The organism is Ruegeria sp. ABM4_193 (assembly GCF_056158705.1).
Genome location: NZ_JBSWTT010000001.1, coordinates 3,062,871 through 3,174,343 on the forward strand (window position 1 = coordinate 3,062,871; position 111,473 = coordinate 3,174,343).

Here is a 111,473-nt window from a genome sequence, read left to right on the forward strand (position 1 = left end):
GGCTTTGGCCGTGGCCGCCAATTCGGCATCGCGCGGCGACAATCGCGTCATGATCCGGCGCAATTCAGCAAACACATATCCCTCTGGCAAATCCGGGTGCTGCTGCTCGGATTTGTCCACGAACTCTCCCAGACCGGTCAGGTCCAGACCTTCTGCGGTCCAGGCCGAGATATCCACCGCGAACAATGGCGTGTCTTCAGCGGAAAGGCCCAAAAAAACAGGAGCCTCAATGACCCCGCCAGGTCCCGCGCTGACCAGCGAGTGCGTCATTGGAAGCAGAGCAAGCTGATCCAGCCCTTGGCCCGTAACCAGAACTTTACCGCGCCAGATCATCATGCACGCCGCCGCCGGGTGGCTTTGCGCCGCCGTCAACGTTTCGGCATTTCCGCGCATATGGGCCGCCCGATCCAGACCCGAGCCGCCAAAGGTCACCTGCTCTGCGTTTTTCATTGGAATTCCTTTTGGTCCCTGGCACAGGGCTGCCATGTCTCAGACCGTGTTGCAATGGCAATTCAAACACGCGCAACACGCATGTCTGCCGCTGAAAAGCCGCATGGCGGCCCCGGAAAAATCATTTAGGTTACGCTTTGTAAGAATTAATCAATAACCCTATTCAAAAGCAGACCATTCAAAGTGAAGCAAAACCCTTCGACGCAGGTGCCCTCCGAAAAAAACCGTGGGCATGTGCGTATTCTGGCAACAACCGACCTGCATATGAACCTGACAGGTTTTGACTATTACACGGATACTCCTGACCCGACGCTAGGATTGACGCGCACCGCCAGCCTGATCCGCAAAGCCCGCCAAGAAGCAAGGGATGCTTTGGTTCTGTTGGTGGACAATGGGGATGCAATTCAGGGCACGCCGTTGGGCGAGTGGGCGGCCCAGAACGACGTGCCGCATCCGGTCATGCAAGCCTTTGCGGCGCTGGAGTACGACGCCATAGGTCTCGGCAACCATGATTTTGGTTTTGGGCTGCCGGTATTGGACAATATCATCTCGCAAGCCCCTTGCCCGGTCCTGTGCAGCAACCTGCATCGATCGGGTAGCCTGCAAGCATGGCAGGGATTTGCGATATTGGACCGCACCGTGCCATTGGGTGGCAAAGATATACCCCTTCGCATCGGCTTGATATCCGTTCTTCCGCCTCAAACCACCCGCTGGGAAGAGCATCACCTGAACGGAGAGGTCACAGCCGAAGACATCCTGCCCTCGGCAGGCGACCTGTCAAAACGACTGCGCGCTGAAGGATGTGACCTTATCGTTGCTCTGGCGCATTCCGGCCTGGGCCAAACAGAGCCGGTGGAAGGGATGGAGAATGCCATAATTCCCTTGGCCGCCATCGACGGAATCGACGCCATTGTCGCCGGGCATACGCATCTGACCCTTCCGAGTCGCACCGATACCAACGCCCAATATCTCGATCACGCAAACGGGCTGGTGCATGAAACCCCGGTTGTCATGGCCGGGTCGGCCGGATCTTATCTTGGTGTCATCGATCTTGTTATTTCTCCGCAACCGAATGGCGGATTAAACATTGAAGAATGTCGCGTGGACCTGCGCCCGGTTTGCGCGAGCGGAATCGCGGTCGAGGAAGACCAGGATATAGTGCGTCTGTTCACCGACGCCCATCGTCAGACACGTAGCGCGGTTGCCAAACCCGTCGCGCGCGTATCAGAATCCATGCACAGCTATTTCAGTTTTTGCGCACCGGATCGCGGCTTGGCTCTGGTTGCTGCGGCGCAGGCTGCCGCTTTGCGCTCTTTCTTGCACGGTTCCGCTTTGGAAGAGTTACCTCTTTTGTCAGCCGTGGCGCCTGGGAAATGCGGTGGGCGCGCTGGCCCGCGGCATTTTACAGATGTCCCGGCGGGGGAAATATGCCTGCGTCATGTCGCAGACCTGTATCCGTTTCCCAATGAACTGCGCGCGATCCAGATCACCGGCTCTGACGTGCTGGATTGGCTGGAAATGTCGGCAAGCGTGCTCAACCAGCTGTCACATGATACAGAAGCGGACTTAGTAAACCCCGAACGTGCCGGTTACAATTTCGACGTCATCTTCGGCCTGTCCTATCAAATCGATCCATCGCAACCTGCGCGCTTCGACAGTGATGGTCGGTTGGTCGATCTTGACAACAGACGAATTCGCAATCTGACATTCGGTGGCCAACCTGTTCAACCTGCGCAAAGATTTGTCTTGGCCAGCAACAACTACCGCGCCAGCGGAGGCGGACATTTTCCTGCCGCCTCTGCGGCCCAACGCATCAACCTACCACCGCTCGACATCAAGGAACTGACGCGGGATTACCTGTCTCGTCGCCTTCCGCCCGACCCAATAGCGCGGCACCCCTATCCGTTTACACTGACAGCTCAAACGGGCGTAAATGCCTTGCTTCGAACAGGTCCCGGTGCCCTTGAACACATGGATGAGCTGCGCATGTTCAACGCCCAATTGCTAAGTCCTGATGAAGCCGGGTTCGAGCGGATCCGTCTGACGTTCTGACGGGTTGTCTTTTGCCCTCGCCTTCCCTATATCCAGAGTCGAGAGGTTGGCGCGGGCGAGCGCCTCGCCAACCTGGTCAGGTCCGGAAGGAAGCAGCCACAACGAGCCCCGCTTGGGTCGATGTCCAACCTCTCACTTTCCCCTCACATACCTAATTGGTGATACGCGGTCTCACCCAAAACGTGTTCAGATGTCGACAAAGCGTGGCCAAAGGGCCGCGTTACGACGGGCAAAAGCCCCAATATGCCCAACTTCAGACAACTCGAAATCAGCAGGTTTCAGCAGATGTCGTTTGGCCTTGGGGCCATAGAGATCGGCAAGCCGCCATACCGCCTCGGGTGGGACCATCTGGTCATCTTCAAAAGTAAACAGATCCACTGGTTTTTCAGTTTCTGTCCAACGCGCATCAGGCAACCCGGCTCCGATCTCGGGCACGTAACTCGAAGGAGCGGTGCACCATTTACGCCATTGCCAGTAGACCGATTCCGGCAAATCCGCACCAAAACCGATTGCCTTTCCGGGTAAATACCCAAGCGCTTTGACCAGCAATGGGGCGTGCCCATACCAGAACACCCCGGCCAATCCACGGTAGGGCCATGGGTGATCGTTCAGGGTCACAAGCCCAGAACACACGCAAATCATCCGGTCGGTTTTGTCGATATCGGGCTGTACGGGTCCCAGCATGGCACCTACGGAATGACCAATCGTCCATTGTTGTGCACCAGGAAAACGTCTGCGCATTTCCGCCCGCGCCGCTGGCATATCGATCAAGGCCCAATCCGCCATTGTCGCACGCGCATCCTTCATGCGACCGGTCAGAGAATGCCCGAAATCCCGGTAATCATAGGTTAGGCACGCCATACCGCGCTCGGCGGCCAGCCAACGCGCGAAGTGGCGATAATAGTCGCGTGGCACGCCTGTGGCACTGTTCAGCACAACCACTGTGCTGGGTTCAGACAAGGGTCGGTACAGGCGCGCTGAAAGGGTTGATGACCCGGACGGAAAGAGGAACTCTTCGGTTAATACCGTCTGTTCTGTATCCAACATGATCCCTGATCCTGCGCCAAAAACTAGTTTCTTATTTCAATGATGGGAACTCTACGCGGGAAGTTGTCACCCATCCAGCATGACCAAACGTCGGGGCCAAAGATCCGCTTGACTCGGAACCGGATCAGACGCTAGCGATTGTGTGATGGTTCCTGTCCCCCACAAGGGGTCGGGATGAAAAGGGAACACGGTGCGGTTCCGTCTGGTCATCCGGACGCTAACCAATGCCGCGACTGCCCCCGCAACTGTAAGCGGTGAGCAATGCCGAAACGCCACTGGCCCCGAGGGCTGGGAAGGTCGGCAAAGCCATGACCCGCAAGTCAGGAGACCTGCCATCGAAACTGAAACCGAAACTCGGGCGGGGTGTCCGGGCAGGTCCTGACTGCACTTCGCTGTCCCACCTGACCCGATCCTTCTGTCCACCACGCGCGGAGGGCGCAGGATGATCTGGAAGACAAAGACGCATGAATACAGCGCAACGGTATGTCAGCGGACGGGCAAAACCTGCCCCGCCCTGGCGCGGCTGGCGCGCTCGATCTCCGAGGCTATGATACAAGCTTCGGCTGCCACAGGCGACGACTTCGAGTTTGACGGTAGTAGTGAGCTTTCACATTGCACAAAAGGGTGTCAGGCAATTTTCCAGGCACAATCAGACAGTGTTCGCGTGTTTTGTGACACGCAGCCCAACGCAGCAATTGAGGACCTGAACCTCTATGCTGATCTGATTTTTGGAAACACGTTCCGCACTCTGCCATCTGGCATCATTGCAAACCCACCATGCGCGATGATCGAGGTTGCAACGCTACGGCCCCGGAAAACCGTACACGCACCCGAACAGCTTTCGGCCTGAGATCACACCACCTGCGCCGGGGAAACCCGGGCCGCCCAAGCCAGCTGCGCGTCTGTTTCCACGGCACAGGGGCGCAGCGACCGCAGACGCTCCAGCGCCTTGTCAGCCCGTTCGCCGCACTCGACCATCAGACGCAGAACAACCATCCCCGACCTGCCACAGCCGCCCCGACAATGCACCAATACCCGGCCTCCGCCAGCCAGGGCGTGCCGGGCGGCGGCGCTGACATCTGGCCACGCCTCTTCAACCGCCGCCGTTGGTGCGCCAAAGTCTTCGATCGGCAGATGCACCCACCGGCTGGCGCGGCTTTGAATATCGCTGCCAAAATCCCGCGCCCCGTGCTGAAGCATCTCGACATCCGTTGTCATTGAAATCACCAGCCCCGGCTTCCACGCTGCAATCGTATCCAGATCCGGCTCATAATCCCCGCCATGTCCGGGTATCGACGTCAGGGCCAGCGTTCCTCCTGCGACTTGCAGGGCATAGATAACCAGCTGCGACATGAACGTGTGTCCTCCACCAGGAACTCTTTACAAAAATGAGTCTTTAATTTTGTTGGAACAGCTTAGTGCGAATCCGGTCGGAATCTAAATCAAAAATCATCGCGCCTCGCGGTGGACGCGGAAGGCAGCGGCCACTACGCTGAGCCGAAGCACCGAATCCGACCGAGAAAACATGACCGACACGCCCAGCCCCGCCTATCAGGTTCTCGCCCGCAAATATCGCCCGGAAACCTTTGCCGATCTGGTGGGTCAGGATGCCATGGTACGCACCCTGAAAAACGCATTCGAAGCGGACCGGATTGCGCAGGCTTTCATCATGACCGGCATTCGCGGCACCGGCAAAACCACCACCGCGCGGATCATCGCCAAGGGTATGAACTGCATCGGCCCCGACGGCAATGGCGGCCCGACGACCGAGCCTTGCGGGCAATGCGAACATTGCGTGGCGATCATGGAAGGCCGCCATGTCGATGTGATGGAGATGGACGCCGCCAGCCGGACCGGTGTGAATGACATTCGCGAAATAATCGACAGTGTCCGCTATCGCGCCGCCAGCGCGCGTTACAAGATCTACATCATCGACGAGGTCCACATGCTTTCGACCAGCGCTTTCAACGCGCTGCTCAAGACGCTCGAGGAACCGCCTGAACATGTGAAGTTTATCTTCGCAACAACCGAAATCCGCAAAGTGCCGGTCACGGTTCTGTCCCGCTGTCAGCGCTTCGATCTGCGCCGGATCGAGCCCGAAGATATGATCGGGCTTCTGCAAAAGATCGCAACCGCCGAAGATGCCCAAATCGCCGATGACGCGCTGGCGCTGATCACACGTGCCGCGGAAGGATCGGCACGGGATGCAACCTCGCTGCTGGATCAGGCGATTTCGCACGGGGCGGGTGAAACCACTGCCGAGCAGGTCCGCGCAATGCTGGGCCTTGCGGACCGTGGCCGCGTTCTGGACCTGATGGACATGATCCTGCGGGGCGACGCAGCGGGTGCGCTGACGGAACTCAGCGGGCAATACGCTGAGGGCGCAGACCCTCTGGCCGTCTTACGCGATCTGGCCGAAATCACACATTGGGTGTCCGTCGTTAAAATTACGCCCGACGCTGCCGAAGATCCAACTGTTTCGCCTGACGAACGGAGCCGTGGCCAGCACATGGCCGAGGCGCTGCCGATGCGTGTCCTGACTCGGATGTGGCAGATGTTGCTGAAAGCGCTCGAAGAAGTCTCGGCCGCGCCCAATGCCATGATGGCCGCTGAGATGGCCGTTATCCGCCTGACCCATGTTGCTGATCTGCCCAGCCCTGAAGAACTGATCAAACGGCTGCAGGACACTCCAACGCCTCCAACTGGTGGGCCGAATGGCGGAGTATCAGCCCCCCGGCAGGGTGCAATGCCAGCGCGGGCCAGCGCGGCCCCGGCACCTTCCTACGTTTCGACCCCTCGCGGCCCAAGCGGCGCGCCAGTTGCTGCATTGGCTCAGGATGTGCAGACGGCTCTCGCCCGGTTCCCGACTTTTGATCACGTGGTCGAACTGATCCGCGCCAACCGCGACGTAAAACTGCTGGTCGAAGTGGAAAACGGCGTGCGACTTGTGTCTTATCAGCCCGGTCGGATCGAGTTCACCCCAGCCACGCAGGCACCGACAGACCTTGCGCCCAGGCTGGGTTCGGCCCTGCAACGCTGGACCGGAAACCGGTGGGCTGTCTCGATCGTCTCGAACGGGGATGCGCCGACAATTGCTGAAATTCGGGACAAGGCCGAACTGGCTTTGAAAGCCGAAGCCGAACAACACCCGCTGGTTCAGGCTGTACTGGCTCAATTTCCCAAGGCCAGGATCACAAAGATCGAGACACCGGAACAGCGCGCCGCCCAAGTCGAGACCGAGGCGCTGCCCGAAGTCGAGGATGAGTGGGACCCGTTCGAAGAGGATTGAGCCGGTGACGCGTCTATTGAGGTTACCGTGATCACCCGGTTCCAAAATCTAAGTCTCGGCAAAGCCCGTGCGGCAAACCCAATCCTTGCCTTCACATAACGCGCAACCTGCCACTGCGCGACAAAGGGAGGCGCGTTTCCAAAGACCTCACCTTCAAACGCGGGAACCCTTGTGCCACGCGGCTGCGGCCCGTATTTAGAACCCAAGCAGAGATACAGGAGAATACTATGCTGAAAGGACTCGGCGGGCTTGGCGGTCTGGGTGACATGGCCAAGATGATGAAATCCGCGCAGGACCTGCAAACCAAGATGACCGAAATGCAGGAAGAGCTGAACAACATGATGGTTGTCGGTGAATCCGGGGCTGGACTGGTCAAGGCGACTGCAACCGCCAAAGGCGAACTGAAAGGTCTGGATATTGATCCGTCGATCTTCAACGGTGACGACAAGGAAGTGGTCGAAGACCTGATCCTGGCGGCTATAAAAGATGCACAAACCAAAGCCGCTGAACGTTCGCAGGAAGAAATGGCCAAACTGACCGAAAGCATGGGCTTGCCCGCAGACATCAAGCTGCCGTTCTGAGCTTCATCTTTTTAAAAATACTCCCGCCGGAGGCTCCCTCCGGCGCAAGACAGGACAGGCCATGAGTTCGAACAGCGATATCGAAAACCTGATCGACCTTATGGCCAAACTGCCCGGCCTCGGCCCGCGTTCGGCCCGTCGCGCTGTGCTGCACCTGATCCGAAAACGCGCTTTGCTGCTGACACCTTTGTCTGATGCCATGCAGCAAGTCGCCGTGACCGCCCGCGAATGCCTGAACTGCGGGAACGTGGGCACCACCGATATCTGTGACATCTGCAATTCCGAAGACCGCGCAACCGGAGAGTTGTGCGTGGTCGAAGACGTGGCCGACCTCTGGGCGATGGAGCGCGCGGGCGTATTTAAAGGCCGCTATCACGTTCTCGGCGGCACGCTGTCGGCGCTGGACGGGGTTGGCCCGGACGAGTTGCGCATTCCCCGCCTCAAAGACCGAGTGATGGTCGAGGGGATTACCGAGATCATCCTTGCCCTGAATGCCACCGTCGATGGCCAGACCACGGCGCATTACATTGCTGATCAGTTGGAAGGACAGGTTCGCCTGACCTCACTGGCGCAGGGCGTGCCGATTGGCGGAGAATTGGATTATCTGGATGACGGGACGATTACAGCCGCGCTCAGGGCGCGGAAGGAAATATAGCGGGCCGTATTAGACCAGGGCGACAACTGCATTGTCGCCCCAACGCTTATCAAAGCATGTTCGCAGGCTTCAGGTGTAGGCACCAGACGAGTAGGTCAGCTCATAGGAGTGGCTGTAGAGTTCGAATACGATACCAAATGGGTCTTCAACATAGACCATGCGGTAAGGCTTTTCTCCGGGGTAATAGTGCCGGATCGGCATGCGCTGTTTTCCACCAGCCTGCACAATCTTCTCGACCAGACCTTCGACATCGGGGTCCTGAATGCAAAAGTGAAACGTTCCATTTCTGCGGAAATCGATGTTGTTTTCGGGCGCGTAATTCCCGTCAAACTCAAAAAGTTCAATTCCAATCCGGTCTGCTGTCGCGAGATGTGCGATACGCAGTTTCTTCCAGTCCGGGCCGAAAACATCCGTGCACATGACCCCAATGTCCGAGCCATCCTCGACCACGTCCGTGGGCGGCATGATGACGTAAAACCCCAAGACCTCGGAATAGAACTTTACGGCTTCGTCCACGTTTGGAACAGACAACCCGATATGTGAAAAAGTCCTTGGAAACTGAGACATCGAATGCTCCTTAAACTGCTGAGTCGTAAAACTATTGGTCAGCGATCGGTTTTCAAGTTGCTTCCCAAGCCATCATAGCAGGGTTCACCCTCGCGCATGGATCAAGACCCGGAGTCAAAAAGGTCGCTAAAAAGCAAAAGGGCCTTTGCCTTCCGTACGCGCGTAGTAGAATGCCTAAGACTTGATCCCTTTGATTGGAATACGTTATGACCCGCCTTCTCGCCCTCACCTTCGCCACCTTCACCGCAACTGCCGCCCTGTCGCAGGAACTTGTCGACAAGGGCTTCGTCGAAGGCTGGAACATCATGATGGACCCCGCGCTTGGTAACGGATGCCTGATCCAGACGGTGTATCAGGACCTCTCGGTCGTGCGGCTGGGCTATGACGCGCTGGGTAATCGCGGCTATTTCGCGGTCTACAACAAGGCATGGGGCGACATTAAACAGGGTGAGAGCTATCCGATCCGCTTTGATCTGGACGGCAAAAGCTATGATGCCACTGCGATTGGGTTCAATGAACGGGACGTACCAGGCGCGACTGTCTTCTTCACCGACCGAAGCTTCGTCGACGCAATCGCTCAGAACAAGACAATGACCGTCTACAATCCAGCCGGTGAGGTTGTCATGGCCATCGACCTCAAAGGCACCGCCAAAGCGCTGGACTACGCCCGCGACTGCCAGAACAAGAAGCTTTAACGAATCGGATCGAACAACGCGTCCTTGGCGGTGCAGTCGCGGATCACGTCGCGGCCACAGGGTACGGGATCAAGGTCGCGCGACAGGCACAGGCGGACTTCTTCGATATAACCTTGCTTGCAGGTGACGGTGATCATATCGCGCTCTAGTTCGGGATTGGCCTTCAGAAACGCTTCTTCGACCACTTCGGCGGGTAACATCACGGATGCGTCCAGCTTGCGGAAGACCTCCGGGCGCGCGACCGCGTCATAGGTGCGCCGGGACAGCGCGAAATAGTCGGCTGCCGACAGCCCGGAACAGGTGCCGTGTTTCTTCCACTGGTGCCAGGCCAAGCCCGCACTGCCCTGAATATCTTCCATTTCACGCGTCATGCGTCGGGTCGGCGGTGCTTCGGGCGTTCTGCAATACGACGGCCAACCCTGATGGAACTGTGGCCACAGGCCATGCAATATCCAACCGTGGTCATGCCGCGCATCGCACTGATCGGACCCGCGCGCGTCACCTTCGCGGGCACACCAGTTGGGCGACCAGCTGAGCGACAGAACATAGTAATCGAACTCTCCGGCCTTTTCGCCTTCGGCCAGCGCAACAACCGCGCTGAAGACCCACAATACCAGCCCCGAAATACCTTGGCGCATTCGCCTCTTCCCTTCTTGCCGTGCCGCGACTATATAGGCCCCAAGTTCCCCGACAACGGAAACCTGCCCCAAATCCCCGGGGCCGCCGAATTCCGGCGACGGGACAGATGTATGTATAGGAGACGGGCTGATGGCAAAACCGCTTATGGCCAAGGCAACCGCCGTATGGCTGGTGGACAACACCACGATCAGCTTCAAGCAGATCGCGGATTTCGTAGGAATGCACGAGTTGGAAGTGCAGGGCATCGCTGATGGTGATGTGGCTGCAGGCGTCAAAGGCTTTGACCCGATTGCCAACAACCAGTTGACCCAGGACGAAATCGACGCGGCGCAGAACAACCCGCTTCACAAGCTGAAGCTCAAGTTCAATCCTTCGGCCGCTGGCGAAGAGAAGCGCCGTGGTCCGCGTTACACCCCGCTGTCCAAGCGTCAGGACCGTCCGAACTCGATCCTGTGGCTGGTCAAGTTCCACCCCGAACTCAGCGATGGCCAGATTGCCAAGCTGGTGGGCACCACCAAACCGACAATCCAGTCGATCCGCGAGCGTACCCACTGGAACATCACCAACATGCAACCCATCGATCCGGTTGCTCTGGGCCTTTGCAAGCAGTCCGAGCTGGACACAGCCGTTCAGAAAGCAGCCGCCAAGAAAGCGGCCGAAGGCGGTGTAATGAGCGATGATGAGCGTCGCAAACTGGTCTCGACGGAACAGTCTTTGGAAATGGATGCCGCGCCGAAGATTCCGACGGCCATCGAAGGGCTCGAAACCTTCTCGCTGTCCGACGAGCCAGCAGAAGAAAAAGACGAAGAGGCGATCATCGACGCCGACAGCTTCTTCAATCTGCCCAAAGGCGGGGCGGATGACGAAGACGAAGACGATCTTCGCCCGTAATGTACAATAAGCCCCGGTCGGCACGGCTGGGGCTTTTTTGACGGACTTGTCATGCTAAGCATTCTATCAGCGATTTTTGGCCCGCACCGCGCCGTTTCGATCTATGCCTTTGTGAAAACATGGGGTCTTGGGTTGGCCGGTGGCGCTGTTATGATTGCCATCGTCACAACCCTCTATCTGCTGGGGGATGAGGGCGAACACGAGCACGAAGCTTTCCTGACCGTTCCAGTGCTGTCGGCAACCCCGGTGAATGGTGATCTCAGGAACGGTGTCATCGCCTCGGTCCGCCTGCCCGATGGTTCGGCAACTTCAATCACGTCGACCGAGTCGCCCATTTCCCAGACCGTAGGCACCACAGCTTGCATCGAGAAACGCGTTTACGTCGAATCTGGTGAGGCGCGGTACCGGTTCAAACTGCCAAGCCTGTGCGAAGGCAGTTGATTGGCTAACACCTAGACGCAAAGCCACCCGATGCTGACACCGGGTGGCTTTATTAATCACACCATCTGAAAGATGATGCCCGCGATAATTGCTCCGCCCACACCAAGGCCCAAATAGGTTGCAAACACACGGGGTTTGACCAGCGACCAGACGGCGGCCATTGCCGGGATGGAACTGACGGCACCAGCGACCATGAAAGACATGGCGGCGCCCGCAGTCATTCCTTGCTCCATCAATCCAGCCAACAGCGGTGGTGCCACGTAAGAGTTCAGATAGGCGGGCATACCAACCAAAGCGGCGACAACGATAGGCAGCACGCCTTCCCCACCCACCGCGCCAGCGATCAGGTCGGCAGGCACGTAGTTGACCAACAAGGCTTCGAGCACATAGGCCAGAGCCAGCCATTTCAACAGGAACAAACCGTTGTGCACGAATTCCGAGCGGAACCGAACGCGTCGCTCGGGTTCCTGCCAGAATTTCCAGACCGGCTTGTCGTCCAGTTTCGGCCCACATCCGCAGCACCCGGCGGGTTTGTACGCGCGCAACGGCTGGGCAAATGCACCCTGGCGCATCAGAAGCCGAACCGCGAAGCCTCCGAACAGGCCAAGTGCGACCGCTGCGACGGCTTTGCCGATGGCAAAAGGCCACCCCAGCGCGCCAGCCGTAATCAAAAGCGTCGGCGGGTCGATCAAGGGTGAGCTGAGCCAGAACGCCATGACCGCAGACAGCGGCGCGCCAAGCGCCAGAAGTCCCGCGATAAAGGGAATGACCTCACAGGAACAGAACGGCGCCAATCCACCGAACAACGCGGCCAGAAAGATCATCCGGGTCTCGCGCCCTTCAAAGGCGCGCGCCACCATGACTTCTGCACCGGTCGCCTTCAGGTAGGACAGCAACAGCACGGCAAACAGGATGTATTGCCCCGTATGCGCCAATGCCTTTGCAGCGAAAATTACAACCTCACGCAGATTGCCGGGGTCCAGAACGGCCACCGCGACAAGGATCACGACGATCAGCGCCCAAGGCGTCTTGATCAGGTCCAGCGCCCCCTTGGCCGTCACGCGCGGGTTTTGTGTCAACTCAGCCATCGTTCGCGGCCTTTCCAACTTCATCGGCGCAGCATTCGCTGAGAATGAACTGCGCCAGGTTTCTCAATTCGTCGTAACAGGCTCGGTTGATCGTGGTTCGACCAATCTTTTCCTGTTCAACCACACCACCGGCCGCAAGAAACCGCAGGTGATGCGCCAAAGTCGACGGAGCAATGCCCGTCCGGTTCTGAATCTCGCCAACCGTCAAACCGGCCTCACCAGCCCGAACCAAGGTCTTGAGGACTTTCAGCCGGGCCTCCGAGCCCATCGCAGAAAATCCGGCAGCAGCAGCTTCCCACATGAGTCGCCTCCATTAAACTAGATTTCTGGTTATTTAGTTTAATAATGCTTCCCAGTCAACCGGGTCGTTGAAATACGCCCAGATTGCGTAAGTCCAGATTGCACGCCCTTTAAGTCCAACCTATAAGCAGGCATGGGGATTTCGGTCGATACATTCTTTCTAGAACTCAACGGTCAGGGCACGCTGCAGGCCCAAATCCAGCAGATGATTGCCGAGGGCATTCTGTCGGGCCGCTTTCACGTTGGAGAGAAACTGCCATCATCGCGAAAACTGGCCGCACATCTGGGCGTCAGCCGGATCACCGTCACGTTGGCCTATACCGAATTGCTGGCGAATGATTACCTGACGGCCAAGGGGCGATCTGGGTACTATGTTTCGCATAACGCGCCCGTTCCACCGAAATACTCGCCTGTCCAGCGCGGCACAGAATCCGTTGACTGGGACAAAGCGTTGGCCCGTCGCTTTCTGGACAGTGACGTTCTGCCAAAACCCAGCGACTGGCGCGAATACCGCTATCCGTTCATCTACGGTCAGGCCGACCGGTCATTGTTTGATCACGCCAACTGGCGCTTGTGCGCCGTGCGCGCGTTGGGACACAAGGACTTCAATTCGCTAACCGGGGATTACGTGGATCAGGATGACCCGCTTCTGGTCGAGTTCATCGCCCGCCACACTCTGCCCAGACGCGGCATTGCAGCCCGCCCCGAAGAGATACTGATCACTTTGGGCGCGCAGAACGCACTCTGGCTGGCGTCGCGTATTTTGCTGACCCACAATCGATCTGCAGTTATCGAAGACCCCTGCTATTACGCGCTTCGGAGCCTGCTGAACCATTGGGACTGCGCGGTAACGCCCTTGAGCGTCGATCAGAACGGACTGCCACCCGAGACGATCCCAGACGACGCCGACGTTATCTTTACCACCCCCAGCCATCAAAGCCCGACGACGGCGACAATGCCGATCGCGCGCCGCAATCAACTGCTGGATCGAGCACGCGAATTGGATGCAATGGTTGTCGAAGATGACTACGAGTTCGAAATGGCCTTTCGGGGTGCGCCGTCTCCGGCACTCAAGTCTATGGATCGGGATGGACGCGTGATTTACGTCGGCAGTTTTTCCAAGTCGCTGTTCCCCGGTCTGCGGCTTGGATACATGGTTGGCTCTGAGCCCTTTATCCGAGAGGCACGCGCGCTTCGGTCATTGGTTCTGCGCCACCCACCCGGGCACATTCAGCGCACGGCCGCGTATTTCCTTTCACTGGGCCACTACGACGCGCAAATCCGGCGCATGTCAAAAGCCCTGCAAGAACGACGCGATGCAATGGATTCCGCCATAGAAGAAAGCGGACTGACCGTGGCCGGGCGCGGCGTAATTGGCGGCTCATCAATGTGGATGTCTGCGCCCGAGCATATCGACACAACCCAACTGGCATTGAGGTTGCAGACCCAGGGCGTTCACATTGAACCCGGTGCCCCGTTTTTCTCTGGTCCGAACAGGCCACAGAATTACTACCGCCTCGGTTACTCCTCCATTTCGACCGACCGCATTGCACCAGGTGTAAAATTGATTGCAGACGCCATTCGAACTACCTGAGCGGCATCTGGACCTAATTTGGGTTTCGTTTTGGCCCTAACGCCAGCCGCACCCATACGCCAAAACCATATCAAACCCCGGGCTCTTTGCCCGGCTTCACCCACTTGTTTGGAGAGCACTCACATGAAGATGACGACCGAAGAAGCCTTTGTTAAGGTTCTGCAGATGCACGGGATCGAACATGCGTTCGGTATCATTGGCTCGGCGATGATGCCGATCTCGGATCTGTTCCCAAAAGCTGGAATCATGTTCTGGGACTGCGCCCATGAAGGCAGCGCCGGCATGATGGCGGATGGCTATACCCGCGCCACCGGCAAGATGTCGATGATGATCGCGCAGAACGGCCCCGGCATCACCAACTTCGTGACCGCTGTCAAAACCGCCTACTGGAACCACACCCCGCTGCTGCTGGTGACCCCGCAGGCGGCGAACAAAACCATCGGACAGGGTGGGTTCCAGGAAGTCGAGCAGATGAAGCTGTTCGAAGACATGGTTGCCTATCAGGAAGAGGTTCGTGACCCGTCCCGCGTCTGCGAGGTTCTGAACCGCGTGATCATGCAGGCCAAACGCGCCAGCGGTCCGGCTCAGTTGAACATACCCCGCGATATGTGGACCCAAGTTATCGACGTTGATCTGCCTGCTATTGTCGAATTCGAGCGCCCCTCGGGCGGTGAAACCGCTGTGTCGCAGGCGGCCGAGTTGCTGTCGAACGCCAAAAACCCTGTCATACTGAACGGTGCCGGTGTGGTTCTGGCCGAAGGCGGCATCGACGCGTCGAAGGCCCTGGCCGAGCGTCTGGATGCGCCGGTCTGCGTTGGCTACCAGCACAACGACGCTTTCCCGGGCTCGCACCCACTGTTTGCCGGTCCGCTGGGCTATAACGGCTCGAAAGCCGGGATGGAGCTGATCAGCGAGGCCGATGTGGTTCTGTGCCTGGGCACCCGTCTGAACCCGTTCTCGACCCTGCCCGGATACGGCATGGAATACTGGCCTGCCGATGCCAAAATCATCCAGGTCGACATCAACCCCGACCGCATCGGTCTGACCAAGAAAGTCAGCGTCGGCATCGTCGGTGATGCGGCCAAGGTCGCAAACGGGATTCTGGCCCAGCTGTCGGACACCGCGGGTGACGAGGGCCGCGCGGACCGCAAAGCCAAGATCGCGCAAAAGAAATCCGCTTGGGCGCAGCAGCTTTCGAGCATGGATCACGAAGATGACGATCCGGGCACCAGCTGGAACGAACGCGCACGTGCCGCCAAGCCCGATTGGATGAGCCCCCGCATGGCATGGCGCGCAATCCAGTCCGCGCTGCCGAAAGAGGCGATCATCTCGTCCGACATCGGCAACAACTGCGCCATCGGCAACGCCTATCCGTCCTTCGAGGAAGGCCGCAAATATCTGGCCCCCGGCCTGTTCGGCCCCTGCGGCTATGGCCTGCCCGCCATCGTGGGTGCGAAAATCGGCCAGCCGGACGTTCCGGTTGTCGGCTTCGCCGGTGACGGTGCCTTTGGTATCGCCGTGAACGAACTGACTGCAATTGGCCGCGAAGAATGGCCCGCCGTAACTCAGATCGTCTTCCGCAACTACCAGTGGGGCGCAGAAAAGCGCAACTCGACCCTGTGGTTCGATGATAATTTTGTGGGCACCGAACTGGACACCAAAGTGTCATACGCCGGTATCGCAAATGCCTGCGGCCTGAAGGGTGTTATCGCCCGCACGCAGGACGAATTGACCGCAGCGTTGAACCAGGCGATCGAGGATCAGAAGAACGGCATCACCACCCTGATCGAAGCCATGATCAATCAGGAACTGGGTGAACCCTTCCGCCGCGACGCGATGAAAAAGCCTGTCGCAGTTGCGGGCGTTTCGGCTGACGACATGCGCGAGCAAGCCGTATAAACAAAGGACGAGGCCGGAGCGAATGACCCTGACACCCATTGAGCTGTTGCGGCAGAACGCTCCGGCCATCCGCCCTGTTATTTCTTTATGCGAAGGCAGTGATCCCCGTGTTGTTGCGGGGGCGCTTGCCGCCCACAAGGCCGATCTGGCCGACGTAATCCTGATCGGCCCGCAAGCCGAAGTCGAAGACGCCCTGAAAGAACAAGGGGCAGCGCCTTCACCAGGCGTCGCTGTGCATGACCCCATGAATTCAGATCTGACCGAGGACTTTGCCCAGAGGTTCTTCGAACTTCGTCAGCACAAGGGCGTGGATCTGACCAAAGCCCGCGCTGCCGTTGAATCAGCGCCGATCTACGCCGCCATGCTGGTACGCAGCGGGCGCGCCACCGGCACGGTAGGCGGCGCGGTTCACACAACTGGCGACATCGTCCGCGCGGCTATCCAAGTAATCGGAATGGCCCCAGATGCCGGAATGGTGTCGTCTTTTTTCCTGATGTACCCGCCCGAAAACGCCCAACCCGGTGCACGGGCGATGCTTTATTCAGACTGCGGTCTGGTCATCAACCCGTCTGCCTCTGAGTTGAGCAAAATCGCCATCACCTCGGCCGCTTCGGCAAAAACTCTTTTGCAAGTCGAACCCAAGATCGCGATGCTCAGCTTTTCGACCAAAGGCAGCGCCAAACACCCGGACGTGGACAAGGTGATCGAAGCCACTGACACCTTGCGTCAGACAGCACCTGATCTGTCTGTCGACGGAGAGTTGCAGTTTGACGCCGCTTTTGTCCCTTCGGTGGGTGACCGCAAATCCCCCGGATCATCCGTCGCCGGTCAAGCCAACGTAATGATTTTCCCAAATCTCGATGCGGGCAATATCGGTTACAAGATCACCCAACGCCTGGGTGGCTATACCGCAATTGGCCCCGTGCTTCAGGGACTGGCCCAGCCGGCCAACGACCTGTCGCGCGGCTGTAGCGCCGAAGATGTAACCCAAATGATCGCCGTGACCGCCCTGCAAGCCAGAAAAACGTAATGCAGTCTTTCACACCGTTTCTCGGAACAGTGTTCTCAAATCGGGAAGAAACTGACACATTCATCCCGACATAACCGACAGGACCCGCCAATGACCCATCAGCAGCCGATCCTTGATACGTCTCCGAAGGTTTCGGACGAGGTTCGCAAGACCACGTGCTATATGTGCGCCTGCCGTTGCGGCATCAACGTACACATGAAAGATGGCAAGGTTGCCTATATCGAAGGCAACCGCGACCACCCTGTAAACAAAGGTGTTTTGTGCGCCAAGGGCTGCGCCGGAATCATGCAGGTGAATGCCCCTTCACGCCTGCGCAAACCGCTGCGTCGGGTCGGCCCGCGCGGCTCGGGCGAGTTTCGCGAAATCGAGTGGGATGAAGCGATCAGCACGGCCGTTGGCTGGCTGAATGAATTGCACGAGACCGCCCCGCAAAAACTCGCCTTCTTTACTGGCCGAGACCAAAGCCAAAGCTTCACGTCCTTCTGGGCGCAAAACTTCGGAACCCCGAACTATGCAGCCCATGGCGGGTTCTGCTCGGTCAACATGGCTGCGGGCGGCATCTACACAATGGGTGGTGCATTCTGGGAGTTCGGTCAGCCCGATTGGGATCATACAAAGTTGTTCATGCTGTTTGGTGTGGCCGAGGATCACGACAGCAACCCAATCAAGATGGGTATCGGTGAGATCAAGGCACGCGGCGCGCGGGTGATCGGTGTGAACCCGATCCGATCCGGCTATAACGCCGTCGCCGATGACTGGGTCGGGATCACTCCGGGCACCGATGGTCTGTTCATTCTGTCTCTGATCCACGTGCTGATGAAGGCGGGTAAGATCGATCTCGATTACCTTAGCCGCTACACCAACGCGCCAGTGTTGGTGAATGCTGCGGAGGGGCCTGAAAAGGGCCTGTTCCTGCGCAACGCTGACGGCAAGCCGCTGGTGATAGATCGTGCGACCGGCGAACCCACCGCGTTCGACAAAACCGGCGTCCGCCCAGACTTGGCAGCAACCTATGAAAAAGACGGCGTCACGCATCGACCCGTCTTCCACCTGATGGCCGAGAAATACCTGAGCGACGACCACGCCCCCGAAGCTGTGGCCGAGCGCTGCGGCATCCCGGCCAAACGCATCCGCGCCATCGCGGCGGAAATCGCCCGTGTTGCTTTTGACGAAGCCATCGAGCTGGATCAAGAATGGACCGACTTCCGGGGTGAGACGCATTCCAAAATGATTGGCCGCCCGGTCAGCTTCCACGCCATGCGTGGCATCTCGGCCCACGCCAACGGGTTTCAAACGTGTCGCTCACTGCATGTGCTGCAAATCCTGTTGGGCACGGTCGAGGTCCCCGGCGGCTTCCGCTTCAAACCGCCCTATCCCAAACCGGTCGAGGCGCACCCCACCCCCCATGGCGACCGTCGCCCTGGTCGCCCGCTGGAAGGGCCCCACCTGGGCTTCCCACGTGGGCCAGAGGACCTACTGATCGACGATTGCGGCACGGCGCAGCGTATCGACAAAGCCTTTACCTGGGAAAACCCAATGTCCGCCCACGGGCTGATGCATATGGTGATCTCGAATGCCGCAGCTGGTGATCCTTACAAGATCGACACTTTGTTCATGTATATGGCGAACATGTCGTGGAACTCCTCCATGAACACCAAGGGTGTGATGGAGATGCTGACGGCAAAGACCGAAGACGGTAAATACGTCATCCCCAAGATCATCTATTCCGACGCCTATTCCTCGGAAATGGTGGCTTATGCTGACCTGATCCTGCCTGACACCACCTATCTGGAACGGCATGATTGTATCTCGCTGCTTGACCGCCCGATTTGCGAGGCCGACGCCGCCGCCGACGCGATCCGCTGGCCGGTGATTGCGCCTGACCGCGATGTGCGCGGCTTTCAGTCGGTGCTGATCGAACTCGCCAACCGCATGAGCTTGCCCGGTTTCACAAACGAAGACGGGACGCCCAAGTGGAAGGACTACGCCGACTATATCGTGAACCACCAGCGCAAGCCGGGCATCGGCCCGCTTGCCGGGTTCCGCGGTGAAAACGGCGACAAGGAAGGGCGTGGAGAGGTCAATCCCGACCAGCTGAACCGCTATATCGAAAACGGTGGTTTCTACGTCTCGCACATCCCTGAAGGCGCGGATTACTACAAACCCTGGAACGCAGCCTATCAGGACTGGGCCGTGGGCATGGGCCTCTATGACAGCCCGCAACCCTACCTGTTCCAACTTTATTCCGAGCCTATGCGCAAGTTCCAACTGGCCGCAGAAGGGCATGGTGACCGCCAGCCGCCGGATCACCTGCGCCAGCGGATCAAAGACACGATGGACCCGCTGCCGATCTGGTATGAAACTGATCAGCAGGGCAACGACGGCTTTACCGTCAACGCACTGACCCAACGCCCGATGGCGATGTATCACAGCTGGGGCACTCAGAACGCATGGCTGCGCCAGCTGCACGGGCGCAACCCGCTCTACGTCCCAACCAAACTGATGCGGGAACATGGGCTGAGCGATGGCGATTGGGCCAAGGTCACCTCTCCACACGGAGAAATCACCGTGCCCGTCATGGAAATGGCCGCACTGAACGACAACACCGTCTGGACCTGGAACGCCATTGGTAAACGAAAAGGCGCGTGGGCTCTGCAAGAGGACGCGCCAGAAGCCACCAAAGGCTTCCTCCTCAACCACCTGATCCACGAACTGCTGCCGCCCAAAGGCGACGGGATGCGGTGGGCCAACTCTGACCCGGTGACAGGTCAGGCTGCGTGGTACGACCTCAAGGTTAAAATCGAAAAAGCCGCCCCTCCGACAGATACCGAAAGCCAACCCGAATTTGAGCCGATCAAATCGCCCGTTGGCACCGGCCCGAAAGATATCGCATGGAAGGTCGGCAAATGAACCGGATCCGTTCTTCATCTGGCCAAAAATATCTCGGGGGTGAATTGAGCCGTAGGCTCAAGAGGGGGCTGGCCCCCTCCCCCGCCCATAACTGCCGAGGTTCCCTGACATGACCCAGCTCCCCCAATCCACCGAACGTAAAATGGGTCTGGTCATCGATCTGGACACCTGTGTCGGCTGCCACGCCTGCGTAATCTCCTGCAAAGGATGGAACACGGAAAACTACGGCGCGCCTCTGTCGGACCAAGACGCCTACGGCGGCAACCCGTCCGGCACCTTCTTGAACCGCGTACATTCCTATGAGGTACAGCCGGAACAAGGTCACGCTCAGCTGATCCACTTCCCGAAATCATGCCTGCATTGCGAAGATGCCCCCTGTGTCACTGTCTGCCCAACCGGCGCCAGCTATAAACGCGTCGAAGACGGTATCGTGTTGGTTAATGAAAGCGACTGTATTGGCTGCGGTCTTTGCGCCTGGTCTTGTCCATACGGTGCCCGGGAGTTGGATGTAGCAGAAGGCGTCATGAAAAAATGTACGCTCTGTGTCGACCGTATCTACAACGAAAACCTGCCCGAGGTAGATCGTGTGCCCTCGTGCGTGCGCACCTGCCCGGCCGGCGCGCGGCACTTTGGCGATTTGGGCGACCCTGACAGCGATGTCAGCAAACTCGTCGCAGATCGGGGCGGTATGGACCTGATGCCTGAAATGGGCACCAAACCCGTCAACAAATACCTGCCGCCGCGCCCCAAGGACACGGTTGAGGACCAGATCGACATTTTGGCCCCCCTGCTGGCACCGGTCGCTGAAGAACCCAAGGGTTTCCTCGGCTGGCTCGACAAGACGCTGGAGAAACTCTGATGCATCCCGCACCGTCCGTTATTATCTTCACCACTTTGTCCGGGTTGGGATTCGGCTTGCTGTTTTTCCTTGGGCTTGGCCAGCCCGCGGTGACCGGCTTTGTGGCGTTTGTATTCTACGTCATCGCTTATGCGCTAGCAGTGGGTGGTTTGCTGGCCTCAACCTTCCATTTGGGCCACCCCGAACGCGCCTGGAAGGCGTTCAGCCAATGGAAGTCCAGCTGGCTCAGCCGAGAAGGGGTTTGTGCTGTGGTGGCCCTTGTGGTCATGGGGCTTTATGCATTCGGCGCAGTTTTTCTGGGCAGTCATTGGACAGTTCTGGGTTGGCTTGGCGCGTTCTTCAGTCTTGCGACGGTGTTTACCACCTCGATGATCTACACCCAGCTCAAGACCATCCCGCGCTGGAACATGGAACTGACGCCAATCCTGTTCCTGTCCTTCAGCTTGGCCGGAGGTGCCCTGTTGTCCGGGGCTGAAACTCTGGCCCCTTGGTTGCTTGCCATTGCCGGGGCAGTACAGCTTGCTTACTGGGCCAAAGGCGACGGCGCATTCGCGCGATCCGGCACCACGCTGAGCACCGCCACTGGGCTGGGCGTCCGCGGTGATGTGCGCGCCTTCGAGCCGCCGCATACGGGCACCAACTATCTGTTGCGCGAATTCGTCCACGTGGTTGGGCGCAAACACGCGCAGAAACTGCGGATCATTTCCTTTGTTCTGGCGTTTGTGTTGCCTTTGCTGCTGATCCTGATCCCGGTCTCGAGCGTCGTGATCAAGCACCTCTTTGCCTTGCTGGCCGTGGTGTCACATCTGGCGGGCGTAGCAACGTCGCGCTGGTTGTTCTTTGCGCAGGCCGAGCATGTTGTTGGGCTTTACTACGGGAAACGGTGAGAAGGGGGCTCTGCCCCCGCTGCGCGTACCGCGCATCTCCCCCTAGGTATTTTTAGCCAGATGAAGATTGGATCCGGCAAATGAAAAGGGCGGCGCTCGGGATTTGAGGCCGCCCTTTTGTGATCTTCGGTCCGACTTAGATAAGACCGGCATGCGCCATTGCGGCCTCGATTGCAGCCTTGGTGCCGTCCTCAAGCTCGGTGAGAGGTGAGCGCACTTCGGTGCTGCAAAGGCCCAGTTTGCTGAGCGCGTATTTAGCACCGACAAGACCCGGTTCGATAAAGATGGCCTCGTGCAGTGGCATCAGCTTGTCCTGATAGTCCAGCGCCTTTGCATAGTCTCCGGCCAGTGTGGCCTGTTGGAATTCGGCGCACAATTTGGGTGCCACGTTTGCCGTGACCGAGATGCAGCCAACGCCGCCATGGGCGTTGAATCCAAGCGCGGTCGCGTCTTCACCAGACAGTTGGCAGAAATCCGCGCCGCAGGTCGCGCGCTGTTGGCTGACACGGGCCAGATCGCCCGTTGCGTCCTTAACCCCAACGATGCGTGGCAGCTTAGAAAGCTCACCCATAGTGGCCGGTGTCATGTCAACAACGGACCGTCCGGGAATGTTGTAAATGATGATCGGAATATCCGCAGCTTCGTGAAGAGCCTGGAAATGCGCGATCAGGCCGCGTTGGGTTGGCTTGTTGTAGTACGGGGTGACAACCAGCGCTGCATCCGCGCCGACCTTTTTGGCGAATTGCACAAATCGAACGGCTTCGACCGTATTGTTCGATCCGGCACCGGCGATGACCGGAACGCGACCCGCCGCTGTTTTCACGACCTCTTCGATCACCGTTTCATGCTCATCGTGGCTGAGCGTGGGGCTTTCGCCCGTGGTACCAACCGGCACAAGACCCGTCGAGCCTTCAGCAATCTGCCATTCCACAAGGTGTTTGAGCGTCTTCAGGTCCAACTCGCCGTTGGTGAACGGGGTGACGAGGGCTGGCATTGAGCCTTTGAACATGACACGCTCCTTTAAGGTGCATTTTGCGGTTTTTACGCCTCGGTCCCTCACGTTTCCAGCTTTGTGAGTTGATCCCGGCGACGCACGGTTTATCCTCACAGGCTCTATCCTCGGTTGGTTGGGAAATGCAAGGTATGACACGCATTCTGGCACTTTTGATTGCTGTGATTGTGTATTCAGTGACGGCACCGCAGCTTGCGCGGGCGGATGCCGCTGGTGATTTGCGCGCCGGGCTTTATGAAATGCGAAAGGGCGACTGGAATGCCGCGTTGAGGGTTTCAGGCCAACGCGGCTCTGTTTCCCGCGACATTATCGTCTGGCACTGGCTGCGCGAGGGATTCGGCAGCTCGGGCGATGTGCTGGTGTTCCTCGAACGCCGTCCAGACTGGCCTGGAATGGCATGGTTGCGCCGCAAGAGCGAGCCCGTCTTTACCGGAGCTGACCCGGACAGGGTTTTGAAATTCTACGCTGACATGCCTCCTCAAACGGCTGAGGGCGCGCTGAACTATGCAATCGCCTTAAAAGCAAAAGGACGCGTGGGGGACGCTGAAGCGGATATCGTCACGGCGTGGCGGACCATGCCGATGGGTTCGGGGTTGCAGAAGACGTATCTTGAAAACTTTGCGAAGCTGTTGAAACCGCATAACGCAGCGCGGCTGGACCGGATGTTGTGGGATGGTCATCTGGTCAGCGCGGGCCAAATGCTGCCGCTGGTCAGTGCTGACCAACGCAAGCTGGCCGAGGCACGAATCGCATTGCAAAAGCGCCAACCCGGCGTGGACGGCAAGGTGGCAGCAGTCCCGAAATCTCTGATGGATGCGCCCGGACTTGCCTTTGACCGTTTTGTCTGGCGGGACAAGAAGGAATTGGACGACAGCGCCATAGACCTGATGCTGGCGCGTTCAACAGGGCCGGATGCGTTGGGCGAGCCTGACAAATGGGCCGAAGGGCGCCGCCGCCTGGCACGGCTTGAGATGCGGTCCGGACGATCTGCACGTGCATATGACGTGGCCGCCAATCACCACATGACCCCTGAAATGGGCTATGGCTATGCCGATCTGGAGTGGCTGGCGGGGTTTCTGGCCCTGCGCAAGCTGAATGACCCTGCAACCGCCGTAAGGCATTTCCAGAATTTTTCCGACGCGGTTAAATCACCAATTTCGAAAGGGCGTGGTGGTTACTGGCTTGGACGCGCGTATGCAGCGCAGGGTGATGCGGACAAAGCATATGACGCTTATGCGATGGGGGCGGATTACCAGACTTCGTTCTATGGCTTGCTTGCTGCGGAACGGATCGGCAGGCCGTTTGATGCAGAGCTGGCCAATCCACGCCGCGCACCGCATTGGCGGCAGGCAGAGTTCGCTGAGTCCAGTGTTTTGGAAGCAGGCTTGCTGCTGTTGAAGGCCGGAGAGGGCAACCTCTCCGAGAGGTTCCTGACACATCTGGTCGAAAGCCTTGATCCGGTGCAGGCCAATCAACTTGGTGACCTGGTCATCGAGCTGAAACAGCCGCACCTGGCGGTGATGATCGCCAAGCGGGCGGCAACTACGGGCACGGTGTTGCCCGCAGCCTATTACCCGGTGCATCCGGTCGCAGACATGCGCCTACCGATGGCCAAGGAAATGACGCTGGCGATTGCGCGGCGCGAAAGCGAGTTTGATCCTGTCGTTATTAGTGGCGCGGGCGCGCGCGGTCTGATGCAGGTGATGCCTGCGACGGCCAAGCTGGTCGCGGGTGAGTTAGGCATTCTCAGCGGCCACCAGACGGGACGGCTTACCACGGATTGGCAGTACAACGCCAAGCTGGGGGCCAACTATCTTTCGGGTCTGGCAGCTGATTTCAACGGCAACGTGGTGATGATGGCCGCCGGGTATAACGCGGGACCCAGGCGCCCAATCTCGTGGATGGAGCGTTTTGGAGACCCGCGCACCGGCGAAGTTGATATCGTTGACTGGATCGAGACGATACCTTTCAGTGAAACCCGCAACTACGTGATGCGCGTGACCGAAAGCCTGCCTGTCTACCGCGCGCGACTGGGACAGCCCGCGCTTCCGATCCCGTTCTCACAAGAACTGATCGGATCATCTCTGGCGGCGTTCGCGCCATAAGGTGAACAGCCCTGCGGCCACAACAATCGCTGCGCCTGCTACAACTTCAGGGCGCAGCGTTTCGCCAAAGACTGAAATACCCAGCATCGCGCTCCAGACCAGATGGAAATAGGCGAAGGGTTGCACCGCGCTCGCCTCGGCCATCTCATAGCACTTGATCAGCAACCAGTGACCAGACGCGCCACTGACGCACAGCAGCGCCATCCAGCCCCAGTCAGCAGGCACCATCGGCTCCCAGAACCAAATTCCGACCAGAGTCATTGCGACGGAACCTGCGACACCGGTCCAGAAAAAACTGGTGGCTGTGCTGTCCTGCCGGGCGGCATAGCGGGTCAGCAGGGCGTAGACTGCAAACATCAGGGCCGAGATGAGGGGAATGATCGCCCAAGGGTTAAATACGCCCGCACCTGGTTGCAAAATGATCAGAACGCCAATGCACCCCACCCCGATCGCGCTCCACCGGCGCCACCCGACCTGCTCGCCCAATACCGGCCCGCTTAGCGCGGCAACAAGCAATGGATAGCAGATGAAGACAGCCATGCTGTCGATCAAGCCGAGTATGGTGAACCCAAAGACGGCGACACAGATCTCGGCCGCCAGCAACACACCACGGGTTATTTGCAGACCCAACTGATTTGTCTGCGTGGCTGCCCTCAACCCACCGGGTGATCGTGCCGCCAGTGCAATGACAAACGCCGCGAAGAACCAATAGCGGACCATCACGACCATGTAGGTGTTGTAGGTCCCGGCCAGATGCCGCGAGATACCGTCCTGCAAGGCAAACACAATCGTGGCACCCACCATCAGGGCGATGCCTGCACCGATATTGTTCTTCTGCGTCATGCTTTGATTGCCCGTGTCATATGTCGCTTGCGGCCATAGCCGGACGTGCGCATCACGTTGAACCCAGCATCCTCCAACCCCCGGCGCACAAAACCAGCGGCAGTATAGGTGGCGGCTGTCCCCTCTGCCGCGGTGTGGATTGCAACCTCTTGCATCAGGTCCGCCCCCCACAGTTCCGGGTTCTTGGCGGGCGAAAACCCGTCAAGAAACCAGGCATCAGCCTTTCCGGCCCATTTCGGCAAAGCCTCACGCGCATCACCAATGATCACCTCGAACTGAAGAGTTTCGAGCATGCATTCGCGACCCGTCCAGTGTGCGAGAAACCGGCTGCTCCACGGTTTCAACTCGGGAAACGCCTTCAGCGCATGATGCATATCTTCCGTGGCCATTGGAAAAGCTTCGAAACTGGTAAACCGCAAAGGTCCGGTTTGGCCGGATTTCTCCCACTCAGACCATACCGTCAGCAGGTTCAACCCAGTTCCAAAACCAAGTTCGGCGATGTGAAAACCAGGTGTAAATCGCGCAGGTAGATCGTTGCCAGCCAGGAACACGTGGCGCGTCTCTTCCAGCCCGTTCTGCAAAGAATAATAGGGATCGTCGAAACGATCCGAGACCGGTATCTGATCCTCGGTCCACGTCAATTTGGCACGCTGGTCTGCCATCTGGGAATCCTGTAGCTAAGCGGCGCGACACTGAACAAGGAAAAGGGAATTGGCAATGGTCGATGTGACGGTGCGCGGCGCAGGGATTTTCGGCCTGTCCATCGCGTGGGTCTGTGCCCGACGCGGCGCAAAGGTGCAGGTTGTCGATCCGTTCGGGCCCGGTGCCGGGTCCAGCGGCGGTCTGGTCGGTGCATTGGCCCCGCATGTGCCGGAAAACTGGAACGCCAAGAAAGCCTTTCAGTTCGACAGTCTGATCATGGCTGAACCTTTTTGGCGGCAAATCGAAGAAACCGGCGGCGTTTCCCCCGGTTATGGTCGGTTGGGTCGCCTTCAGCCCATCCCGGATGCCCGCAGCCTTGACCTGGCGCGGCAGCGCGAAGGTACGGCAGATAAACTTTGGCAAGGTCAGGCCGAATGGCGCGTGATCACCACCGCACAGGCTGGTACATGGTGTCCGCCCAGCCCCACCGGATTTGTCATCCGGGATACTCTGACCGCGCGGATGCACCCTCGACGAGCCTGCGCTGCGCTTGTGGCCGCCTTTGAGGTTATGGGCGTTCACGTTGTCAATAACGCTGAAAACCAAGGACAGGTTGTGCACGCAACTGGCCTTGCCGGGTTACAAGAGCTCAACGATGCCTATGGCAAGACCGTCGGAAACGGCGTCAAAGGGCAAGCTGCCCTGTTGCGCTTTGACGCCGGAGAGGTCCCTCAGCTCTTTGCCGATGCGATACATATCGTACCCCACGCGGACGGAACACTTGCCATCGGTTCAACGTCGGAACGGGAGTATGACGATCCTACCAGAACCGACAGCGCGCTGGACGATGTGATCGATCGCGCCACGCGCGCCCTGCCATTGCTGCACGGGGCCGAGGTAATAGAACGCTGGGCTGGTGTCCGCCCCCGCAGCAAAAGCCGGGCACCAATGTTGGGTGCGCATCCATTGCACAAGGGTCAGTTTATCGCCAACGGAGGTTTCAAAATCGGTTTTGGCATGGCCCCCAAAATCGCCGAGGTTATGGCTGATCTGATGTTGGAAGGCCGCGATGAAATCCCCGAAGATTTCCGGCCCGACGCCTCATTGTAGTCGATGCGCTCTACGAGACGGACGCATAGACCCAACACCATCCTTTGAGGCCCGTCAGCCCGAACGTGCCATGCCTAATACGCGGGCCAGTTTCAAAAACCGGCCTCGGCCCGCAGTTTCTGCATCAGTTTATGCAATGACTTTTCATAGCGTTCAGAAGCCAATTTGCCGTGTTCGTCGAACGCGTTCGAACTGTCTGCCAGATGGATTTCAGGCCCCTGCAGAATGCGCGGCTGAAAGGGAACCATAAACGACCGCAGGATCATCTGCGCGCGCTCACCGCCAGCGCGACCTGCCGCCGCCGACATAACGGCAACCGGTTTGTCGGCCCACGGATTGCCCTGTGTGCGGCTCACCCAATCCAGCGCGTTCTTCAAAACGCCCGATGGACCTTTGTTGTATTCCGGCGTCGAGATGATAACCGCATCTGACTGCGCGATTTGGTCCGCCAAAGACTGCACCGCTGCCGGAATGCCCTCACCCTCTTCCAGATCTCCGTCATAAAGGGGCAGGGTCAGGTCTGCTTCGACAAAGTTGGCCGAATCAAACAACCGGGCCGCTTCCCGCAAAAGCTTGCGGTTGGTTGCATCCTGACGCAGGGATCCAGACAAGCCGAGGAGTGTGGGTTGAGACATCTAGGGGAACTCCGTTTCAGTGATTTTCTGAAAACTAGCCCGAGTTTGATCTGTTCCAAACCCCATTTGACGCACAGTCAATGCGCAAACGGGGCCGCCAATGGCGACCCCGTGCATAATGCTTAATCCGCGTTACGCGTTTCCGCTGGGCACAACAACGATTTCAACCCGTCGGTTCTGTGCCTTGCCTTCCGGCGTCAGGTTCGAGGCGACGGGATTGTTTTCGCCCTGACCAATTGTCGTGATGCGATTAAAGCTGACACCATTGGCCTGTAGGATATCCGCAACCGCGTTGGCGCGACGCTCAGACAGCCCTTGATTGTAACCCGCGTCACCGTCGCTGTCCGTGTGACCGATAATCTGCACGTTCGAGTTGGGGTAATTGACGAGGTTCTGGCCCACTTTCACCAGATCAGATCGCAGCGCCGGGCGCACGGTCGAACTGTCGGTGTCAAAGGTAATGTCGTTGGGAACAGTCACAATCAGCCGGTCACCCGCATTCACGATGGTGATTCCGTCATTTGCCAATTGCTGACGCAGCTCAGCCGCCTGTTTGTCCAACTGGTTGCCGATCAGGCCACCACCGGCTGCGCCAATTGCGGCCCCTGCCAACGCGCCCAGACCCGGGTTCGAGTTATTGGCGATCGCGCCAATGCCCGCCCCGACAAGACCCCCCAAAACGGCACCCTGTTTGGCGTTCTGGTTCGGATCGCTTTGCGCCGACAATGTGCCGGGATCTGTACAGGCCGAAAGAACAAGGACTGAACTCAGCCCCGTGGCCAGAATAAACTTGGAAATCGTCATGACATCACCTTCTGCTCCAACACCCGTTTGTCAGGTGCGTTTGGTTTTCCTCAGTATATCACGGCTAGGGTGTTGGGTCTCAAGCAACAATCCAGTGAGATCGGCAATTAGCCGCCAACTGGGATGCGAATTCTTCAAAAATCGGCCCTGGCACGAAATTTCATCGAAACCCCGCCTTCGGGGTGCTTCAGGCGCAGTTCTTCCGAATGCAGCATCAGCCTTGGAAAATCCGCCGCCGGACCTGTTGCATAAAACGGGTCGCCCAGAATTGGATGACCCAACGCCTGCATATGAACCCGCAACTGATGAGACCGTCCGGTTTTGGGAAACAGGCGCACTCGCGTTGTTTCGCCCTCATGTTTTACGACGCGCCAATCGGTGAGCGCGGGCTTTCCGGTGTCTTGGCAGACCATTTGTCGGGGCCGGTTGGGCCAGTCCACAATCAAAGGCAGGTCCACTGTGCCGGTCTTTGGCTCCAAGCACCCCCAGACACGAGCGAGGTACGTTTTGCGTGTCTGACGCTGTTCGAACTGCATACTCAGGTTGCGCTGTGCATGGGGCGTTTGGGCAAAAACCATGACACCGGATGTATCCCGGTCCAGCCGATGCACCAGCAATGCCTGAGGAAAAGCCGCCTGTACCCGCGTCAGAAGACAATCCGCCAGATGTTCACCACGCCCCGGCACTGAAAGCAGGCCAGACGGCTTGTTCACCACGATCAACTGCGCGTCTTCGTGCAAGACATCCAACGGGGTTTGAGGGGGGTCATAGATCTCACTCATGCGGGCCTGCCTATCGCAGCCCGCCCCCTCCCGCAACGTCGTCCTTGCCTGTTGGGCAATGTTCAGAGACCTTCGGCACAGGAGGAAACGACATGCACCCAACCATCGAACGAATGCAAGAGGTTGTCGCCAAAGGCAATGAAGCCTTGATCCACGCGCTTCTGGCCGAGGATGTCCGGTTCCTGCCGCCAACCTACTACAGCACCTGGACCGGACGCGCGCCGGTGGCCGCCGTTCTGGGACATGTCGGTCAGGTGTTTTCAGACTTCCGCTATCGCCGCATAATGGGCGAAGGAAAAGACTGGGCGTTGGAATTCCAGTGCAAGGTCGGCGATCTTGACGGGATCGGGGTGGATCTGATCACGCTAAACGACGACGGTTTGATTCAAACCTTCGAGGTCGCGATGCGGCCATACAAGACAGTGGGTGCACTACGAGAGGCGATGATGGCGCGCGTTATGACCGATGCACGGTTTCTCAAGTTCAAAGACGCCCTGAGCTGATCGTGCGCGGTTTGATTGCAGCCGATCAGGTCCTGCGCATTCCTCTGCTGCCGGTTCTGGCAGCGCAGGGGCTTTCAGTCCGGAGCAACGCTCAGATGTTGCCAGAGCCGACGGGCCCGCGGAATGGCCGATCAGGTCGCGGACCACGCCTGCGCCTGCTCATCTGTGGCGACAGCTCGGCGGCTGGTGTTGGGGCCGGAACTCAGGCGCAGGCTCTGTCTGGGCAGTTGGTTGACCGGCTGGCCAAACACTATTCGGTCGAGTGGCAATTGGAAGCGACCACGGGATACACAACACTGGACACACTCGACCGCTTGAAAAGCCTGAAGGGGGAGTTTGAGGCAGTTGTCACGGCGTTGGGCGTCAATGATGTGACCCGTGCCGTTACATCCCGACAATTTGCGTACCGCCAAACGCAGCTTATCACTGCTCTGTCCAACGATCTGGGAGCACGACGCATTGTCGTAACCGGCGTTCCACAAATGAACAGGTTCCCGGCCTTGTCCCATCCTTTGGCCTGGGTCCTTGGCCGTCAGGCGGCCCGGCTGGATCAGGCGCTGCAGCAGGTTGTTTCAGCCTACCCCCATGTCCGTCATCTGAAACTCGATCTGCCGGATGACCCGGCGCTTGCTGCCCCGGACGGCTATCATCCCAGTCCACACGCCTACGCCCTTTGGGCGGACGCCGCAGCGCAATTGTTGCGTCAGGCCTGAGCCCGCGCCTGCCGGATCATCGGGATCGAATAGACAATCAACGCCGCCCAGATCAGCGGGAAAGCGATCATCCGACCGGTGTCGATCTTTTCGCCAAACACAGTGATTGCTGTCACGAAAATCATGGTTGGTGCGATGTATTGCAGGATACCCATCGTGGACAGTCGCACCAGCTTTGCACCGTTTGCGTAAACCAGCAGCGGCACAGCCGTCACGACACCTGCACAGGACAGCAATAGGGTGTCTGACAGTCCCACGCCAAAATGCCCCGTACCCTGCACGCCCAGAAATGTGACGTAGACCAAAGCCGGAATCAAAAGGATCAGCACCTCAAGCAGGAACCCTTGATTTGGTCCGATTGGCAGGGATCGTTTGAAAAACGCATAGAACCCCCAACTGACCATCAGGCCAAGCGCAGCCCATGGCAAACGGCCGGCCTCAAACACCAGAACCAAAACACCCAATGAGGCCAGACCCACGGCAATCAGCTGCATGCGTGTCAGTGGCTCACGCAGCAAAATCGCGCCAAGTGCAATGCTGAACAGCGGGTTGATGTAATATCCAAGCGCGGCATCCAAAGCATGACCGGTTGAGATCGCCCAAACATAAATCGCCCAGTTCACAGTAATCAAAGCAGCTGTCAAAGCCGCCATTCCCAGCATCTTCGGATTTCCGAGCGCTGCCTTGAGGTCGCGAGTGCGCCCCAAAATGACCAACAACAACCCGGCCACCGGAACAGACCAGATGATGCGATGGGCCACGACTTCGACTGGGCCAATATGGTCCAGCGCTTTCAGGTAGAGCGGCAAAAATCCCCAAAGGACATATGCGGTTACCGCCAGCGCCAGACCCTTAGGTGTGTCGGAATTCTGAGAGGGAATGGGCGTGTCGGCCACAGCAAATCTCCGGTTGATACCGGACACATTTACGGCAGTTCACATCAGCTTGAAAACTCTGAAAACGTTGAAGTAACACATAACGAATAGTGATGGGTCGATCTCGGATGCCGCGTTGAAACTCATGTTGGCGCAGCGAGGCGCTGCCTCGCGCTCCGAGGTATTTTAGCCAGATGAACAAGGGATCCCTCATTCATCTGGCCCTAAATACCTCGGGGGAGTCGCCCGGAACGGGCGGCGGGGGCAGAGCCCCCCTCTCGCATGTCAGACTTTCACACGCTCTGATTTCGGGTCGTACATCGGCTTGAGCGAAGCTTCCGCTTTAACCTTCACCCCACAGACATCGATCTCGTAAGAAGATGCCAGAACGTCCGCAGCCTTTTCGCCTTCGCACGGGACATAGCCCAGACCAATGGCACCGCCCAACGTGTGGCCATAGTTGCCTGAACTCAGGTAACCCACATATTCGCCATCGCGGACAATCGGCTCGTTGTGGAACAGCAACGGCTCAGCGTCAGTCAACTTGAACTGCACCAGCCGGTTTTTAGGGCCGCTTTCCTTGCGCGCAATCACCGCTTCCCGTCCTATGAAGTCGCTGCCTTTGTCGACCTTGACGGCAAAGCCCAAGCCCGCATCAACCACGTGATCCTCGCAGGTGATGTCATGGCCAAAATGGCGAAAGCCTTTTTCGATCCTGCAGCTGTCCATCATGTGCATACCGCACAGCTTCAGCCCCATATCCTGCCCGGCCTCAAGGAAGGTTTCGAATACATGGCCTGCCATGTCCGCAGAGACATAGATCTCCCATCCAAGCTCGCCCACATAGGTGACGCGATGAGCACGCGCCAGGCCCATACCGATCTCGATCTCCTGCGCAGTGCCGAAGGGGTTGGCCGCGTTGGTGAAATCGTTGGGCGACACTTGCTCGAGCAGTGCACGCGAGTTGGGCCCCATAACGGCCAAAACACCCTCACCTGCTGTGACATCGGTGATCACGACGTTGAAGTCGCCCGCGTGGCGCATCATCCAGGTTTGATCTGCCAGACGTGTTGCGGCAGGAGTCACGACCAGATATGCGGTCTCGCTCAGGCGTGTGACAGTCACATCGGCTTCGATCCCGCCGGCACGATTCAGAAACTGAGTGTAGACAATCTTGCCAGTAGGTACCGAGTAGTCGCCACCACCGATATAGTTCATGAATTTTTCGGCATCGGGACCTTCGACACGGATCTTGCCGAAAGAAGACATGTCATACATGCCCACATTCTCGCGCACGGCGCGGTGTTCAGCAGCCGAGTTTTCAAACCAGTTCTGGCGCTTCCAGCTGTACTGGTATTCCCGTTCCTGTCCTTCATTCGCGAACCAGTTGGCGCGTTCCCAGCCGGCCAGCTCGCCCATGACGGCCCCCTGTTCCAGAAGGTGGTGGTGGAACGGCGTCCGGCGCACGCCGCGCGCAGTGGCTTTTTGGCGATAGGGGAAGTGGTCTGCATAGAGCAGCCCCAGCGTCTCTTTCGAGCGTTCGAAGAGGTACTTTTTGTTGCCCTGAAACGGCTGCATCCGGCTGACGTCTACGTCGCCAAGGTCAAAGGGTTTCTCGCCTGTGTCCATCCATTCAGCCAGCGCCATGCCCGCACCACCGGCGGATTGGATGCCGATCGAATTGAACCCGGCGGCGACCCATACATTATCCATCTCGGGCGCAAGGCCCAAATGATAGGCGTCGTCCGGAGTGAACGATTCTGGGCCGTTGAAGAAAGTGTGGATACCGGCTTCGGCCAGCATTGGCATCCGCTCACACGCAGCTTCGAGGATCGGCTCAAAATGGTCGAAATCTTCGGGGAGTTGATCGAATTCGAACGTGTCCGGGATGCCGTCCATTGCCCAGGGTTTAGCGTTGGGTTCGAACGCACCCAGCAGGATTTTACCTGCATCTTCTTTGTAATACGCGCATTCGTCAGGCACGCGCAGCACTGGCAGTTGGGTCAGACCATCGATATTTTCGGTCACGATATAGAAATGCTCGCACGCATGAAGCGGCACGTTGGTGCCCGCCATGCGGCCAACCTCATGACCCCACATCCCGGCGCAGTTCACCACCATGTCGCATTCGATGTGGCCCGAAGCGCTGCCGTCATCAGCGACCCAATCCACCCCGGTGACAGAACGGCCCTGCTTGACGATGTCTGTGACTTTGACCCGTTCCTTCACAACAGCGCCGCGCTGCCGCGCACCCTTAGCCAGCGCCAGAGCGATATTGGCGGGATCGCCCTGCCCGTCCAGCGGCAGGTAAACGGCCCCTTTAATGCCATCGAGATTGATGTGCGGGTACAGCTCTTGCACCCGCTCATTTGAAATTTCGTCGACCTCTACGCCAAAGGCGCGGGCCATGGCCGCCTGACGGTAGGTCTCTTCCTTGCGCTCTTCGGTCAGGGCGACGGTGATAGAACCGCAACGTTTGAACCCGGTGGCAACACCGGTTTCTTCTTCCAAAGATCCGTATAGCTCCTGGCTGTACTTCGCCAGCTTGGTCATGTTTGCAGTGGCCCGCAACTGCGCGATCAGACCAGCCGCGTGCCAGGTTGTGCCACTGGTCAGTTGTTTACGTTCAAGCAGCACGACATCTTTCCAGCCCTTTTTGGTCAGATGATAGGCGACCGAGCATCCGATGACGCCACCGCCAATAATGACCACTCGGGCCTTGCTGGGAAGATCAACCATTGTGACGACTCCGCTAGTGTTTGGTTTGGGGCAGAATGCCACGAAGGATCGACAAGAAATGCATCAAAAGCGTCGCGATGTCAGAGAAAATCATCTTTGTGTGGTCTGACGCCTGTCCCGTCTCATGACAAATGGCGTGACCCCGAAGAAGCTTTTGTAAACAGATGAAAACCCGTTGGGAAACCCGCAAGCCATCCCAATCTCGCGTACGCTCATTGTTGTGTTCATCAGCAGGTTGTTGGCCTTGGCCAAACGCATTTCGCGATAGAACCCGTTGGGAGTTGTGCCGAAGAAGGATTTGAACTTACGTTCCAGTGACCGATTTGACAGGTTCAAGTCCTCGACAATCTGGCGGATGGGCAAGGGTTCCTCGATATTCTCTTGCATCAGCTTAATGCACTGATCCAGCTTGGCATCGCCGGTGGCAGTTGTTTTGGCCCCGGAAAACGGCTGCATGGATGAGAAATCGCGAATCTGCTCGTGCAGCATGATATCGGCGACCGTCATTTTAGCTGGCCCCGAGATGTGCCGCCCGATAACCGACAGTGCAATGTCTGCCGTGGCGCTCATACCGGCACAGGTCACTACGGGTCCGTTCTCGGTCGCGATCAAAAGCTTCGCCTCGAACCGGGCACCGCGTTCACGCAGGAACGAGGCATTTTCCCAATGGGTTGCCAAATCTTCCGTGCCCTGTTCTTTTATGTAACGACTGGCCGCTTCAGACAGCAAAAAGACCTGTGCGCCACGGAAAGTATAGTCCGACACAATACGGCCCAACGACAGGTCTGGCTGATCCGGGTCCGTGTTGCCGATGACGAACAAATAGTCAGCCGTAGGTTGCGATGGCACCGTTGAGGTCGAAACAAAAGCGTCACTGCTGCTGGCAATATCGCCACCGCGCAAAGACCGGTAAGTATAGATGAAAGGCGGCGAGGCACAGACCCGGTTTGCCACCCGCAGAACATCCACAAGCGAGGCGAGTTCAAGCAACACAAACCCCGGCGCGACAAGAATGTCGAAATGCCGGATCGTTTGCTTCAAGCCTTTTTGCGCCGTCTCACCTGTCATCTTCGTGCTCAGACGATGTTGTGTCCGGCTGCCCGCAACCGGGTGGCGAGCGTTTCGATGTGCTCCGGTCCGATTTCACAGCATCCGCCGACAATCGTTGCCCCCTGATCGACCCATCCCATCACGTGATCCGCGTATGCATCGGGACCAAGATCATGGCGTTGTTCCAGCGCATCAACTGTTGGCGCATCTTCAAGAAACCCGGCCGAGATATGCGTGAACCCATTTGCATAGGCCCCAAATGGCAAGGACATGCTGGACAGGATGTCCAACGCTGCTGGGATCGCTTCGGGGCGCGAGCAATTGATCAACAGCGCATTCGGGGCGTATGTTTTGACCAACGGCGCTATGTGCGCCAGGGGCTCACCCGACCGGAGGCGGGTGCCGTCGTCATCGTTGACTGAAAGAGACAACCAAACCGGCTTGCCACATCCCGATGTTCCCCGCAGCGCGCCTTCGGCTTCAAGCACAGAGGACACCGTCTCGATGAGAAACAGATCCACCCGATCCGCCATAAGGCTGACCAGTTCCGCAAATTTTTCGCCCGCATCGATTGGGTCGGGCTTCAGGTCGGGCCTGTATGTGGCCAACAAAGGCCCCAGAGAACCCGCGACGCGCCCCTTTGTTCCAATGCACGCGGCTTGTGCTTGTGACAAGGCCGCATCAACGAGGGGTTCCAACTGATCTTCGATGTCTTCGAACCGCAATCGGGACCGGTGAACCGCATAGGTATTCGTTGTTGCTATTGTCGCGCCGCACCTGAAATACTCTTCGTGTACTTCGCGCACCAGCTCGGGGCGATCAATCATGACCCGAGTTGACCAAAGCGCTGTTGGCGTATCCCCGCTGCGTTTGACCAATTCCTGGCCGATTGAACCATCCAAGAGGGTGATATCTGTCATGTCATTGCTCCTCAGGGGATCAGCACCAGCTTGCCCGGAAAGGTCTTGGATTGAAAATCCGATTGCGCCAGTGCGATGTCCCTTAACGGATAGGTGCGCGAGATCAATGGCCGGATGCGCCCGGCATTCATCAATTCGACAAGGCGGCCAAATACTTCGGGTGTCTGATGCGTACAGCCATGAATGGTTATGTCGCGCAGGTAGATATCCCTAAGATCCGCTTGAACCATCGGGCCGGCGATTGCGCCTGATACGGCGTAATGTCCACCGGGTTTCAGCGACAGGATCAACGATGCCCACGCAGGCCCGCCAACCACATCAATCACCACGTCGAACATGTCTTGTGGCAACGGTTCATCACGCTCGAAGGTTCCTGCGGCACCCTGGGATTTCACGACCTCAGCCTTTGCGGACCCCGTCACGCCCCAAACAGTGGCCCCGCGTAACGCAGCAAGCTGCACAGCGGCCATCCCAACACCACCAGACGCGCCGGTGATCATGACCTTTTGGCCTGATGTGACCCCTGCGCGGGTCAGCAGGTTTTCAGCGGTTCCAAAAGCGCAGGGGATGGCTGCAATTTCAACGTCGGACAAAGGGGACGCGCTCACGTCGTACAGGTCATCCGCCTCTACCAAACAGTATTGGGCAAACGCCCCGTCGATCTCGGACCCCAATGCAATAAAGCCCTGAGGGTGACCGGGACGCGGACGCGGCAGGTTGATCGGGCAGGTTACGCGTTGGCCTGGACTGAAATGAACTCTATCACCCACTGCCTCGATGATGCCGCACAGATCCCCACCCTGAATGCGTGGGAAACGTAGGGCGCCACCCCACCCGCCGGCTTCGACGTCCTGATCCACAGCATCCGTAGCGTCGGTCACATCCGACGAGTACCAGCCGACCCGCGTGTTGATATCAGTGTTGTTCACACCGGCAGCGGCAACCCGAACAAGCACCTGGCCCGGACCGGGCTCGGGCACCGGAATATCTTCGCGCCACTCCAAGACTTCGGGTCCACCGTGACCCGTCAGATAGACACCAGACATGGTTTTTGGAATAGCCATTTCAGACCTCATCGTCCGGATGCGGCGGGACAGGACCCATGGGAACAATGTCGTAGCGCGCATTGACCTCGGCCATCTTGGCCTCGTCCGCAAACTCTGCCTCGGTCATCTTTGCAAGTTCAGCAAGGAACCCATCAAACCCCGAGGGCTGAAAGATCATGAGCATTTTGGCAGGCGTATCACCTGCAACGCGACAGGCATGCGGAACTCCGGGCGGTACATGCATCGTGGTGCCCTGCCCACATCGATGCCAGTCGCCGTCGACATAGAAGTCAACTTCACCTTCCAGAAAATAGAAGGTTTCGGCGTGGGTATCATGGCGATGAAGGCCAAGCGCGAAGCTGGCCTTCAAGTTGTCTTCCATAAGCGTGTATGCGCCATCTGTGTCCTGACCTGACACCTTCACGAAGGTATGGTCATTTTCCCAATCATAGTTGGGGCCCTCGCCGGGCCCCAGTTTGGCGTATCGTTTGCTCATGGCGGTCTCCGCAAGAAGTTAAGCGCGCAACCGCTCGTTCTCGGGATCCCAAAGCGGTTGATCCTGCTCTACCACAGCGCGGCACTTTTGGCCGTAGATTTCGACCTCAAGCTCGGTACCCGGGTTCGCAAGCTCAGCCTTGATCATGCCCAGCGCGATGGACTTGCCCACACGGTACCCCCATGCGCCCGACGTCGTCTCACCGACGATCTCATCGCCCTGCCAGATGCAAGACATGTAAGGCGCGTCGCAATCACCAGCCTCAACAGTCAGGGTGACGAACGACTTCTTCACGCCTTGCTGCTTCTCGCTCAGGATCGCGGCCTTGCCGGGGAAGTCTTGCGGCTTGTCCAGCTTCACGAACCGCTCCAGACCACCTTCGAGCAGCGAGTAATCGGTCGACAAATCGCCCTTCCATGCGCGGTAGCCTTTCTCGATCCGCAGTGAGTTCAGAGCGTACATACCGAACGGCTTGGCCCCTGCACCAAGGATCGCGTCGTAGATCGCAGGCATATCCTCGTTGAGCGCATGAACCTCCCACCCCAACTCACCAGCAAAAGAAACGCGGATCAGGTGGGCGGGTTGGCCAGCAACAGTGGCGGCCTGATAGGTCAACCAGCCCGAGGACAGATCGGCGTCGGTCAGGTCCGACAGGATCTCACGCGATTTCGGGCCGGTGACGATCAGCGTGTCGCGGGTTGTGGTGACGTCCTCAACCGATACGCTGGTAGGCATTGCGTTCACCAGAATATCCCGGTCATGCCATTGCGCGGTCGCGGCAGTGATCATGACGAATTCATCTTCTCCCAGGCGCAGACAGGACATCTCTGTCAGGATGCGGCCGCGGTCATCCGAGATGTAGACCAGATTGATACGGCCCACTTTAGGCAATCCACCAGCTACTAGGCCACGCAGTGCCTCGGCAGCGCCTTCGCCTTTGACCATGAAACGCGAGAACCCTGGCAGATCAAGCACACCACAATGGTCGCGTACGGCCTCGCATTCTTCTTTGATCCGCTGCTCCCACGGACCGGAACGGCCCCAGGTATGCGTTGCCTCAAGCGTGGTGTCATCACCCGACTGCGCGAACCAGTTGGCACGTTCCCAGCCGTTATAGACACCCATAACGCCGCCCAGCGCTTTGACCTTGTCATGTACCGGCGACAGCTTTTTGTCACGCGCGGCTGGCCATTCGTGGTGCGGGAAGTGCATAGCGTATTCGTTGCCGTAGACTTCCATGCCCTTCTGGTTGCAATAGTCCTGATCGGTGTAATCGGTGTAGCGGCGTGGATCGACAGCCCACATATCCCATTCGGTCGCGCCATCAACGATCCATTCCGCCAGCACCTTGCCCGCGCCACCGCCCTGCGCGATGCCAAAGGTAAAACTGTGTGCCTCGAACGCGTTTTTCACACCCGGCATCGGACCAATCAGCGGCAGGCCATCCGGCGCGTAGGGGATCGGGCCGTTGATCACCCGGCCTACTCCCGAGGTTGCCATCAGCGGCACCCGCTCCATGGCGTCGGTGACGATATCCTCGATCCGGTCCAGATCATCGTTCCAAAGCTGGAAGCTGAAATCCTCGGGCATCGGATCGTCTTCGGTCATCCAGTGGCCCTTGCAGTTGGGCTCATAGGGGCCGAGGTTGAAGCCGTTCTTCTCCTGCCGCAGATAGTAGGAGACATCGACGTCGCGCAGCAGCGGCAGCTTGCCGCCATGCTCTTTCGACCACTCCTCAACCTCGGGCACTTCATCAGTAAGCAGGTATTGATGGCTCATGACCATCGCGGGAACGGTGCGGCCGCCGAATGGCTTGAACATCTCGCCCACGCGCTGCGCATAGTAGCCGGCGGCGTTCACCACATAGTCACAGGCGATGTCGCCTTTGTCCGTATGTACGGTCCACGTACCATCGTCATGCTGCGTCACACCGGTCGCGGGACAGAAGCGGATGATCTTCTGACCCAGATCGCGCGCGCCTTTGGCCAATGCCTGCGTCAGCTGCGCCGGGTCGATATCGCCATCGGTCGGATCGTACAGCACGCCCTCAAGGTCATGTGTTTCGAGGAACGGATAATGCTCCTTGGCCTGTTCCGGGGTCCACATCTCCATCGGGATGCCCTGATAGCGGCCCATGGACATGGCGCGTTCGAACTCTTGCATCCGCTCTTTGCTATGCGCCAGACGGATCGACCCCGAGACGTGGTAGTTCATCGGATAGTCAACTTCTTCGGCCAAGCGCGAATACAGCTCGGTCGAGTAACGCTGCATGTTCATGATCGCCCATGAGGTCGAGAAGGTCGGCACGTTGCCCGCCGCGTGCCAAGTCGAGCCAGCCGTCAGCTCGTTCTTTTCCAGCAGAACGCAGTCGGTCCAGCCCTTCTTGGCCAGATGATAAAGGGACGAGCAGCCCACGACGCCGCCACCGATGATGACAACACGGGCTTTGGTTGGAAAGTCACTCATGTGTTTTGATCCTCTGTTACTGTGCCCGCTGGGGCAGATCGTCTGAGATGTCGTAGTAGTCACCTTTGTCAGCGACGAAGATGTGCTTGGAGAGCTTCAGGCCCGTAGGTTCGCTGAGCGCACCCATGGAAATCGAAATCGTGTCTTCGGCGTTGTGCTGCCAGAACAGGAAAGAGCCACATTCACTGCAAAAGCCACGCCGCGCGGTATCTGACGCACGGAACCAACGCAGCGTGTCACTGGCGGTAAAGCTCAGGTTGTCCTGATGGGTCGAGGTCGAGGACCAGATGTGGCCCGACTGCTTGCGGCACTGGCCGCAATGGCATGCCGAGGGCGGCGACAGCTCTCCGTCGATGGTAAACGCGACCGCGCCGCACAGGCAGAAACCCGTGTGCATGTGATTACCCCCTTGCTGCGGGCGTGGAGCTGGCCCCCAGCAACACGCCATAGATGATGAAACAGGTCGCCATCACACGGCGAACCCAGATGTTAAACACAGCCCCCAGCGCCGCCTTGCCCATCAGCGCGCCCAGTAGGGTGAACCCGGTATAGCTGAGCGTGGTGATGATCAGCGCCGTGGGCATGATGACTCCCATCTGCTGCCAGATCGGCACGTCGGGCTGCACGAATTGCGAAAAGGCCGCCAGGTACCCTGCCACGCTTTTGGGATTGATCGTCGCCACGGCCAGCGCGTGAAAATAGACATGCCGCGCAGGGCGTTCAGAGGCCGGCGCAGGTTTTGTAGCGTTCATCCAGCCTCGGATGCCGACCCAAATCAGGAAAGCGGCCCCCACAAGTTTGGCCACGAAGAACCCGGTCGGTGACGCCGCGATCAGTGCGGTGATGCCCAGCGCCGATAAGATCAGGAACGCGCTGGCTTGCGTGAGGATGGCCAAAACACCCAACATTGCCTTTGGGAATGACAAACTCATCCCGTTTGAGATGCAATTGACCGCGTTCGGGCCTGGGGTGGTTACGAACACCACCCAGAACAGCGCGAATATGGTCCAGGCCTCAAAGCTCATCAGTACACCGGTGGCGCAATGACCCAGATGGCCACCGCAGGCTCATCATAGGGGTTAGACCATTGATAAGGTTCGTGTTTGATCCGAAAGCTGTCACCCGGACCGACAGTGAAAGCCCGCGACCCGATGGTCAGATCCAATCGGCCCGAGATCATGTACCCCACTTCCTGCGTCGGGCGATGGGCTGGGGTCTGCATCTTCGAGTTGGGCTCGAACGTGGAATGTACCATTTCAAAATCATCGGTCAGATCAGGCGAAAGCAGTTCCTCGATCAACCCTTCTTCCCCCGACCCCATGGGACGACGTGTGCCCGCACGAACGACATAACCCTTTTCCTCAACCGGAACCGCTGCATGGGCAAACAGCATCGACATCGGCACGCCAAGGCATTCAGCAATCTGACGCAGATCCGAGATCGAAGGATCGGACATGTCCCGTTCAACCTGACTGAGCCAACCGACCGAACGATCAAGGCGGGTCGCGATCTCTGTCAGGGTCAACCCGCGCGCTTTGCGCAAGGCCCTTAAATCAGCACCCAATGTCGCGCTTTGTGGGGCTTGGCTGTTCACACAGTTGCTCCGAATCTCGTGAAATTTTACATCTGTTTTTCACGATGGGGCAAATTGATGAAATTTCCAAGCATTTTTTCATCTGGTCGCCTGCGCCAAGTGCAATGCACGTTACCAGTTTGTGTGCAGAACGCTGTCACGGAACGGTTCGTGGAACTAAGGCACCATCGGCGCCGATTTCGCGGACGTAAATCTCTGTGTCCACAGACGAGTCGTCGCGCGAAAGCGTAAAACCCGATTTTTGCAACACGCGGGCAGAGGCCGGGTTGTCGCGTCCAACCCCCGCGACCAAGCGAACGGCTGGGCCCGAAGTACACGCGGCGACAAATCCGTCCAAAAGCTCTGAGGCATAGCCTTTGCCCCATGCCGTTTCAGAAATCAGGTAGCCGAGATGGACCGTCGGCACAGATTTATGGGCAGAATCCAGTGCCAGTATCATCAGGCCGATCAGATGACGGTCATGTCTTTGGCGAACCACCAAAACATCACTTTCTGCGCTACGATCATCGATCCAATGAGATATGCCCCGGTCCTGCACCTGCATGGACGGCGGCAGGGGTCCAAGCACATTTGGGGTCAAAATCGTGATGAGTTCGTCTTCCAGACTTTCACGCAACAAAGGGTCCCGGAGTTCATCTCTCCAGTGAAATACCGAAAGGCGTCGTGTGAGGAATTGGTCTGGGCCCATGCCTGCTCCAACATGTTGGGGACGGTGGCATTTTAACGGGTACCGGGCAAAACCGAAACACGGCGCACTATAGTCAGGCGCAAGCCTACCCTGCTTTGGTTAAACCTGAGCGAAGGTCCTGGACAGAATCCCCGACAGGTATTCTGCGTCATCGGCTGAAAATGCATCTGGTTGATCGCTGTCGATGTCAAAAACCGCAATCATTTCACCGGCAGCATTGTGGACGGGCAACACCAGTTCGGACCGGGTTGAAGATGCGCACGCAATATGGCCTGGGAAAGCGTCCACGTCTGGGACGAGCTGCACTTCACCCGTCCGGGCGGCAGCCCCACAAACGCCGCGTTCGAACGGAATGACAAGGCACCCATGCCCGCCTTGATAAGGGCCGATTTTCAACAGACCGGGTTCCACAACACGGTAGAATCCGGTCCAGTCAAAGCGGTCATCGGAATGATGCACTTCGCACGCAACGGTTGCCATCAAAGCGACCTGATCCGTTTCGCCTTCGGTCAATGCCGCGATGGTTTTGGCCAGAGTTTCATAATCGGTTTTCATCGTGACTTATCCATTGGGACCGCGCGGGGGCGCTGCCCCCGCACCCCCGGAGTATTTGGAAAAAGATGAAGGGTCAAACGCGTTCGATCGCTATTGCAGTGCCTTCACCGCCGCCGATGCAGATGGCCGCGACACCGCGTTTGAGGTCTCGCTTTTCCAACGCATTCAACAATGTCACCAAAATGCGCGCACCCGAGGCACCAATAGGATGGCCCAACGCACAAGCCCCGCCATTCACGTTTACTTTGTCGCGCGGCAGACCCATCTCGCGCATGAACGCCATCGGCACAACTGCAAAGGCTTCATTGACCTCCCAAAGATCAACATCCTCCTTGTTCCAACCGATGCTGGACAAGAGTTTCTGTGCGGCCGGAACCGGCGCAGTGGTAAACAGTCCGGGCGCTTGCGCGTGGCTGGCATGACCCAGAATACGGGCGCGCACCGTCAGTCCTTGGGCTTCGGCGGCTTCGGCAGAGGCTAAAACAAGCGCAGCAGCACCGTCAGAAATCGACGACGAGTTGGCAGCCGTCACGGTGCCATCCTTACGAAACGCGGGCTTCAAGGTGGGTATTTTTTCAGGGCGGGCGGATTTTGGTTGTTCGTCTGTGTCCTGCACAACCTCACCCTTTCGCGTGCGCACTGTGACAGGCGCAATCTCGTGTTCAAATGCGCCGTTTTCCTGCGCCGCAAGGGCATTGGACAGAGATTGGAGCGCATATTCGTCCTGAGCTTCGCGCGTAAACTGATAGGCTTCTGCACAGTCTTCGGCAAAGGTGCCCATCAGGCGGCCTTTCTCATAGGCGTCCTCGAGCCCGTCGAGGAACATGTGATCGACCACCTGACCATGACCTATACGGGCACCACCACGCATTTTGGGCAGCAGGTACGGGGCATTCGTCATACTCTCCATTCCGCCTGCGACCATTGTGTCCGCGTGACCCAACGCAATCTGGTCAAAAGCCATCATAGCCGCTTTCATGCCCGAGCCGCACATCTTGTTCAGAGTGGTTGCCGGGACCTCTTCCCCTAACCCAGCAGCAAAACCAGCCTGACGCGCAGGGGCTTGACCCTGACCTGCTGGCAACACACATCCCATCAGCACTTCATCAACGGTCTGCGCCCGCGCCTGGCTTAACGCAGCCCGGATCGCTTCTCCGCCAAGGTCAGCCGCGGCAACTCCGTCAAACATGCCCTGAAAGCCCCCCATTGGCGTTCTTGCGGCCCCTGCAATCACAACGTCTTTCATCCGGGTTTTCCTCCTGCTTCACGGCCCTTGAATACCGAATGGTAAGAATTGGCGTCTAGCGTATTTCTACGACTCATTTTTCAGATTGGAGGGTGCCGGACTATGGGGCTGACCAGCACATCAAAGGGCGCAACGCAGATCATTACCGTTCATTCCAATCGGATTGATGCTGCGATGGCCATTCAGTTCAAGGAGGACATGCGGTCGGAAACCGAAACCGGCGCAAATCGGGTTGTCCTGGATTTGTCCGACGTCGACTTCATTGATTCCAGCGGTTTGGGCGCGATTGTCGCGTCGATGAAACAATTGGGCAAAGACAGGCGGCTGGATTTGGCCGGACCGCAGCCCGTGGTCGAGAAAGTCTTTCGCTTGACACGCATGGATACGGTTTTTCGGTTGTTTGCGACACTGGACGACGCGCTGTCCTCGCCAGATGCATAACCAAGGCAGGAGTGGATGGGCGTGGAGCCAATTTGTAACAAGACCTGTCTGGAACTAAGCTTCCCGGCCACAGACACAGAAGCAAGTGCAGGTATCGCGCAGCTTAGTAGTGGTCTGGCAAACCATGGATTGCCACCTCATAAATCGGACGATGTGAAGATTGCATTGGCTGAAGCAATCAACAATGTGGTGGAACACGCATACAAGGGCATTGCACCGGCCAATGTTCAGGTTACGTGTCGGCTGGATCGGGATCGGCTGGACATCCTGATCTCTGACACCGGGCACCCGCTTCCTGGCTTACAAATGCCGGACGGAACACCTGCACCGCTGGGGGAAACAACACAAGATCTGCCGGAAGGGGGGTTTGGCTGGTTCCTGATTCATCAGCTTACCAGTGACATTCAGTATGAACACCGGGATGGGTGCAACCGGCTGTCCCTGAGGTTTAACTTCGGTAAAAAAGCCTAATCAGGCCCAATTGGTCACAATAACGCCATTTTCGAAACATTGTCGCGCCTCAAACAACCGCCATACAGTGACTCGTAGCTCAGATAGCTTCCCTCGGCGCCAATTATCACAGCCCCCACCCAGTGAAAGGCGCCGAGGAACTTCTCCCCCTGAAATCTCTGGACAATCCCCAATCAGTGAATAGCTTTCCCTTGTTCAAAGGAGAGAGAAATCGCCATGCGGGATTTGCATAAACCGGGCCGGTCAGAAGTGTTTGCAACGCAGGGGATGTGCGCAACCTCTCACCCGCTGGCGGCCAAGGCGGCAATCGATATTCTTGAGCGGGGTGGCAACGCAATGGACGCCGCGATAGCCGGGGCGGTCCTGTTGGGGATCTGCGAGCCTCAGATGACCGGTTTGGGTGGCGATTGTTTTGTTATTTTCAACCGCCCCGGCGAACATCAAATACGTGCCCTGAACGGCTCGGGCCGATCTCCGGCTGCCGCGCAGGCACAGCCTTTGCGCGATCAGGGCTTGTCATCTGTGCCGCTGAATGGACCGGATGCGGTGACGATTCCCGGTGCAGTAGACGCTTTCTGCCATTTGGCAGAAACGGAAGGGCGCTTGGGGTTGGACGCGATCCTGACCCCCGCAATTCACTATGCGGAAGCAGGCGTTCCGGTTGCACCCCGCGTTGCGTTTGATTGGAAGATCGGTGCGGCTACCCTGCAAGGCCCAGCCCGAGACCACTATCTGATCGACGGGCAAGCCCCCTCAGTCGGGCAGATTTTTTGCGCGCCGGGTCAGGCCGAAGTGTTGCGTCGGATCGCGAAAGAAGGGCGTGACGCGTTTTATTCCGGCGATATTGCCGAGGACATGATTGCTGCCCTTTCCATTCGGGGTGGAGTTCACACCGCTGAGGATTTTCAAAACACGAAATACACAGAAACGCAGCCAATGCAGGGCGGCTATCAAGGGGTCGATCTGGTCGAACATCCGCCAAACGGTCAGGGCGCGACCGCAATTCTCTTGCTCAATATTCTGAAGCATTTTGACGTGGCCAACATGGACCCCTTTGGCGCTGAGAGGGTGCATATCGAGGCTGAGGCCACCAAGCTGGCCTATGATGCGCGCAACCGGTTTATTGCGGATCCTGACCACATGTCCAAAGCGGAACGGTTCCTTGATCCCGAGCTGGCCGCCAAACTGGCCGCGCTTATTGATCCGAAACGTGCCATGCCTGCGGCAGCACCATTGACCGAAGCCATTCACAAGGACACCGTCTATATCACTGTTGTTGATCGCGACCAGATGGCGGTTTCGTTGATCTATTCGATTTTCCATAGTTTTGGATCAGGGATCGCCTCGGAAAAGTACGGCATTTTGCTGCAAAACCGTGGCGCTGGCTTCACGCTGGATCTTGACCATCCAAACGAGTTGGGCGGAAACAAGCGTCCGATGCACACAATCATTCCAGGGATGCTGACCGAAAACGACCGCGTAATGATGCCCTTTGGTGTAATGGGCGGAGCGTACCAGCCCACCGGCCACGCGCGATTTGTGTCAAACCTCAGGGATTTCGGTCTTGAGCTACAAGAAAGCATCAACGCCCCACGCGCGTTTTTCGACGGATCGGTTCTGAAACTGGAACGCGGCTATCCCGACAAGGTTGCGAAACAATTATCAGAAATTGGGCATACTATCGAAGTGCCGGAAACTCCACTTGGTGGGGCGCAAGCGATCCGAATCCGAAAAGACGGTATTTTGGAGGGTGCCAGCGACCCGCGCAAGGACGGTTGCGCCCTTGGATACTAAAGCCCACCAACGCGGGCCTTCGCGGTTGGACGACTTTAGTTCAGATGGAAATGCAATGGGTACGAGCCGTCTTCGAACGGGCCGAACATATTGGGAATATCGGGGTGCTCAACAGGCTCACCGGAATAGTCCGCAACCAGATTTTGTTCTGAAACATAAGCGACATAGAAGGATTGGTCGTTCTCAGCCAACAGGTGATAAAACGGTTGCTCTTTCCGCGGGCGGCTGTCTTCGGGAATGGCCTGATACCATTCCTCGGTGTTCGAAAATTCTGGGTCCACGTCAAAAATCACCCCTCGAAAAGGGTGTTTTTTATGACGAACCACCTGGCCTAAGCCGTATTTTGCACGTGTCTTTAGCATTGTTTCAGCCCCCAAAGCATTTACTACCCGTTTCTGGCCGGAAAAGCCAATCATTGATGTGAAACTCAGGGAAACAGTCTGTGAACCTAATACTAACAGTGTTCGAAACTGTGGCGCCGGTCTTTCTGTTGTCAGGGATTGGTTTTGCCTGGGTAAAGCTGGGATTCGAGTACCGCCTTCAGTTCGTAACCCGGTTTGCGACGACCCTGGCAATGCCCAGCCTGATCTTTGTGGCTCTGATGCAAACTGAAATTCCGGGCGGAGACCTTTCGCGCTTCACGATGGCAACTCTGATTGCAAATCTTTTGCTGGCCGGGGTGTTCTGGGTGATCGTTCGGGTGTTGCACCTGAACCAACGGACATATCTGTCACCGTTGATATTCGGGAATACCGGCAATCTTGGTCTGCCCTTGTGTATCTTCGCCTTTGGTCAGGTCGGATTGGGATATGCGGTAATCTTCCTGTCTGTTACTGCCTTATTTTCCTTTACTTACGGGATCTACCTGGTTGCCGGGAAAGGCGCGTGGGGGCAAGTTTTGCGCCAGCCGATGGCATGGGCCACCATTTTGGGAGCCATTTTCCTGTGGCAAGGGTGGCAAACACCCACCTTCCTGACCAACACGCTTGACCTGTTGGGGCAAATGGCAGTCCCATTGATGTTGGTGACAGTGGGTGTGGCAATCGCCCGCCTGACGTCGCGCAGTATCGGGCACGCTATTTGGCTATCGGCGTTGAAGCTGGCCGTTTGTTTCGCTCTAGGATGGGGGATCGGTGTTCTTTTCGATCTCGACACCATCGCCTTTGGCGTTCTGGTGCTGCAGATGTGCACACCCGTTGCGGTGACGTCATACCTGTTGGCGGAACGGTTTGGTGCCGACGCAGATGCCGTTGCCGGAATGGTCATGGTGTCGACCGTCCTTTCCGTTGCGGCACTGCCTGCCATCCTGGCTATCGTTTTGTAACGATTGTGATTTCATAATCGCTCAATCTGCGCTAGAATGTGCAAAAAAGGCATGAGGCACATGAGCAGAATTCTTATCGTACTCTTCGGGGTGCTGCTTTTGGCATCCTGTGGGGGCGGCTCGAAACAGCCGCCCAGCAAATTGAATGACGCGTGCAGCATTGCGCGCGAAAAACCCGACTATATCAGGGCTTTCAAGAACACCGAACGTAAATGGGGTGTTCCCGTGCACGTTCAGATGGCCACGATCTATCAGGAAAGCCGCTATCGCCACGATGCGCGCACCCCGCACAGATACGTTCTGGGCGTGATCCCGATGGGCCGACAGAGCAGTGCTTATGGCTATGGCCAAGCGCTTGACGGCACGTGGGAGCAATACCAACGTGAAACCGGAAAACGCCGCGCCAAGCGGGACCGGATTCGCGACGCGTCTGATTTTATCGGCTGGTACATGAATAAAAGTTACGAACGTAACGGTATTCACCCAGCAGATACGCGCAATCAATATCTCGCTTATCACGAAGGCCATACCGGCTTCGCGCGTGGAAGTTACAACAGCAAGTCCTGGTTGTTGAACGTGGCCAGTGACGTGGATGCGCGCGCGCAATTATACCAGGCGCAGTTGGCCAACTGCCGGTACTGACAAAGCTTGATCGGGTCAGCGATTGCCTGACCCGACCCTTTTTCTGTTCGAGAACAAGTCCTGATCGAGGCGCCCGCCTTCGGTCAGAGCACCCAGAAGAACAGTTGTCTGACCCCCAGCATTGTCGTGAATTACCCATTTACGCAACTCGACCGGGTCATCTGTGAACATCAGATCAATCCGTCCTGCTTCTGGGTTCTTAGGGTCTTGCGCCGTGACCACAGTGGCGGTGCCGTCAAAACTGTGCCCCACAACCATATTGGCCTGCCCCAAGTTCACGTTCCGCGCCAGTACGATGGACAGGGGCGTCCGCTTCAGCGGGTATTGCTCGGGCGGTTGATTTGATTTCGGATCGAAAATCTGAACACTGCCGGAACGCGCAAGCACCACCGCACTGTTGGGCGGATCATATTCAAACCGCATCTTGCCCGGGCGCTGCATCCACAGCTTACCGGTGCTCAGCGATCCATCGTCGTTCACTTGCGTGAAGGTCGTCTCAACCGTTTTCAATCCGTTCAGGTAATTGGAAATCTGCGAAAGCGGCAACTTATCCGCCGCCCATGCGGCAGGTGCGGCCAGTGTCAAAGCAAGGGCAAAAGCAATCTGTTTCATGCCGTACAGATAGGCCTTCTGCCCTTGTTATTAAATATCTTACTGCTCGGGGACGAGGATTTCCCGCTTACCGACGTGATTTGCCGCAGAAACAACGCCTTCGTCCTCCATCTGCTCAACCAGGCGCGCCGCCTTGTTGTAGCCGATGGCAAGTTTCCGCTGGATATACGAGGTCGAGCATTTGCGATCCTTGATCACAATCGCCACCGCCTGATCGTACAGGGCATCCTCGCCGTTCGTGTTGCCACCGGTGTTCAGGCCCAGAACAGCATCGATGTTTTCAGCCTTTTCCTCGGCTGGGCCATCGACTACGCCGCTCATGTAGTCGGGCGGGCCGAACTGTTTCAGGTGGTTGACGATTTCCTCGACCTCCTCGTCCGACACAAAGGGACCGTGGCAGCGGGTGATCTTGGCGCCACCCGCCATATACAGCATATCGCCCTGCCCCAGCAGTTGTTCGGCACCCATCTCGCCCAAGATCGTGCGACTATCGACTTTCGAGGTCACCTGGAACGAGATCCGCGTCGGGAAGTTCGCCTTGATCGTGCCGGTAATCACGTCGACCGAGGGGCGTTGCGTCGCCATGATCAAGTGAATGCCCGAGGCCCGCGCCATCTGCGCCAGTCGCTGGATGCAGGCTTCGATTTCCTTGCCCGCGACCATCATCAGGTCAGCCATCTCATCGACGATGACAACGATATAGGGCATCGCTTCCGGGGCGAATTCTTCGGTCTCAAAGGTGGGCTCGCCGGTTTCATCATCAAACCCGGTCTGTACCGTGCGGCTGAACATTTCACCTTTGTCCAACGCGTCCTTCACGCGACCATTGTAGCCCGCGATGTTGCGGACGCCCATTTTGGACATCTTGCGATAGCGGTCTTCCATCTCACCCACGACCCATTTCAGGGCCACAACCGCCTTTTTCGGGTCGGTGACGACAGGGGACAGGAGATGCGGGATACCATCATACACCGACAATTCCAGCATCTTCGGGTCGATCATGATCAGGCGGCATTCATCCGGCGACAGTTTGTACAGCAGCGACAGGATCATGGTGTTGATCGCCACCGACTTACCCGAGCCGGTCGTACCTGCGATCAGCAGGTGAGGCATCTTGGCCAGGTTGGCCACAACGGATTCACCACCGATGTCCTTGCCCAGCGCCAGCGGCAGTGCATGATTGCCATCGCCAAAATCACGGCTGGCGAGGATTTCGCGCAGCACCACCATCTCACGGTTTTCGTTAGGCAGTTCGATGCCGATGACCGAACGGCCCGGCAAGGTCGAAACCCGTGCCGACAGCGCCGACATTGAACGCGCAATGTCATCCGCCAGACCAATCACACGGCTGGCTTTCAGGCCCGGAGCTGGTTCCAGTTCGTACATGGTGACTACGGGACCGGGGCGCACGCTAACGATCTCGCCCTTGACGCCGTAGTCATCCAAAACGTTTTCCAGCATCCGCGCGTTTTCTTCCAACGCTTCATCACTCAGATGATGGCGCTGAATGCTGGCCGGGTTCGACAACAGCCCCAGCGGAGGCAACTCGAAATCCGAATGCTTGTCCTCAAAAGACAGTGCCGGTTGCGCCTCGGCCTGCGCGCGGCGCGACGGCGGCGGTGTGCGGCGCACGGGCTGTGCGACCACGGGTTTGCGCGGCTCCGCCACTGGGATCTTCATCGCAGGGCGCGACTGCGGCACAGAGTCCTCCATGTCCTCGACAAGCGGCTCATCGTCCAGATCCGGCATGGGCGCGTATTGGTCTTGCTGGATCTCGGGCGCATACTCGACCGGGGCCGGATCATGCCACTCGGGTGCGGCTCCTGCTGTCATCGGAGGTTCGGGCGGCAACCCACCGGCTGTCACTGGTGGCTCAGCCGGCAATTCATCCGGCTGATGCGCATTCAGGATTAGCGGATCGGGTCGACGGCCTCGGCCTTTGGTCAGAGGCAGGTTCGGGTCCGGTTCGGGCGTCATCTCACCTGTTGCTACTTTGCGATTGCGCACAGCAGCCGAGATTTTTGAGCGGATGCGATCTTCGCCGGGCATTTCGTCAAAGCCCGCAATCGGTTCAGGATCGACCAGTTCCGGCTCTGGCATCGGTTCCGGGCGGCGGATCAACGACGGCATACGCGCCAGCAGGCCGGTTTTGGGCGCAGGTTCGGGCTCTTCTTCCAGTTCTTCAAAGACGGGATCGCCGAAGGCGATGTCATCATTCAAAACAGGTTCCACCCGCGCGGCGCGGTGTTCTTTCCATTGCGCCTGTCGATCTCGCGCAGCCTGCGCAGTCGCAGAGGCACCACGGCCCAGCAGATTCATCAGCAGGTCGTAGGCCATCACCAAACCCAAAAGGAACGCACGGAAGCCGCGTTTCACGTCGGCTTTAGTAAAGCCGAGAACAAAGATGCCCAGCGAGATCATTCCGACCGCCATGGCAAGAGACATCAGCTTCACCAGAAAATGCGAGGAGATCGGCAAAAGCGTCAGCAACGCGCCCATAACCGTGTCGCCGAACAGACCGCCCAGACCATAGCTGTGCGTCGAGCGCCATTCGGCACCGGGAACAAGGGTCGCAGCGTAAACCGAGACAACGGCAATCCAGATCGGGGCAAAAATCAACCGGGCAATGGCGCGGTCTTCACCGAAATGACCCGCGAAACGCAAACCCCAACCAATCAGCACGAGCGCAACACCCCAGCTGCCCCAGCCCACGATCATGAAAAGGGGCGCAGCGATCGATGCGCCTATCCGCCCCATCCAGTTCTGCACCGGCGCGTCGGTCGAAACCATCCAGTTCGGATCATCGGGGGTGTAGGACCAGATCATCGCCGCCGCAGCCAAACCCAGCAGGATAAGGGCGATGCCGATCAGTTCCTTGCTGCGTCGCTCCAAGGCGGCTTGCGTGGTGCTGTCCAACAATGGATCGCGATTGCGCGCGTTATATGATGCCATTTTGCCCTCGTACCTCACGAATAGATGCAGTCGCGGAGTGTGATCAGACCACGCTGCAACTCTGTTTTTGGGGCTACCAATGCAACCCGGATAAAGCCTTTGCCCGGGTTGTTCCCCGGATCACCTTGTGAAAGATATGCGCCCGGCAGGACCCGAACCCCGGTGTCCTTCCAGACCTTCAATGCGGTGTCTTCGCCGTTGTCGACCGGCAGCCACAAAAAGAACCCGGCCTCTGGCGACATGTATCCCTGCACGCCCGCGAACACCTCATCCGCGATGGCGTATTTTTCCTGATAGAGCGCGCGGTTTTCACGGACGTGTTCTTCATCTGCCCAGATCTTTGCCGCAGCGGCCTGCAAGGGCAACGGCAAAGGCGACCCGGCATAAGTGCGCAATTGCTTGACCTGTTTGATCGTCTCCGGCCCGCCCGCGATCAGCCCCGACCGCAACCCGGCCAGGTTCGAGCGTTTGGAGAGCGAGTTGAACAGCGTGATCCGTTCAGGATCAGCGCCCAGTTCTTGTGCGACGGTCAGAATACCTGTTGGGGCCGTGTCCCGGTAAATCTCGGAATAACATTCGTCGGCGAAGATGCGGAAATCGTATTGCTCGGCCAGGCGGATCAGTTCGGCCCAGTAATCACGCGAGGCGACGGCCCCCTGCGGGTTGGCAGGTGAACAGATATAGGCCACGGCGGTGCGATTCAGCACCTCAGCCGGTAGACCGGCATAATCTGGCAGATGACCGGTTGCGGCGGTTGCAGGCACAAAATAGGGCTGCGCGCCTACCGAAAGCGAAGCGACCATGTAGACCTGATAAAACGGATTCGGGCACAGGATGATCGGTTGCTGGCCGTTCTTTTGTTCCGGGCACAGCGCCATAGCGGCGTTGTACAACCCCTCACGGGTGCCGTTCAGCGCCATCACGTTGGCATCCGGGTCCATCTGAACGCCATAGCGGTGATGAATCCAATCCGTAATTGCACCACGCAGGTCTTCCGAACCTTCGTTCGGCGGATAGCCCTGAAACCCAGAGGCGTTTTCCATGATGACATCTGTCACCCAGGCCGGAAAATCATGTGTGGGTGCGCCAATCGTCATGTGAACGATGTCACCGCCCGGCTGGTGATGATCCAACAGGGCGCGCAGACGCGGGAATGCGTAAGCCGGTAGGTTCGAAAACCGCTCGGGGAAATCCATAATACTGCCTCAATATCGGGGTCATTTACGCCCCGTTTTTTTGGCAGATTACAGCCCGGGCCCCTCTTCGTCCAGACAAAGAGGTTCCGAATCAGGGGATTGTGGCATTCAGGCCAGTACCGCTTCTGCTGCTGAGCCCAACCGCAAAAGGGCCTCTTCCGAGCCGAGATAACCCAGCATCATCAACCCGCAACTGGGGGTTCCGGTGGGTAGGCTCAGCGCTGCAAGACCCATCAAATTGCCAATCCGCGTGTTTCGTAGGGCCAGTAGATTCTCGGTCACGTAGTAGTCGTGGTCGCTCATCAAGCGCTCCAGATTAGGCGGCAGTATCGGGGCCGTAGGGGCCAGAACCGCATCGAACCCGGCGGTTGCTGCGTCCCATGCGGTGCGGCAAGCCTTGAGCTTGGACCAGGCGGCCACGTAGTCGGGGCCAGAAAACCCCAGACCAATACGGAACCGTTCAAGGATCTCGGGATAAATCGCTTCGGGATTGGCTTCGATCACATCGCGCCACAGCCCATAGGCCTCGGTTGTGTAGACGATGCTGGTCAGGGTCATGGCCTCGTTCAGTGCGGGCACTTCCAACGGCACGATTTCAGCCCCCGCATCCGCAAGTTTCGCAAGGGCTTCTTCGTATGCCTTACCCGGTGTGTCACGCAGATCGTCCTTGGCGATGTTCTGCAAATCGGCAAAGCGTCGGCCTTTCAGCGACGCACCGCGCAGATCGGCTGGCGTTCCACCTTCGAGCAAAGCCAACATTTGCGCGGCGTCCTCAACCGACCGCGCCAGCGGCCCGACCGTATCGAACCGCAAGCAGAGCGGCACCACACCCTCCAGGCTTAGCCGCCCGGAAGTGGTTTTCAGACCGACCAGATCATTCCAAGCCGATGGGATCCGAACTGACCCGCCGGTGTCCGAGCCAATGCCACAAGCGGCCAAACCCCAAGCGACCGAGGCGGCCGCCCCTGAAGACGACCCTCCGGGCACTGCAGATTCATCGTTAATGCAGGGCGGTGTTTCAGTGATCGGGTTGAGGCCAAGGCCAGAGAAAGCCAGCTCGCTCATATGTGTTTTGCCCAGACAGACGGTGCCCATCTGAGTCGCATTGCGCAACACCAGCGCATCCGCATCCGGCACACGATCCTTTAGCAGCGCCGAACCCGCCTCGGTCACTGTACCCGCCGTATCGAACAGATCTTTCCAACTGATGGGGACGCCGTCCAGCAAGGACCGGCGCAGGCCCAGTTTGGCGCGCTGCTGGGCTGCTTCAGCCTCGGATCGGGCGCGCTCATGGGTGACACGGGCATAGATGCGGTCCCGATGCGGATGAGAGTCGATGGCAGACAGGTAGGTTTCCGTCAGTTCAACCGGGTCAATCTGACCCATCCCAATGCCACGGCCCAAATCACACGCGGTCATGGTCAACCAATCCAGCATCTTGCCCCTCCGGAATTTTCAGCTTTGGGCGACGGTAGCGACAGGACTGCACATGGACAATCCCGAAAGGGCGCGCATATTGCAGGGCATGACACAGGCATCTGATATTCTGATCGTGGGCGGCGGGCTGAACGGCCCCGCTTTGGCTCTGGCACTGGCACAAACAGGTCACTCAGTCACGGTGATCGATGCGTTGGCCGAAAAGGTCCGGAAGAACGCCGCCTTTGACGGCCGTGCCTATGCGTTGGCTTTGGCCTCACAACGCTTGCTGGATGCGACAGGAGTGTGGGCGCACGTGGCTGAGCACGCCCAACCAATGCTGGAAATCAAGGTCACAGACGGTCACGCGGGCGCAGGCCCCTCACCCTTTATTATGCATTTCGACCATGCCGAGATCGAAGAAGGCCCGATGGGGTATATGGTCGAAGACCGCCATCTGCGCCGCGCTTTTCTGGACGCGATGGCCGAGGAGCCGCGCATCACCCAGATAAGCGGCAAGACAGTTGTATCCCAACAGAGCGACGCCACTGGGGTGACCTTAACGTTGGACGACGGCACAACCGTGGGCGGCAGCCTGCTGGTTGGGTGCGACGGCCGCCGCAGTGGCACCGCGTCACGGGCGGGCATCAAACGCACCGGTTGGGATTATGGTCAGACCGCGCTGGTCTGTGCCATCGAACATGACCTGCCGCACAATGGCATTGCCCATCAGTTCTTCATGCCACCCGGCCCGCTTGCGATTCTGCCGCTGACCGGAAACCGCAGCTCTATCGTCTGGAGCGAGCGTACCGAGACTGCGGCACGGATCAACGCCATGTCTGAAGAAGATTATCTGCAAGTGCTACGCCCGCGTTTCGGCGATTTCCTAGGTGAGATACGCTTGGCAGGCGACCGTTTCACATACCCGCTGAACCTGACCATAGCCAATTCCTTCATCGGCGACCGCATGGCACTGGTTGGGGACGCCGCCCACGGGATGCACCCCATTGCCGGTCAAGGCCTAAATGCCGGCCTGCGCGATGTCGGGGCTTTGGCTGAGGTTGTGACACTGGCTGGGCGGCGCGGTGAGGATATCGGCTCGGTCATGGTGCTAGAGCGTTATCAGGAATGGCGTCGCTTTGACACCGCCTCGCTTGCGATGGCGACGGATGTCTTCAACAAGCTGTTTTCCAACGACAATCCCTTGCTGCGTCTCGGTCGAGATATTGGAATGGGCATTGTCGGGTCATTGCCCGGATTGCGCCGTGGCTTTGTGCGAGAGGCCGCCGGGTTGACCGGAGATCTGCCCAAATTGTTGCAAGGACGAGCAATTTAGTCGAGCTGCCGCGCCTCATCGATCAGCATGACCGGGATCCCGTTGCGAATGGGAAAGGCCAGCCCGGCAGCTTTTGACACAAGCTCTTGTTTTTCCGCGTCATAGTGCAGCGTGGTGTGGGTCTGCGGGCAGATCAACGCTTCGAGCATATGCCGATCAAAAGCGTGGTCAGAGTCGGTCATTGTAGTTTTTCCTCATTCGATCCGCCGCGCATGGCGAATTCAATCAGCGTCACCAAGGTCTCGCGCCGGGTACGCAGGCAGGGGGCCTCCAAAAGAGCTTGTTTTTCTTCGGGGTCGAAATCCAAAAGCATCGACAATGAGTTCACAAGCAACTCATCCTCTGCGTCTTTCATTGACTCCCAATCGGTCGACAATTGCCGGGACAAAAAGAAGCGTTCCAAAAGGGTCAGGAATTTTGTGCGATTGAATCCGTCGTCTTTCTCGGCCTTACCAAGATCGCGATCGAATCCATCCCAAGAGACATCACACCGGCGATAGGGTGTGAACGCGTCCAACTCTGACACTATGCGGAAGCGGGACACTCCGGTCAGCGTGATCAGATAGCGACCGTCTTCTGTTTCGGAAAACTGCGTCACACGCCCTGCACATCCGATGCGGTGCAGCTTTTTCTCGTCACTGACCGAAGGGTTCGGCTGAACCATTGCGATCAGCCGTTCCTTGGTTTTCAGCGCATCGTCCAGCATCTGTAGATAGCGCGGCTCGAAGATATGCAGAGGCAACGGCGACCGAGGCAACAGCAGTGCCCCGGGCAAAGGAAAAACGGATACCGTATCCGGCAGGTCGGCGGGATGCATCATGTACCCAATTCTAGCTCTGATCAGAGATTAGGCAAATATCATCGAGCTGAGTTTGCGACGCCCGTTCAGAACGATCGGATCATTGGGCTTGAGCGCATCAAAAATGGTGAATAGCTGCGCCTTGGCTGCACCGTCATTCCACTCACGGTCCCGGCGGAACAGCTCCAGCAATTGCGCCACGGCCTCTTCCACTTCGCCGTTTGCGTGCAGCGCCTGCGCCAGATCAAACCGGGCTTGGTGGTTGTCAGGATCAGCCTCAACAGCAGCCGTCAGTTCAGCAACAGGGCCTGCATCCGCAGCCTGTTTGGCCAGTTCCAGCTGTGCGTGAGCAGCCTCCAACTCGGCGGATGTCGAAATCTCGGCCGGAGCGCCATTCAGGATCGCCTCGGCCTGCTCCAAATCGCCGGTGGCGATATGCGCGCGCACCAAGCCGCCATAGGCCGCCGCGTGGTTGGGGTCTTCACCCAGAATGGCTGAAAAGGTCTGCGCCGCGTCTGCAGCCGCGCCTTCGGTCAGCATTTCCTCGGCGGCTTGCACGGCATCATCCAGCTGACCGCCCGGGCTTTCACCGCCAGCCGCTTCGATCACACGGTCGACAAACGCCTTGATCTCGGACCCTGGCAGCGCGCCCTGAAACCCATCGACCGGTTGGCCCTTGAAAAAGGCGTAAACGGTTGGGATCGACTGGATACGCATTTGCGAGGCGATCACCTGCGCCTCATCCACGTTGATCTTAACCATCTTCACCGCGCCTTTTGCGGCAGTTACGGCCTCTTCCAGCATTGGGCCCAACGTTTTGCACGGACCACACCAAGGTGCCCAGAAATCAACGATAACGGGTGTTTCCTGCGAAGCTTCGACCACGTCGGCCATGAAAGTGGCCTCGCTCCCGTCTTTGATCAGATCGGTGGCTGGGGCGTCTGCGCCGTTCAGAAGGTCCATGGCAATCACTCTCTCGTTCGAACTTGCGCCCTATATGCAATCGCTTGCAGCAGAAACCAAGGGCAGAGTTACATCTCAGACGTCAAAGGTCGCAAAGACCGGAGCATGATCGCTGGGCTTTTCCCACCCGCGCGCGTCCCGCAGGATACGGCTGGAATGGCCTGCGTTGGAAATATCCGGCGTGGCCCATACATGATCCAGCCGTCGCCCTTTATCCGCTGCATCCCAGTCGCGTGCGCGATACGACCACCAGCTATAAAGCTGCCCCTCGGGAATATCCTGCCGCGTAATGTCGACCCAACCACCTGCGTCCTGTGTTTCAGCCAGATGTTCAACTTCGATCGGTGTGTGCGAGACAACCTTGAGCAGTTGTTTATGCGACCAGACATCATCTTCACGCGGGGCGATGTTCAGATCGCCGACCAGAATGGATTTCTGAGGCTTCTCCGCATGGAACCAGTCGCGCATGTCGGTGAGGTAATCGAGTTTCTGGCCGAACTTCTCATTCACATCCCGATCCGGCACGTCACCACCTGCCGGGACATAGAAGTTGTGGATGGTAACACCGTTTTCCAACCGTCCGGCGATGTGGCGCGCGTGGCCCAAACCGGCGAAATCCTTGTCGCCCACCTCCTCCATCGGTAGGCGCGACAGGATCGCGACGCCGTTATAGCCCTTCTGACCGCGTGCAACCATGTGGGTATAGCCCAGCTCGGCAAAACCTTCTGTCGGGATCTTTTCAACCGGAGACTTGCATTCCTGCAGGCACAACACATCCGGCGCTTCGTCCTGAAGTAGCTTCAGCACGATGGGCTCGCGCAGGCGGACCGAGTTGATGTTCCAGGTGGCAAGGGTGAAGGGCATGGGGGAATCCTCTGTCGCGGTTGGGCAGAGGTTAGCGTGGTGTGGGACGGGGTGCCATGGGAAAAGGCCCCAAAAGCCAGGTCAATGAATGACCGCTCTGCGGACTTTTCTACCTTTCAATTGTTCACCTCAAAGGTCTGCTTCATCGAAGTAAACAACACTAGCCCACAAAAGCAGGTTCTTACCAGCCATTGACTATCGAAGGAGCTTTAGAGCTATGGTGGCGACTAGCGCATTTATTCAGGCTGATAAGCGCACTCATGGTTAACCATTTCTAAAATGCTGAACGGCACAATTGTGTGCCGAACAAAAGGCCTAGTGTGCGATGTGACCCTGATTGAACCCCAAGAATATCGAGAAGCCTTTGTGCAATATCTGCGCAAGGGCACGCCAATCCGTTTTGAGACGAAGAACGCCAAGCCTGCCACCCACTACATCTGGCGAACGCGACGCGATGGTAAGGTTCGGTCAGCACATGCCGAACGAGAAGGCCAGATTTTTTCATGGGACAATCCACCAGAAGGCGGACACCCTGGGGAAGACTACGGTTGCCGTTGCACGGCGGAACCATATTTCGCCGAGGTTTCCGAGTTTATGGAAATTGCCTTGCAGGGTGTCTCAGGTAGTGGTGCCGCTTGGAGCAGTAGTGATTTTGTGAACCACTATTACCGTGGCAATGGTCGAGGCGTCACTGTACGCGAGACCGGCCACCTTTCCGCAATCGTCAGTCAATACATGGCTTTGGTGGATAAAAACCTGAAAGACCAAGTTGCGAGGGCAGCTCGCGAGAAGCGCGATGGCAGTTTCTCTGATACTACGTTTTACAACACCTATGGCATGACAGGTGTCGTTTTCAGTATTGGTGATACAGTGATCGGCGGGGAATTTTCAGTGAACGTCGAAGAACAGCATGGTGTGCTGGCCGTTGGAGGCTCAATTGAGTTCTATTTGAGGGACGAATTTGCTGATCCGGCTGATATAGGTGTTGAAGTCATTGATCCAGGAGAGACGATTTTTGAGAACATACACAGGCCGCTAGATAACTACCTTCGGGGGCGCACCGGCCTTCCACCGCGTGGTCCTCAACGGCTCGGGATTCAAACTGGTGAACCGTATTCAATAACTGACGATTGGTCTGGAACCTTGAGAGGACAAATCTACCTAGACCCTGCGCGAAGTGCCTATGGATAAATTCCGCGTCCTTTTCGTTACCGGAACATGTGTTGCAATTTTTGCAATCGCCTTCTCTTGGGGTGTTCCAACACGCTGCGTTCAGCTTCCGAACGGTATGAATATCGGAAAGCAAGCCCTGATCGACCTGAACAGGCCATATTTCATACCCGATATTGTCCCAAAGTTCAGAAACGGACGGTCGCTACTACCTGGAGACGCATGGCCGTTCTTTACCACAGAAACAACAGTTCACGGGCTTGCGCTAGAAACCGATCCCGAAGATGATTTCTGGTTCGCATGGCGTGAAGACACTGGTTTGGTCCTAAAGAAAGAAAACCTTTCGCTTTATGAAACGCTCGTTTCCGAAGCTGGCGCACCGATGGGCAACAAAGGTATCAATGTCGTAGGTTCTCATGTCGTGATGATGGAACTGCAAAGACGACCGGAATATGCCAATCAAACGTGTCGAACGCGATGGGTAACAATCGGAACGGGTAATCTCTAGGCCGCAACCGCCTCAGCACTGTTTTTCGCCATTTTTATATTCCGCACGGTGGTCGCGTGCCATTTGCCGCCCCGCGCGTTCAATTCCGCCGCGATCTGGCGAAGGGATGCAACACGGCCGACCTTCGCGCGTCGCGCAGCATAGTGCATTTTGGGCTCTAAGCAGCCATCTTGCCAACCACCCCAAAAAAAAGCCGGGCCATTCGGCCCGGCAGTCCAACAGGGAGGTGCATGTCATAACCCGGACATGCGCGGGTTGGGAGTAACCTAATTATGAGTACAGGGTATCACTTTGATCCAAGTCAATCCACACCCAGTTAAGACACCAGCCGATATCCACCCGATTCTGTGACCAAAAGGCGCGCATTGGACGGATCGGGCTCGATTTTCTGACGCAGACGGTAGATGTGGGTTTCCAGCGTGTGGGTTGTCACACCGGCGTTATAACCCCAGACCTCATGCAGCAGCACGTCCCGCGCCACGACGCCGTCGGTCGAGCGGTACAGGAACTTGAGAATGTTCGTTTCCTTCTCGGTCAGGCGGATTTTACGGTCATCTTCGGTGATCAACATCTTCATCGCCGGTTTGAACGTATAGGGGCCAAGCACAAAGACGGCATCTTCTGACTGCTCATGCTGGCGCAGCTGGGCACGGATGCGGGCCAGAAGAACCGGGAATTTGAAAGGTTTGGAGACATAGTCGTTCGCACCTGCATCCAGCCCAAGGATGGTATCGGCGTCGCTGTCATGACCGGTCAGCATCAGGATGGGGCTTTTAACGCCTTGCTTGCGCATCAGGCGGCACAGTTCGCGCCCGTCGGTATCAGGCAGGCCGACATCCAGAATGACCAGGTCATAAATCGCCTCACGCGCACGTTCCATCGCCGAGGTCCCGTCAGAGGCTTCGAACACATCGAAATCCTCGGTCATTACAAGTTGCTCGCTGAGCGCCTCGCGCAGATCCTCGTCATCGTCCACCAACAGGATTTTCTTGAGCTGAGCCATTTCCCGGTCCTCCAAACGCTTTTCCATCACTTGCGTGTGGAATATGAATTCAACAAGCTTTACTGCAATCGTCTCACGCCTTCGTGTCAGAGTTTGCAGAAATGTTTCACATTTCCTTTCGTAAGAGATAGGAAAAGGGCTGAACGTTGTAGGGTAACCTAGATGAGCCTCGCCCCCGATATTTCTGAATTGCTGGCCCGCGCACGGGCTGATCTGCGTATGGGTGTTCCCGTGGCCCTTACCGATGACAGTGGCTACAGCGTACTTGCTGTTTCTGCGGAAACGCTCAGCCCGCAGCGTCTAGCCGATCTGAAGGCATTAGGAACGCCGGTTGTGGCCATAACCGGACGGCGGGCCGAGACGCTAAAGGCACGCGCCTATGACGGAGATCTCGCGCGGGTTTTGGTTCCCGCAGATGCGGATATTACCTGGGTTCAGGCGGTGGCAGATCCTTCGGACGACTTGAACGCGCCGATGAAAGGCCCGTTGATGACCGAGCGGCAGGGCAATGCCAATCTGCACCGTATCGCAATCGCGCTGGCAAAATCCGCGCGAATCCTGCCGGCAGCTGTGGTTGTTTCCATCGAAGACGGGCGTTCCTTTGCTACCACGCACGGCCTGACATGCATCGATCACACGCGCGCGGCACCACATCTGGCAAATCGCAGCGCATTGCACGAAGTGGTTGCCGCCCGCCTGCCAATGGAAGTGTCAGAGGCCGGTCGCCTGCACATCTTCCGTCCCGAAGACGGTGGCGAAGAACATTATGCCGTCGAAATCGGCCGTCCAGATCGGGACAAGCCGGTATTGGCCCGTTTGCACTCGGCCTGTTTTACCGGCGACCTGATGGGCAGTCTGAAATGCGACTGCGGTCCGCAGTTGCGTGGAGCATTGGCACAGATGGGATCTGAAGGAGCTGGTGTCTTGCTGTATCTCAATCAGGAAGGTCGCGGCATCGGATTGGCCAACAAGATGCGGGCCTATTTCCTTCAGGATCAAGGCTTTGACACGGTCGAAGCAAACCATAGGCTTGGCTTTGAGGACGATGAGCGCGATTTCCGGCTTGGTTCGGACATTCTGAAGTCACTGGGCTTCAACTCGGTCAGGTTGTTGACCAACAACCCTGCCAAGATCGCAATGATGGAGCGGACAGGGATCGCTGTAACCGAGCGCGTGCCTTTGAAAGTGGGTGAAACAGCTCATAACCGGGGGTATCTGGCGACAAAAGCCGCGAAATCGGGGCATTTGCTTTGACCCCCAGCGATCTTGTGCTGACCCCGCGTGGCGTTCGGTTTCTGGGCAGGGTTTTCCCTTGCACCATTGGCAAGGGCGGAGTGAGCAAGTTCAAGCGTGAAGGCGATGGTGCCACCCCCACCGGGCATCACCGGATTGTCGGGATGCTCTACCGCGCGGACAGGATTGCACGCCCAACGTACTGGGCGCACCCGATTGGCCTTCAGGATTTATGGTCGGATGACGTATCCGACACCAACTACAACCACATGGTGGCCGCGCCTTACGCCTTCAGCCACGAAAAACTGCAACGAGCCGACCCGCTGTACGATCTGGTTCTTTTGACGGACTGGAACTGGCCTAACGCCGTCCCCGGGAAAGGGTCAGCCATCTTTTTGCATCAGTGGCGACGACCCGGATATCCGACCGAAGGTTGTGTCGCCTTTCGCCGAGATCACTTGCATTGGATCGCTGATCGCGTTGCCCCCGGAACCCGCCTGATTATTCCTGAGGTTTGACCCGTTCGCCAAAAATGGCCGAACCAACACGCACATGGGTTGCACCCAAGGCAATGGCTTGCTCGAAATCGCCACTCATCCCCATCGACAGCCCCTCCAGACCGTTGCGTGCAGCAATCTTGGCCAGAAGCGCAAAATGTAATGAGGGTTCTTCGTCGACAGGGGGAATACACATCAATCCACGCACAGGAAGATCAAGCGCTTTGCAATCAGCAATGAACTTATCCGCGTCGGCGGGAAGAATACCGGCCTTTTGTTCCTCTTCACCTGTATTGACCTGAATGAACAGATCAGGGCAGGCTCCCATCTCTTGCGCCAAGCGGGCCAGCGTTTTGGCCAGTTTTGGACGATCCACCGAGTGAATCGCATCGCATAACTCCATCGCCTGCCGGGCCTTGTTGGTTTGCAACGGGCCGATAAGGTGCAGATCAACTCCTTCGAACTGCTCTTTGAAGGCGGGCCATTTGCTGGCGGCCTCTTGCACCCGATTCTCTCCGAAACACCTGTGCCCCTGTGCCAGAACTGCCTGCACGCGTTCATTCGGCTGCACTTTGGACACTGCGATCAATTTCACTGAACCAACCGGACGCTCGGATTTAGATTCTGCTTTGGTGATACGCGCGGTGATGTCTTGCAGCGACATTGGATCCTCATTCTGTATTTGGCGCAGAAAAACACCAAGTCGGCACAAAAGAAAAGGGCGAGTCCGAAGACCCGCCCTCAAACCTTACGGTTCAGATCAGCTTAGAAGTTGAACTGAGCACCGAAGTCAGCAACGATGGTCGAGTCTGCGCAGATGTCGCAGTCGTTTACACCGATACCACCGCGCAGCGATGCACCGCCACCCAGGTCGTAGATCGCACCGATTGCGACCTGCTGCGTGTCGAGGTCGGCGTTGCCGTCACCGTAGGTGAACAGCAGGGTGGTTGCAGCGCCCAGGTTGTAGGCTGCCGACAGACCCCATGCGGTGCCGTCAGTTGCTGCGATCTCGGTTGCGTCGTCTGCAACGAACAGAGTACCCGAGAAGTCACCGAATTCTGCACCCAGGGTCAGAACGGTCAGGCTCGGATCGCTAACACCGGAAATACCAGCGTCGGTCTGACCATAGGCCACAGCGGCGGTGATGTTGTTGAAGGTGTAAGTCGCGCTGATGTCCCAGCGGTCAGCATCGGTTGCAACGCCGTTAATACCAACGGTCGCCTGATCATACGATGCACCAAATGCGAAGTCACCAACCGAGTACTGGAAGAACACAGCGTTCGAACCCGAACCGGTCGACGAGTAACCCAGGAAGCTGTAGTTAACACCCGAGTACTGGCCTGCGAACAGTTCCAGACCTACTTCGTTGCCGTAGTAGTTTGCCAGGTTGTCGAAGGCACCTGCAACGTTGCCCGCGTCAACACGCAGACCGCCGAAGATGACCGAGAAGCGTGCGCCGTTCAGACCGGCCGAGTTTGCTTCACCGGTGCTGCTGTCTTCGTCAGCTTGCAGACGAACACGACCTTCGAAACGAACGCCACCGTCAGTTTCAACGATGCCGTCGATGTTCAGACGGAAACGCGAAACCAGGATCGCGTCATCGGTTTGAACAAGTGCGGTGTTGGTTGTAAGCCCGCCACCAGTTGTAGTGGAAATGTTCGGAACGGTACCGGAACGATCTTCAACGTAGCCCAGACCAAAACGGCCGTAACCGCTGAATTTAACTTCAGCTGCTGCAACGCCTGCGGTCGCGATCAGCGCCGTAGTTGCGAAGAGAACTTTTTTCATCTTGTTTCCCTCGGTTTCAAAAAGAGTTATCTACTCGACACATGCCTCGGCATATGTCTCAGCACGGACACCGTTTCGCTCTTTTTGCCCCCTTTGCGCAAGCTTGGCATAAACGCTGCGGTGTCATTGGGGGCAAATTGGTGCAAGGATGCCACAGTCCATTTCCCCCCAAGACCAGCCACCTACCGGGATTTCACAAGAATAGGCTTGTTGCAGCGGGGGTCCTTGGCTAGGAGTATCCCTTGAATACTGCACAACAAGTGAAACAGGACCTGTTTACAATGCGCCTGCCGACGATTTTGGGATTGATCATGCTGACCGCCACCATTTCGGCATGTGGGCAGAATCAAAGCGCCACGACGACTTATACGCCCAATCTCGCAGGCGGAAATTCCGACGAGCGTGAGTTGAATGACCCTAACCGCTCGACGATTTGGGACATTTTCGACCGCAGCACAGCCGAGCAGGTAACAAATGTGAACCGCTACCTGTGGGCGGCTTCGCTTGATGTGCTGAACTTCCTGCCTGTTCAAGAGGTCGACCCATTTACCGGAGTGATCGTAACCGGTTACGGCACACCACCGGGTGGAGGACGCTCTTATAGGGCCACGGTTCACATCAGCGACCCGGCCCTTGCGGCACGGTCATTGTCAGTTGCCCTGCAATCCAGCGGAGGCTCTCCGGTCAGCGCGGCGACGACGCGTGCAGTCGAGGATGCGATTCTGTCTCGTGCCCGTCAGCTACGCATCGCGGACAACAAGTTCTAGCAACCCGCCGAAAATCACACTAATACCACGCCGGGTTCCTACCCGGCGTTTTCATTCACGAAGGACCGCACGATGTCGCGCTACTCGGCCAACGAAATCGAAGCAAAATGGCAAGAGGCCTGGGACAAGGCCGGAATCTTCACCGCTAACCACAAGGCGGACAAGCCAAAGTATTATGTGCTTGAGATGTTCCCCTACCCCTCGGGCCGAATCCATATGGGGCATGTGCGCAACTACACCATGGGTGACGTGATTGCGCGTCACAAGCTGGCGACAGGACATAACGTGCTGCACCCGATGGGCTGGGACGCCTTCGGGATGCCTGCGGAAAACGCCGCGATGGCCATTGGTGGCCACCCCAAAGACTGGACTTACGGCAACATCGCCGACATGCGCGGGCAGATGAAGCCTTTGGGCCTGTCCATCGACTGGTCTCGTGAATTCGCCACCTGCGACCCTGAATATTACGGCCAGCAGCAGGCGTTGTTTCTGGATATGCTCGAAGCCGGGCTGGTTTACCGCAAAAACGCCGTGGTGAACTGGGACCCGGTCGATATGACCGTTCTGGCCAATGAACAGGTGGAAAACGGACGCGGCTGGCGTTCGGGCGCATTGGTCGAGCGTCGTGAACTGACCCAATGGTTCTTCAAGATTTCGGATTATTCCGAAGAATTGCTCGACGCGCTGGATACATTGGACAACTGGCCCGCCAAAGTGCGCCTGATGCAGGAAAACTGGATCGGCAAGTCGCGCGGCCTGCAATTCGGGTTTGAACGCACCGATGGTGGCGACCCAATCACGGTTTACACGACTCGTCCCGACACGCTGCTTGGCGCGTCTTTTGTTGGTATCTCGCCGGATCATCCAATTGCCAAGCAGCTCGAGGCCGAAAACCCAGAAGTTGCTGAATTTGTTGCCGAATGCCGCAAAGGTGGTACCACCGAAGAGGCCATCGAGACGGCAGAAAAGCTGGGCTATGACACCGGTATTCGCGTCAAGCACCCGCTGGACCCAAACTGGGAGCTGCCGGTTTGGATCGCGAACTTCATCCTGATGGACTACGGCACCGGCGCAATCTTTGCCTGCCCGGCGCATGACCAGCGCGATCTTGATTTCTGCCGCAAATACGGTCTGCCGGTGGTCGATACGTTCTTTGCGCTCGACGACGACACGCCGGTCGACAAAATCGCGTTCGTTCCGCCAAAAACCGAAAAAGTCCGCTGGGTGAACCATTTCGCGGGCCTGACCGAGGCCACCGGCGACGAGGCGATCAACGTGACCGTCGATTTCGCCGAAAAGGCCGGTTGGGGCGAAGGCGTCACCAAATACCGCCTGCGTGACTGGGGCCTCAGCCGCCAGCGCTATTGGGGCTGCCCGATTCCTGTTGTGCACTGCGATAGCTGCGGTGTGGTGCCCGAGAAGAAAGAAAACCTGCCAGTCCGACTGCCCGACGATGTGACATTCGACAAACCGGGCAACCCGTTGGACCGCCACCCGACGTGGCGCGACTGTGCCTGCCCGAAATGTGGGGCTCCGGCCAAGCGCGAAACCGATACGATGGACACCTTTGTCGATTCGTCTTGGTATTTCGCCCGTTTCACTGCGCCGCGTTCTGAGACGCCCACCGATCTGGCCGAAGCTGAATACTGGATGAATGTCGATCAGTATATCGGCGGCATCGAGCACGCGATTCTGCATTTGCTCTATTCCCGCTTCTTTGCACGCGCGATGAACATAACCGGTCACCTGCCGAAAAAAGCCATCGAGCCGTTCGATGCGCTGTTCACGCAAGGCATGGTGACGCATGAGATCTACCAAACTCGCGACGCTAACGGCCGCCCGGTCTATCACCTGCCCGAGGATGTGACTGACGGCAAACTGGCTGATGGCACTGAGGTCGAGATTATCCCTTCGGCCAAGATGTCGAAATCCAAGAAGAACGTGGTGGACCCGGTCAGCATCATCTCGGCCTTCGGTGCCGACACCGCGCGCTGGTTCGTGCTGTCCGATTCGCCACCTGAGCGGGATGTGGAATGGACCGCATCGGGCGCTGAGGCTGCATTCAAGCACCTCAGCCGTGTGCATCGCATCGCGTCGGAAATCGCCGATTCGGGCGTTCCGGCCAATGCCGAGGACGAAGCCCTGCTGCGCGAAATGCACAAGGCGATCCACGACGTGTCGGGTGGCGTCGAATCCTTTGGCTTCAACGCATCGATCGCCAAGCTATATGCCTTCACCAACACGCTGGCCAAGTCCAAAGCTGGCACCGCGGCCAAACGCGAAGCAGCCAAAACGCTGGCGCAACTGATGTCGCCGATGACCCCGCACCTGTCTGAAGAGCTTTGGCAACTGCTGGATGGCGAAGGTCTGGTGGCCACCGCAACCTGGCCCGTCGCGGATGAGGCGATGCTGATTGACGACACCGTCACCCTGCCGATTCAAATCAATGGCAAGCGTCGTGCGGAAATCAGCGTCTCCAAGGATCTGGCCAAGGACGAGGTTGAAAAAATCGCGCTCAGCACCGAAGCTGTGCAAAAGGCGCTGGATGGTAACGCGCCCAAGAAAGTGATCGTAGTTCCAGGTCGGATCGTGAATGTCGTTGTTTAACCGCAGAATCCTTTTGCTGATGCCGCTGGCCGCCTGTTTCCTTGGCGCGGCCTGTGGCTTCCAACCGGTCTATGCGCCCGGTGGAACGGGTTCGCAACTCTACGGCAAAGTTGCAGTGTCCGAGCCGAACAATGTCGACAGCTATCTTCTGGTCCAGAATCTGGAACAGCAACTGGGTCGCAGCGCCGGTGCGGTCAGCGCGTACAAACTGGACGTGCGGGTCACGACCGTGACGCGTGGGGCCGCGATCACCACGACGAATGAAACGCAACGGTACACGATTGACGGGCGGGCCCAGTATTCGCTGCGGTCCAACGAAACCGGACAGATTGTAGCCTCGGGCACGGCCTCCGACTTTGTGTCTTACTCCGCCGCAGGTTCAACTGTTTCCACACTGGCTGATGAGCGCGACGCCAAAGACCGCCTGATGGTTATTCTGTCGAGCCAGATCGTGAACCGACTGAATGCAACACCGGATCTGGCCACATGAAGCTGAGCCCGCGCGAGGCTGATGGATATTTCTCCAAGCCGGACGCGGACAAGACCGGGTTGCTGATCTATGGCGCAGATGCCATGCGGGTCGCGCTCAAGCGTCAGCAGGTTCTGGCAGCTTTGCTTGGCCCCGGTGCCGAAGAGGAAATGCGCCTGACACGCCTGCCCGGCAGCGACCTGCGCGGCGATCCCGCGTTGTTGCTGGATGCCGTCAAGGCCGTTGGGTTCTTTCCCGGTCCCCGCGCGGTATTTGTCGAAGAGGCCACCGAAACCGCAGCACCTTCGATACTGGCTGCGCTTGAGGATTGGGCCCCCGGAGACGCCCAGATCATCGTCACGGCCGGGCAGCTGAAACCCAGTTCGAAAATTCGCAAAGCGTTCGAAGCACATCCGGCGGCTTATGCGGTAGGCATCTATGACGACCCGCCATCCCGCGCCGAGGTGGAACGGATTCTGACCGAATCGGGCCTGAGGAATGTACCCCGCGATGTCATGTCTGCCATCAGCGAGCTGGCCGTCAGCCTCAGCCCCGGCGATTTCGCCCAAACCGTTGAGAAACTGTCGCTTTACAAGCGCGGCGACAGTTCAGAGCTGACCATCGAAGACATCGAGGCTTGCGCCCCGCGCTCGACCGAGGCTGCTTTGGACGATGTTTTGAACGTAGTGGCCGAAGGCCGCGCGGGCGAGATCGGCCCATTGATCCGGCGCTTGCAGGCGCAAGGGACAAATGGCGTGACATTGTGCATTGGGGCCACCCGCCATTTTCGCACGCTTTATGCCTGCGCCTCGGATCCGGGCGGCGCGGCACAGGGTATCGGCAAGCTGCGCCCGCCGGTTTATGGCAAGCGGCGGGACCGTATTCTGCGACAGGCGCAGGGATGGGGCGCACCCAAGCTGGAAACTGCGCTGACGGTTCTCACCGACACGGATTTATCGCTTAGGTCTGCAGGTCAAACGGCACCCGCTATGGCCTTGGTGGAACGCGCCATGATCCGCCTTGCGATGCTGGCGCGATCACGTTGAACTACCGGGTCTTTGCCAGCCAATCTGCGGCTGCCAGACCAGCCCACCGCCCCGTAGCTAGGCAGGCTGTCAGCAAATAACCCCCTGTCGGGGCCTCCCAGTCCAACATCTCTCCTGCGCAGAACACACCCGGCAACGCGGTCAGCATCAGCCCGCCATCCAATGACGCCCTTTTTACGCCCCCTGCCGTCGAGATTGCTTCGTCCATCGGGCGCAGACCAGCGTGCAGGATGGGCAGTTTCTTTAACACTGCAACCTGATCTGGTTGAGCTGTGCCGCTGCGTTTCATTATCTCATGAAACATAGCGACTTTTTGTGGCGACAGGTTCAGCGACTTTCTAAGCCAGTGGGACAGTGTAACCTTCGACCGTTTCGCGTCATAGCGCGCCTGCAGGGTTTTGTGATCCAGATCGGGCACCAAATCCACAAACAACGGCTGTCCAGCACGCAAGGCTGGGGTGAGCGAATACAGCCCGCCGCCCTCCAGCCCCTTTGCAGAAATCGCGGCTTCCCCGCGACTTTCAGAATCGCCTGCTATCCAACGGACCGATTTCAACGCGGCCCCAAAATGCAGCCGCATATGGTCGCTCCAATCCACGGACAGGGCAGAATTCGCAGGCTCGAAAGAAGCCAGAGCCACACCTCTGCTTGCAAGAGCCTCTGCCCATTGACCGTCCGAGCCAAGGCGCGCCCAGCTTGCCCCACCCAGCGCCAGTACGGTGACATCTGGTGAAATACTGCGCGGCCCGTCGGGTGTGTTAAATATCAGTGCCTCCCCTTCCCAACCTGTCCAGCGCCAGCGGGTTTTGACCTCAACCTTTGCATCGCTTAACCGGGCCAGCCAGGCCCGCAACAGGGGCGAGGCTTTCATAACCTCGGGAAAAACCCGGCCTGTTGAACCAGTAAACAAGGGCTGACCCAAGTCACGCGCCCAGCGCTGTACTGCCTCGGAATCGAAAGCAGAAATCATCGGATTCAACCAATCCGCAGCCTCGCCGTATGCGCGGATCAAGGTATCGAACGGCTCATCTTTGGTCAGGTTCAGTCCAGTTTTTCCAGCCATCAGGAACTTCCGCGCGACTGACGGTTTGGCCTCGGCCACCAGCACGGAATGCCCTGCAGCGGCCAGTTGTTCAGCGGCCATCAACCCGGCGGGGCCTGCTCCGATCACCACTGCCTGCGCCATTCACACCCTCTTGCCTTCGCCGCTTTCAGGCGCAAGTTTCTAACCATCATGACGAACAGCGATCCGATCTGCCCGCTCTGCGACCGCCCGATCCCCGACGGAGGCGGCAGCCTGCATCATCTGATCCCAAAACTCAAAGGAGGCAAGGGCGGACCAACCGTTCTTTTGCATCAGATCTGCCATAAAGAGGTCCACGCCACCCTGACCGAGGCCGAACTGGCACGCAATTTCAACACAGTCGAAGCCCTGCGCGCGCATCCAAGGCTGGAAAAGTTCCTGAACTGGGTTCGCAAACGCCCACCCGGCTTTCGGTCAAAGGTTCCAGGCAAACGGCGCGGACGGTGATCAACCCGGCAGGATCGGATCACCAAAGGCGTCAGTCAGAGGTTCAGGCACGCCTTCGATTTCAATGCCCTGATAATCTGGCACAGGCGCGAACTGAGCCCCCGCAACGTGCTGAAATTCCAGCGTTGTATAGGGCCGTTTCCACAGCCATTCCCGGTTTTCAACCGACCATAGATCGGGATTTGGAGGCGTTTCCTGCGTGAAGGCATAGAAATGCAGGTCAAATCCGTATGGCGCAACGTCTTGCATGGATAACAACGACATGCCTTGCCCGCGCCAAAACTCGTCTTCAGCCGCGATGTCCCCGGTCCGCAAAGTGATCTGACCGATCCGCGCCTGCGCGAACAGCGCATCGGGATCAGCAGCGTGCAAAGGCCGGTTGCCTTCGAAATCATGTTGCAGCAGCTCGATGACAAAGCCTTCAGGGTCGGCCAGATGACACATGTAGCCGATATCCAGGAACTGGTTCGGATCGCTTACCGGAACACCCCGCGCGCGCAGATGGGTCGCAGCAAGATCAACATCCGGTACGGTTATGCCGATTTTCCAATAACGCTGGCCCCGGTCATGCGTGTATCCACCGCCGTCGGGCAGCAACAGAAGGTCTGCATCCTCGCCCGCATAACCTACACGAACGTTTGCGCCTTCTTCCCTGACGGACATGCCCAAAATGTCTCGATAAAAGGCCGCCAACTGGCGCGGATCATCGACCCGCAGACGCAGGGCAGAGGTCCTCATGAACACAACCTAGCGATTCCGGCGGCAATCTTTGGGTCGGCGTTGACGCTATCGGCCACCAGATCGCGTGCGGTTTGCATCAGGTGATCAGCCTCGACAATCCGGTCTACCAATCCAAACGCATAAGCCTCTTGCGCGGTGATCTTTTGACCCGCCATCAGAATCAGCTTTGCGCGCGCCGGTCCGACCAAAGCCGCCAGCCTTTTGGGATCGGAGGGTTGCGGCAGAAATCCCAGTTTCATCACAGGATAAAAGAATTTGGCCGAAGGCACCGCGATACGCAGATCGCAGGCCAGGGCCATCCCGTTGGCCCCACCAGCCAGGGTTCCGTTCAACGCTGCAACGGTCAGGCAGGGCAAAGCCGCAATAGCGCCAGACAGACGCTCCCAGACATCCGACGTGGCCAGACCGGCGCGCGCCTCATCAAGATCGGCACCGGCACTGAACACCTTGCCTGCACCTGTCAGGATCAACGCCTTTGCCTCAGTCGCAGCTTCGACGATCTCAGCCAGTTCAGCCAGCATCGCCCCGGTCAGAGCGTTGGCTTTGTCCGGGTTGTTGATCTTGGCGATCCAAAGACCATCCTCTTTGGTTAGATCGATCATATCAACCCAACCCGTTTGCGGATGTCTTCCAACCGCAGCGAGATTTCGGTGCCCAAAAACTCATCCGCATCATCGGAACACATCCAGAGCAGCGCCCGCGCGGGCCAGTCTGCGGGAATGTGCACATCCCAATCCAGTTGACTGACCGGATTGATGCCGCTGGCCTTGATCGACCGCTGCATATCCGTGGCCACGGTTCCCGGTGACAGGCCCATGGCGCGAATGCCGTTATGGGCCTCTTCCAGATGTAGACATTCCGTCAGCATTTTTGCCCCGGCCTTGGAGGCGCAGTAGTGGCTCCACGCTTCAACCGGATTTGATGCCGCCCCGGACGAGATGGTCAGAATGCTTCCCCCGCCAGCGGCCCGCATGATCGGCAGCGCGGCGCGCATTCCGTAAAAGACACCTTTAAGGTTGATGTCGATCGCCTTGCTCCAAGCCTCTACATCCGCGTTCGAGAGATGAAAGATCGGATCGATCACACCGGCATTACCAATTAAAACATCCAACCCACCAAAATGATCTACGCACGTGGCCACAGCCTGTTCGACCTGCGCAAAATCGCTGACATCACACGCCAGGGCGATGGCCTGATCGCCCAGCCCAGCAGCCAAAGCGTCGATCTGATCGTGGCTGCGCGCCACCAAGGCGACATTGGCCCCGGCCGCGGCAAAAACGCGCCCCGCTTCGGCCCCGATTCCCCGGCTGGCCCCTGTAATGAGTACCGTTTTACCCTGCATCTGCCCCTCCTCGCGCGCTGCAATTGCTGTCGGCTACAGCCGTAGCGCGGAAACGGGGAAAGGGTCCAGCCCTTGCCCCCTTGACGATACCCGCCACAAACCCGACCATGCGCCACAAATTGATCAAGAAGGGTTACCTTATGTCCGTTTTCTTCCGCCGCAGTTGCGGTGCAGCTTTGGCCTATGCCTTTGCCACTCAGGGTGCGTTTGCCGACCTGACGGCTGATGATGTCTGGGCCAATTGGCAAGGCTATTTCACCTCGATGGGATACTCCGTCACGGGCGACGAAAGCTCGGCGGGTGGCGTAACCACCATTTCGAACATGACACTTTCATTGGCACTGCCCGAAGAGGACGGGCAATTCCAAATGGTCATGCCAGAGATGACGCTGACGGAAAACGGTGACGGAACAGTGACTGTCGGTGTGCCGGAAAACTTTCCAATGGTCGTCACGGGTCAGGCTGAGGAAGGCGACTTTTCGGCGACTGTGAACTACACTCACAAACAGTTGAACATGGTGGTTTCGGGCTCTCCCGAAGACATGACCTATGACTACGCCGCCGATACGCTGGGTGTAGTATTGGAGTCGATCGAGGTCGAGGGCGAAGCGGTCCCGGATGATGTCTTTAACCTGGCGGTTGAGGCGAATGATCTGACAGGCAGCTCACGCATGCAGATTGCAGAAAACCGCGATCTCACCCAGACGTTCAACGCAGCCAGCCTGACCTACAACATGAACTTTCAGGATCCTGAAAGTGGCGAAACCGGTTTGATCAATGGTCAGCTGGACCAACTGGCGTTCGAGGGCGAAAACGTGTTTCCGAAAGACATTGACCTTTCGGACCCACAATCTTTCTACGAAGCCGGTTTTGCCTTCGACGGCATCTTTACCTACGCTTCGGGCAGCACCGACCTGAGCGGCACCAGCGAAGGTCAGGCGTTCTCGATGAACAGTACGTCGGAAGGCGGACGCTTTGCCGCCACCATCGACTCTGAGAAACTGGTCTATGATATCGACCAAAACAGCACGAAACTTGCGGTGACGACCGCAGACCTGCCCTTCCCGATTGAGATCTCAATGGCCAAGGCCGGGCTCAACTTTGAGTTCCCGGTTCAGCAATCGGACGAGGTTCAGCCGTTTGGGTTGGGATTCAATCTGACCGATTTCACAATGTCAGACGTGCTTTGGAGCATTTTCGACCCCGCAGGTGCGCTGCCGCGTGATCCGGCAACGATTGCCCTGGATGCAACCGGAACGGCAAAGGTTCTGATGAACATTTTTGATCCGGAAATCGACATCGAGTCAGACGAAGCTCCGGGAGAGCTGCATTCTCTGAAAATCAACGAGCTTCTGGTGTCACTGGTCGGTGCGAAACTGACAGGTGATGGCGATTTCGCGTTCGACAATTCGAACACCGAAGAATTTGACGGTCTGCCCAGCCCAAGCGGCGTTGCGAACCTTCAGCTTGTTGGCGCCAACCAGTTGATCGACACCCTGATCGGCATGGGTATCATTTCGGACAATGACGCCTTGGGCGCCCGGATGATGATGGGTCTGATGGCAGTTCCGGGCGAACAACCCGACACACTGAACTCGACCATCGAATTTACCGAAGATGGCCAGATTCTGGCAAATGGCCAGCGCCTTAAGTAAAGTTGGGAAAGGGCTGCAAACCTTGCAGCCCTTTCTAACGTTTTCCACCCAAAATCACTGTAACCGGGTGGGTTCTTCAAAATCCCCATCACACAATCCGGTCACGGGTCTTGCGACACGGGCGGTCCAAGGCTAGGTCCTTGCTCATAAATCCGGAGGCCACATGACCCGCACACCAGAAGAAATCAGCCAGCAATTGCTTGATGTGGCCCGCAAGGCAGGCGCGGAGGCAGCAGATGCCATCGTGCTTGACGGCTCCTCGGTCGCGGTTGAGGTGCGCAGCGGCGCACTGGAACATGCGGAACGCTCGGAAGGCACAGATCTGGGGCTACGGGTTTTTCTGGGCAAACGGTCTGCCATCGTATCCAGTTCCGACAGCCGCCCGGAAACCCTGCACGCAATGGCTGAACGCGCTGTGGCCATGGCCAAAGAAGCCCCTGAAGATCCCTTTTCCGGGCTGGCAGAAAGTGACCAATTGGTAAGTGACTGGGATGTGCAATCGCTTGAGATGCTGGACCCAACCCCCGCCCCATCCGCCGAAACCCTGATGCAGGATGCTCTGACAGCCGAAGCCGCAGCAATGGCTGTGCCGGGTGTCACTCAGGTCTCAGATGCGGCGGCAAGCTATGGAACCCACCGCGTGCATCTGGCCGCCACAAATGGGTTTGCCGGCGGATACGAACGCAGCAGCCGGTCTGTGTCTTGCGTTGCGATTTCGGGCGAAGGCACCGGGATGGAACGGGATTACGACGGCGACAGTCGGACGTTTCAGTCCGATCTGCGCAGCGCCGACGAAATCGGGCGCACGGCAGGCGAACGCGCCGTACAACAGGTTGGCGCACGCAAGCCCGAAACCGGCAGTTTTCCTGTGTTGTTTGATGAACGCATCTCGTCTTCACTTATCGGCCATCTGCTGGCCGCCAGTAATGGCGCGGCTATTGCGCGGGGTGCGTCCTGGCTGAAGGATTGTCTGGGCCAAGAGGTTCTGCCCGCGCACCTGTCCATCATCGAAGACCCCCATCGCCCACGCATCTCGGGCTCGCGCCCTTTTGATGCCGAGGGCTTGCCGACACAGCGTCGAGCGATTGTAGAAAACGGTGTCCTCACCGGTTGGACGCTGGACCTGTCCAGCGCCCGCAAGCTGGACATGGTGTCGACAGGTAACGCCGCGCGCGGCGTGTCCGGCCCGCCGTCGCCCAGCAACTGGAACCTCAGCCTGACGCAAGGCGACCAATCCCGCGCTGATCTGTTGCGGGATATGGGCAACGGCTTGTTGGTCACGTCCATGATCGGATCGACGATCAACCCCAACACCGGTGACTATTCCCGCGGGGCCTCTGGGTTCTGGGTGGAAAACGGCGAAATCACGCATCCGGTCAATGAATGCACCATCGCAGGTAACCTGCGCGACATGCTGCGCCGGATTGTTCCGGCCAATGACGCCCGCCCATATCTGTCGCGCGTGGTTCCGTCGTTGCTGATCGAAGGAATGACACTTGCCGGCAACTGACCTGTCCCTGCTGATTGACGCAGCGCTTGAGGCCGGCAAGATCGCCACACGGTATTCCGGGACGCAGGCGCAGCGCTGGGATAAACCCGATGGCGCCGGTCCGGTGACCGAGGCCGATCTGGCCGTGAATGCAATGCTCGAGGAGCAGTTGCGCGCCGCACGGCCGGGATACGGTTGGTTGAGCGAAGAATCTGAGGATACGGCAGAACGGCTGGAGTGCCGCAGTGCCTTCATCATCGATCCGATTGACGGCACCCGCAGCTTTGCCGAAGGCGCACGCACTTGGGCGCATTCCATTGCCGTCGCCGATGAAGGTTGGGTGACGGCTGCTGTGGTTTACCTTCCAATGCGAGATCTGCTGTATGCCGCCGCCCAAGGAAAGGGCGCTACGCTGAATGGTGAGACGATCACCACCTCGGCCATTGCAGACTTGCAGCGCTCGGAAATTCTGGCTGCCAAACCAAATCTCGATACGCGGCATTGGCGCGATGGGCATGTGCCCGATTTCGAACGCGCCTATCGACCGTCGCTGGCCTATCGCATGGCTCTGGTCGCGCAGGGACGGTTCGATGCGATGCTGACCCTGCGCCCCAGCTGGGAATGGGATATCGCCGCCGGTGATCTGATCATCCGCGAGGCAGGCGGTATCTGTTCCGATCGGGCGGGGCAGCCCTTGGTGTTCAACAATGCCCACCCCAGGCTGAACGGTGTTATCGCTGCGAATGCGACGCTTCACGAAGAGCTGTCAAAACGGCTGGATCCAACCGGACCCGGGATCGGAGCATGAGCAAACCGCGATCTTTAAGCCTTGCGGCCTACCGGGTTCTGTCATGGGGAATGCGCAACAGCGTCGGGCAACATACCGACCTGCCACGTCCCGAAGGCGAGCTTCTCTGGGTCCATGTGGCCACTCCGGGTCGTTTGCGCGGGGTGAACGATTTTTGCCACCGGATGCTGCAAGTTCGATCCGATCTGAACTTCGTCCTGACAACACCTCCTGACACAGATTTGGACAGCTGGCCGCAACATGATTTCCTGCTGGTCAACCTGCCTCAGGACCAAAGCGGTGCTGTGCGCGGCTTCCTGGACCACTGGCGTCCGTCTATGGGGCTTTGGGTGGGCGGTGATCTGATGCCGAACATTCTGACCCGAGCCGATGAACACAACATCCCACTGGTTCTGTTCGATGCTCAGTTCAGCGTTACCTTGCCCCGAAGCGCACGCTGGTTGCCGGATATCACGCGGGCCACGTTTGACTGTTTTCAACACGTCATGACTGCATCGCCAGAAACAGCGCGCCAGATCCGCCGACTGGGCATTCCATCCGCCAAAGTCCATGAATCGCCTCCCCTGCGCATCAGCCCCAACCCCAGGCCATGGCCCGAAGACGAGTTGATTGAAACCAATCACACCCTTGCCGGGCGACCCGTCTGGCTGGCAGCCTGGGTTCAGGACAAAGAATTTATCTCAGTTCTGACGGCACACCGGCAGGCCCTTCGCATGCTGCACCGGCTTGTCCTTGTGTTGCACGTGGCTGATGAATTAGAGGTCGGGCCGCTGAAACGTCGGCTTGAAACTATGGACCTACGCTGCGTCAATTGGGACGCCGGAGAAGAGATTGAAGATACCACGCAGGTAATACTGACATCGGACCCAGAAAACCTGGGCCTGTGGTGTCGCGTGTCCGCCGTCACTTTTATGGCCAGTTCGCTGGAGCGTGGCGCGGGCGGTCGTGATCCCTCTGAGTCGATTGCATTGGGATCTGCTATTATTTACGGGCCGTTTGTTCATCGCCACGACGCTTTGTATTCTCAGCTGCGGCAGGCTGGTGCTGCCAAACAGGTCAAGACAGCAACCGAACTGGGGGATGCTCTGATCGAACTTCTGGCACCGGATCTTGCGGCAGGCATGGCATTGGCGGGATGGCAGATGATAACCGAAGGCGCACCACAAGCAGATGCCCTGATCGAAATGGTGCAAGATATTCTGGATCAGCGGAGTGCGGAACATGCGGGCGCCTGATTTCTGGAACACAGCGCCGGATCATCTGGACTTCAGGGCGCGTCTGCTGGCACCGTTCGGTCATCTTTATGCCGCTGCCACGGCCCGCAGGGTCGCTTCAAAGGTCGGTGAACAGCCGGGCGTGCCGGTGATCTGTATCGGCAACCTCAATGCCGGTGGGACTGGCAAGACACCTACGGTGATCTGGACCCTCGAACAGCTTAGAAATGCATGGCACGAGCCACATGTCGTCACGCGTGGGCATGGGGGGTCGCTGGAAGGCCCGGTGCTGGTCGATCCTGCCAAACACACCGCCGCCGAGGTCGGAGATGAGCCGCTGTTGCTGGCAATGTTTGGTGAGGTTTGGGTCGCCAAGGACCGGGCAGCAGGTGCCCGTGCGGCTGCGGCTGCGGGCGCGACGGTGATCGTGCTGGACGATGGGTTTCAAAACCCTTCGGTCACCAAAGATTTTTCCATCATCGTCGTCGATGCTCAACGCGGATTTGGAAACGGGCTTTGCTTGCCCGCCGGTCCTTTGCGCGAACCTGTGAACGTTGGCTTGCAACGCGCCGATCTGGTGCTGTCACTAGGCGATAAGGCCGCGCAGAAGGCGTTTTCTTCGCAATGGAGCACACAAGTGACCGTTCCGCATGTCGCCGGAGTCATTGAACCTTTGCAGACCGGTATGGATTGGACAGGGACGCGCGCACTGGCCTTTGCAGGTATCGGCTATCCCGAAAAATTCTTTCAGACCCTGCGCCGTCTGGGTGTCGAGCTGGTGCGGGCCGAAGCATTGGACGATCACCAGCCCCTGACCCAGGCCTTGATGACCCGGCTGGAAAACGAAGCACGTATGTTAGGGGCTCAGATGATTACGACTGAAAAAGACGCTGTGCGCCTGCCCCGTGCTTTCCGTAACAAAGTGATCACGCTGCCGGTCCGACTTCAGATACCGCAAGGCGAAAAGGTGAAAGAGATGCTGCTAACCGTAGCCCCGTCACCTAAGTAGGTTCGGCCGACCCCATTAGGGTCGACCGGAAGAAGATCAGCTGCCAAGCTCGGCTTCGATCAGCTTCTTGAAATCCGCGTAGGATTGATTGTCGACCTTCTTGCCGTTCACAATGAAGGACGGCGTCGACTGAATGCCGTCGCGCTCAGCGTTTTCCTGATACCATGCAGCAAGCGTACGCGCTTTGGTGCCGTCTTGCAGACACGCTTCAAGCTGATCGCCGTCGATCCCGGCCAAACGGCCGATCTTGCGCAGCTCGTCAACGATCTCAGCCGGACCGCCCGCACGTGTCCATTCGGATTGTTTTTCATAGATCACGTCGGTGATGCCAAAAAACTTCTCTGGTCCCGCGCAACGGGCAACCATCGACGCCCACAAACCGTAACGGTCAAAATATACCTCACGATAGGTGAATTTGACCTTTCCTGTATCGATGAAATCTTTCTTGAGTTGCTTATACGCGCCCTGATGAAAATTCGCACAATGCGGGCAGGTGTAAGAGGCATATTCGATGATCTCGACCGGTGCGTCTTCGGCACCCTGCACCATTTCGATGATGGTCGAGGTATCAATATCCGCCTCCTGCGCCTCGGCAGTTCCCACCAACAGGTTGGACGAATTGGAATTTGACAGCGACAGCCAATAGCCGCCAGCGGCGACGGCGACGGCCGCACAGATTACGGTTGCAATACGGCTCATTCTCAGCCCTTTCTCAGCGTTTCTGTTTGGATAAAACGTTGCATGCAAGACGTTCAAGAGCCGCGCGCAAATCTTCATCATTCACGTCGCGTGACACTTTGTCTGCTTCGGCGGCAACGTCAGGTGCAATCTGGGGTTTTGCCTGCTTCGGCTTGTGGTCGAAACTGGCTTGCCCTTCGGCAAATCCGGTCGGGGCGGTCTGGGTGATGCGGATGCGGCTGATGGCGTTGTATCCGTAAACCGCGTTGACCTTACCGCGCAGTTGTTCCTTCTGCATTTCCAGCATCGGCGCCTGCGGGCCGGTGGTCAGCACGGTCAGGGTCGCACCAAAGCCGCCCTTACCATAGCCCACATTGACCGGGCGCGCGATGGCAGCGGTGTCCTGACCCACAATCTCGGCCCAATGGGTCAACAACCGCGACACGGCAAAGCCCCGGCTTTCACCGGCACGCCGGATCTGATCGTTCAGCAAGGACGCGGTGCGTTTGAACCCGCGGGTCGAGGAACGTCTGCGTTGCATCTGGTTTCCCACTCCTACACCGCTATTGTAATAAACAGACCATCGGGTGCCAGCGAAACCCGACAAGGAGATGAATAAAACTTGCGTGATTCCCCTGAATTCATCGTCAGCGCCGCGCTTTTGGAATGGTATGACCGCCACGCGCGCGACATGCCATGGCGCGTCAGCCCCGCGGATCGGGCCGTAGGAGTGCGCCCTGACCCCTACCGGGTCTGGCTGTCTGAAGTGATGTTGCAGCAGACCACCGTGGCAGCGGTGCGCGATTACTTCCTGCGTTTCACCACCCGATGGCCAACAGTTCACACGCTTGCCGCTGCGCCGGACGAACAGGTGATGGGGGAATGGGCTGGGCTTGGATATTATGCCCGTGCCCGCAACCTACTGAAATGCGCCCGTGTTGTTGCGCAAGACCACGATGGCCGGTTTCCTGACACCTATGAGGCGCTACTGAAACTTCCCGGCATTGGCCCGTATACCGCCGCAGCGATCTCGGCCATTGCGTTTGATCAGCCGGAAACGGTTCTGGATGTCAATGTCGAACGGGTCATGGCCCGGTTTTTTGACATTCACGATCCTTTGCCCGGATCCAAACCTTTGCTGAAAGAAAAGGCCGAGGCCCTGACGCCGTCCACCCGACCCGGGGATTATGCTCAGGCTGTTATGGATTTGGGGGCCACGATCTGCACGCCGAAATCTCCGGCCTGCGGCATATGTCCGTTGCGTGACACCTGTCAGGCCCGCATCGCAGGAACCCAGGCCGACCTTCCCCGAAAGACGCCGAAAAAGCCAAAACCCACCCGTTATGGCCACGTCTATATTGCGCGTAAGGCAGACGGGGCCATGGTTTTGGAGCGTCGGCCGGATAAGGGCCTTCTGGGCGGAATGTTGGGCTGGCCCGGATCAGAGTGGAATGATGCTCCAACCGAACGCGCCCCGTTCCCGGCAGATTGGGCGATCCTGCCGGCTGAAGTTCGCCATACCTTCACGCATTTCCATTTGATACTCAGGGTTTGGGCCGCCGATATCGAAGATGACAACGTCCCCGAGCACCTGACAGTGTTGGACAAGCATAGTTTCAAGCCCAGCGATCTGCCCACGGTGATGCGCAAAGCCTATGATCTGTGGAGACAACAATAAGACCGCTGTGCAATCCATTGGGTCGCGGCTAGGTTATGTTCGAAAAAGTCGGAGCAGAGAAGATGATCGCAACAGGCACACTGTCCCGCTGGCAGTCCGCATCCCCTTTCTGGGTGTCTCTGCTATTGATCCCGCTAATCTGGTTCACCGCAATTGCCGGAGGCTGGTGGGTCCTGTTGATCCCTCTTTCGACTTGGTGGGCGTTTGCGGTTCTGGACCGGATCACCGGCCTGAACGAGCGGAATGCGGATCCGGAGACATCTGATGATGTGTTGCACTGGTACATCCTGCTGACCAAGCTCTGGGTGCCGCTTCAATTCCTGACGCTGTTTGGTTTGATCTGGTATGCAACCCACACCAACCACCTGTCGACGCCCGCAAAAATCGGTCTGTTTTTCGGTATGGGCGTCCTGTCCGGTACAATCGGGATCAACTACAGCCACGAGCTTATGCACCAGAAAAGTCGGGGCGAACGATGGCTGGGTGACATCCTTTTGGCCATGGTGCTGTATTCTCATTTCCGGTCCGAACATCTGCTGGTCCATCACCGTTACGTGGGCACACCGCGCGATCCGGTGACGGCCCGGTACAACGAAGGGTTCCACCGCTTTTATCCCCGCGTTCTGTGGCAATGTCTGATGTCAGCCTTCAACGCCGAACGCGACAAGCTGGCCCGCAAAGACCGGCCATGGACGGATCGCTCCAACCCGTTTTGGCGATACTGGGCCCTGCAAGGCGTGATGCTGGCGCTGGCTGCGCTGATCGGAGGGTGGGCTGGTTTGGCCCTGTTTCTGCTGCAAGCCGGAGTTGCGATCTGGCAGCTTGAGCTGGTCAACTACGTCGAACACTACGGCCTAACTCGTAAATACCTGGGCGACGGTCGGTACGAACACGTCTTGCCGCGTCATTCCTGGAATGCGGCGCATAAAGCGTCAAATTGGTTGCTGATCAATCTGCAGCGCCATTCCGACCATCACTACAAACCCAACCGTCGGTTTCCCCTGTTGCAACATCACAGACCAGACTCAGCCCCACAATTGCCGTATGGCTATCCGGTGATGACCGTTGCAGCGATGATCCCTCCGCTTTGGCGGCGGGTGATGAACCCGCGTGTTCGGGAATGGAGACGTCACTACTATCCCGAAATTACGGATTGGCACCCTTATAACAAGGCTTTGAACCAGATGCCCAAAGCGTAACCGCAGCGCGCGTCTGCGCGCTGTCTGGCCCAACTGTCAGCACGGCATCTTCGATGCTGTTCTGATGGGCGGGAGGGTTTCAGTTCTTCATCACCCAGATATTCATCGGAGCCTCTACCCCGCGGACAGATTGATCGCGATGTGCAGTGAAACCTTCCATCGCATTTGGCACAGTGGGGTTTTCTTCAGCTACCCGTTCCCGCACAGCATCGCTGACAACTATGCTTTCCCGAAACTCGCGCGTCAGCGCTTCCAGCTTGGCCGCCACATTGACCGCATCACCGATCACTGCAAATTCCAGCCGGTTGGCGCCGATGTCCCCCAAAACGACCGAGCCATAATGCACCCCAATACCAACTTGGATTTCGGGTTCTCCCGCACGCCGACGATCCAGATTCCAGCGGTCGATCACCTTCACCATCGCGCGCGCGCAGCCCAGCGCATTGCTTGCATCCAAGGGCGTCGGCACCGGCGTGCCAAAGGTCGCCATCAACCCGTCACCCAGATACTTGTCCAGGGTTCCGTGGTGCCGGAACACCTCGCTCTCCATTCGGGCGTGGAAGCCCCGCAGCACCTCGATGACCTCATAAGGATCACGGCCAGCGGCGTATTTTGTGAAACCCACGATGTCGATAAACAAGACCGCCACATTCTCTTTACGGACCTGTTTCAGCGGTTCGTCATTCTGGCTGAGTTCATCCACCACGTTAGGTGAGAAATATCGCGACAGATTGGCCCGTTCCCGTTCCAAACCGGCGTTGCTCATCAGCAGCTGATTCAAACGACGCATCGAGATACCCAAAGTCACCGCAACCATAACAAAAACGATGACCTGCTGGATACGCTGCGGGGCCATGAAGCTGTTGGGGTCCAACAATTCGGCAACGTCCGGATAGCCCTGCAAGGCTATCGCAACCTTTTCGCTGATCCCCGGAATGGGTGTCGCCACCCACCAGGCAATGATCCAGCCCGCCGTCCACATCATCGCGGTCCAAGAGCCGATGGCAATCACCGTACGCCAGGAGTAGGCCAGAGTCCCAGCAGCAAGAATGATGAAGAAATACTGGAAGTTATCGAACCGATATTGCATCGCCAACGGCCGAACATCATCGCTGAACGGGTTAGGTACGATCATTCCAAGCGTCATGATCAGCAGATCGACGAAGATCAAAAACAGCTCGGCACGGGATTGCCCAACGCGACCGGCCCGACGGATCAGCCAACCGTTCGCGCAGATCAACAGCAGGATGAAGTGATACCAAAGCACCTCCCACTGCGGGTTCAGGAAAATCAGAAGAACCCCAGTCAGCGCCATCGCCACCCAACGGGCACGCACGGCCAGTTCCAACCCTTGGCGTTTGTGCCGTTCTAACGCGGCCTCGGTGTACTTGTTATCCAGATCGTATGTATCAGGCTGTGTAAAAAACAGGCTGCGGCGGGGCTGCGCGGTCGTCTCGGTCATGGCCGTGATCTTTCTTGCAGTGTCAGGGTCATTGTCATGCAACCACTGTTGATGCCAAAACAAAAGACCCCGCCGTAGGATCGGCGGGGCAAGGCTTAGTGCCTAGTGTCAGGCCACAGGCACCGGCGGTGTTCGTGAAATCAGTTCATCTCGGCCCGGATCTGCTGACGCAGAACGTCGATCGGAACCGTTTTTCCATCACGCTTGAAGCACCAGTATGTCCAGCCGTTGCAAGATGGAGCGTTTTCCAGATGCGCGCCAACCTGATGGATCGAGCCTTTGACGTTTTGACCGACCAGCGTGCCATCGGCGCGCACTTTGGCTTTGTGGCGCTGGTTCATGGAATACAGCTCTTCGCCCGGGCGTAGCATCCCACGTTCGACCAGTTGGCCAAAGGGTACGCGCGGTTCGGCACGTTTGCTGGCGCTGACCTCCAGCGCCTCGCGGTCGAACTTGCGCACCTTGGCGATGCGTTTCTCGGCCACTTTGCGATAGCTTTCCTCGCGCTCGATACCGATGAACTCGCGACCTAGCATTTTGGCGACTGCACCGGTTGTACCTGTGCCAAAGAACGGATCCAAAATCACGTCGCCCGGATTGGTCGAGCCAATCAACACACGGTGCAACAACGACTCCGGCTTTTGCGTCGGATGCGCTTTGTCGCCGTTTTCGTCCTTCAGACGCTCATGCCCGGTGCAGATCGGCAGCACCCAGTCACTGCGCATTTGCACGCCTTCGTTCAGCGCTTTCAAAGCTTCATAGTTGAAGGTGTATTTTGCACCTTCGCGTTTGCTGGCCCAGATCATCGTCTCATGCGCGTTGGTAAAGCGCTTGCCCCGGAAATTCGGCATCGGGTTCGACTTGCGCCATACAACGTCGTTCAGAATCCAGTACCCCGCGTCCTGCAGGGCCGAGCCTACGCGGAAGATGTTGTGATAAGACCCAATAACCCAGATCGCGCCGTTGGGCTTCAGCAGACGGTGCGCCGCCGTCAGCCATTCGCGGGTGAACTGGTCATAGGCCCCAAAGCTGGAAAACTGATCCCAGTGATCATCAACCGCATCCACCTGAGAGTTATCCGGGCGGTGCAACTGGCCTTTCAACTGCAGATTATAGGGCGGATCCGCAAAAATCAGGTCAACCGACGCCTCGGGCAGACTGTTCATCACTTCGATGCAGTCCCCGGATAGAATCGTGTTTAAAGGGAGCGCTTTTACGCCCTTTTTGGTGGTCGTTGTCATATCACTGCCTCAAGTATCCACGGCGCTTTTGCGCTCATTTGGTTGAGACAAGGATGAGTCAAAGACGATTCGCCGTCAATTTCTTTTTTGAATCAGCAGCTTACGATTTACTCTTGATACAAGATATTGTGCACCGGTTTGAACGAACGTCTATGGTGTGGGGTCACGCCAAGATTTTGCAGCGCTTCTTTGTGTTGTTTTGACGGATAACCGGCGTTGGTTTCCCATCCATAACCCGGATGCTGTTGCGCCAAATCCACCATCACCTGATCGCGCCAGTTTTTCGCAAGGATCGAAGCGGCTGCAATCGACACCGAACGAGCATCGCCCTTTACAACAGCCTGCGACGGGATCTTCATACCACGCGGAATCATATTTCCGTCGATCAGCAGAAAATCGGGGGCCGGTGTCAGTGCCTCGACCGCGCGCAGCATCGCCAGATGCGAGGCCCTCAGGATGTTGATCTCATCAATCTCGGCAACCGTGGCCTCCGCGACAGCAAACTCGGCGCTTGCGCGAATCTCTGCGTCCAGTGCCGCGCGACGTTTTGCAGTTAGCTTCTTAGAGTCATTCAACCCCTCGGGAATATCCTTTGCGTTCAGAATCACGGCGGCGGCAACAACCGGTCCGGCCAAAGGGCCGCGCCCGACCTCATCCACTCCGGCGATACGGATATGGCCTCGCTCCAGCAGCGCTTGCTCAAGTTCGAAATCTGGCTTTGTCATACCATCGGAAAATCGCGTTTCACGCAGCACCGCAAGCAAAAAGAGAAGGCAGCCCACACTGCCCTCTCCAACGCGGCACTTCTTTGGCACCGCTCCTGCTCAACCGATGTTACTGGTAAACGACGCGGTATCCTTTCTGGCGCAGGCACGCAGGTTCGTATGCTCGCTTGACCTTTTTGCCATTCCAGAAACCAACCTTGCACTCTTGGGGCAGGCTATTGGCATGTTTGTAGTGTTTCTTGAGGCACTTGGGACCAAGCAACAAATGGTCCTGTGAATAGCTGTTATACGTACGCAAGCAGCGCTGGGGCAGATCGTACCGGGCTACGCGCGGCGGCAATGGGCGCACCGGCTGGGGCTTGTAAGGTTTCGGAGTATACGTTTGATGGCGTGCCGCCCGGTTCCTATCCTTTTCCTTATTATAATAATGAACTCCGGCCCCGATGATCGCGATAGCCGCCAGACCACCCAGAATGTCCTTGGCATCCGCTGCCCGCGCCTGAGAGGCCGAAACGCCGGTAATGGCAACCGCGGTCGCAATGATCAAAGCGATGAATTTCTTATGCATGAGGCGTGTCCTTCTGATTGTTTGGGCGACCATGTGACAGACCGCGTCCTGATTGCCCTGACACTGGGGGCAGCCGTTCCTGCCAAGCAATAACGGCCCGGTGTTATCGGATATCAGATCCCGCAAACCCCTTAGGTTATTGAATATCGCGGCAACTCATGCGCAGGATGCGGCCTATGAAACAGATCCTCTCTTCTCTGACCTTTGTGGCCCTGATATCGCTTGGCTCTGCTGCGTCTGCGGCGGATTGCTATGCGGATTACAAAGCGAAAAAGGACAACCCGCTACGCCTTCACTACGGGGTTATACAAATCTCGAACTGCGATAAGGGTCAGGCCAAAGCAGAAATCGCCCAGCGCCTGAGCGCGTCAGGCTGGACCCTGCTTGAGGTTCAGTCCGTTTTTGGACCAGAAGGGTTGGATCAGAGGAAGGGCAATGCCGGACAATTCTATCTCCGTTTCTGATGCGCGCCGGTCGGGCGTCCGGCTGGTTGTGCTGGGCATCGCTGCCATCGTTCTTATTCTGATTACGGCCGCCATTTTTCTGTTCTGGACCCTGCCAGACGCCAATGCGTTTAACGCGCGTGTCGAGCGTTTGTTTGTCGAGGCTGACCTGACCTCGCAAACAGAAATCCGGTTGCTTGAGATCTTGGCCCAATCGGGCACAGCCTTTGCCGACACCTTGTCCAGCTACCGGATGGTCATCTACGTATTGCTGGTTTTCGCCAGCGCGATGATGATCTCGGCACTGGTCTTTCTAGTGATGCTGGTTCTGATGAATCGACGCATGGCACAGATCGAACGAACCGGCATTCAGGTGACATCCCTGCTGATCAGCCGTGAGGAAAACACCGTTTACCTCAACAATATGGATTTCAAACTGACACCCGCCGCCATGGAAACCCTTTCTGTTCTGGCGGAATCCCGGCTGGATGACGAGGTTCTGTCCGGTGCCCAGATCGAGGGCATGATTTCCGGTCGCGATGCTGCCGATTGCGACGAAGCCGCTGGCGCAACGCGGATCAAACGGCTGCGCGACGCGCTTGGAAATCAAATGGTCAGCGAACTTCTGGTCAAGAATATCGCCAAGAAAGGCTATATGCTGTCCATAGAAAAAGACGTCATTCAGATGGTTTGATCACGTGGCAGCCCACGCTCGCATTCGGTAAAATCCCATTTCAGCCTCTTGGAAAGTGGGATGGGAACGCCCATTCTGTATATACCAAAGGCAAGGGAGGTCGCTTATGAACGTCCACGCCGCACCAAAGATGACCGGTTACGGAATCTCTGTCGAACCTCTGAGCGGCAGGATTGCGATTTACCGAGATGACGTCCTTTTGGCTGAAAGCACAAATGCCAAGGTTATGTATGAAACGCGCTTGCCGCCCACGGTTTACGTGCCGCGTGCGGACGTATGTGTAGATTTGAGCGCAGAAACCGAACTGCAAACCTTCTGCCCGTTCAAGGGCACCGCCACCTATCACGACATCAGCCTGCCAGGTGAAACGCTGGCCAATTCCGTCTGGGCCTACGAAGACACATTGCCGGAAAGCAAAGCAATACAAGGCTGCATCGGTTTTACAGCTGGCGCGTATACACGGATAGATTTGGGCGACAACCGCCTGCGCGAAGTTGATGATGGCAACATAAGCGGGCCTCTGATTGATTGGCTGATGCGCGGTGCGTCTACAGCCACGACACCAGAGAGCTTTACCGAAGCACTAGCTGAAAAAATGCTGGAGCACGGTATCGCGATCCAGCGTCTGAGTATTTTGGCATGGTCCCTACACCCCCTGATCGTGGGCAAGCATTATATCTGGGAAAAAGGCGAAGGAGAGATTCTGACCCGAGCACCCACCTATGAAATCTATGATCATCCGGCCTTTATCAACAGCCCACTGCGCCATGTTTCGAACGGTCTTGGCGGCGTGCGGCAACGGCTGAACGATGACAACCCGCATAACAGCTTCCCGATCATGGAGGATTTACGGGCCAAAGGCGCGACCGATTATGTCGCCATGCCGCTGCCATTTTCCGATGGGCGGACAAATGTTCTGACGCTGACCTGTGATCATCCGGATGGGTTTACCACGGAAAACCTGGGCCTCGTGTTCGAGTGTTCTGCGGTGATCGCTCGGTTCTACGAAGTTTTCATGCAACGTGAAAACGCGCAGGTTTTGCTGGAAACATATGTCGGCAAACGCACAGGCGCCCGCGTTTTGGGCGGAGAGATCCGGCGCGGCGATGGGGATGAGATCGACGCGGCGATCATGTTCTGCGATCTCCGCAACTCGACAAGCCTTGAAGAGAAACTGGGCCGAGCCGCTTACATCAATGTGTTGAATGCGTTCTTTGAAACGGTGTCGGGCATCGTACACGACAACGGAGGAGAAGTTCTGAAGTTCATCGGCGACGCTGTTTTGGCCGTCTTTCCAGTTTCGGAAGAGGACGCCTCGACCGCTCGGGTGAATGCACAACGTTCGGCAATTCAAATCGTGGAAACGTTGGGTGAACTGCGAAAAGATGGCTCTGATGCACATTGCGACTGTTCAATCGGCGTGGCTTACGGGCGCGTGACTTATGGCAACGTGGGGTCGCGCGAGCGCCTGGATTTCACGGTTATCGGTCAAGCCGCAAATATAGCCGCGCGTTTGGGGGAATTTGGCAAAACAAAAGGGCATCGGATTGTTGTGTCCGAAGACATTGAACCAGCATGCTCCAACGCTTTGCCGCTGGGTGCGGTAGAGTTACACAATGTGTCTCAACCAGTCGTATCTTACGCCTTGCGCACTGCGGCGGATGCTATACTGGACGGCTAAGGCTGATACTTGTGCTCTGACAATTCATCTGGCGTCCGGTGATCCAGCCCAACATCAGACGCAATCCGACCTCAGGCGGAACGTTCCATTCACACAGCCCCAAGCAAGATCAACGCAGTCTGTGCAGGTGAAATCGTGTTCTGAAGCTGTGCAATCTGGCTGCGGGCCAGATAGGTGTCGGTCAGTTCCGTGATAGCGTTCTGATCCGAGAACTGCGCCAGATCTTCCGATCCGGTCAATTGAAACAACCTGTCTTTGAATTCGACCAATTGCGCGTCAATGTCCAGCTGAGCAAAGGACGGAGGCAACCCAAGCGCCGTCTCCATCATGCTGCGCAAGGGCGGCAACCCCATCAGATCGAACCACTTAGTATCCGCGCTGGACGTGCTGTTTGCCAGGTCTGCGAGTTCCCGCTGAGCATAAAGCGCGATACGCATCGTCTCATCCGAAGCGCCTACGGCGATTTCGAACCGAGCAGACAAGTTGGCCTGCGCAATTTCTTCCATATTTGTTCTAAGCGCCGTTTTCCTGGCAGCCCCTGGGCCGAACCCGAAAGCGTCTGAAAACTCGCGATACCGCTTGTCTGCAAGGCGATTTGACAAAGCGTCGTCAGCCTGCGTGCCATCTTCAAGGATCTTTTGAACAAAAAACCTGTTATCCAAATCGCCTTCCAGTCCGAACGCACCCAAAGCGACCTGCAACAGCCTGCGATCCGATACCAGGTCTTCTGCTGATTGAACTTTGCCAATGTTTTCCATGAAATATTTCGTCTCTCGATCATTCGCCGCTGACGAGGAAAAGCTTTGAAACTGGCCTTCGTAAGTGCGTTGAAGAAATCGCCAGCCAACGATTCCTCCGGAAGGGACAACAGGCTGAAAGGTCATTGCTGATACGCCATCAAGCGCTCTTCTCTTGGCAGAAGCGAACGGAGGGATTTGAGGCATTTGTAATAGTGCTCGGCCACCAGCGCATCGGTGGCCTCAGACAGAACGCGGCGGCTGTCTGCATCCGTAAAGACCTGACTCAACTCCTCTACGCGGCGCAGCAGTTGCTGCCGGGCGTGTTCCGGTTCCATGTCACCAGACAAGACCAATTGTGCTGCATAACAAACGCGACGCACCGGCGTGTTGGCTTCGTCCGGATGGATCGCATCCTTTAAACGCAGGACATTGGCCTGCGGCGTCATGATTGAAAACCTGCTGCGGCGATCCCCGTTTTCGATAACCACACCGTTGATCAGCACTCTTTCTTTCGGGGCAAGTTTCAGGACCAGTCCACTCATTAAGTTGCCCTCATCTGACGCAGGCCGCGCAAGACAGCCGTGTTGATTTCCAACAATGGCTCTACCGCTGCCCCATCTCCCAATACGCGACTGCTGTGTTGTTCGGTAAACTCGGCAAGGTAGAATATCCGCGCCCGCAGATCGTTCGGCAACGCGTTTGCGGAATCCGCAACGCCTGTTGCCAGTACCCCCCAAAGGCGCCGATTCTCATGCACCGCCTGCGCAAACGCCGAGAAATCCGTCGCTTTGCGCGCTGTTGCGGCCTTGAGGCGCCGCGTGATTCTGGAGATTGCTTCATATTCGGTATCGCGGGGCGTCCGTGTTGGCGTGGCGGCTTGCGCATAGCTGTGTTGAGCGAGGGTTTGCGGTGTCACTTGAAATCCTTCCAAAGGGTCGCCTTCAGGCGATCAGGGCCGGGGCACAAAAACCATGCCCCGGCCTGCTTTTTTGATTAGCGGAACAGCGACAGGATCGACTGCGGGGCCTGGTTGGCGATCGATAGCGACTGAGTTGCCAGCTGCTGCTGTACCTGAAGCGCCTGCAGACGAGCCGAGGTCTCTTCCATATCTGCATCGACAAGCGAGCCGATACCGGACTTGAACGAGTCAGACAGGTTCGAAATGAACTCTTTCTGGGTCTCAATTCGGCCTTGCGCCGAACCAAACGCGGCCGATGCGTCAATCGACGTGTCGATCAGCGACTCGACTGCAGCCAATGCAGCGGTCGCCCCCGCACCTGTCGACACATCAATACCGGCCAGAGCGCCAAGACCACCAGCACCCGCGTTCACGAACTGAGCAGAGAACGAGAGGTCAGAACCAGTGCCGTTGGTCACTGACAAGGTTCCGGCCGTACCAGAATCATAGTCGACCGTCAGGCCAGTAATTCCAAGTTCTTCAATCTTTGACTTCAGCCCCACTGCGACAAGGTCACCAGTGGTTGTCGCCGCAGCGTCCTCTGCAGACACAGTGTACGAGACAACCTGATCATTGATTGCGACGACAACCTTGTCCCCGGCGGCAAAGGCACCGCTAGATTCATCGGTCACCAACGCGGTCGCAGCGGTCGCACCGTTGTCAATGGTTGCGCCAACACGGTCATTGCCGGTCGACGCACCGGTTGACCCATCAAAGACCTGTTTTGTGGCGTAGCCGCCAGTGGACAGGTTCTGCCCGGATACCGAGATGGAAGATGCCGTAACTGCACCGGTATTGTCGCGATCCAACGAAGCCAGAATCGAGGCTGAGCCTGCTGATCCATCAACCAGGTTCAGGCCGTTGAACTGGGCGGCGCTGACAACCGATGCGATCTGCTCTTTCAATGCTGTCACGTCATCGTTGATTTTACCCCGATCAACGTTGTCTTCCTGCGCGGCGACAATCTTGCTTTTCATCTGCGTCAACAGATCTGTGACGGTTTCAGACGCGTTCCGTGCAACGGCGACTGTCGATTCACCCAACGCCAAGCTGTCCTTGATGGCGTTGAAACCTTTGACATCCGATTCCATCACTTTCGAAATCGCCCAAACCGCCGAGTTATCCTTGGCCGTCGCGACGTCTTTGCCGGTCGAAATCGCGTTCTGGGTCATCGCCAGGTTCTTGTTCACAGACTTCAGCGTTTGCAGCGCAACCATCGCGCCATTGTTTGTCAGAATGCTGGACATAGCTTTCATCCTTTTCCGTTTGGGCCATTTTGCCCATGTTCACCCCACAAGACCTGCGGGCTTTGGTGTCTTTCTGACCTGTGCGACGCGCCACTTGGCCGTTCGCGCCACCTGCCGTTTCCAGGTGCAGCACCACTTTTGAACCAGACCCCCTAACGGAATGCTAAAACCTCAGAACCCATAATTTCGGATTTGAATCAAACTTCTGCCTATGCCCTCTTTTCCAACTTCACAGTGCTGCGAACTGCAAATTGACTGCGTTGACCGTCGGCGCCATAGGTGCTGAATTCCTGTCGAACACGCCGCAGTTCGGCCATACGGGTGGCAACCGCCCGAATGCCGTCGGCTGCACTGTTCAGCAACGCCTGATTCCGCTCGACCTTGCGCTGGACGCGAATCAACGCGTCACTGTCCTGCACTTGAAGATCGTTGATTGCACCGATCAGTTTCTCTTTTTCCGGCACCATATGGGCCAGACGATCGAGATCCCCTTGCACAAGAGCCGCGCGCTCAAGATCCAGAACTTCTTCCAGTGATTTGATCAGCGTCATGTCGGCTTCAAATGTCATCGGCTTTCTCCATCAGTGACTTGAGCAGGATTTCAGACAACCCAACGCCCCCGGACTGAGCCAGTTGTTGCGCCTGGTGCTGAACAAGAAGCGATCCAAACTGGTCTTCGCCGACCCCGCCGCCGAAACTCTGTCGTGTCTGCGCCAGCCCAGCTGATTTAAGCATTTCACTTAAAAAAGCCGCCTCCAACTCAATGGCTGCGTTTTTGAGGCGGGTGTGAGTCAAAGGTGCCGGACCCGTTGAGAGGCTCTTGGAAACCTGCATTGTTTTCTCCGAAATTTGCTTAGAACTTTCTTGATCAAAGGCGAAAGCGGTTAAAATAAACGTAACTTCCTGCGGGCAGAGTGCGGAGCAATCACACGGAGCCGGAGCAAAATGCCCAACCCAGTTATGCTGCCCACGACGACCTCAACAGCCGTTGCCAAACCCGCCTCGACGCGCAATGAGGCTGACCAGAACGGTGAAGTGACAAGCTTTGAAGACATTCTTGGGCAAGAAACGGGCGGCGATGAGCCGCCTGAACCCGAGCTGCTGGTTGCTGCTCCTGAAATGCAAGACTCGGGAACTGAAACAGAATCAGCAGATCAAACAGAGCCCCCAATTGCCCCGATTGCGGAACCGCAACTTGTTGCGACTCTGGCGGGCAACTCAACAAAACGTACCGACAGGATGTTCATTCCTGAAGGAGATCAGCCTCCAAGCACTAACCTACAAGCAGGTGTTCCGCGTATTTTTGACAGTGAGCTGCCTGAGCAACCGCACATTTCTACGTCTCCGGGCCAGCATAACATCGCCGATCCTGTTGCACCCACAGCGGCGGGATCTGATGCAGGATTGGTTCACACTGCTGTGACCCAACAGCGGATACCTGTGAAGGTAGCCGAGAATGGCCGACCTATCGAGCAAATGACCAAGGCAAACGGCAAATTAAGCGTGCCGGACATCGGTCCCAGCTTTCAAAACACCGACCCTGTACAACCACCAGAAGTCGCACCCGCAACGTCCAAACCAGCAATACCAGATCGCGCGCCACCCGTTGCACAGCTTCAGCTGATGGCAACGCTTGCCGAGAAAGAACAGAACACCCTTGTTCAGGAAGCTGAGCCAACAGTTTTCGCCAAGGACGAACCGCTCCAACTCGCTCCGCGAGAAACAACGCCGCAGCTTTCTGCGCCGTCTGCATCAGCTCGCGCCGAGCTCGCCCGTGCAATCGCCGGGCAGTTGGTGGCGACCATTCAGACGCGTCCGGGGACCGGGATAACTGAAATTGCATTGAACCCCGAAGAATTAGGGCGTGTTTCCATTGTTCTGAACGGGCGCGATGACGGGCTGCACATGACCATTGCCTTGGAACGCCCAGAAACCCTGGAGCTGATGCGACGTCACATTTCCTTACTTACGGAAGAGTTTCAGAAACTGGGATACGGTGCGTTGAGCTTTGATCTGGGTACAGCCTCCGACGCGGACACGGGCTGGGCTAACACCAACAAGACCGAGTCGGGATCCGTCTTTGAACCGATAAAAGGCGATTCGGATGTTCAAACCGACTCTCTTCCACAAATTTTAGTCCCAAGCCGGGGCATCGATATGAGGTTTTGACACATGATCACCCCAGTGAATACGGCGCAGGCAGCAAGCTCTCAGCCGTCTGCAAACAACGCACAGACGTCCGCGATTACATCGGATTTCGAAACCTTTTTGCTGATGCTCACAGCGCAAGCCCAGAATCAGGATCCGCTTGAGCCGATGGACTCGACACAATACGCGTCGCAACTGGCCCAGTTCTCGATGGTCGAGCAGCAAGTTCAGACCAATGATCATCTGTCATCGTTGGCAAGCACGCTGGGCAGTGTGAACCTTAGTGACCTTGCAAGCTGGGTCGGTATGGACGTCCGATCAACTTCCGCCTTTCACTTTGACGGACAGCCCAAGACCTTGTTTGCCCAGGCTGATCCACAAGCTGATACAGCCAAGCTGGTGATACGTGACGAAAACGGGACCGTGCTCGACAAAGTAACTGTACCCCCTGCTCAATCCGAATTTGTGTGGGCCGGCGTTACCTCTTCGGGAAATCCAATGAGCACCGGCAACTACACAGCGGCGCTGGAAAGCTACAAAAATGGAGAGTTGCTGACCCAAACACCAGTCGAAGCCTACAACCGCGTCATAGAGGCTCAGGTTGGCGGTAATACAGTGCTTCTAACCCTTAGCGGCGGGGAAGTGATTTCAGCAAGCGACGTAAACGCCGTCCGAACTGGCGCTTGATCTAGGGCGCTGGAGCGTCCAAAGCTTGGCAAATTGACTCGCCAAAAGAAGTGACAAGACCCCTGCCTGAAACGCCTGCCCCTCCTCGCGATCTGGTTGACCACCTCTGCGCTCAGGGGTTGGTCAGCGCGCGCGCGCGATTTGAAACACTCTATGGCGGGCGCACCAATCGGGTATGGAAGGTTTTGGAAGACAGCGGCGACAAGGTATTGAAGCTGTACAACACGGCCCTTCGCAACCCCTTGTTTCGCAATGACCCAGAGTTAGAGGCGCAATGCCTCAAAACCCTCGGGCCAGAAGGGTTCGTACCAAGGTTGCGCGACTCAGGACGGTACAAAGATGCGCATTGGGTCTTCTATGACCATGCCCCTGGAACACCCTGGCAGGAAGGAGCCGACAAGGTTGGTGCGTTGCTGCGCAGGTTACACGACCTCACGCTTTCTTTTTCAGCCCCAGCCGGATGCAACGGCAGTGAGGACCTCAGGGCGCATGGGGTTCGTATTCTGCAGGGCTGCTCATCCGAGACGCGGCACAAATTGTTGGAACAGCAACCCATGGAAACGGTGGTGCCTGCGAAAAAGACGTGCCTGATTCATGGCGACCCGGTAGCTGGGAACATCCTGGTTGCAGGAACAAACCTGACACTGATCGACTGGCAATGCCCTGCCCTTGGTGATCCAACCGAGGATTTGGCACTGTTTCTTTCTCCGGCCATGCAACGCCTGTACCGAGGGGCCGCTTTGGCAAAGTTCGAAGAAGAGCAGTTTCTGAACGCCTACGGCGATCCGGAAATTGCGGACCGTTACCTGCGCTTAAAACCTTGGTATGCGTGGCGCATGGCCACCTATTGCCTGTGGCGCGCGGAAAACGGCGCGCCCGATTATGCCGAAGGACTGAAGCTGGAAGCAGCGGCCCTGTGACTTTCGCCTTTATCTAAGATCCGCAAGGCCCATCAGGGCATAGGCTGGCGGCATGAGCGCGCGACGCCAGCGCCCCAGTGGGAATTTTTCAGGCGATTGGCACATAGCTGCAGGCAAACCGGCACTCTGCCCCAGGGCCAACCTGGCCAGCGCCCGTCCGCTGTAGGTTCCCATGGCAACGCCATTTCCGTGATAAGCAAAGCCGGCAAACATACCCGGTTGCCCCTGTACAGGTCCAACATAGGGCGTCAACGCACGCGACATACACACCAAGCCGGACCACATATGCGTGGCTTCGACCTTCGACCAGGCGGGAAACATCTTTTTGAAATCCTGCTGAACCTTTGCCCGGATTGATGCCTCTGAACGGGCAGAAGAGCGCAACCCACCCCTCATACCAAACAGAAATCGCCCGTCCGGCATCAAGCGGAAATAATGCAGAAGATTACGCGTGTCATAGCACATCTGGGCCGAGGTCCAGCCCTGTTCCAATTGCTCGGTCTGGCTGAGCGGTCGCGTGACCATAACGGTCGATTGTGCTGGCAGGTAACGCCCTGACATCCAATCCGGGATATCTTCGCTGGAATACCCGTTGGTACAAACCAAAACAACTTGCGCATTGACCTGCCCTCCTGGGGTTCGCAATGCAAACCCCGAAGCGGTTTTATCGACACCCAAAACCGGGCTGTTCTGAAACAGATGTGCACCTTTGGTCTTGGCGGCGCGTGCGATCCCGAAAAGGTACTTCCGTGGGTTCAACCCAAATCCGACGGGCATCGTGTACCCCCCGTAAAATGCCCCCTCCATTCCCAGCGCGGGCAAGTCTTTGGCCTCGTGCACTATCCCGGTCTTGTCTGACTTTTGGCGCAACACATCCATCGCGTGTTTTGAATGCGCAAGTTGGGTTTCACCGTTCGAATGCGTGTCCGCATCAATGTTATACCGCACCAGAAGATCGGCGACCAACTGCACGGCATCTGCTTCGGCTGTTTCATAGGCCAGCGCCTCGGCGCGACCATGCCGTCGTGCCATCGCGGCATCGTTCAGTTTTGAGCCACCCAAGCAGCAAAAGCCGCCATTGCGTCCGGACGCACCCCATCCCGGAGGGCCAGCTTCGAATACCGCAACCGAAGTGGTTTCAGCCAAATGCAAGGCCGCAGAAATCCCCGTAAAACCACCGCCGATCACGGCGACATCTACTTGCAGGTCTTCCTGAACCTCTGGCCAATCGGGGCTGGAAACCGTTTCATCCCACCAACACCCGTCGCGTGGTGCGTTGCTGTACGCGTAGTTCGGAAAAATCCGCTTCATTCGGTGCGCGCAGCGGCCAATTCGTCCTGCCGCTGACGAACCATTGCTCGTTTGGTTACAAGCGAGGCCGTGATGACCCCAACCGTCACCACAGCAATCATGATCGTGGACAGCGCGTTGATTTCCGGGCTTACACCAAGACGCACGGCCGAGAAAATTTTGATCGGCAAGGTCGTCGCAGACGGCCCTGATGTGAAAGACGCAATCACCAGATCATCCAGCGACAAGGTGAAGGCAAGCAACCAGCCCGAAATCACCGCCGGTGCGATGATCGGCAGGGTGACAAGGCGGAAAGCTTGCGCGGGTGAGCATCCGAGATCAAGCGCTGCTTCTTCCAGTGACCGGTCAAATGTGATGAGACGCGAGGATACAACCACCGACACGAAACACATTGAGAAGGTGGTATGCGCCAGAACGATGGTCAGAATTCCTCGATCCAGACCGATGCCGATAAACAGCAGCAACAACGAAAGACCGGTAATCACTTCGGGCATCACCAGCGGCGCGTAGATCATGCCAGAAAACAGCGTCCGACCAAAAAACCGTCCGCTGCGGACCAGCACATAGGCAGCAGCCGTTCCCAAAATGGTTGCCAGTGTTGACGAAAAAACCGCTACCCGGACTGTGACCCAAGCGGCATCCAAAAACGCCTCGTTCTGCAGCAGCTCACCGTACCACTTAGTTGAAAACCCGGCCCAAACCGTGACCAGCTTGCTTTCGTTGAAGCTGAAAACGATCAGGATGATCATCGGGATGTAAAGGAACGCAAATCCCAGCGTCAGCGAAACAGTATTGAACCAGCTTAACCTGTTCATCCGTCACTCTCCGCCTGTTTCTGCTGGTTGCGCTGGAACAGCACGATGGGAACCACCAAGATCAGTAGCAAGATAATCGCCACTGCACTGGCCACCGGCCAGTCACGGTTCGAGAAGAACTCTTCCCACAACACCTTGCCGATCATCAGTGTGCCCGAACCGCCCAGAAGCGAGGGGATCACGAACTCACCGATCACCGGGATCATCACAAGGAAGCAACCTGCAATGATGCCGGGCTTGGACAGTGGAATGGTCACCAGCCAGAAGGCTTGCAAACGCGAACAGCCCAGATCTTCGGCCGCCTCAATCAGCGATCCGTCCAAACGCTCCAACGCCGAATAAATCGGCAGAATCATGAACGGCAGATAGGTGTAAACGATGCCAATATAGACAGCGGTCGAGGTATTCAGAATCGTCAGCGGCGTCGAAATGAGACCCGTCCACAGCAAGATTTGATTCAGATACCCTTCGTTCGAAAGGATACCCATCCACGCGTAAACCCGGATCAGGAATGAGGTCCAGAAGGGCAGGATCACCAGCATCATAAGCGTTGGCCGCCATTCCTGAGGCGCGCGGGCCATGCCATAGGCGATGGGATAGCCGACGAGCAATGTAAAGAAGGTCGAGATCAAAGCGACCTTGACGCTGGACAGGTAGGCTTTCCAATACAGATCATCCTCAGTCAGCCAGACATAGTTCTCAAAATCCAGTTCGCTGAAAAACTTTTTGATCCCCGCCCAGCCGGCGGACATATCTAGGGTCGGAGTATAAGGCGGGATGGCAAGTGCCGTGTCCGACAGCGATATCTTCAGAACGATGAAGAATGGCACCAGAAACAGTGCCAGCAACCAGACATAAGGGATGGCGATTAGAACGGCGCGGCGCATCAGTTCGCCAGCAAAACCGCAGCCGTCGCTGTCCACGACAGCCAGACCGGGTCTTCCCAAGTGAACGAACGGCGCGATATACGGCGGGTGTTGGCCGTCTGTGCCTTGATGATTGTGCCGTTTGCCAATTCGACGTGATAGGTGGACAGATTGCCCAGATAGGCAATGTCATGAACCTTGCCCTGAACAGCGTTTACCGCATCGGCTGGCCTCTCGGCTGAGATGGTCACCTTCTCGGGGCGGATCGCCAGATGGCAGGACTGACCGTTTGAAAAGCTCGTTGATGATGACGCCGTTATGGGAGCCTGACCTTCGGCCCAATCAATCTGATAAGTATCCTCACCCGATGGGGCTGCACGGCCTTCGATAATGTTCACATCCCCAATGAAATCAGCAACATAAACCGAGGCCGGGTTCTCGTAGATTCGGTCGGGCGTAGCAACCTGCATCAATTGCCCCTGATCCATCACCGCCACTCGGCTGGCGACTGTCATGGCCTCTTCCTGATCGTGGGTGACGATCACAAATGTGGTGCCGGTTTTCTCTTGAATATCCATCAATTCGAACTGCGTATCTTGGCGCAGTTTCTTGTCGAGCGCACCCAGCGGTTCGTCCAACAGCAGAAGCTTTGGGGCCTTCGCCAGCGAGCGTGCCAAAGCAACGCGCTGTCGTTGTCCACCTGAAATCTGATGCGGCTTACGGCGGGCAAACTGCTCCAATCGGGTCAGGCGCAGCATTTCTTCAACCCGTTCTTCAAGGTCGTGTTTCGGCATATTGTCCCGACGCAGACCAAACGCGATGTTTTCCCAGACGCTGAGATGCGGGAAAAGAGCATATGACTGGAACATCATGTTCACAGCGCGCTTGTTGGGTGGAATAGGGTCAATATCCTGACCGCCCAACAGGATATGACCTTCGGTTGGGGTTTCGAACCCGGCAAGCATCCGCATCATCGTTGTCTTGCCACATCCCGACGGACCAAGCAGGGCAAAGAATTCACGCTCGAAAATATCCAGTGACAGATTGTCGATCGCCGTGAACTCGCCGAAGCGCTTGGTCACGTTCTGAAACTGGATCAAGGGTTTCGCCTGTGGGTCATCCCACGGCGCAAAGACGTCAGAATTCAAGGCAGCCCCCGCATAGTCAGTTTGGACATTTTGTGTGCGGGGCCGTCATTCGACCGCCCCGCGCCGTGAAACCGGATCAGGTACCTGACTTGATCTTGGTCCAAAGGCGGGTCACGACACGCTGCGTTTTCGCAGGGTAAGGCGTCGTGATGTACAGGTTTTGCATTGTCGTATCATCCGGATAGATTGCCGGATCACCAATCACGTCTTCCTCAAGGAATTCCTGCGAGGCTTTGTTGCCATTGGCGTAGTAGACGTAATTGGACGCGGCAGCCATGTTGTTGGCATCCAGGATGAAATTCAGGAACTTATGCGCGCCTTCCGGATTCGGTGCATCCGCCGGGATCGCCATTTGGTCAAACCACATCAGCGATCCTTCCGCGAACGGATGATATTCGATGTTCACACCGTTCTCGGCTTCGGCTGCGCGGTCTCTTGCCTGCAGGATGTCACCTGACCAACCCACGGCAACGCAAATGTCCCCATTCGCCAGCGCGTTGATGTATTCCGAACTGTGGAATTTTTGGATGTGTGGACGAACGCCCATCAGAACGTCTTCGGCTTTCTTGATCACATCCGGATCGTGGCTGTCCGGGTCTTCACCGATATACTGCAAGGTCATCGGTATCATTTCGGCTGGCGCATCAAGGAAATGAACACCACACGACGCCAGTTTTTCCATGTTCTCTGGCTTCAAAACCAGATCCATGCTGTTCAGTGCCACATCGTCGCCCAAGGCTTCCTTGACCTTGTCGACATTCACACCGATACCCGTGGTGCCCCACATATAGTTAATCGAATAGGCGTTGTTTGGGTCATACCCTGCAGTTCGCTCTTGAATAACGTCCCAAAGGTTGCCCGCATTCGACAGTTTGGCCGCATCCAGTTCCTGAAACGCCCCTGCCTGAATTTGACGTTGAAGGAACGTGCCAGAAGGCACCACCACGTCATAGCCCGAACCACCAGCCAGCATCTTGGTTTCCAGAACCTCGTTGCTGTCAAACACGTCGTAGATGAGGGTCAGACCAGTTTCTTCCTCGAATTTGCTCAGAAGCTCTTCGTCGATGTAGTCGGACCAGTTGTAGACACGCACCTCTTCAGCGAAAGCCGCCGAAGTCCCCAATGCGATGACCGCTGTCATGGTCAGCGTTTTGATTGTCATATTCTTCTCCCTGCAAGTGTACGGCTATTTTCCCGTTTTTTTGGATTTGATCAAGTTTTGCGTTTTCCCTTGATCCAGCGTATGGTTTCACGAGGTCTGTCACCTGACAAGTCAGGGTTAGTCGAAATAGGATGAACCAATTGGATTTGATCAAAAATAAGGCATCTGCAACTCCAACCGACAGCGGAAAACAACCCGCACATGAGCAGGTTTATCAAACCCTCAGATCTCAGATCCTGTTTGGGGAACTGGTCCCGGGGCAGCCTGTCACAATCCAAGGTTTGACTGATTCGCTGGGTGTTGGAATGACCCCGGTACGCGAAGCGATCCGACGGTTGATCTCGGATGGGGCACTGGTGTTTCAGGGCAACCGCCGCGTCAGCGTTCCGCTTTTGACCACCGCTGATATCGAGCAAATGATTTTTGCCAGAATTTCAATAGAATCAGAGCTTTCCAGGCGCGCAACTGGCAATTTGCAGGCGGAAGACATTGATCACCTGGAACGCGTTGACAAGCATTTGGATCGTATGATCGCGGATGGCGACGTCGGCGGATACCTGCGTTTGAACCAAACGTTTCATGAGACACTCTATTCCCATGCCAATGCCGCTATCCTCATTGATCTTGCCGAACGGCTATGGTTGCGCTTTGGCCCGTCTTTGCGGGTTGTTTGCGGTCGTTTTGGCACGCAGAGCCTTCCTGACCGGCACAAAGATATCATCACTGCATTGCGTAACGGCGACGCTGAAAAGGCGGCAAAAGCAACGGCCCAGGACATTGAGCAAGGTATGGAGCTGATCTCGGATTCCCTCAATTCCGCCTAATTCCCTCCGATTCGATTGACAGTATAAAATTTGATCATATTGTGATCCTCAACTGCTTTTGTGGGAGAATCTCTGATGTCCACCATCACCAATCATATGCCGACCGCAGAACTTCAGGCGCTGGATGCAGCGCATCACCTCCATCCGTTTTCCGCCAATGGCGCGCTGGGTCAGGAAGGTGCGCGTGTGATTACCCGTGCCAAAGGGGTTTACCTAACCGATAGTGAGGGTGAAGAGATTTTGGACGCCATGGCAGGTTTGTGGTGCGTCAATATCGGGTACGGTCGCGATGAACTGGCAGAAGTTGCCGCGCGCCAGATGCGTGAACTGCCCTATTACAACACGTTTTTCAAAACGACCCACGTTCCGGCCATTGCGCTGGCCGCAAAGATTGCCGAGCTGGCACCGGGCGATCTGAACCACGTCTTCTTTGCTGCGGGCGGGTCTGAGGCCAACGATACAAATATTCGTCTGGTGCGCACCTATTGGGCCGAAAAGGGCCAGCCGGACAAGAACATCATCATCAGTCGCCACAACGCTTATCACGGGTCTTCTGTAGGGTCTGCTTCGCTGGGCGGCATGGCAGGGATGCATGCGCAAGGTGGCATCCCAATCCCGAACATTCACCACATCAACCAGCCCAATTGGTGGGCCGAAGGTGGTGACATGTCGCCCGAAGACTTCGGACTGGCCCGTGCCCGCGAGCTGGAAGAGGCTATTCTGGAACTGGGTGAAGACCGCGTGGCCGCCTTTATTGCCGAACCCGTGCAGGGCGCAGGGGGCGTGATCGTAGCGCCGGATACGTATTGGCCGGAAGTCCAGCGCATCTGTGACAAGTACGACATTCTTTTGATCGCGGATGAGGTTATCTGCGGATTTGGCCGTACCGGTAATTGGTTTGGCTCGCAAACCGTTGGAATCAAGCCGCATATCATGACCATCGCCAAAGGGCTTAGCTCGGGCTACGCGCCGATCGGCGGGTCCATCGTGAATGACGAGATCGCCCAAGTGATCGGCGGCACCGAGTTCAACCACGGCTACACCTATTCCGGCCACCCTGTCGCCGCTGCTGTGGCGCTGGAGAACCTACGCATCCTCGAAGAAGAGAAAATCGTCGAGCATGTCCGCGACGTAGCAGCGCCCTATCTGAAACAGAAATGGGAGGCTCTGGCCGATCATCCGCTGGTGGGTGAGGCGAAAATCGTTGGCATGATGGCGTCGATCGCGTTGACCCCAGACAAGGCCAGCCGCGCCAAGTTCGCATCCGAACCGGGCACCGTGGGCTATATCTGCCGCGACCGTTGTTTTGCCAATAACCTGATCATGCGTCATGTGGGCGACCGGATGATTATCTCACCGCCCTTGATCCTGACCCCGGCAGACATCGATGAGATGTTTGTGCGGATCCACAAGTCATTGGATGAAGCGCAGGCCGAGATTATTGCACGGGGTTTAATGAAAGCGGCGTCTTAACCGGGTACGGTCCGGAACACGGAAAAGGCGGCTGGAATGGCCGCCTTTTGTTTTTTGGGCTTGGCCAGATGATACTGTCCAGTTTAGCCCTTGTTAGACATTCCTTTTTCCCGAGACGTTAGGATCCTTTGTGTCGCTGAGCCAAGACCTCGAACCCATTCTGGACGTCGTGAAACGAACCGACCCAAGCTTTGCGACGGTCGATCCAGAAAAGATCGACGCCAATATCGAAGCTGCGCGGAAGCACGCGACTCGGAATGCGCGAGAGCAGTTCTTGCTTTCGGCAATGCGCCTCTTGGCCCTTTCCGGCAACGGCCACACGCGCCTGATCCCGAACGACGCGATCTCAGTCCTGCCGCTGCGATTTGTGAGCTTTGGGAGATCGGTTTTTCTTACCAAAACCTTTACGCCACTTGCGGAACTTGCGCCCAGTAAGATGCTCGGCGTTAACGGTATACCAGTAGAAAAGATCGAACGCGCAGCAGCCTCTCTTCTGTCGGGAACACCGCAACGAAAGCGTGTAATTGGACCATTGATATTTGCCTGGCCAGCAGCGTTGGCCGAACTGGGTTTCGCACCATTCGGCCATGAGACACAGTATCACCTTCAAGGCGCAGACGGGCGCAGACAAACAGTAAGTGTGACGAACGGCGATACTGTTCTGGCGTCAGAAATGTATCCAAGGAACGAACACGGCAAAGTCGATCCCCTCAGGAATGACAAAGGGTTCGTGAAAATCCACGACTGTTCTGAAAATGGTCTCGCTTTGAAGCTGCCAAGTTTCTTCGATCCCAGTGAAAGCGCGCTTGCCGAAGCAATCGACAAAGCCGCCACACAGGTTCGGGCCCGCCGCGACAATTTCCTTGTCATCGATGTTCGGGGCAACACTGGGGGCGACTTTTTGGCAACCATGCCTCTGATCGATGCAATCACCGAAAGCACCCAGCGGTGCGGATGTGCGGTGTTGGTGGACAAATTCACCTTTTCTGCAGCAATCGTCTTTGTCGCGATCCTCAGGTATCGGCTTGGGCACAAGCTGAAGATCGTCGGTGAAGAAATGGGCGACGGGCTCAGGTTCTTTGCGGAAGGCGGCTTGATCGAGTTGCCAACCAGCGGCGCCGTTGTTCGATACTCAACTGCGCTTCACGATTGGGAAACCGGAACGACGGATCAAACGACGCCGCCTGACATCGCCCGTCAGCTCGTGCCTGTCCATAGGTTTGCAATTGATCAGGAATGGTTCTCGACACCGTTCGACACAACGCCTGAGGACATTGTCTACAACAGGCTGGTTGAAGAATTGGCTTAACGCAGTTGCGTCGCACACAACCGGCTCGAGCAAACATGGACAACTCGCTACTCGGTCACCGCAGCCGATCCAAAAGCTTCACAGTCGGATACCCGTCCGGGCGCAACCCCTGTGCCAGCTGATAGGCCCGCACGGCGTTGATCGTATTTGGTCCGGTACGCCCATCAATGCCCTTTGTGTCGAACCCGGCTTCGGTCAGGCGGGTTTGCAGTTCCTTTTTCTCGGAAAAACTCAACACCCGGTCCGCGCGCGGCCAGTTGGATTGAAACGGTGCGCCTCCGGCAAGCCGGTCAGACAGATGCCCGATCCCGATCACATAGGCGTCGGCCCCGTTATACGCTTCGATCACACTGAAATTGTCAAAGATCATCAAGGCAACGCCCTGCCCTCCGGCCGGAAGCAGGATCGCCGCCCGACCGTGGTCTGGAACAGCGTTGCCATCGGTTCCCACAACACCCTGTGCAGCCCATTCGGACGGCATCCGGGTGAAGTCTCGCCGGGCCGAAGCGTAGTCAAAGCCCGCGGGCAATCGCACCTCAACCCCCCAAGGTTGCCCCTTGGTCCAGCCGTGTTGTGCCAGATACGACGCCGCCGAGGCCAATGCATCCGTTGGATCGTCTGACCAGATGTTGCGGCGGCCATCTCCGTCAAAGTCGACCGCATGATCAAGATACGAGGTCGGCATGAATTGCGTGTGGCCCATCGCACCCGCCCAGCTGCCTAACATGTTCGCAGCGCTGACATCACCTGCCTGCACGATCTGCAGGGCAGCGATCAACTGGGTTTCGAAGAACTGAGCACGCCGTGCGTCAAAGGCCAGTGTCGCCAGAGACCTGAGCGTGCGGCTACTGCCACGATAGGACCCAAACGAGGTTTCCAGCCCCCAGATTGCCGTTACAACCTCTTTCTCGACACCATATTCAGCCTCAATCTGCTTCAGCACCTGCCGGTGCCGTTGCATGGCGGCACGCCCGTTTGACAATCGCGTGTCCGAAACCGCCGAGTCCAAATAAGCCCAAATCGGCTTCGAGAATTCGGCCTGATTTCGATCCCGCGCGATGATGTCTTCGTCAAAGGTTATGTCCGAAAACACCTGAGACAACGTCCGTTGCGTTATTCCCTGCTGCCGCGCCCTATCCTGAAACGCGCTCAGCCAGACCTGAAACCGTGCTGCCGCTGCTGCAGAAACCTGCAGCGCCTCGATCGATGGTCGCGGAACGGGTCGAAGCGAAACAGCCAAGTCTGCCGAAGCCAGCTGTATCGTTTCGCCAAGAGCATCACTGCCCGACCATTTTCCTGTGTCTGTTGTGTCCGCCTGCACCATGGATGCCCATAATGCGACGGTCATGACGCCGCCTACGCATTTATGCATACCGATTTTTCCTGATTACTGCTCAACCCTAAGGTAGCGCAAAATCGGCAAATCACAAAGCGCTCAGGCACCTGTCTCGCAGTCTTGTGCTTCCCGGTCGGCGCGGATGCGGGCCAGCACATCGCGCAGCATCGGCACCCGGTTTGGCCTAAAGCTTTGATCCGTCACGCACATATCCTGCATCCGGTCCAGGCGAAAAACGCGAAAATCCTGCCTCAGATGGCACCAGCTGAGCAACACATTCGAGCGGTCCATATAGACGATGCTAAGCGGATCCACGCGCCGACGCGTGGCCTCTCCCTTTGCGTCGGTATACGAAAACTCTACTGTGCGCTCGTCCCAGGCTGCCTGCCGCAGGGTTGAAGCGTCTATCGTCGGTGCCGGAGGACGATTAAATCGGGTGGCCGCCAGAATTGCGTGACTCAGCCTGTGCGACTGACGCGGTGGCAAGCGGCCCTGCAACTTTCGCAGTGCGGCACTGGCGGCATCCGCCAAGGCCGGGTCACCAATAACCTGTACTTCGCGCAGGCCCAGAACCAGCGCCTCAAGCTCATCATCGGTGAAACCCAGCGGGGGCAGCGTCGCGTCTTCGATCAGGGTAAACCCAAACCCCGCTTCACCGTCGATCACGGCCCCAAGACCACGCAGCGCATCGATATCGCGGTGGATGGTCCGAGCAGACACATCCAGATCCTGTGCCAGTTGCGCCGAGGTTTTCGGCGATGGGCCAGAACGCAGGGCCTGCATCAATTGGAACAATCGGGCTGTGCGAGACATGATACACCCTAGCTTAAACTTGATGTCAGTAACTGTCATCAGTGCCGACTAGGTATCAAGCATCCCCTTAGACGGAGCAAAGTGATGCTGACCCTTCTCACCTATCCTTCTGCCTTCGGCCTGTTCAGTGCCAGCCCGTTCTGCATCAAGACGGCTTTAATGCTGCAACATTCCGGCCAGAAATGGCAGCGCTCTGACATGCTTGATCCCCGAAAGATGCCGCACCAGAAACTACCCGTTCTGCGCACGCCCGATCGGCTGATCCCCGACAGTGACCTGATCCGTGACTGGCTGGAACAAGACCAGGGTGCGGATTTCGATCATGGGCTGACAGATGTTGAAAAAGCGCAATCCCGCGCTTTGGTGCGCATGGCCGAAGAACACCTGTATTTTCACATCGTTCTGGATCGTTGGGGCAATGACGACGTATGGCCGATCCTGCGTGAAACCTTCTTTACCGGGATACCGGCCCTGATCCGAAAGCCTGCGTCCAACGCAATCCGAAAATCTGTTCTTAAAGGGATCACGTCTCAAGGGATTGGGCGGTTTTCGCTGTCTGAAAGGTTGGACAGGGTTGAACGCGATCTCGAGGCGATCTCGGCCTATCTTTGGCAATCCTCCTTCCTGCTGGGGGATAAGCCGACGTCCGCGGACATGAGCGTCGGTCCAATGCTTGCTGCAATGCGCGCAACGCCTGCGGATACCCCGCTGACCCAGCGCATCAAACAGGATAATGTGTTGAACAGTTACGTGGACCGGATGGGACAGGCGATACCCGTTTGAAACCTTTTGATAACCCCAAAGTCGCCGCAGCATTCGAGGCCCTGGCACCGCCCGCGCGCGCAGGGGCCTTTGCGCTGCGTGACCTGATCATTGATACGGCAACAACTCTGCCCGCCGCCACCCCGCTGCGAGAGGAGCTGCGCTGGGGCCAACCTGCGTACCTGGCGCCCAAAGGATCAACGATCCGACTGGGGGCACACAAGGCGGCCAATTTTGCACTGTTTGTGCATTGTCAAAGCCGATTGATGGGTGACTTCACTTCAGCCTTCCCGAATGAAGATCGCATTGACGGGACCCGCGCTGTTCTGTTTGACGACCCGCATCAGATAGATCCGAACCGCCACGGGTGGCTGATCGCCCGGGCGCTGACCTATCACCTCTGACGGCGCTTGCGTTCCACCTTGCGCTTAATCTTGTCCTTCTTGCGCTTGGTGCTGACAGCCTTTCGGCGGGTCGCCCGCTTGGAATGACCCCGTCCGCGCGGCAGTGCCTGATCGTCGATCGACAAAAGTTCCAGTTCCAGACCGCCAGTAACAGGTGTTGCTTCGGTCAAGCGCACTGTGACACGCTGACCGATGGCGATGATCAGACCGGTATCCGATCCCATCAGCGTCCCGGCCTCGCGGTCAAAATGAAAGAACTCACGCCCAAGCGAACGCACTGGCACCAGCCCGTCCGCGCCGGTTTCGTCCATCTTCACGAAGGCCCCGAACCGGGCGATGCCGCTGATCCGGCCAGAGAACTCATTGCCCACCCGCTCGCTCAGATAGGCTGCCAGATAGCGGTCAGTTGTGTCCCGCTCGGCCATCATCGAGCGGCGCTCAGTGTCCGAGATGTGCGTGGCTGTCTCGTCCAAGCGCATGATTTCATCCTCGGTCAGCCCGTCCTTGCCCCAGCCATGGGCCGAGATCAGAGCGCGATGTACGATCAGGTCGGCATAGCGGCGGATGGGTGAGGTGAAATGTGCATAGTTGCGCAGAGCCAACCCGAAATGTCCGAAGTTCTCAGGGTTATAATAAGCCTGCGCCATCGACCGCAGAGTGGTCAGGTTGATGAGTTCCGCGTCCTCTGTCCCCGCAGCTGCGTTCAGCAATGCGTTCAGATGCCGGGTCTGCAATACCTGCCCCTTGGCCAGGTTCAAACCCGCCGCCTGTGCTGTTTCCCGCAAGCTTTCCAGCTTCTCAGGCGCGGGTTCCTCGTGCACACGGAACAACAGCGGGCGGCGTTTAGCAATCAAGGTTTCCGCGGCGGCGACATTGGCGAGGATCATGAACTCCTCGATCAGCTTATGGGCGTCCAGCCGGTCGCGGAACGCCACGCTCGTCACTTCCCCGGTTTCGGACAGGACGATCTTGCGTTCGGGCAGATCCAGTTCCAGCGGCTGCCGCACCGCACGGGCCTTTTTCAGGGCGGCGTACGCGGCATAGAGCGGTTTCAGCACCGGCTCCAGCAACGGCCCGGTGCGGTCATTCGGGGTGCCGTCAATGGCCTCTTGTACTTCTGTGTAATTCAGCGAGGCCGCCGACCGCATCAGACCACGTACAAACCTGTGCCCAATCTTGTTCCCATCCGCATCGATCTGCATTCGCACAGCGATACAGGCACGCGGCACCCCTTCGTGCAGGGAACACAAATCGCCCGACAAGCGATCCGGCAGCATCGGAACCACACGATCCGGGAAATAGCTGGAGTTACCTCGCTTTCGCGCCTCACGATCCAGGGCCGTTCCGGGCTGCACATAAGCGGCGACATCGGCAATGGCGACCCAGATCACGTGCCCGCCTGGGTTCTTTGGGTCGTCGTCGGCATGCGCGTAACAGGCGTCGTCATGATCCCGCGCGTCCGATGGGTCGATGGTCAGCAGCGGCATGTCACGCAGGTCTTCGCGGCCCTTCAAGCCAACAGGCTTGGCCTTGTCAGCCTCGGCAATCACCTTGTCGGGAAAGTCATCCGGGATGCCATGCTGATGAATCGCGATCAGTGACACCGCCTTGGGCGCGGTCGGATCACCCAAGCGTTCGACAATGCGCGCGCGCGGCAGGCCCATACGGTTTTTGGGTCCCGCCTGTTCCGCTTCGACCAACTCGCCGTCTTTGGCGCCCAAAACCGCGCCTTCAGGCACCAGCCATTCAGAAGAGCTTGCCTTGTCGATGGGCACAATCCGACCGCCCTCGGCCCC

Annotated in this window: 113 protein-coding genes, 1 other RNA gene and 1 riboswitch (2 of these 115 cut by a window edge); of the genes, 52 read left to right on the forward strand and 62 right to left on the reverse strand. The window is 57.5% G+C overall.

Annotation, left to right across the window (positions count from 1 at the left end; genetic code table 11):
* Window positions 1-450, reverse strand: the start of a protein-coding gene (nudC, locus tag ACXADZ_RS15310) for an NAD(+) diphosphatase (protein ID WP_171670508.1). Its footprint begins 534 nt before the window's first position; only the first 450 of its 984 coding nucleotides appear in the window; its start codon is at window positions 448-450; the stop codon falls past the left edge of the window.
* A 183-nt stretch (window positions 451-633) separates the two neighbouring features.
* On the opposite strand from nudC, the gene ACXADZ_RS15315 reads away from it, so the two are divergent.
* Together ACXADZ_RS15315 and ffs are read left to right on the forward strand one after the other, a co-directional pair.
* The gene (locus tag ACXADZ_RS15315) at window positions 634-2,502 is read left to right on the forward strand and encodes a bifunctional 2',3'-cyclic-nucleotide 2'-phosphodiesterase/3'-nucleotidase (RefSeq protein WP_475197621.1); all 1,869 of its coding nucleotides are present in this window, start codon (window positions 634-636) and stop codon (window positions 2,500-2,502) included.
* A gap of 39 nt (window positions 2,503-2,541) precedes the next feature.
* Window positions 2,542-2,640, forward strand: an RNA gene (gene ffs, locus ACXADZ_RS15320) — signal recognition particle sRNA small type.
* A 48-nt stretch (window positions 2,641-2,688) separates the two neighbouring features.
* Here the strand turns inward: ffs and ACXADZ_RS15325 are convergent.
* Window positions 2,689-3,549, reverse strand: a complete 861-nt coding sequence (locus tag ACXADZ_RS15325) for an alpha/beta hydrolase family protein (RefSeq protein ID WP_475197623.1) — start codon at window positions 3,547-3,549, stop codon at window positions 2,689-2,691.
* 130 nt (window positions 3,550-3,679) lie between these two features.
* Window positions 3,680-3,900, forward strand: a riboswitch (cobalamin riboswitch).
* 91 nt (window positions 3,901-3,991) lie between these two features.
* Between ACXADZ_RS15325 and ACXADZ_RS15330 the strand changes: the two genes are divergently transcribed.
* The gene (locus tag ACXADZ_RS15330; protein ID WP_475197625.1) at window positions 3,992-4,399 is read left to right on the forward strand and encodes a hypothetical protein; all 408 of its coding nucleotides are present in this window, start codon (window positions 3,992-3,994) and stop codon (window positions 4,397-4,399) included.
* 2 nt (window positions 4,400-4,401) lie between these two features.
* Here ACXADZ_RS15330 and ACXADZ_RS15335 read toward each other — a convergent pair whose 3' ends face one another.
* Entirely contained in the window at window positions 4,402-4,902 is a 501-nt protein-coding gene (locus ACXADZ_RS15335; RefSeq protein ID WP_475197626.1) for a protein-tyrosine phosphatase family protein, read from the reverse strand.
* Window positions 4,903-5,074: 172 nt separating this feature from the next.
* Between ACXADZ_RS15335 and ACXADZ_RS15340 the strand changes: the two genes are divergently transcribed.
* The 3 genes from ACXADZ_RS15340 to recR all read left to right on the forward strand — a co-directional run bounded on the left by ACXADZ_RS15340 (window position 5,075) and on the right by recR (window position 8,074).
* Complete coding sequence (locus ACXADZ_RS15340; protein ID WP_171670498.1) at window positions 5,075-6,838, forward strand: DNA polymerase III subunit gamma/tau; 1,764 nt, start codon at window positions 5,075-5,077, stop codon at window positions 6,836-6,838.
* Window positions 6,839-7,065: 227 nt separating this feature from the next.
* Window positions 7,066-7,419: a YbaB/EbfC family nucleoid-associated protein gene (locus ACXADZ_RS15345; protein WP_170347293.1), complete on the forward strand. Its 354-nt coding sequence runs from the start codon at window positions 7,066-7,068 to the stop codon at window positions 7,417-7,419.
* Between the two features lie 61 nt (window positions 7,420-7,480).
* On the forward strand, window positions 7,481-8,074 hold the full coding sequence (gene recR / locus ACXADZ_RS15350) for a recombination mediator RecR (protein WP_475197628.1): 594 nt from the start codon (window positions 7,481-7,483) through the stop codon (window positions 8,072-8,074).
* 69 nt (window positions 8,075-8,143) lie between these two features.
* On the opposite strand, the gene ACXADZ_RS15355 is transcribed toward recR, so the two are convergent.
* Window positions 8,144-8,641, reverse strand: a complete 498-nt coding sequence (locus ACXADZ_RS15355; protein WP_171095945.1) for a lactoylglutathione lyase family protein — start codon at window positions 8,639-8,641, stop codon at window positions 8,144-8,146.
* Window positions 8,642-8,847: 206 nt separating this feature from the next.
* On the opposite strand from ACXADZ_RS15355, the gene ACXADZ_RS15360 reads away from it, so the two are divergent.
* Window positions 8,848-9,336 (forward strand): hypothetical protein, encoded by a 489-nt coding sequence (locus ACXADZ_RS15360; RefSeq protein WP_171670492.1) that lies wholly within the window; start codon window positions 8,848-8,850, stop codon window positions 9,334-9,336.
* Here the strand turns inward: ACXADZ_RS15360 and ACXADZ_RS15365 are convergent.
* A complete protein-coding gene (locus ACXADZ_RS15365) occupies window positions 9,333-9,974 on the reverse strand; it encodes a ribonuclease T2 family protein (RefSeq protein ID WP_171670490.1) in 642 nt (213 codons plus the stop codon). The genes ACXADZ_RS15360 and ACXADZ_RS15365 overlap by 4 nt on opposite strands.
* A gap of 130 nt (window positions 9,975-10,104) precedes the next feature.
* Between ACXADZ_RS15365 and ACXADZ_RS15370 the strand changes: the two genes are divergently transcribed.
* Both ACXADZ_RS15370 and ACXADZ_RS15375 read left to right on the forward strand, forming a co-directional pair.
* Window positions 10,105-10,866 (forward strand): DUF1013 domain-containing protein, encoded by a 762-nt coding sequence (locus ACXADZ_RS15370; protein ID WP_171095938.1) that lies wholly within the window; start codon window positions 10,105-10,107, stop codon window positions 10,864-10,866.
* A 51-nt stretch (window positions 10,867-10,917) separates the two neighbouring features.
* The gene (locus ACXADZ_RS15375; protein ID WP_171670485.1) at window positions 10,918-11,307 is read left to right on the forward strand and encodes a hypothetical protein; all 390 of its coding nucleotides are present in this window, start codon (window positions 10,918-10,920) and stop codon (window positions 11,305-11,307) included.
* Between the two features lie 56 nt (window positions 11,308-11,363).
* On the opposite strand, the gene ACXADZ_RS15380 is transcribed toward ACXADZ_RS15375, so the two are convergent.
* The gene (locus ACXADZ_RS15380) at window positions 11,364-12,395 is read right to left on the reverse strand and encodes a permease (protein ID WP_475197633.1); all 1,032 of its coding nucleotides are present in this window, start codon (window positions 12,393-12,395) and stop codon (window positions 11,364-11,366) included.
* The gene (locus tag ACXADZ_RS15385) at window positions 12,388-12,696 is read right to left on the reverse strand and encodes an ArsR/SmtB family transcription factor (protein ID WP_171095930.1); all 309 of its coding nucleotides are present in this window, start codon (window positions 12,694-12,696) and stop codon (window positions 12,388-12,390) included. Before ACXADZ_RS15385 ends, ACXADZ_RS15380 begins: the two co-directional genes overlap by 8 nt.
* Before the next feature lie 132 nt (window positions 12,697-12,828).
* Between ACXADZ_RS15385 and pdxR the strand changes: the two genes are divergently transcribed.
* From pdxR to ACXADZ_RS15415, 6 genes are all read left to right on the forward strand, one after another.
* Complete coding sequence (gene pdxR, locus ACXADZ_RS15390; protein WP_475197635.1) at window positions 12,829-14,289, forward strand: MocR-like pyridoxine biosynthesis transcription factor PdxR; 1,461 nt, start codon at window positions 12,829-12,831, stop codon at window positions 14,287-14,289.
* A 123-nt stretch (window positions 14,290-14,412) separates the two neighbouring features.
* The gene (gene xsc / locus ACXADZ_RS15395; protein WP_171095927.1) at window positions 14,413-16,188 is read left to right on the forward strand and encodes a sulfoacetaldehyde acetyltransferase; all 1,776 of its coding nucleotides are present in this window, start codon (window positions 14,413-14,415) and stop codon (window positions 16,186-16,188) included.
* A gap of 22 nt (window positions 16,189-16,210) precedes the next feature.
* Complete coding sequence (gene pta / locus ACXADZ_RS15400) at window positions 16,211-17,218, forward strand: phosphate acetyltransferase (RefSeq protein ID WP_475197639.1); 1,008 nt, start codon at window positions 16,211-16,213, stop codon at window positions 17,216-17,218.
* Between the two features lie 90 nt (window positions 17,219-17,308).
* Window positions 17,309-20,128: a molybdopterin oxidoreductase family protein gene (locus tag ACXADZ_RS15405; protein ID WP_475197640.1), complete on the forward strand. Its 2,820-nt coding sequence runs from the start codon at window positions 17,309-17,311 to the stop codon at window positions 20,126-20,128.
* A 109-nt stretch (window positions 20,129-20,237) separates the two neighbouring features.
* Window positions 20,238-20,987 (forward strand): 4Fe-4S dicluster domain-containing protein, encoded by a 750-nt coding sequence (locus ACXADZ_RS15410; protein WP_475197642.1) that lies wholly within the window; start codon window positions 20,238-20,240, stop codon window positions 20,985-20,987.
* Window positions 20,987-21,874 (forward strand): dimethyl sulfoxide reductase anchor subunit family protein, encoded by an 888-nt coding sequence (locus tag ACXADZ_RS15415; protein WP_475197644.1) that lies wholly within the window; start codon window positions 20,987-20,989, stop codon window positions 21,872-21,874. Before ACXADZ_RS15410 ends, ACXADZ_RS15415 begins: the two co-directional genes overlap by 1 nt.
* Window positions 21,875-22,010: 136 nt before the next feature.
* Here ACXADZ_RS15415 and dapA read toward each other — a convergent pair whose 3' ends face one another.
* Window positions 22,011-22,883 (reverse strand): 4-hydroxy-tetrahydrodipicolinate synthase, encoded by an 873-nt coding sequence (dapA, locus tag ACXADZ_RS15420; RefSeq protein WP_171095918.1) that lies wholly within the window; start codon window positions 22,881-22,883, stop codon window positions 22,011-22,013.
* A 134-nt stretch (window positions 22,884-23,017) separates the two neighbouring features.
* On the opposite strand from dapA, the gene ACXADZ_RS15425 reads away from it, so the two are divergent.
* A complete protein-coding gene (locus tag ACXADZ_RS15425; protein ID WP_475197647.1) occupies window positions 23,018-24,991 on the forward strand; it encodes a lytic transglycosylase domain-containing protein in 1,974 nt (657 codons plus the stop codon).
* On the opposite strand, the gene ACXADZ_RS15430 is transcribed toward ACXADZ_RS15425, so the two are convergent.
* Complete coding sequence (locus ACXADZ_RS15430) at window positions 24,965-25,834, reverse strand: DMT family transporter (RefSeq protein WP_171095913.1); 870 nt, start codon at window positions 25,832-25,834, stop codon at window positions 24,965-24,967. The two genes, ACXADZ_RS15425 and ACXADZ_RS15430, sit on opposite strands and share 27 nt — an antisense overlap.
* Complete coding sequence (mnmC2, locus tag ACXADZ_RS15435) at window positions 25,831-26,496, reverse strand: tRNA (5-methylaminomethyl-2-thiouridine)(34)-methyltransferase MnmC2 (RefSeq protein ID WP_475197651.1); 666 nt, start codon at window positions 26,494-26,496, stop codon at window positions 25,831-25,833. Before mnmC2 ends, ACXADZ_RS15430 begins: the two co-directional genes overlap by 4 nt.
* 55 nt (window positions 26,497-26,551) lie before the next feature.
* On the opposite strand from mnmC2, the gene ACXADZ_RS15440 reads away from it, so the two are divergent.
* Entirely contained in the window at window positions 26,552-27,586 is a 1,035-nt protein-coding gene (locus tag ACXADZ_RS15440) for an NAD(P)/FAD-dependent oxidoreductase (RefSeq protein WP_475197653.1), read from the forward strand.
* 92 nt (window positions 27,587-27,678) lie between these two features.
* On the opposite strand, the gene ACXADZ_RS15445 is transcribed toward ACXADZ_RS15440, so the two are convergent.
* From ACXADZ_RS15445 to ACXADZ_RS15455, 3 genes are all read right to left on the reverse strand, one after another.
* A complete protein-coding gene (locus ACXADZ_RS15445; protein ID WP_475197656.1) occupies window positions 27,679-28,221 on the reverse strand; it encodes an NADPH-dependent FMN reductase in 543 nt (180 codons plus the stop codon).
* A gap of 132 nt (window positions 28,222-28,353) precedes the next feature.
* The gene (locus ACXADZ_RS15450) at window positions 28,354-29,025 is read right to left on the reverse strand and encodes a YiaD family glycine zipper/OmpA-like lipoprotein (RefSeq protein ID WP_171095905.1); all 672 of its coding nucleotides are present in this window, start codon (window positions 29,023-29,025) and stop codon (window positions 28,354-28,356) included.
* Between the two features lie 134 nt (window positions 29,026-29,159).
* Entirely contained in the window at window positions 29,160-29,807 is a 648-nt protein-coding gene (locus tag ACXADZ_RS15455; RefSeq protein ID WP_475197659.1) for an RluA family pseudouridine synthase, read from the reverse strand.
* A gap of 92 nt (window positions 29,808-29,899) precedes the next feature.
* On the opposite strand from ACXADZ_RS15455, the gene ACXADZ_RS15460 reads away from it, so the two are divergent.
* Window positions 29,900-30,310: a nuclear transport factor 2 family protein gene (locus ACXADZ_RS15460; protein ID WP_475197661.1), complete on the forward strand. Its 411-nt coding sequence runs from the start codon at window positions 29,900-29,902 to the stop codon at window positions 30,308-30,310.
* Between the two features lie 2 nt (window positions 30,311-30,312).
* Entirely contained in the window at window positions 30,313-31,023 is a 711-nt protein-coding gene (locus ACXADZ_RS15465; RefSeq protein ID WP_475197662.1) for an SGNH/GDSL hydrolase family protein, read from the forward strand.
* On the opposite strand, the gene rarD is transcribed toward ACXADZ_RS15465, so the two are convergent.
* From rarD to ACXADZ_RS15530, 13 genes are all read right to left on the reverse strand, one after another.
* On the reverse strand, window positions 31,014-31,919 hold the full coding sequence (gene rarD, locus ACXADZ_RS15470) for an EamA family transporter RarD (RefSeq protein ID WP_171095899.1): 906 nt from the start codon (window positions 31,917-31,919) through the stop codon (window positions 31,014-31,016). The two genes, ACXADZ_RS15465 and rarD, sit on opposite strands and share 10 nt — an antisense overlap.
* A 264-nt stretch (window positions 31,920-32,183) precedes the next feature.
* Window positions 32,184-34,637, reverse strand: a complete 2,454-nt coding sequence (locus tag ACXADZ_RS15475) for a GcvT family protein (protein WP_475197664.1) — start codon at window positions 34,635-34,637, stop codon at window positions 32,184-32,186.
* A 90-nt stretch (window positions 34,638-34,727) separates the two neighbouring features.
* Window positions 34,728-35,705, reverse strand: coding sequence for a GlxA family transcriptional regulator (locus ACXADZ_RS15480; RefSeq protein ID WP_475197666.1), 978 nt, complete (start codon window positions 35,703-35,705; stop codon window positions 34,728-34,730).
* Window positions 35,706-35,713: 8 nt separating this feature from the next.
* Window positions 35,714-36,607: a homocysteine S-methyltransferase family protein gene (locus ACXADZ_RS15485; RefSeq protein WP_475197667.1), complete on the reverse strand. Its 894-nt coding sequence runs from the start codon at window positions 36,605-36,607 to the stop codon at window positions 35,714-35,716.
* 11 nt (window positions 36,608-36,618) lie between these two features.
* Window positions 36,619-37,671, reverse strand: coding sequence for an alcohol dehydrogenase family protein (locus ACXADZ_RS15490; protein ID WP_475197668.1), 1,053 nt, complete (start codon window positions 37,669-37,671; stop codon window positions 36,619-36,621).
* Window position 37,672: 1 nt separating this feature from the next.
* Window positions 37,673-38,149, reverse strand: a complete 477-nt coding sequence (locus ACXADZ_RS15495; RefSeq protein WP_475197670.1) for a cupin domain-containing protein — start codon at window positions 38,147-38,149, stop codon at window positions 37,673-37,675.
* Window positions 38,150-38,167: 18 nt separating this feature from the next.
* Entirely contained in the window at window positions 38,168-40,615 is a 2,448-nt protein-coding gene (locus ACXADZ_RS15500) for a GcvT family protein (protein ID WP_475197671.1), read from the reverse strand.
* A gap of 16 nt (window positions 40,616-40,631) precedes the next feature.
* The gene (locus ACXADZ_RS15505) at window positions 40,632-41,012 is read right to left on the reverse strand and encodes a GFA family protein (protein WP_475197673.1); all 381 of its coding nucleotides are present in this window, start codon (window positions 41,010-41,012) and stop codon (window positions 40,632-40,634) included.
* A 4-nt stretch (window positions 41,013-41,016) separates the two neighbouring features.
* Entirely contained in the window at window positions 41,017-41,640 is a 624-nt protein-coding gene (locus ACXADZ_RS15510; RefSeq protein WP_475197675.1) for a LysE family translocator, read from the reverse strand.
* Window positions 41,640-42,209 (reverse strand): helix-turn-helix domain-containing protein, encoded by a 570-nt coding sequence (locus tag ACXADZ_RS15515; RefSeq protein ID WP_171095880.1) that lies wholly within the window; start codon window positions 42,207-42,209, stop codon window positions 41,640-41,642. Before ACXADZ_RS15515 ends, ACXADZ_RS15510 begins: the two co-directional genes overlap by 1 nt.
* Window positions 42,210-42,345: 136 nt before the next feature.
* Window positions 42,346-42,897: a GNAT family N-acetyltransferase gene (locus ACXADZ_RS15520; protein WP_475197681.1), complete on the reverse strand. Its 552-nt coding sequence runs from the start codon at window positions 42,895-42,897 to the stop codon at window positions 42,346-42,348.
* A 99-nt stretch (window positions 42,898-42,996) separates the two neighbouring features.
* Window positions 42,997-43,452, reverse strand: coding sequence for a GAF domain-containing protein (locus ACXADZ_RS15525; protein ID WP_475197682.1), 456 nt, complete (start codon window positions 43,450-43,452; stop codon window positions 42,997-42,999).
* A 73-nt stretch (window positions 43,453-43,525) separates the two neighbouring features.
* Window positions 43,526-44,698 carry a thiolase family protein gene (locus ACXADZ_RS15530; RefSeq protein WP_171188662.1) on the reverse strand — a complete coding sequence of 391 codons (1,173 nt, stop codon included), beginning with the start codon at window positions 44,696-44,698 and terminating at the stop codon, window positions 43,526-43,528.
* 102 nt (window positions 44,699-44,800) lie between these two features.
* Here ACXADZ_RS15530 and ACXADZ_RS15535 point away from each other — a divergent pair, with 102 nt between their 5' ends.
* The 3 genes from ACXADZ_RS15535 (at window position 44,801) to ACXADZ_RS15545 (ending at window position 47,404) form a co-directional block, all read left to right on the forward strand.
* Window positions 44,801-45,139: an STAS domain-containing protein gene (locus ACXADZ_RS15535; protein WP_171188660.1), complete on the forward strand. Its 339-nt coding sequence runs from the start codon at window positions 44,801-44,803 to the stop codon at window positions 45,137-45,139.
* Window positions 45,140-45,154: 15 nt separating this feature from the next.
* Window positions 45,155-45,610 carry an ATP-binding protein gene (locus ACXADZ_RS15540; RefSeq protein WP_475197685.1) on the forward strand — a complete coding sequence of 152 codons (456 nt, stop codon included), beginning with the start codon at window positions 45,155-45,157 and terminating at the stop codon, window positions 45,608-45,610.
* A gap of 216 nt (window positions 45,611-45,826) precedes the next feature.
* On the forward strand, window positions 45,827-47,404 hold the full coding sequence (locus ACXADZ_RS15545) for a gamma-glutamyltransferase family protein (RefSeq protein ID WP_475197688.1): 1,578 nt from the start codon (window positions 45,827-45,829) through the stop codon (window positions 47,402-47,404).
* Window positions 47,405-47,439: 35 nt separating this feature from the next.
* On the opposite strand, the gene hspQ is transcribed toward ACXADZ_RS15545, so the two are convergent.
* On the reverse strand, window positions 47,440-47,766 hold the full coding sequence (gene hspQ, locus ACXADZ_RS15550; RefSeq protein ID WP_117872061.1) for a heat shock protein HspQ: 327 nt from the start codon (window positions 47,764-47,766) through the stop codon (window positions 47,440-47,442).
* An 80-nt stretch (window positions 47,767-47,846) separates the two neighbouring features.
* Here hspQ and ACXADZ_RS15555 point away from each other — a divergent pair, with 80 nt between their 5' ends.
* Window positions 47,847-48,728, forward strand: coding sequence for an AEC family transporter (locus ACXADZ_RS15555; RefSeq protein WP_475197691.1), 882 nt, complete (start codon window positions 47,847-47,849; stop codon window positions 48,726-48,728).
* Between the two features lie 60 nt (window positions 48,729-48,788).
* Window positions 48,789-49,370 carry a transglycosylase SLT domain-containing protein gene (locus ACXADZ_RS15560; RefSeq protein ID WP_171095865.1) on the forward strand — a complete coding sequence of 194 codons (582 nt, stop codon included), beginning with the start codon at window positions 48,789-48,791 and terminating at the stop codon, window positions 49,368-49,370.
* Window positions 49,371-49,385: 15 nt separating this feature from the next.
* Here ACXADZ_RS15560 and ACXADZ_RS15565 read toward each other — a convergent pair whose 3' ends face one another.
* The 4 genes from ACXADZ_RS15565 to ACXADZ_RS15580 form a co-directional block, all read right to left on the reverse strand.
* The gene (locus ACXADZ_RS15565; RefSeq protein WP_171095863.1) at window positions 49,386-49,982 is read right to left on the reverse strand and encodes a LolA family protein; all 597 of its coding nucleotides are present in this window, start codon (window positions 49,980-49,982) and stop codon (window positions 49,386-49,388) included.
* A gap of 39 nt (window positions 49,983-50,021) precedes the next feature.
* The gene (locus ACXADZ_RS15570) at window positions 50,022-52,934 is read right to left on the reverse strand and encodes a DNA translocase FtsK (protein WP_475197692.1); all 2,913 of its coding nucleotides are present in this window, start codon (window positions 52,932-52,934) and stop codon (window positions 50,022-50,024) included.
* A 14-nt stretch (window positions 52,935-52,948) separates the two neighbouring features.
* On the reverse strand, window positions 52,949-54,130 hold the full coding sequence (locus tag ACXADZ_RS15575) for an aminotransferase class I/II-fold pyridoxal phosphate-dependent enzyme (RefSeq protein WP_475197693.1): 1,182 nt from the start codon (window positions 54,128-54,130) through the stop codon (window positions 52,949-52,951).
* A 108-nt stretch (window positions 54,131-54,238) separates the two neighbouring features.
* Window positions 54,239-55,567 (reverse strand): amidase, encoded by a 1,329-nt coding sequence (locus tag ACXADZ_RS15580; protein ID WP_475197695.1) that lies wholly within the window; start codon window positions 55,565-55,567, stop codon window positions 54,239-54,241.
* Between the two features lie 52 nt (window positions 55,568-55,619).
* On the opposite strand from ACXADZ_RS15580, the gene ACXADZ_RS15585 reads away from it, so the two are divergent.
* Entirely contained in the window at window positions 55,620-56,882 is a 1,263-nt protein-coding gene (locus ACXADZ_RS15585; RefSeq protein ID WP_475197696.1) for an FAD-dependent monooxygenase, read from the forward strand.
* Here the strand turns inward: ACXADZ_RS15585 and ACXADZ_RS15590 are convergent.
* The 4 genes from ACXADZ_RS15590 to ACXADZ_RS15605 form a co-directional block, all read right to left on the reverse strand.
* The gene (locus ACXADZ_RS15590; protein ID WP_171095854.1) at window positions 56,879-57,064 is read right to left on the reverse strand and encodes a Trm112 family protein; all 186 of its coding nucleotides are present in this window, start codon (window positions 57,062-57,064) and stop codon (window positions 56,879-56,881) included. The two genes, ACXADZ_RS15585 and ACXADZ_RS15590, sit on opposite strands and share 4 nt — an antisense overlap.
* A complete protein-coding gene (locus ACXADZ_RS15595; RefSeq protein ID WP_475197698.1) occupies window positions 57,061-57,702 on the reverse strand; it encodes an LON peptidase substrate-binding domain-containing protein in 642 nt (213 codons plus the stop codon). The genes ACXADZ_RS15590 and ACXADZ_RS15595 overlap by 4 nt, the downstream gene beginning before the upstream one ends.
* A gap of 27 nt (window positions 57,703-57,729) precedes the next feature.
* The gene (trxA, locus tag ACXADZ_RS15600) at window positions 57,730-58,644 is read right to left on the reverse strand and encodes a thioredoxin (RefSeq protein WP_475197699.1); all 915 of its coding nucleotides are present in this window, start codon (window positions 58,642-58,644) and stop codon (window positions 57,730-57,732) included.
* 75 nt (window positions 58,645-58,719) lie between these two features.
* Window positions 58,720-59,508 (reverse strand): exodeoxyribonuclease III, encoded by a 789-nt coding sequence (locus ACXADZ_RS15605; RefSeq protein WP_171188640.1) that lies wholly within the window; start codon window positions 59,506-59,508, stop codon window positions 58,720-58,722.
* A 327-nt stretch (window positions 59,509-59,835) separates the two neighbouring features.
* Here ACXADZ_RS15605 and ACXADZ_RS15610 point away from each other — a divergent pair, with 327 nt between their 5' ends.
* Window positions 59,836-60,699: a phage minor head protein gene (locus ACXADZ_RS15610; protein ID WP_475197701.1), complete on the forward strand. Its 864-nt coding sequence runs from the start codon at window positions 59,836-59,838 to the stop codon at window positions 60,697-60,699.
* Window positions 60,692-61,186, forward strand: a complete 495-nt coding sequence (locus ACXADZ_RS15615; protein ID WP_171105859.1) for a hypothetical protein — start codon at window positions 60,692-60,694, stop codon at window positions 61,184-61,186. The genes ACXADZ_RS15610 and ACXADZ_RS15615 overlap by 8 nt, the downstream gene beginning before the upstream one ends.
* A gap of 316 nt (window positions 61,187-61,502) precedes the next feature.
* Here ACXADZ_RS15615 and ACXADZ_RS15620 read toward each other — a convergent pair whose 3' ends face one another.
* Window positions 61,503-62,189, reverse strand: coding sequence for a response regulator transcription factor (locus ACXADZ_RS15620; RefSeq protein ID WP_171096035.1), 687 nt, complete (start codon window positions 62,187-62,189; stop codon window positions 61,503-61,505).
* Between the two features lie 162 nt (window positions 62,190-62,351).
* Between ACXADZ_RS15620 and ribA the strand changes: the two genes are divergently transcribed.
* Together ribA and ACXADZ_RS15630 are read left to right on the forward strand one after the other, a co-directional pair.
* The gene (gene ribA, locus ACXADZ_RS15625) at window positions 62,352-63,443 is read left to right on the forward strand and encodes a GTP cyclohydrolase II (RefSeq protein WP_475197702.1); all 1,092 of its coding nucleotides are present in this window, start codon (window positions 62,352-62,354) and stop codon (window positions 63,441-63,443) included.
* The gene (locus ACXADZ_RS15630) at window positions 63,440-63,940 is read left to right on the forward strand and encodes a L,D-transpeptidase family protein (RefSeq protein ID WP_475197703.1); all 501 of its coding nucleotides are present in this window, start codon (window positions 63,440-63,442) and stop codon (window positions 63,938-63,940) included. The genes ribA and ACXADZ_RS15630 overlap by 4 nt, the downstream gene beginning before the upstream one ends.
* On the opposite strand, the gene ACXADZ_RS15635 is transcribed toward ACXADZ_RS15630, so the two are convergent.
* Complete coding sequence (locus ACXADZ_RS15635) at window positions 63,924-64,583, reverse strand: YggS family pyridoxal phosphate-dependent enzyme (protein ID WP_475197704.1); 660 nt, start codon at window positions 64,581-64,583, stop codon at window positions 63,924-63,926. The two genes, ACXADZ_RS15630 and ACXADZ_RS15635, sit on opposite strands and share 17 nt — an antisense overlap.
* Window positions 64,584-64,684: 101 nt before the next feature.
* Entirely contained in the window at window positions 64,685-65,707 is a 1,023-nt protein-coding gene (locus ACXADZ_RS15640) for a porin (RefSeq protein WP_475197706.1), read from the reverse strand.
* Window positions 65,708-65,988: 281 nt separating this feature from the next.
* Between ACXADZ_RS15640 and ACXADZ_RS15645 the strand changes: the two genes are divergently transcribed.
* The 4 genes from ACXADZ_RS15645 to holA all read left to right on the forward strand — a co-directional run bounded on the left by ACXADZ_RS15645 (window position 65,989) and on the right by holA (window position 70,596).
* Window positions 65,989-66,474 (forward strand): DUF3576 domain-containing protein, encoded by a 486-nt coding sequence (locus ACXADZ_RS15645; protein WP_171188751.1) that lies wholly within the window; start codon window positions 65,989-65,991, stop codon window positions 66,472-66,474.
* Window positions 66,475-66,546: 72 nt separating this feature from the next.
* The gene (leuS, locus tag ACXADZ_RS15650; RefSeq protein ID WP_475197707.1) at window positions 66,547-69,081 is read left to right on the forward strand and encodes a leucine--tRNA ligase; all 2,535 of its coding nucleotides are present in this window, start codon (window positions 66,547-66,549) and stop codon (window positions 69,079-69,081) included.
* Entirely contained in the window at window positions 69,068-69,571 is a 504-nt protein-coding gene (lptE, locus tag ACXADZ_RS15655) for an LPS assembly lipoprotein LptE (RefSeq protein WP_475197708.1), read from the forward strand. Before leuS ends, lptE begins: the two co-directional genes overlap by 14 nt.
* Window positions 69,568-70,596: a DNA polymerase III subunit delta gene (gene holA / locus ACXADZ_RS15660; protein ID WP_475197709.1), complete on the forward strand. Its 1,029-nt coding sequence runs from the start codon at window positions 69,568-69,570 to the stop codon at window positions 70,594-70,596. The genes lptE and holA overlap by 4 nt, the downstream gene beginning before the upstream one ends.
* 1 nt (window position 70,597) lies before the next feature.
* Here the strand turns inward: holA and ACXADZ_RS15665 are convergent, their stop codons facing one another.
* Window positions 70,598-71,782: a TIGR03862 family flavoprotein gene (locus ACXADZ_RS15665; RefSeq protein ID WP_475197710.1), complete on the reverse strand. Its 1,185-nt coding sequence runs from the start codon at window positions 71,780-71,782 to the stop codon at window positions 70,598-70,600.
* Between the two features lie 48 nt (window positions 71,783-71,830).
* Between ACXADZ_RS15665 and ACXADZ_RS15670 the strand changes: the two genes are divergently transcribed.
* On the forward strand, window positions 71,831-72,127 hold the full coding sequence (locus ACXADZ_RS15670; RefSeq protein ID WP_171188621.1) for an HNH endonuclease: 297 nt from the start codon (window positions 71,831-71,833) through the stop codon (window positions 72,125-72,127).
* Here the strand turns inward: ACXADZ_RS15670 and ACXADZ_RS15675 are convergent, their stop codons facing one another.
* The 3 genes from ACXADZ_RS15675 to ACXADZ_RS15685 are packed head-to-tail and all read right to left on the reverse strand — an operon-like array spanning window position 72,128 to window position 74,210.
* Window positions 72,128-72,865 (reverse strand): VOC family protein, encoded by a 738-nt coding sequence (locus ACXADZ_RS15675; RefSeq protein ID WP_475197712.1) that lies wholly within the window; start codon window positions 72,863-72,865, stop codon window positions 72,128-72,130.
* Window positions 72,862-73,470, reverse strand: coding sequence for an enoyl-CoA hydratase/isomerase family protein (locus ACXADZ_RS15680; protein WP_475197713.1), 609 nt, complete (start codon window positions 73,468-73,470; stop codon window positions 72,862-72,864). Before ACXADZ_RS15680 ends, ACXADZ_RS15675 begins: the two co-directional genes overlap by 4 nt.
* A complete protein-coding gene (locus ACXADZ_RS15685) occupies window positions 73,467-74,210 on the reverse strand; it encodes an SDR family oxidoreductase (RefSeq protein ID WP_475197714.1) in 744 nt (247 codons plus the stop codon). The genes ACXADZ_RS15680 and ACXADZ_RS15685 overlap by 4 nt, the downstream gene beginning before the upstream one ends.
* A 140-nt stretch (window positions 74,211-74,350) precedes the next feature.
* On the opposite strand from ACXADZ_RS15685, the gene ACXADZ_RS15690 reads away from it, so the two are divergent.
* The 5 genes from ACXADZ_RS15690 to lpxK all read left to right on the forward strand — a co-directional run bounded on the left by ACXADZ_RS15690 (window position 74,351) and on the right by lpxK (window position 80,385).
* Entirely contained in the window at window positions 74,351-75,865 is a 1,515-nt protein-coding gene (locus tag ACXADZ_RS15690) for a DUF2125 domain-containing protein (RefSeq protein ID WP_475197715.1), read from the forward strand.
* Between the two features lie 163 nt (window positions 75,866-76,028).
* Window positions 76,029-77,375, forward strand: a complete 1,347-nt coding sequence (locus tag ACXADZ_RS15695; RefSeq protein WP_475197717.1) for a TldD/PmbA family protein — start codon at window positions 76,029-76,031, stop codon at window positions 77,373-77,375.
* Window positions 77,362-78,162 carry an inositol monophosphatase family protein gene (locus ACXADZ_RS15700; RefSeq protein ID WP_475197718.1) on the forward strand — a complete coding sequence of 267 codons (801 nt, stop codon included), beginning with the start codon at window positions 77,362-77,364 and terminating at the stop codon, window positions 78,160-78,162. Before ACXADZ_RS15695 ends, ACXADZ_RS15700 begins: the two co-directional genes overlap by 14 nt.
* On the forward strand, window positions 78,159-79,397 hold the full coding sequence (locus ACXADZ_RS15705; RefSeq protein WP_475197719.1) for a 3-deoxy-D-manno-octulosonic acid transferase: 1,239 nt from the start codon (window positions 78,159-78,161) through the stop codon (window positions 79,395-79,397). The genes ACXADZ_RS15700 and ACXADZ_RS15705 overlap by 4 nt, the downstream gene beginning before the upstream one ends.
* Window positions 79,384-80,385, forward strand: a complete 1,002-nt coding sequence (gene lpxK, locus ACXADZ_RS15710; protein WP_171670371.1) for a tetraacyldisaccharide 4'-kinase — start codon at window positions 79,384-79,386, stop codon at window positions 80,383-80,385. The genes ACXADZ_RS15705 and lpxK overlap by 14 nt, the downstream gene beginning before the upstream one ends.
* Before the next feature lie 36 nt (window positions 80,386-80,421).
* Here lpxK and ACXADZ_RS15715 read toward each other — a convergent pair whose 3' ends face one another.
* A complete protein-coding gene (locus ACXADZ_RS15715) occupies window positions 80,422-81,084 on the reverse strand; it encodes a DsbA family protein (RefSeq protein WP_475197721.1) in 663 nt (220 codons plus the stop codon).
* Between the two features lie 13 nt (window positions 81,085-81,097).
* Window positions 81,098-81,604, reverse strand: a complete 507-nt coding sequence (locus ACXADZ_RS15720; protein WP_171188610.1) for a DUF721 domain-containing protein — start codon at window positions 81,602-81,604, stop codon at window positions 81,098-81,100.
* Between the two features lie 81 nt (window positions 81,605-81,685).
* Here ACXADZ_RS15720 and mutY point away from each other — a divergent pair, with 81 nt between their 5' ends.
* Both mutY and ACXADZ_RS15730 read left to right on the forward strand, forming a co-directional pair.
* Window positions 81,686-82,741 carry an A/G-specific adenine glycosylase gene (mutY, locus tag ACXADZ_RS15725; RefSeq protein WP_475197722.1) on the forward strand — a complete coding sequence of 352 codons (1,056 nt, stop codon included), beginning with the start codon at window positions 81,686-81,688 and terminating at the stop codon, window positions 82,739-82,741.
* 62 nt (window positions 82,742-82,803) lie between these two features.
* Entirely contained in the window at window positions 82,804-83,940 is a 1,137-nt protein-coding gene (locus tag ACXADZ_RS15730; protein WP_475197724.1) for an alkane 1-monooxygenase, read from the forward strand.
* A 79-nt stretch (window positions 83,941-84,019) separates the two neighbouring features.
* On the opposite strand, the gene ACXADZ_RS15735 is transcribed toward ACXADZ_RS15730, so the two are convergent.
* From ACXADZ_RS15735 to ACXADZ_RS15750, 4 genes are all read right to left on the reverse strand, one after another.
* On the reverse strand, window positions 84,020-85,402 hold the full coding sequence (locus ACXADZ_RS15735) for an adenylate/guanylate cyclase domain-containing protein (protein ID WP_475197726.1): 1,383 nt from the start codon (window positions 85,400-85,402) through the stop codon (window positions 84,020-84,022).
* Between the two features lie 140 nt (window positions 85,403-85,542).
* On the reverse strand, window positions 85,543-86,643 hold the full coding sequence (locus tag ACXADZ_RS15740; RefSeq protein WP_475197730.1) for a DNA methyltransferase: 1,101 nt from the start codon (window positions 86,641-86,643) through the stop codon (window positions 85,543-85,545).
* 107 nt (window positions 86,644-86,750) lie between these two features.
* Window positions 86,751-87,368 (reverse strand): ribonuclease HII, encoded by a 618-nt coding sequence (locus tag ACXADZ_RS15745; RefSeq protein ID WP_475198586.1) that lies wholly within the window; start codon window positions 87,366-87,368, stop codon window positions 86,751-86,753.
* Between the two features lie 109 nt (window positions 87,369-87,477).
* Window positions 87,478-87,936 (reverse strand): hypothetical protein, encoded by a 459-nt coding sequence (locus ACXADZ_RS15750; protein ID WP_171095796.1) that lies wholly within the window; start codon window positions 87,934-87,936, stop codon window positions 87,478-87,480.
* Window positions 87,937-88,112: 176 nt separating this feature from the next.
* Here ACXADZ_RS15750 and ACXADZ_RS15755 point away from each other — a divergent pair, with 176 nt between their 5' ends.
* The 3 genes from ACXADZ_RS15755 to ACXADZ_RS15765 all read left to right on the forward strand — a co-directional run bounded on the left by ACXADZ_RS15755 (window position 88,113) and on the right by ACXADZ_RS15765 (window position 90,754).
* Window positions 88,113-88,400, forward strand: coding sequence for a hypothetical protein (locus tag ACXADZ_RS15755; protein WP_475197735.1), 288 nt, complete (start codon window positions 88,113-88,115; stop codon window positions 88,398-88,400).
* A complete protein-coding gene (locus ACXADZ_RS15760) occupies window positions 88,372-89,073 on the forward strand; it encodes a winged helix-turn-helix domain-containing protein (RefSeq protein ID WP_171095792.1) in 702 nt (233 codons plus the stop codon). Before ACXADZ_RS15755 ends, ACXADZ_RS15760 begins: the two co-directional genes overlap by 29 nt.
* Before the next feature lie 106 nt (window positions 89,074-89,179).
* Window positions 89,180-90,754: a DUF427 domain-containing protein gene (locus ACXADZ_RS15765; protein WP_475197741.1), complete on the forward strand. Its 1,575-nt coding sequence runs from the start codon at window positions 89,180-89,182 to the stop codon at window positions 90,752-90,754.
* Between the two features lie 89 nt (window positions 90,755-90,843).
* On the opposite strand, the gene ACXADZ_RS15770 is transcribed toward ACXADZ_RS15765, so the two are convergent.
* The 6 genes from ACXADZ_RS15770 to ACXADZ_RS15795 all read right to left on the reverse strand — a co-directional run bounded on the left by ACXADZ_RS15770 (window position 90,844) and on the right by ACXADZ_RS15795 (window position 94,533).
* Entirely contained in the window at window positions 90,844-91,512 is a 669-nt protein-coding gene (locus ACXADZ_RS15770) for a DUF1217 domain-containing protein (protein WP_475197743.1), read from the reverse strand.
* 122 nt (window positions 91,513-91,634) lie between these two features.
* Entirely contained in the window at window positions 91,635-92,036 is a 402-nt protein-coding gene (gene flbT / locus ACXADZ_RS15775; protein WP_171095786.1) for a flagellar biosynthesis repressor FlbT, read from the reverse strand.
* Window positions 92,036-92,410 carry a flagellar biosynthesis regulator FlaF gene (gene flaF / locus ACXADZ_RS15780; protein WP_475197747.1) on the reverse strand — a complete coding sequence of 125 codons (375 nt, stop codon included), beginning with the start codon at window positions 92,408-92,410 and terminating at the stop codon, window positions 92,036-92,038. Before flaF ends, flbT begins: the two co-directional genes overlap by 1 nt.
* A gap of 77 nt (window positions 92,411-92,487) precedes the next feature.
* Window positions 92,488-93,699 carry a flagellin gene (locus ACXADZ_RS15785; protein WP_171188593.1) on the reverse strand — a complete coding sequence of 404 codons (1,212 nt, stop codon included), beginning with the start codon at window positions 93,697-93,699 and terminating at the stop codon, window positions 92,488-92,490.
* Window positions 93,700-93,908: 209 nt separating this feature from the next.
* Entirely contained in the window at window positions 93,909-94,268 is a 360-nt protein-coding gene (locus ACXADZ_RS15790) for a flagellar export chaperone FlgN (protein WP_171188591.1), read from the reverse strand.
* Entirely contained in the window at window positions 94,258-94,533 is a 276-nt protein-coding gene (locus ACXADZ_RS15795) for a rod-binding protein (protein ID WP_171188589.1), read from the reverse strand. The genes ACXADZ_RS15790 and ACXADZ_RS15795 overlap by 11 nt, the downstream gene beginning before the upstream one ends.
* A 111-nt stretch (window positions 94,534-94,644) precedes the next feature.
* Between ACXADZ_RS15795 and ACXADZ_RS15800 the strand changes: the two genes are divergently transcribed.
* From ACXADZ_RS15800 to ACXADZ_RS15810, 3 genes are read left to right on the forward strand one after another with little or no spacing between them, the layout of a single operon-like run.
* Window positions 94,645-95,868, forward strand: coding sequence for a flagellar hook-length control protein FliK (locus tag ACXADZ_RS15800; RefSeq protein ID WP_475197754.1), 1,224 nt, complete (start codon window positions 94,645-94,647; stop codon window positions 95,866-95,868).
* 3 nt (window positions 95,869-95,871) lie between these two features.
* Window positions 95,872-96,534, forward strand: a complete 663-nt coding sequence (locus ACXADZ_RS15805) for a flagellar hook capping FlgD N-terminal domain-containing protein (RefSeq protein ID WP_475197757.1) — start codon at window positions 95,872-95,874, stop codon at window positions 96,532-96,534.
* A 50-nt stretch (window positions 96,535-96,584) separates the two neighbouring features.
* On the forward strand, window positions 96,585-97,454 hold the full coding sequence (locus ACXADZ_RS15810; protein ID WP_475197760.1) for a phosphotransferase family protein: 870 nt from the start codon (window positions 96,585-96,587) through the stop codon (window positions 97,452-97,454).
* Between the two features lie 9 nt (window positions 97,455-97,463).
* Here ACXADZ_RS15810 and ACXADZ_RS15815 read toward each other — a convergent pair whose 3' ends face one another.
* The 5 genes from ACXADZ_RS15815 to ACXADZ_RS15835 all read right to left on the reverse strand — a co-directional run bounded on the left by ACXADZ_RS15815 (window position 97,464) and on the right by ACXADZ_RS15835 (window position 102,756).
* Window positions 97,464-98,765, reverse strand: coding sequence for an NAD(P)/FAD-dependent oxidoreductase (locus ACXADZ_RS15815; protein ID WP_475197762.1), 1,302 nt, complete (start codon window positions 98,763-98,765; stop codon window positions 97,464-97,466).
* Window positions 98,762-99,580: an ABC transporter permease gene (locus tag ACXADZ_RS15820; protein WP_171095769.1), complete on the reverse strand. Its 819-nt coding sequence runs from the start codon at window positions 99,578-99,580 to the stop codon at window positions 98,762-98,764. Before ACXADZ_RS15820 ends, ACXADZ_RS15815 begins: the two co-directional genes overlap by 4 nt.
* Window positions 99,577-100,467 (reverse strand): ABC transporter permease subunit, encoded by an 891-nt coding sequence (locus tag ACXADZ_RS15825; protein ID WP_475197766.1) that lies wholly within the window; start codon window positions 100,465-100,467, stop codon window positions 99,577-99,579. The genes ACXADZ_RS15820 and ACXADZ_RS15825 overlap by 4 nt, the downstream gene beginning before the upstream one ends.
* Complete coding sequence (locus ACXADZ_RS15830) at window positions 100,467-101,594, reverse strand: ABC transporter ATP-binding protein (protein ID WP_171670332.1); 1,128 nt, start codon at window positions 101,592-101,594, stop codon at window positions 100,467-100,469. The genes ACXADZ_RS15825 and ACXADZ_RS15830 overlap by 1 nt, the downstream gene beginning before the upstream one ends.
* A gap of 76 nt (window positions 101,595-101,670) precedes the next feature.
* A complete protein-coding gene (locus tag ACXADZ_RS15835; protein ID WP_171095764.1) occupies window positions 101,671-102,756 on the reverse strand; it encodes a polyamine ABC transporter substrate-binding protein in 1,086 nt (361 codons plus the stop codon).
* A 140-nt stretch (window positions 102,757-102,896) separates the two neighbouring features.
* On the opposite strand from ACXADZ_RS15835, the gene ACXADZ_RS15840 reads away from it, so the two are divergent.
* The 3 genes from ACXADZ_RS15840 (at window position 102,897) to ACXADZ_RS15850 (ending at window position 106,362) form a co-directional block, all read left to right on the forward strand.
* Complete coding sequence (locus tag ACXADZ_RS15840) at window positions 102,897-103,580, forward strand: GntR family transcriptional regulator (protein ID WP_475197771.1); 684 nt, start codon at window positions 102,897-102,899, stop codon at window positions 103,578-103,580.
* A gap of 75 nt (window positions 103,581-103,655) precedes the next feature.
* Complete coding sequence (locus ACXADZ_RS15845) at window positions 103,656-105,053, forward strand: aspartate aminotransferase family protein (RefSeq protein ID WP_475197773.1); 1,398 nt, start codon at window positions 103,656-103,658, stop codon at window positions 105,051-105,053.
* Between the two features lie 130 nt (window positions 105,054-105,183).
* Window positions 105,184-106,362, forward strand: coding sequence for a S41 family peptidase (locus ACXADZ_RS15850; RefSeq protein WP_475197775.1), 1,179 nt, complete (start codon window positions 105,184-105,186; stop codon window positions 106,360-106,362).
* Window positions 106,363-106,417: 55 nt separating this feature from the next.
* On the opposite strand, the gene ACXADZ_RS15855 is transcribed toward ACXADZ_RS15850, so the two are convergent.
* Both ACXADZ_RS15855 and ACXADZ_RS15860 read right to left on the reverse strand, forming a co-directional pair.
* A complete protein-coding gene (locus ACXADZ_RS15855; RefSeq protein ID WP_475197778.1) occupies window positions 106,418-107,710 on the reverse strand; it encodes a lytic murein transglycosylase in 1,293 nt (430 codons plus the stop codon).
* A gap of 87 nt (window positions 107,711-107,797) precedes the next feature.
* Window positions 107,798-108,511, reverse strand: coding sequence for a helix-turn-helix transcriptional regulator (locus tag ACXADZ_RS15860; protein WP_171095754.1), 714 nt, complete (start codon window positions 108,509-108,511; stop codon window positions 107,798-107,800).
* 84 nt (window positions 108,512-108,595) lie between these two features.
* On the opposite strand from ACXADZ_RS15860, the gene ACXADZ_RS15865 reads away from it, so the two are divergent.
* Window positions 108,596-109,294 carry a glutathione S-transferase family protein gene (locus tag ACXADZ_RS15865; protein ID WP_475197784.1) on the forward strand — a complete coding sequence of 233 codons (699 nt, stop codon included), beginning with the start codon at window positions 108,596-108,598 and terminating at the stop codon, window positions 109,292-109,294.
* On the forward strand, window positions 109,291-109,677 hold the full coding sequence (locus ACXADZ_RS15870; protein WP_475197788.1) for a DUF1801 domain-containing protein: 387 nt from the start codon (window positions 109,291-109,293) through the stop codon (window positions 109,675-109,677). Before ACXADZ_RS15865 ends, ACXADZ_RS15870 begins: the two co-directional genes overlap by 4 nt.
* On the opposite strand, the gene rnr is transcribed toward ACXADZ_RS15870, so the two are convergent.
* Window positions 109,668-111,473, reverse strand: partial view of a ribonuclease R gene (gene rnr / locus ACXADZ_RS15875; RefSeq protein WP_475197791.1) — the 3' portion only. It continues 453 nt past the right edge of the window; 1,806 of the gene's 2,259 nt are visible here — the last part of the coding sequence; the start codon falls outside the window, past its right edge; it ends in the stop codon at window positions 109,668-109,670. The two genes, ACXADZ_RS15870 and rnr, sit on opposite strands and share 10 nt — an antisense overlap.

Excerpts from the sequence above, each read along its gene's own strand:
- ACXADZ_RS15750 (WP_171095796.1), bottom strand. The coding sequence starts at position 87,936 with ATGCATAAGAAATTCATCGCTTTGATCATTGCGACCGCGGTTGCCATT.
- ACXADZ_RS15720 (WP_171188610.1), bottom strand. The coding sequence starts at position 81,604 with ATGCAACGCAGACGTTCCTCGACCCGCGGGTTCAAACGCACCGCGTCC.
- ACXADZ_RS15505 (WP_475197673.1), bottom strand. The coding sequence starts at position 41,012 with ATGCACACGGGTTTCTGCCTGTGCGGCGCGGTCGCGTTTACCATCGAC.
- ACXADZ_RS15335 (WP_475197626.1), bottom strand. The coding sequence starts at position 4,902 with ATGTCGCAGCTGGTTATCTATGCCCTGCAAGTCGCAGGAGGAACGCTG.
- lptE (WP_475197708.1), top strand. The coding sequence starts at position 69,068 with ATGTCGTTGTTTAACCGCAGAATCCTTTTGCTGATGCCGCTGGCCGCC.
- ACXADZ_RS15865 (WP_475197784.1), top strand. The coding sequence starts at position 108,596 with ATGCTGACCCTTCTCACCTATCCTTCTGCCTTCGGCCTGTTCAGTGCC.
- trxA (WP_475197699.1), bottom strand. The coding sequence starts at position 58,644 with ATGGACCTTCTGAACGGCGCAGACGCCCCAGCCACCGATCTGATCAAA.
- ACXADZ_RS15680 (WP_475197713.1), bottom strand. The coding sequence starts at position 73,470 with ATGATCGATCTAACCAAAGAGGATGGTCTTTGGATCGCCAAGATCAAC.
- ACXADZ_RS15805 (WP_475197757.1), top strand. The coding sequence starts at position 95,872 with ATGATCACCCCAGTGAATACGGCGCAGGCAGCAAGCTCTCAGCCGTCT.
- ACXADZ_RS15375 (WP_171670485.1), top strand. The coding sequence starts at position 10,918 with ATGCTAAGCATTCTATCAGCGATTTTTGGCCCGCACCGCGCCGTTTCG.
- ACXADZ_RS15540 (WP_475197685.1), top strand. The coding sequence starts at position 45,155 with ATGGGCGTGGAGCCAATTTGTAACAAGACCTGTCTGGAACTAAGCTTC.
- ACXADZ_RS15640 (WP_475197706.1), bottom strand. The coding sequence starts at position 65,707 with ATGAAAAAAGTTCTCTTCGCAACTACGGCGCTGATCGCGACCGCAGGC.
- ACXADZ_RS15860 (WP_171095754.1), bottom strand. The coding sequence starts at position 108,511 with ATGTCTCGCACAGCCCGATTGTTCCAATTGATGCAGGCCCTGCGTTCT.
- ACXADZ_RS15615 (WP_171105859.1), top strand. The coding sequence starts at position 60,692 with ATGGATAAATTCCGCGTCCTTTTCGTTACCGGAACATGTGTTGCAATT.
- ACXADZ_RS15455 (WP_475197659.1), bottom strand. The coding sequence starts at position 29,807 with ATGAGTGAGATCTATGACCCCCCTCAAACCCCGTTGGATGTCTTGCAC.
- ACXADZ_RS15800 (WP_475197754.1), top strand. The coding sequence starts at position 94,645 with ATGCCCAACCCAGTTATGCTGCCCACGACGACCTCAACAGCCGTTGCC.
- ACXADZ_RS15570 (WP_475197692.1), bottom strand. The coding sequence starts at position 52,934 with ATGGCATCATATAACGCGCGCAATCGCGATCCATTGTTGGACAGCACC.
- ACXADZ_RS15330 (WP_475197625.1), top strand. The coding sequence starts at position 3,992 with ATGATCTGGAAGACAAAGACGCATGAATACAGCGCAACGGTATGTCAG.
- ACXADZ_RS15405 (WP_475197640.1), top strand. The coding sequence starts at position 17,309 with ATGACCCATCAGCAGCCGATCCTTGATACGTCTCCGAAGGTTTCGGAC.
- flbT (WP_171095786.1), bottom strand. The coding sequence starts at position 92,036 with ATGAGTGGACTGGTCCTGAAACTTGCCCCGAAAGAAAGAGTGCTGATC.
- ACXADZ_RS15670 (WP_171188621.1), top strand. The coding sequence starts at position 71,831 with ATGACGAACAGCGATCCGATCTGCCCGCTCTGCGACCGCCCGATCCCC.
- ACXADZ_RS15355 (WP_171095945.1), bottom strand. The coding sequence starts at position 8,641 with ATGTCTCAGTTTCCAAGGACTTTTTCACATATCGGGTTGTCTGTTCCA.
- ACXADZ_RS15430 (WP_171095913.1), bottom strand. The coding sequence starts at position 25,834 with ATGACGCAGAAGAACAATATCGGTGCAGGCATCGCCCTGATGGTGGGT.
- ACXADZ_RS15385 (WP_171095930.1), bottom strand. The coding sequence starts at position 12,696 with ATGTGGGAAGCTGCTGCTGCCGGATTTTCTGCGATGGGCTCGGAGGCC.
- ACXADZ_RS15855 (WP_475197778.1), bottom strand. The coding sequence starts at position 107,710 with ATGACCGTCGCATTATGGGCATCCATGGTGCAGGCGGACACAACAGAC.
- mnmC2 (WP_475197651.1), bottom strand. The coding sequence starts at position 26,496 with ATGGCAGACCAGCGTGCCAAATTGACGTGGACCGAGGATCAGATACCG.
- ACXADZ_RS15360 (WP_171670492.1), top strand. The coding sequence starts at position 8,848 with ATGACCCGCCTTCTCGCCCTCACCTTCGCCACCTTCACCGCAACTGCC.
- ACXADZ_RS15745 (WP_475198586.1), bottom strand. The coding sequence starts at position 87,368 with ATGACAAAGCCAGATTTCGAACTTGAGCAAGCGCTGCTGGAGCGAGGC.
- ACXADZ_RS15565 (WP_171095863.1), bottom strand. The coding sequence starts at position 49,982 with ATGAAACAGATTGCTTTTGCCCTTGCTTTGACACTGGCCGCACCTGCC.
- ACXADZ_RS15415 (WP_475197644.1), top strand. The coding sequence starts at position 20,987 with ATGCATCCCGCACCGTCCGTTATTATCTTCACCACTTTGTCCGGGTTG.
- ACXADZ_RS15460 (WP_475197661.1), top strand. The coding sequence starts at position 29,900 with ATGCACCCAACCATCGAACGAATGCAAGAGGTTGTCGCCAAAGGCAAT.
- ACXADZ_RS15645 (WP_171188751.1), top strand. The coding sequence starts at position 65,989 with ATGCGCCTGCCGACGATTTTGGGATTGATCATGCTGACCGCCACCATT.
- ACXADZ_RS15545 (WP_475197688.1), top strand. The coding sequence starts at position 45,827 with ATGCGGGATTTGCATAAACCGGGCCGGTCAGAAGTGTTTGCAACGCAG.
- ACXADZ_RS15340 (WP_171670498.1), top strand. The coding sequence starts at position 5,075 with ATGACCGACACGCCCAGCCCCGCCTATCAGGTTCTCGCCCGCAAATAT.
- ACXADZ_RS15445 (WP_475197656.1), bottom strand. The coding sequence starts at position 28,221 with ATGTCTCAACCCACACTCCTCGGCTTGTCTGGATCCCTGCGTCAGGAT.
- ACXADZ_RS15595 (WP_475197698.1), bottom strand. The coding sequence starts at position 57,702 with ATGATGCATCCCGCCGACCTGCCGGATACGGTATCCGTTTTTCCTTTG.
- ACXADZ_RS15425 (WP_475197647.1), top strand. The coding sequence starts at position 23,018 with ATGACACGCATTCTGGCACTTTTGATTGCTGTGATTGTGTATTCAGTG.
- ACXADZ_RS15365 (WP_171670490.1), bottom strand. The coding sequence starts at position 9,974 with ATGCGCCAAGGTATTTCGGGGCTGGTATTGTGGGTCTTCAGCGCGGTT.
- ACXADZ_RS15765 (WP_475197741.1), top strand. The coding sequence starts at position 89,180 with ATGAACGTCCACGCCGCACCAAAGATGACCGGTTACGGAATCTCTGTC.
- ACXADZ_RS15620 (WP_171096035.1), bottom strand. The coding sequence starts at position 62,189 with ATGGCTCAGCTCAAGAAAATCCTGTTGGTGGACGATGACGAGGATCTG.
- leuS (WP_475197707.1), top strand. The coding sequence starts at position 66,547 with ATGTCGCGCTACTCGGCCAACGAAATCGAAGCAAAATGGCAAGAGGCC.
- ACXADZ_RS15815 (WP_475197762.1), bottom strand. The coding sequence starts at position 98,765 with ATGAAGCGGATTTTTCCGAACTACGCGTACAGCAACGCACCACGCGAC.
- ACXADZ_RS15535 (WP_171188660.1), top strand. The coding sequence starts at position 44,801 with ATGGGGCTGACCAGCACATCAAAGGGCGCAACGCAGATCATTACCGTT.
- xsc (WP_171095927.1), top strand. The coding sequence starts at position 14,413 with ATGAAGATGACGACCGAAGAAGCCTTTGTTAAGGTTCTGCAGATGCAC.
- ACXADZ_RS15705 (WP_475197719.1), top strand. The coding sequence starts at position 78,159 with ATGAGCAAACCGCGATCTTTAAGCCTTGCGGCCTACCGGGTTCTGTCA.
- ACXADZ_RS15485 (WP_475197667.1), bottom strand. The coding sequence starts at position 36,607 with ATGACAGATATCACCCTCTTGGATGGTTCAATCGGCCAGGAATTGGTC.
- ACXADZ_RS15690 (WP_475197715.1), top strand. The coding sequence starts at position 74,351 with ATGTCCGTTTTCTTCCGCCGCAGTTGCGGTGCAGCTTTGGCCTATGCC.
- lpxK (WP_171670371.1), top strand. The coding sequence starts at position 79,384 with ATGCGGGCGCCTGATTTCTGGAACACAGCGCCGGATCATCTGGACTTC.
- ACXADZ_RS15785 (WP_171188593.1), bottom strand. The coding sequence starts at position 93,699 with ATGTCCAGCATTCTGACAAACAATGGCGCGATGGTTGCGCTGCAAACG.
- ACXADZ_RS15495 (WP_475197670.1), bottom strand. The coding sequence starts at position 38,149 with ATGAGCAAACGATACGCCAAACTGGGGCCCGGCGAGGGCCCCAACTAT.
- ACXADZ_RS15370 (WP_171095938.1), top strand. The coding sequence starts at position 10,105 with ATGGCAAAACCGCTTATGGCCAAGGCAACCGCCGTATGGCTGGTGGAC.
- ACXADZ_RS15530 (WP_171188662.1), bottom strand. The coding sequence starts at position 44,698 with ATGAAAGACGTTGTGATTGCAGGGGCCGCAAGAACGCCAATGGGGGGC.
- ribA (WP_475197702.1), top strand. The coding sequence starts at position 62,352 with ATGAGCCTCGCCCCCGATATTTCTGAATTGCTGGCCCGCGCACGGGCT.
- ACXADZ_RS15480 (WP_475197666.1), bottom strand. The coding sequence starts at position 35,705 with ATGACAGGTGAGACGGCGCAAAAAGGCTTGAAGCAAACGATCCGGCAT.
- ACXADZ_RS15735 (WP_475197726.1), bottom strand. The coding sequence starts at position 85,402 with ATGACCGAGACGACCGCGCAGCCCCGCCGCAGCCTGTTTTTTACACAG.
- ACXADZ_RS15715 (WP_475197721.1), bottom strand. The coding sequence starts at position 81,084 with ATGAGCCGTATTGCAACCGTAATCTGTGCGGCCGTCGCCGTCGCCGCT.
- ACXADZ_RS15825 (WP_475197766.1), bottom strand. The coding sequence starts at position 100,467 with ATGCGCCGCGCCGTTCTAATCGCCATCCCTTATGTCTGGTTGCTGGCA.
- pdxR (WP_475197635.1), top strand. The coding sequence starts at position 12,829 with ATGGGGATTTCGGTCGATACATTCTTTCTAGAACTCAACGGTCAGGGC.
- ACXADZ_RS15845 (WP_475197773.1), top strand. The coding sequence starts at position 103,656 with ATGTCCACCATCACCAATCATATGCCGACCGCAGAACTTCAGGCGCTG.
- ACXADZ_RS15795 (WP_171188589.1), bottom strand. The coding sequence starts at position 94,533 with ATGCAGGTTTCCAAGAGCCTCTCAACGGGTCCGGCACCTTTGACTCAC.
- ACXADZ_RS15410 (WP_475197642.1), top strand. The coding sequence starts at position 20,238 with ATGACCCAGCTCCCCCAATCCACCGAACGTAAAATGGGTCTGGTCATC.
- ACXADZ_RS15605 (WP_171188640.1), bottom strand. The coding sequence starts at position 59,508 with ATGCCCTTCACCCTTGCCACCTGGAACATCAACTCGGTCCGCCTGCGC.
- ACXADZ_RS15345 (WP_170347293.1), top strand. The coding sequence starts at position 7,066 with ATGCTGAAAGGACTCGGCGGGCTTGGCGGTCTGGGTGACATGGCCAAG.
- ACXADZ_RS15675 (WP_475197712.1), bottom strand. The coding sequence starts at position 72,865 with ATGAGGACCTCTGCCCTGCGTCTGCGGGTCGATGATCCGCGCCAGTTG.
- ACXADZ_RS15635 (WP_475197704.1), bottom strand. The coding sequence starts at position 64,583 with ATGTCGCTGCAAGACATCACCGCGCGTATCACCAAAGCAGAATCTAAA.
- ACXADZ_RS15740 (WP_475197730.1), bottom strand. The coding sequence starts at position 86,643 with ATGACAACGACCACCAAAAAGGGCGTAAAAGCGCTCCCTTTAAACACG.
- recR (WP_475197628.1), top strand. The coding sequence starts at position 7,481 with ATGAGTTCGAACAGCGATATCGAAAACCTGATCGACCTTATGGCCAAA.
- ACXADZ_RS15525 (WP_475197682.1), bottom strand. The coding sequence starts at position 43,452 with ATGAAAACCGATTATGAAACTCTGGCCAAAACCATCGCGGCATTGACC.
- holA (WP_475197709.1), top strand. The coding sequence starts at position 69,568 with ATGAAGCTGAGCCCGCGCGAGGCTGATGGATATTTCTCCAAGCCGGAC.
- ACXADZ_RS15820 (WP_171095769.1), bottom strand. The coding sequence starts at position 99,580 with ATGAACAGGTTAAGCTGGTTCAATACTGTTTCGCTGACGCTGGGATTT.
- ACXADZ_RS15730 (WP_475197724.1), top strand. The coding sequence starts at position 82,804 with ATGATCGCAACAGGCACACTGTCCCGCTGGCAGTCCGCATCCCCTTTC.
- ACXADZ_RS15585 (WP_475197696.1), top strand. The coding sequence starts at position 55,620 with ATGGACAATCCCGAAAGGGCGCGCATATTGCAGGGCATGACACAGGCA.
- ACXADZ_RS15695 (WP_475197717.1), top strand. The coding sequence starts at position 76,029 with ATGACCCGCACACCAGAAGAAATCAGCCAGCAATTGCTTGATGTGGCC.
- pta (WP_475197639.1), top strand. The coding sequence starts at position 16,211 with ATGACCCTGACACCCATTGAGCTGTTGCGGCAGAACGCTCCGGCCATC.
- ACXADZ_RS15440 (WP_475197653.1), top strand. The coding sequence starts at position 26,552 with ATGGTCGATGTGACGGTGCGCGGCGCAGGGATTTTCGGCCTGTCCATC.
- ACXADZ_RS15755 (WP_475197735.1), top strand. The coding sequence starts at position 88,113 with ATGAAACAGATCCTCTCTTCTCTGACCTTTGTGGCCCTGATATCGCTT.
- ACXADZ_RS15760 (WP_171095792.1), top strand. The coding sequence starts at position 88,372 with ATGCCGGACAATTCTATCTCCGTTTCTGATGCGCGCCGGTCGGGCGTC.
- ACXADZ_RS15790 (WP_171188591.1), bottom strand. The coding sequence starts at position 94,268 with ATGACATTTGAAGCCGACATGACGCTGATCAAATCACTGGAAGAAGTT.
- ACXADZ_RS15665 (WP_475197710.1), bottom strand. The coding sequence starts at position 71,782 with ATGGCGCAGGCAGTGGTGATCGGAGCAGGCCCCGCCGGGTTGATGGCC.
- ACXADZ_RS15685 (WP_475197714.1), bottom strand. The coding sequence starts at position 74,210 with ATGCAGGGTAAAACGGTACTCATTACAGGGGCCAGCCGGGGAATCGGG.
- ACXADZ_RS15580 (WP_475197695.1), bottom strand. The coding sequence starts at position 55,567 with ATGCTGGATTGGTTGACCATGACCGCGTGTGATTTGGGCCGTGGCATT.
- ACXADZ_RS15575 (WP_475197693.1), bottom strand. The coding sequence starts at position 54,130 with ATGGATTTCCCCGAGCGGTTTTCGAACCTACCGGCTTACGCATTCCCG.
- ACXADZ_RS15770 (WP_475197743.1), bottom strand. The coding sequence starts at position 91,512 with ATGGAAAACATTGGCAAAGTTCAATCAGCAGAAGACCTGGTATCGGAT.
- ACXADZ_RS15560 (WP_171095865.1), top strand. The coding sequence starts at position 48,789 with ATGAGCAGAATTCTTATCGTACTCTTCGGGGTGCTGCTTTTGGCATCC.
- ACXADZ_RS15325 (WP_475197623.1), bottom strand. The coding sequence starts at position 3,549 with ATGTTGGATACAGAACAGACGGTATTAACCGAAGAGTTCCTCTTTCCG.
- ACXADZ_RS15490 (WP_475197668.1), bottom strand. The coding sequence starts at position 37,671 with ATGGCTATTCCAAAAACCATGTCTGGTGTCTATCTGACGGGTCACGGT.
- dapA (WP_171095918.1), bottom strand. The coding sequence starts at position 22,883 with ATGTTCAAAGGCTCAATGCCAGCCCTCGTCACCCCGTTCACCAACGGC.
- ACXADZ_RS15835 (WP_171095764.1), bottom strand. The coding sequence starts at position 102,756 with ATGACAATCAAAACGCTGACCATGACAGCGGTCATCGCATTGGGGACT.
- ACXADZ_RS15475 (WP_475197664.1), bottom strand. The coding sequence starts at position 34,637 with ATGGTTGATCTTCCCAGCAAGGCCCGAGTGGTCATTATTGGCGGTGGC.
- hspQ (WP_117872061.1), bottom strand. The coding sequence starts at position 47,766 with ATGCTAAAGACACGTGCAAAATACGGCTTAGGCCAGGTGGTTCGTCAT.
- ACXADZ_RS15520 (WP_475197681.1), bottom strand. The coding sequence starts at position 42,897 with ATGGGCCCAGACCAATTCCTCACACGACGCCTTTCGGTATTTCACTGG.
- ACXADZ_RS15380 (WP_475197633.1), bottom strand. The coding sequence starts at position 12,395 with ATGGCTGAGTTGACACAAAACCCGCGCGTGACGGCCAAGGGGGCGCTG.
- ACXADZ_RS15500 (WP_475197671.1), bottom strand. The coding sequence starts at position 40,615 with ATGAGTGACTTTCCAACCAAAGCCCGTGTTGTCATCATCGGTGGCGGC.
- ACXADZ_RS15510 (WP_475197675.1), bottom strand. The coding sequence starts at position 41,640 with ATGAGCTTTGAGGCCTGGACCATATTCGCGCTGTTCTGGGTGGTGTTC.
- ACXADZ_RS15590 (WP_171095854.1), bottom strand. The coding sequence starts at position 57,064 with ATGACCGACTCTGACCACGCTTTTGATCGGCATATGCTCGAAGCGTTG.
- ACXADZ_RS15450 (WP_171095905.1), bottom strand. The coding sequence starts at position 29,025 with ATGACGATTTCCAAGTTTATTCTGGCCACGGGGCTGAGTTCAGTCCTT.